General features: G+C 57.1%; 110 protein-coding genes, 2 tRNA genes and 1 other RNA gene (1 of these 113 running past the window's edge). 62 read left to right on the top strand and 51 right to left on the bottom strand.

Annotation, left to right across the window (positions count from 1 at the left end):
* A protein-coding gene (locus BLU89_RS07400) for a J domain-containing protein (RefSeq protein WP_074735672.1) crosses the window boundary here: on the bottom strand, window positions 1–113 show its 5' end (the start). It extends 550 nt beyond the left edge of the window; the window shows 113 of its 663 coding nt (coding positions 1–113); its start codon is at window positions 111–113; its stop codon lies beyond the left edge, outside the window.
* Window positions 114–314: 201 nt separating this feature from the next.
* Window positions 315–1,181, bottom strand: coding sequence for a methylenetetrahydrofolate reductase [NAD(P)H] (metF, locus tag BLU89_RS07395; RefSeq protein WP_074735670.1), 867 nt, complete (start codon window positions 1,179–1,181; stop codon window positions 315–317).
* 94 nt (window positions 1,182–1,275) lie between these two features.
* Here metF and BLU89_RS07390 point away from each other — a divergent pair, with 94 nt between their 5' ends.
* Window positions 1,276–2,181 carry a LysR family transcriptional regulator gene (locus BLU89_RS07390; RefSeq protein ID WP_074735668.1) on the top strand — a complete coding sequence of 302 codons (906 nt, stop codon included), beginning with the start codon at window positions 1,276–1,278 and terminating at the stop codon, window positions 2,179–2,181.
* 95 nt (window positions 2,182–2,276) lie between these two features.
* On the top strand, window positions 2,277–3,062 hold the full coding sequence (locus BLU89_RS07385; protein ID WP_074735666.1) for an inositol monophosphatase family protein: 786 nt from the start codon (window positions 2,277–2,279) through the stop codon (window positions 3,060–3,062).
* A gap of 56 nt (window positions 3,063–3,118) precedes the next feature.
* Here the strand turns inward: BLU89_RS07385 and bhcD are convergent, their stop codons facing one another.
* From bhcD to bhcA, 4 genes are all read right to left on the bottom strand, one after another.
* Entirely contained in the window at window positions 3,119–4,084 is a 966-nt protein-coding gene (gene bhcD, locus BLU89_RS07380) for an iminosuccinate reductase BhcD (protein ID WP_074735664.1), read from the bottom strand.
* A gap of 75 nt (window positions 4,085–4,159) precedes the next feature.
* Window positions 4,160–5,323, bottom strand: a complete 1,164-nt coding sequence (gene bhcC / locus BLU89_RS07375) for a 3-hydroxy-D-aspartate aldolase BhcC (protein ID WP_074735662.1) — start codon at window positions 5,321–5,323, stop codon at window positions 4,160–4,162.
* Window positions 5,324–5,334: 11 nt separating this feature from the next.
* Window positions 5,335–6,306, bottom strand: coding sequence for a beta-hydroxyaspartate dehydratase BhcB (gene bhcB / locus BLU89_RS07370; protein WP_074735660.1), 972 nt, complete (start codon window positions 6,304–6,306; stop codon window positions 5,335–5,337).
* A gap of 11 nt (window positions 6,307–6,317) precedes the next feature.
* Window positions 6,318–7,508, bottom strand: a complete 1,191-nt coding sequence (gene bhcA, locus BLU89_RS07365; RefSeq protein ID WP_074735658.1) for an L-aspartate--glyoxylate aminotransferase BhcA — start codon at window positions 7,506–7,508, stop codon at window positions 6,318–6,320.
* Between the two features lie 203 nt (window positions 7,509–7,711).
* Here bhcA and BLU89_RS07360 point away from each other — a divergent pair, with 203 nt between their 5' ends.
* Entirely contained in the window at window positions 7,712–8,533 is an 822-nt protein-coding gene (locus BLU89_RS07360; protein ID WP_074735656.1) for an IclR family transcriptional regulator, read from the top strand.
* A 7-nt stretch (window positions 8,534–8,540) separates the two neighbouring features.
* Here BLU89_RS07360 and BLU89_RS07355 read toward each other — a convergent pair whose 3' ends face one another.
* Together BLU89_RS07355 and putA are read right to left on the bottom strand one after the other, a co-directional pair.
* On the bottom strand, window positions 8,541–9,284 hold the full coding sequence (locus BLU89_RS07355; protein ID WP_074735654.1) for a rhomboid family intramembrane serine protease: 744 nt from the start codon (window positions 9,282–9,284) through the stop codon (window positions 8,541–8,543).
* A gap of 42 nt (window positions 9,285–9,326) precedes the next feature.
* A complete protein-coding gene (gene putA, locus BLU89_RS07350) occupies window positions 9,327–12,725 on the bottom strand; it encodes a bifunctional proline dehydrogenase/L-glutamate gamma-semialdehyde dehydrogenase PutA (RefSeq protein ID WP_074735652.1) in 3,399 nt (1,132 codons plus the stop codon).
* 102 nt (window positions 12,726–12,827) lie between these two features.
* Here putA and BLU89_RS07345 point away from each other — a divergent pair, with 102 nt between their 5' ends.
* The gene (locus BLU89_RS07345) at window positions 12,828–13,313 is read left to right on the top strand and encodes an Lrp/AsnC family transcriptional regulator (protein ID WP_074736474.1); all 486 of its coding nucleotides are present in this window, start codon (window positions 12,828–12,830) and stop codon (window positions 13,311–13,313) included.
* A 31-nt stretch (window positions 13,314–13,344) separates the two neighbouring features.
* Entirely contained in the window at window positions 13,345–13,905 is a 561-nt protein-coding gene (locus BLU89_RS07340) for a tetratricopeptide repeat protein (RefSeq protein ID WP_074735650.1), read from the top strand.
* A gap of 59 nt (window positions 13,906–13,964) precedes the next feature.
* Here BLU89_RS07340 and BLU89_RS07335 read toward each other — a convergent pair whose 3' ends face one another.
* Both BLU89_RS07335 and BLU89_RS07330 read right to left on the bottom strand, forming a co-directional pair.
* Window positions 13,965–15,854, bottom strand: a complete 1,890-nt coding sequence (locus BLU89_RS07335) for a PhoX family protein (protein WP_074735648.1) — start codon at window positions 15,852–15,854, stop codon at window positions 13,965–13,967.
* Window positions 15,855–16,045: 191 nt separating this feature from the next.
* Window positions 16,046–17,689, bottom strand: a complete 1,644-nt coding sequence (locus BLU89_RS07330) for a tetratricopeptide repeat protein (protein ID WP_074736472.1) — start codon at window positions 17,687–17,689, stop codon at window positions 16,046–16,048.
* A 437-nt stretch (window positions 17,690–18,126) separates the two neighbouring features.
* On the opposite strand from BLU89_RS07330, the gene BLU89_RS07325 reads away from it, so the two are divergent.
* The 4 genes from BLU89_RS07325 to BLU89_RS07310 all read left to right on the top strand — a co-directional run bounded on the left by BLU89_RS07325 (window position 18,127) and on the right by BLU89_RS07310 (window position 23,285).
* Window positions 18,127–18,200 (top strand) — tRNA-Gly (locus BLU89_RS07325).
* A gap of 280 nt (window positions 18,201–18,480) precedes the next feature.
* Window positions 18,481–20,301, top strand: coding sequence for an ABC transporter transmembrane domain-containing protein (locus BLU89_RS07320; RefSeq protein WP_074735646.1), 1,821 nt, complete (start codon window positions 18,481–18,483; stop codon window positions 20,299–20,301).
* Window positions 20,302–20,459: 158 nt separating this feature from the next.
* Complete coding sequence (locus BLU89_RS07315) at window positions 20,460–22,349, top strand: acyl-CoA synthetase (protein WP_074735644.1); 1,890 nt, start codon at window positions 20,460–20,462, stop codon at window positions 22,347–22,349.
* Window positions 22,350–22,361: 12 nt separating this feature from the next.
* The gene (locus BLU89_RS07310; RefSeq protein ID WP_074735640.1) at window positions 22,362–23,285 is read left to right on the top strand and encodes an alpha/beta hydrolase; all 924 of its coding nucleotides are present in this window, start codon (window positions 22,362–22,364) and stop codon (window positions 23,283–23,285) included.
* A gap of 6 nt (window positions 23,286–23,291) precedes the next feature.
* Here the strand turns inward: BLU89_RS07310 and BLU89_RS07305 are convergent, their stop codons facing one another.
* The 14 genes from BLU89_RS07305 to BLU89_RS07240 all read right to left on the bottom strand — a co-directional run bounded on the left by BLU89_RS07305 (window position 23,292) and on the right by BLU89_RS07240 (window position 38,399).
* Window positions 23,292–24,128: an alkaline phosphatase family protein gene (locus BLU89_RS07305; RefSeq protein ID WP_074735638.1), complete on the bottom strand. Its 837-nt coding sequence runs from the start codon at window positions 24,126–24,128 to the stop codon at window positions 23,292–23,294.
* Window positions 24,129–24,287: 159 nt separating this feature from the next.
* Entirely contained in the window at window positions 24,288–25,925 is a 1,638-nt protein-coding gene (locus BLU89_RS07300) for an ABC transporter ATP-binding protein (protein WP_074735636.1), read from the bottom strand.
* Window positions 25,922–26,740: an ABC transporter permease gene (locus BLU89_RS07295; RefSeq protein WP_074735634.1), complete on the bottom strand. Its 819-nt coding sequence runs from the start codon at window positions 26,738–26,740 to the stop codon at window positions 25,922–25,924. Before BLU89_RS07295 ends, BLU89_RS07300 begins: the two co-directional genes overlap by 4 nt.
* Entirely contained in the window at window positions 26,737–27,693 is a 957-nt protein-coding gene (locus tag BLU89_RS07290; protein WP_074735632.1) for an ABC transporter permease, read from the bottom strand. Before BLU89_RS07290 ends, BLU89_RS07295 begins: the two co-directional genes overlap by 4 nt.
* A 15-nt stretch (window positions 27,694–27,708) precedes the next feature.
* Entirely contained in the window at window positions 27,709–29,295 is a 1,587-nt protein-coding gene (locus BLU89_RS07285; protein WP_074735630.1) for an ABC transporter substrate-binding protein, read from the bottom strand.
* 325 nt (window positions 29,296–29,620) lie between these two features.
* The gene (locus tag BLU89_RS07280) at window positions 29,621–30,724 is read right to left on the bottom strand and encodes a glycerate kinase type-2 family protein (RefSeq protein WP_074735628.1); all 1,104 of its coding nucleotides are present in this window, start codon (window positions 30,722–30,724) and stop codon (window positions 29,621–29,623) included.
* The gene (gene dtd, locus BLU89_RS07275; protein ID WP_074735626.1) at window positions 30,724–31,161 is read right to left on the bottom strand and encodes a D-aminoacyl-tRNA deacylase; all 438 of its coding nucleotides are present in this window, start codon (window positions 31,159–31,161) and stop codon (window positions 30,724–30,726) included. Before dtd ends, BLU89_RS07280 begins: the two co-directional genes overlap by 1 nt.
* Window positions 31,162–31,200: 39 nt before the next feature.
* On the bottom strand, window positions 31,201–31,869 hold the full coding sequence (locus BLU89_RS07270; protein WP_074735624.1) for a nitroreductase: 669 nt from the start codon (window positions 31,867–31,869) through the stop codon (window positions 31,201–31,203).
* Between the two features lie 72 nt (window positions 31,870–31,941).
* Window positions 31,942–33,033 carry a TFIIB-type zinc finger domain-containing protein gene (locus tag BLU89_RS07265; RefSeq protein ID WP_074735622.1) on the bottom strand — a complete coding sequence of 364 codons (1,092 nt, stop codon included), beginning with the start codon at window positions 33,031–33,033 and terminating at the stop codon, window positions 31,942–31,944.
* Window positions 33,034–33,068: 35 nt separating this feature from the next.
* On the bottom strand, window positions 33,069–34,217 hold the full coding sequence (locus BLU89_RS07260) for an SPFH domain-containing protein (protein ID WP_074735620.1): 1,149 nt from the start codon (window positions 34,215–34,217) through the stop codon (window positions 33,069–33,071).
* Between the two features lie 22 nt (window positions 34,218–34,239).
* On the bottom strand, window positions 34,240–35,187 hold the full coding sequence (locus BLU89_RS07255) for a DUF2927 domain-containing protein (protein ID WP_176797684.1): 948 nt from the start codon (window positions 35,185–35,187) through the stop codon (window positions 34,240–34,242).
* 23 nt (window positions 35,188–35,210) lie between these two features.
* Entirely contained in the window at window positions 35,211–36,401 is a 1,191-nt protein-coding gene (locus BLU89_RS07250) for a toxic anion resistance protein (RefSeq protein ID WP_074735618.1), read from the bottom strand.
* A 29-nt stretch (window positions 36,402–36,430) separates the two neighbouring features.
* Window positions 36,431–37,345: a 5-bromo-4-chloroindolyl phosphate hydrolysis family protein gene (locus BLU89_RS07245; RefSeq protein WP_074735616.1), complete on the bottom strand. Its 915-nt coding sequence runs from the start codon at window positions 37,343–37,345 to the stop codon at window positions 36,431–36,433.
* 175 nt (window positions 37,346–37,520) lie between these two features.
* Window positions 37,521–38,399 carry a pseudouridine synthase gene (locus BLU89_RS07240; RefSeq protein WP_074735614.1) on the bottom strand — a complete coding sequence of 293 codons (879 nt, stop codon included), beginning with the start codon at window positions 38,397–38,399 and terminating at the stop codon, window positions 37,521–37,523.
* On the opposite strand from BLU89_RS07240, the gene BLU89_RS07235 reads away from it, so the two are divergent.
* Window positions 38,398–38,850 carry a nucleoside deaminase gene (locus BLU89_RS07235; RefSeq protein WP_074735612.1) on the top strand — a complete coding sequence of 151 codons (453 nt, stop codon included), beginning with the start codon at window positions 38,398–38,400 and terminating at the stop codon, window positions 38,848–38,850. The two genes, BLU89_RS07240 and BLU89_RS07235, sit on opposite strands and share 2 nt — an antisense overlap.
* A 1-nt stretch (window position 38,851) precedes the next feature.
* Here BLU89_RS07235 and BLU89_RS07230 read toward each other — a convergent pair whose 3' ends face one another.
* Both BLU89_RS07230 and BLU89_RS07225 read right to left on the bottom strand, forming a co-directional pair.
* On the bottom strand, window positions 38,852–40,021 hold the full coding sequence (locus BLU89_RS07230) for a M24 family metallopeptidase (protein ID WP_074735611.1): 1,170 nt from the start codon (window positions 40,019–40,021) through the stop codon (window positions 38,852–38,854).
* Window positions 40,021–40,713 carry a metal-dependent hydrolase gene (locus BLU89_RS07225; protein WP_074735609.1) on the bottom strand — a complete coding sequence of 231 codons (693 nt, stop codon included), beginning with the start codon at window positions 40,711–40,713 and terminating at the stop codon, window positions 40,021–40,023. Before BLU89_RS07225 ends, BLU89_RS07230 begins: the two co-directional genes overlap by 1 nt.
* Before the next feature lie 57 nt (window positions 40,714–40,770).
* On the opposite strand from BLU89_RS07225, the gene BLU89_RS07220 reads away from it, so the two are divergent.
* Window positions 40,771–41,424, top strand: a complete 654-nt coding sequence (locus BLU89_RS07220; RefSeq protein WP_074735607.1) for a ceramidase domain-containing protein — start codon at window positions 40,771–40,773, stop codon at window positions 41,422–41,424.
* On the opposite strand, the gene BLU89_RS07215 is transcribed toward BLU89_RS07220, so the two are convergent.
* The 3 genes from BLU89_RS07215 to BLU89_RS21515 all read right to left on the bottom strand — a co-directional run bounded on the left by BLU89_RS07215 (window position 41,405) and on the right by BLU89_RS21515 (window position 43,047).
* Entirely contained in the window at window positions 41,405–42,088 is a 684-nt protein-coding gene (locus BLU89_RS07215; RefSeq protein ID WP_074735605.1) for an SGNH/GDSL hydrolase family protein, read from the bottom strand. The two genes, BLU89_RS07220 and BLU89_RS07215, sit on opposite strands and share 20 nt — an antisense overlap.
* Window positions 42,089–42,171: 83 nt before the next feature.
* On the bottom strand, window positions 42,172–42,735 hold the full coding sequence (locus tag BLU89_RS07210) for a DUF4202 domain-containing protein (RefSeq protein WP_074735603.1): 564 nt from the start codon (window positions 42,733–42,735) through the stop codon (window positions 42,172–42,174).
* 153 nt (window positions 42,736–42,888) lie between these two features.
* Window positions 42,889–43,047, bottom strand: coding sequence for a hypothetical protein (locus BLU89_RS21515; RefSeq protein WP_176797665.1), 159 nt, complete (start codon window positions 43,045–43,047; stop codon window positions 42,889–42,891).
* Window positions 43,048–43,272: 225 nt separating this feature from the next.
* Between BLU89_RS21515 and gatC the strand changes: the two genes are divergently transcribed.
* From gatC to rnpB, 5 genes are all read left to right on the top strand, one after another.
* Window positions 43,273–43,560, top strand: a complete 288-nt coding sequence (gatC, locus tag BLU89_RS07205; RefSeq protein ID WP_050602932.1) for an Asp-tRNA(Asn)/Glu-tRNA(Gln) amidotransferase subunit GatC — start codon at window positions 43,273–43,275, stop codon at window positions 43,558–43,560.
* A gap of 3 nt (window positions 43,561–43,563) precedes the next feature.
* Window positions 43,564–45,051 carry an Asp-tRNA(Asn)/Glu-tRNA(Gln) amidotransferase subunit GatA gene (gatA, locus tag BLU89_RS07200; protein ID WP_074735601.1) on the top strand — a complete coding sequence of 496 codons (1,488 nt, stop codon included), beginning with the start codon at window positions 43,564–43,566 and terminating at the stop codon, window positions 45,049–45,051.
* A gap of 40 nt (window positions 45,052–45,091) precedes the next feature.
* On the top strand, window positions 45,092–45,799 hold the full coding sequence (locus BLU89_RS07195; RefSeq protein WP_074735598.1) for an excalibur calcium-binding domain-containing protein: 708 nt from the start codon (window positions 45,092–45,094) through the stop codon (window positions 45,797–45,799).
* Window positions 45,750–46,469: an N-acetylmuramoyl-L-alanine amidase gene (locus BLU89_RS07190; protein ID WP_074735597.1), complete on the top strand. Its 720-nt coding sequence runs from the start codon at window positions 45,750–45,752 to the stop codon at window positions 46,467–46,469. Before BLU89_RS07195 ends, BLU89_RS07190 begins: the two co-directional genes overlap by 50 nt.
* A gap of 123 nt (window positions 46,470–46,592) precedes the next feature.
* Window positions 46,593–46,986: RNase P RNA component class A (rnpB, locus tag BLU89_RS07185), an RNA gene on the top strand.
* A 6-nt stretch (window positions 46,987–46,992) separates the two neighbouring features.
* Here the strand turns inward: rnpB and BLU89_RS07180 are convergent.
* A complete protein-coding gene (locus BLU89_RS07180; protein WP_074735595.1) occupies window positions 46,993–47,325 on the bottom strand; it encodes a GYD domain-containing protein in 333 nt (110 codons plus the stop codon).
* A gap of 370 nt (window positions 47,326–47,695) precedes the next feature.
* On the opposite strand from BLU89_RS07180, the gene rpmG reads away from it, so the two are divergent.
* The 5 genes from rpmG to BLU89_RS07155 all read left to right on the top strand — a co-directional run bounded on the left by rpmG (window position 47,696) and on the right by BLU89_RS07155 (window position 50,635).
* Window positions 47,696–47,863, top strand: a complete 168-nt coding sequence (gene rpmG, locus BLU89_RS07175; protein ID WP_037309480.1) for a 50S ribosomal protein L33 — start codon at window positions 47,696–47,698, stop codon at window positions 47,861–47,863.
* Between the two features lie 226 nt (window positions 47,864–48,089).
* Entirely contained in the window at window positions 48,090–48,596 is a 507-nt protein-coding gene (locus BLU89_RS07170) for a membrane lipoprotein lipid attachment site-containing protein (RefSeq protein WP_176797664.1), read from the top strand.
* 388 nt (window positions 48,597–48,984) lie between these two features.
* On the top strand, window positions 48,985–49,350 hold the full coding sequence (locus tag BLU89_RS07165; protein ID WP_074735591.1) for a hypothetical protein: 366 nt from the start codon (window positions 48,985–48,987) through the stop codon (window positions 49,348–49,350).
* A gap of 360 nt (window positions 49,351–49,710) precedes the next feature.
* Window positions 49,711–49,989, top strand: coding sequence for a hypothetical protein (locus tag BLU89_RS07160; RefSeq protein ID WP_074735589.1), 279 nt, complete (start codon window positions 49,711–49,713; stop codon window positions 49,987–49,989).
* Window positions 49,990–50,098: 109 nt separating this feature from the next.
* Window positions 50,099–50,635: a calcium-binding protein gene (locus tag BLU89_RS07155; protein WP_143030520.1), complete on the top strand. Its 537-nt coding sequence runs from the start codon at window positions 50,099–50,101 to the stop codon at window positions 50,633–50,635.
* A gap of 261 nt (window positions 50,636–50,896) precedes the next feature.
* Here BLU89_RS07155 and BLU89_RS07150 read toward each other — a convergent pair whose 3' ends face one another.
* Window positions 50,897–51,634, bottom strand: a complete 738-nt coding sequence (locus BLU89_RS07150) for a Bax inhibitor-1/YccA family protein (RefSeq protein WP_074735585.1) — start codon at window positions 51,632–51,634, stop codon at window positions 50,897–50,899.
* Window positions 51,635–51,829: 195 nt separating this feature from the next.
* On the bottom strand, window positions 51,830–52,048 hold the full coding sequence (locus BLU89_RS07145; protein WP_074735583.1) for a DUF1127 domain-containing protein: 219 nt from the start codon (window positions 52,046–52,048) through the stop codon (window positions 51,830–51,832).
* Between the two features lie 127 nt (window positions 52,049–52,175).
* On the opposite strand from BLU89_RS07145, the gene BLU89_RS07140 reads away from it, so the two are divergent.
* The gene (locus BLU89_RS07140; RefSeq protein ID WP_074735581.1) at window positions 52,176–53,054 is read left to right on the top strand and encodes a LysR family transcriptional regulator; all 879 of its coding nucleotides are present in this window, start codon (window positions 52,176–52,178) and stop codon (window positions 53,052–53,054) included.
* Here the strand turns inward: BLU89_RS07140 and BLU89_RS07135 are convergent.
* Window positions 53,038–54,006: an NADPH:quinone oxidoreductase family protein gene (locus tag BLU89_RS07135; protein ID WP_074735579.1), complete on the bottom strand. Its 969-nt coding sequence runs from the start codon at window positions 54,004–54,006 to the stop codon at window positions 53,038–53,040. The genes BLU89_RS07140 and BLU89_RS07135 overlap by 17 nt on opposite strands.
* A 337-nt stretch (window positions 54,007–54,343) precedes the next feature.
* On the opposite strand from BLU89_RS07135, the gene BLU89_RS07130 reads away from it, so the two are divergent.
* From BLU89_RS07130 to BLU89_RS07120, 3 genes are all read left to right on the top strand, one after another.
* Window positions 54,344–54,715, top strand: coding sequence for a helix-turn-helix domain-containing protein (locus BLU89_RS07130; RefSeq protein ID WP_074735577.1), 372 nt, complete (start codon window positions 54,344–54,346; stop codon window positions 54,713–54,715).
* Window positions 54,716–54,759: 44 nt separating this feature from the next.
* Window positions 54,760–55,551 (top strand): histidinol-phosphatase, encoded by a 792-nt coding sequence (gene hisN / locus BLU89_RS07125; RefSeq protein ID WP_074735575.1) that lies wholly within the window; start codon window positions 54,760–54,762, stop codon window positions 55,549–55,551.
* Window positions 55,552–55,665: 114 nt separating this feature from the next.
* Window positions 55,666–57,000 (top strand): 8-oxoguanine deaminase, encoded by a 1,335-nt coding sequence (locus BLU89_RS07120; protein WP_074735574.1) that lies wholly within the window; start codon window positions 55,666–55,668, stop codon window positions 56,998–57,000.
* A gap of 62 nt (window positions 57,001–57,062) precedes the next feature.
* Here BLU89_RS07120 and guaD read toward each other — a convergent pair whose 3' ends face one another.
* Window positions 57,063–58,355 carry a guanine deaminase gene (gene guaD, locus BLU89_RS07115; RefSeq protein ID WP_074735572.1) on the bottom strand — a complete coding sequence of 431 codons (1,293 nt, stop codon included), beginning with the start codon at window positions 58,353–58,355 and terminating at the stop codon, window positions 57,063–57,065.
* 138 nt (window positions 58,356–58,493) lie between these two features.
* On the opposite strand from guaD, the gene mgtE reads away from it, so the two are divergent.
* From mgtE to BLU89_RS07090, 5 genes are all read left to right on the top strand, one after another.
* Window positions 58,494–59,888 carry a magnesium transporter gene (gene mgtE, locus BLU89_RS07110; RefSeq protein WP_074735570.1) on the top strand — a complete coding sequence of 465 codons (1,395 nt, stop codon included), beginning with the start codon at window positions 58,494–58,496 and terminating at the stop codon, window positions 59,886–59,888.
* Complete coding sequence (locus tag BLU89_RS07105) at window positions 59,885–60,451, top strand: 5-formyltetrahydrofolate cyclo-ligase (RefSeq protein WP_074735568.1); 567 nt, start codon at window positions 59,885–59,887, stop codon at window positions 60,449–60,451. The genes mgtE and BLU89_RS07105 overlap by 4 nt, the downstream gene beginning before the upstream one ends.
* Before the next feature lie 70 nt (window positions 60,452–60,521).
* Entirely contained in the window at window positions 60,522–61,334 is an 813-nt protein-coding gene (locus BLU89_RS07100) for a TIGR00282 family metallophosphoesterase (protein WP_074735566.1), read from the top strand.
* Between the two features lie 91 nt (window positions 61,335–61,425).
* Complete coding sequence (locus BLU89_RS07095; RefSeq protein ID WP_074735564.1) at window positions 61,426–63,204, top strand: SLC13 family permease; 1,779 nt, start codon at window positions 61,426–61,428, stop codon at window positions 63,202–63,204.
* 95 nt (window positions 63,205–63,299) lie between these two features.
* Window positions 63,300–64,046 (top strand): YbaY family lipoprotein, encoded by a 747-nt coding sequence (locus BLU89_RS07090; RefSeq protein ID WP_074736469.1) that lies wholly within the window; start codon window positions 63,300–63,302, stop codon window positions 64,044–64,046.
* Here the strand turns inward: BLU89_RS07090 and BLU89_RS07085 are convergent, their stop codons facing one another.
* From BLU89_RS07085 to BLU89_RS07070, 4 genes are all read right to left on the bottom strand, one after another.
* Entirely contained in the window at window positions 64,047–65,708 is a 1,662-nt protein-coding gene (locus BLU89_RS07085; RefSeq protein WP_074735562.1) for an FAD-binding dehydrogenase, read from the bottom strand.
* An 11-nt stretch (window positions 65,709–65,719) separates the two neighbouring features.
* Entirely contained in the window at window positions 65,720–66,577 is an 858-nt protein-coding gene (locus BLU89_RS07080) for a bile acid:sodium symporter family protein (RefSeq protein WP_074735561.1), read from the bottom strand.
* A 72-nt stretch (window positions 66,578–66,649) separates the two neighbouring features.
* Entirely contained in the window at window positions 66,650–67,384 is a 735-nt protein-coding gene (locus BLU89_RS07075) for a glutamine amidotransferase (RefSeq protein ID WP_074735559.1), read from the bottom strand.
* Window positions 67,385–67,400: 16 nt separating this feature from the next.
* A complete protein-coding gene (locus BLU89_RS07070) occupies window positions 67,401–69,173 on the bottom strand; it encodes an SLC13 family permease (RefSeq protein WP_074735558.1) in 1,773 nt (590 codons plus the stop codon).
* Between the two features lie 111 nt (window positions 69,174–69,284).
* On the opposite strand from BLU89_RS07070, the gene BLU89_RS07065 reads away from it, so the two are divergent.
* Complete coding sequence (locus BLU89_RS07065; protein WP_074735556.1) at window positions 69,285–70,025, top strand: YebC/PmpR family DNA-binding transcriptional regulator; 741 nt, start codon at window positions 69,285–69,287, stop codon at window positions 70,023–70,025.
* A 171-nt stretch (window positions 70,026–70,196) separates the two neighbouring features.
* Entirely contained in the window at window positions 70,197–71,471 is a 1,275-nt protein-coding gene (locus tag BLU89_RS07060; protein ID WP_074735554.1) for a permease, read from the top strand.
* Here BLU89_RS07060 and BLU89_RS07055 read toward each other — a convergent pair.
* On the bottom strand, window positions 71,468–72,364 hold the full coding sequence (locus BLU89_RS07055) for a LysR family transcriptional regulator ArgP (RefSeq protein ID WP_074735552.1): 897 nt from the start codon (window positions 72,362–72,364) through the stop codon (window positions 71,468–71,470). The two genes, BLU89_RS07060 and BLU89_RS07055, sit on opposite strands and share 4 nt — an antisense overlap.
* A gap of 84 nt (window positions 72,365–72,448) precedes the next feature.
* On the opposite strand from BLU89_RS07055, the gene BLU89_RS07050 reads away from it, so the two are divergent.
* From BLU89_RS07050 to BLU89_RS07025, 6 genes are all read left to right on the top strand, one after another.
* Window positions 72,449–73,048, top strand: coding sequence for a LysE/ArgO family amino acid transporter (locus tag BLU89_RS07050; protein WP_074735550.1), 600 nt, complete (start codon window positions 72,449–72,451; stop codon window positions 73,046–73,048).
* Between the two features lie 40 nt (window positions 73,049–73,088).
* Entirely contained in the window at window positions 73,089–74,018 is a 930-nt protein-coding gene (locus BLU89_RS07045; RefSeq protein ID WP_074735549.1) for a DMT family transporter, read from the top strand.
* A 73-nt stretch (window positions 74,019–74,091) separates the two neighbouring features.
* A complete protein-coding gene (gene betI / locus BLU89_RS07040) occupies window positions 74,092–74,664 on the top strand; it encodes a choline-binding transcriptional repressor BetI (protein WP_074735548.1) in 573 nt (190 codons plus the stop codon).
* Window positions 74,661–76,169 carry a choline-sulfatase gene (gene betC, locus BLU89_RS07035; RefSeq protein ID WP_074735547.1) on the top strand — a complete coding sequence of 503 codons (1,509 nt, stop codon included), beginning with the start codon at window positions 74,661–74,663 and terminating at the stop codon, window positions 76,167–76,169. The genes betI and betC overlap by 4 nt, the downstream gene beginning before the upstream one ends.
* An 87-nt stretch (window positions 76,170–76,256) precedes the next feature.
* On the top strand, window positions 76,257–77,915 hold the full coding sequence (betA, locus tag BLU89_RS07030; RefSeq protein ID WP_074735546.1) for a choline dehydrogenase: 1,659 nt from the start codon (window positions 76,257–76,259) through the stop codon (window positions 77,913–77,915).
* 121 nt (window positions 77,916–78,036) lie between these two features.
* Window positions 78,037–78,276 carry an HP1242/YdcH family protein gene (locus BLU89_RS07025; protein WP_074735545.1) on the top strand — a complete coding sequence of 80 codons (240 nt, stop codon included), beginning with the start codon at window positions 78,037–78,039 and terminating at the stop codon, window positions 78,274–78,276.
* A 72-nt stretch (window positions 78,277–78,348) separates the two neighbouring features.
* On the opposite strand, the gene BLU89_RS07020 is transcribed toward BLU89_RS07025, so the two are convergent.
* Both BLU89_RS07020 and BLU89_RS07015 read right to left on the bottom strand, forming a co-directional pair.
* On the bottom strand, window positions 78,349–79,749 hold the full coding sequence (locus tag BLU89_RS07020) for a helix-turn-helix domain-containing protein (RefSeq protein ID WP_074735544.1): 1,401 nt from the start codon (window positions 79,747–79,749) through the stop codon (window positions 78,349–78,351).
* Window positions 79,750–79,813: 64 nt separating this feature from the next.
* Window positions 79,814–81,019 (bottom strand): multidrug effflux MFS transporter, encoded by a 1,206-nt coding sequence (locus tag BLU89_RS07015; RefSeq protein ID WP_074735542.1) that lies wholly within the window; start codon window positions 81,017–81,019, stop codon window positions 79,814–79,816.
* A gap of 181 nt (window positions 81,020–81,200) precedes the next feature.
* Between BLU89_RS07015 and BLU89_RS07010 the strand changes: the two genes are divergently transcribed.
* From BLU89_RS07010 to BLU89_RS06990, 5 genes are all read left to right on the top strand, one after another.
* Window positions 81,201–82,733, top strand: a complete 1,533-nt coding sequence (locus tag BLU89_RS07010) for an acyl-CoA carboxylase subunit beta (protein ID WP_074735541.1) — start codon at window positions 81,201–81,203, stop codon at window positions 82,731–82,733.
* A 73-nt stretch (window positions 82,734–82,806) separates the two neighbouring features.
* The gene (locus BLU89_RS07005) at window positions 82,807–83,241 is read left to right on the top strand and encodes a DUF6497 family protein (protein ID WP_245709672.1); all 435 of its coding nucleotides are present in this window, start codon (window positions 82,807–82,809) and stop codon (window positions 83,239–83,241) included.
* A gap of 136 nt (window positions 83,242–83,377) precedes the next feature.
* Complete coding sequence (locus BLU89_RS07000) at window positions 83,378–83,731, top strand: hypothetical protein (RefSeq protein WP_074735537.1); 354 nt, start codon at window positions 83,378–83,380, stop codon at window positions 83,729–83,731.
* A 460-nt stretch (window positions 83,732–84,191) separates the two neighbouring features.
* Window positions 84,192–84,395: a hypothetical protein gene (locus BLU89_RS06995; protein WP_074735536.1), complete on the top strand. Its 204-nt coding sequence runs from the start codon at window positions 84,192–84,194 to the stop codon at window positions 84,393–84,395.
* Between the two features lie 117 nt (window positions 84,396–84,512).
* Window positions 84,513–86,558, top strand: a complete 2,046-nt coding sequence (locus BLU89_RS06990; RefSeq protein WP_074735534.1) for an acetyl-CoA carboxylase biotin carboxylase subunit — start codon at window positions 84,513–84,515, stop codon at window positions 86,556–86,558.
* A gap of 76 nt (window positions 86,559–86,634) precedes the next feature.
* On the opposite strand, the gene BLU89_RS06985 is transcribed toward BLU89_RS06990, so the two are convergent.
* Window positions 86,635–87,081 (bottom strand): DUF4174 domain-containing protein, encoded by a 447-nt coding sequence (locus tag BLU89_RS06985; RefSeq protein ID WP_074735533.1) that lies wholly within the window; start codon window positions 87,079–87,081, stop codon window positions 86,635–86,637.
* A 170-nt stretch (window positions 87,082–87,251) separates the two neighbouring features.
* Here BLU89_RS06985 and BLU89_RS06980 point away from each other — a divergent pair, with 170 nt between their 5' ends.
* From BLU89_RS06980 to BLU89_RS06950, 7 genes are all read left to right on the top strand, one after another.
* Window positions 87,252–88,067 carry a hypothetical protein gene (locus BLU89_RS06980; protein ID WP_074735531.1) on the top strand — a complete coding sequence of 272 codons (816 nt, stop codon included), beginning with the start codon at window positions 87,252–87,254 and terminating at the stop codon, window positions 88,065–88,067.
* Window positions 88,064–90,190, top strand: coding sequence for a methylmalonyl-CoA mutase (gene scpA / locus BLU89_RS06975; protein ID WP_074735530.1), 2,127 nt, complete (start codon window positions 88,064–88,066; stop codon window positions 90,188–90,190). Before BLU89_RS06980 ends, scpA begins: the two co-directional genes overlap by 4 nt.
* Before the next feature lie 130 nt (window positions 90,191–90,320).
* Window positions 90,321–90,923, top strand: coding sequence for a VOC family protein (locus tag BLU89_RS06970; protein ID WP_074735528.1), 603 nt, complete (start codon window positions 90,321–90,323; stop codon window positions 90,921–90,923).
* A complete protein-coding gene (locus BLU89_RS06965) occupies window positions 90,920–91,408 on the top strand; it encodes a GNAT family N-acetyltransferase (protein ID WP_074735527.1) in 489 nt (162 codons plus the stop codon). Before BLU89_RS06970 ends, BLU89_RS06965 begins: the two co-directional genes overlap by 4 nt.
* 45 nt (window positions 91,409–91,453) lie before the next feature.
* Window positions 91,454–92,134, top strand: coding sequence for a molecular chaperone DjiA (locus BLU89_RS06960; protein ID WP_074735525.1), 681 nt, complete (start codon window positions 91,454–91,456; stop codon window positions 92,132–92,134).
* A 3-nt stretch (window positions 92,135–92,137) separates the two neighbouring features.
* Window positions 92,138–93,139 (top strand): endonuclease/exonuclease/phosphatase family protein, encoded by a 1,002-nt coding sequence (locus BLU89_RS06955; RefSeq protein ID WP_074735524.1) that lies wholly within the window; start codon window positions 92,138–92,140, stop codon window positions 93,137–93,139.
* Window positions 93,140–93,176: 37 nt separating this feature from the next.
* Window positions 93,177–93,554 (top strand): hypothetical protein, encoded by a 378-nt coding sequence (locus tag BLU89_RS06950; RefSeq protein WP_083347710.1) that lies wholly within the window; start codon window positions 93,177–93,179, stop codon window positions 93,552–93,554.
* On the opposite strand, the gene BLU89_RS06945 is transcribed toward BLU89_RS06950, so the two are convergent.
* From BLU89_RS06945 to BLU89_RS06930, 4 genes are all read right to left on the bottom strand, one after another.
* A complete protein-coding gene (locus tag BLU89_RS06945; RefSeq protein ID WP_074735521.1) occupies window positions 93,555–95,099 on the bottom strand; it encodes a Ppx/GppA family phosphatase in 1,545 nt (514 codons plus the stop codon).
* A gap of 50 nt (window positions 95,100–95,149) precedes the next feature.
* Window positions 95,150–95,839 (bottom strand): P-loop NTPase family protein, encoded by a 690-nt coding sequence (locus BLU89_RS06940; RefSeq protein WP_074735519.1) that lies wholly within the window; start codon window positions 95,837–95,839, stop codon window positions 95,150–95,152.
* Window positions 95,840–96,913: an AI-2E family transporter gene (locus BLU89_RS06935; RefSeq protein ID WP_074735518.1), complete on the bottom strand. Its 1,074-nt coding sequence runs from the start codon at window positions 96,911–96,913 to the stop codon at window positions 95,840–95,842.
* 99 nt (window positions 96,914–97,012) lie between these two features.
* Window positions 97,013–98,377: an FAD-dependent oxidoreductase gene (locus tag BLU89_RS06930; RefSeq protein ID WP_074735516.1), complete on the bottom strand. Its 1,365-nt coding sequence runs from the start codon at window positions 98,375–98,377 to the stop codon at window positions 97,013–97,015.
* A 166-nt stretch (window positions 98,378–98,543) separates the two neighbouring features.
* Here BLU89_RS06930 and proS point away from each other — a divergent pair, with 166 nt between their 5' ends.
* Window positions 98,544–99,884 carry a proline--tRNA ligase gene (gene proS, locus BLU89_RS06925; protein ID WP_074736467.1) on the top strand — a complete coding sequence of 447 codons (1,341 nt, stop codon included), beginning with the start codon at window positions 98,544–98,546 and terminating at the stop codon, window positions 99,882–99,884.
* Window positions 99,885–99,913: 29 nt separating this feature from the next.
* Here proS and BLU89_RS06920 read toward each other — a convergent pair whose 3' ends face one another.
* Window positions 99,914–100,270: a hypothetical protein gene (locus BLU89_RS06920; protein ID WP_074735514.1), complete on the bottom strand. Its 357-nt coding sequence runs from the start codon at window positions 100,268–100,270 to the stop codon at window positions 99,914–99,916.
* 390 nt (window positions 100,271–100,660) lie between these two features.
* Here BLU89_RS06920 and BLU89_RS06915 point away from each other — a divergent pair, with 390 nt between their 5' ends.
* On the top strand, window positions 100,661–101,947 hold the full coding sequence (locus tag BLU89_RS06915; RefSeq protein WP_074735512.1) for a lipoprotein-releasing ABC transporter permease subunit: 1,287 nt from the start codon (window positions 100,661–100,663) through the stop codon (window positions 101,945–101,947).
* Window positions 101,940–102,626: an ABC transporter ATP-binding protein gene (locus BLU89_RS06910; RefSeq protein ID WP_074735511.1), complete on the top strand. Its 687-nt coding sequence runs from the start codon at window positions 101,940–101,942 to the stop codon at window positions 102,624–102,626. The genes BLU89_RS06915 and BLU89_RS06910 overlap by 8 nt, the downstream gene beginning before the upstream one ends.
* Here BLU89_RS06910 and BLU89_RS06905 read toward each other — a convergent pair.
* Window positions 102,610–103,047 carry a DMT family transporter gene (locus tag BLU89_RS06905; protein ID WP_074735509.1) on the bottom strand — a complete coding sequence of 146 codons (438 nt, stop codon included), beginning with the start codon at window positions 103,045–103,047 and terminating at the stop codon, window positions 102,610–102,612. The genes BLU89_RS06910 and BLU89_RS06905 overlap by 17 nt on opposite strands.
* Before the next feature lie 98 nt (window positions 103,048–103,145).
* On the opposite strand from BLU89_RS06905, the gene BLU89_RS06900 reads away from it, so the two are divergent.
* Window positions 103,146–103,553: a c-type cytochrome gene (locus BLU89_RS06900; RefSeq protein WP_074735507.1), complete on the top strand. Its 408-nt coding sequence runs from the start codon at window positions 103,146–103,148 to the stop codon at window positions 103,551–103,553.
* Window positions 103,554–103,558: 5 nt separating this feature from the next.
* Here BLU89_RS06900 and BLU89_RS06895 read toward each other — a convergent pair whose 3' ends face one another.
* Together BLU89_RS06895 and BLU89_RS06890 are read right to left on the bottom strand one after the other, a co-directional pair.
* Complete coding sequence (locus BLU89_RS06895) at window positions 103,559–104,245, bottom strand: hypothetical protein (RefSeq protein ID WP_074735506.1); 687 nt, start codon at window positions 104,243–104,245, stop codon at window positions 103,559–103,561.
* A 42-nt stretch (window positions 104,246–104,287) separates the two neighbouring features.
* Entirely contained in the window at window positions 104,288–104,950 is a 663-nt protein-coding gene (locus BLU89_RS06890) for a DNA-3-methyladenine glycosylase I (protein WP_074735504.1), read from the bottom strand.
* Between the two features lie 333 nt (window positions 104,951–105,283).
* On the opposite strand from BLU89_RS06890, the gene BLU89_RS06885 reads away from it, so the two are divergent.
* From BLU89_RS06885 to BLU89_RS06860, 6 genes are all read left to right on the top strand, one after another.
* Window positions 105,284–106,234: an ABC transporter substrate-binding protein gene (locus BLU89_RS06885; protein ID WP_074735503.1), complete on the top strand. Its 951-nt coding sequence runs from the start codon at window positions 105,284–105,286 to the stop codon at window positions 106,232–106,234.
* Between the two features lie 10 nt (window positions 106,235–106,244).
* Window positions 106,245–107,294: a quaternary amine ABC transporter ATP-binding protein gene (locus tag BLU89_RS06880; protein ID WP_074736465.1), complete on the top strand. Its 1,050-nt coding sequence runs from the start codon at window positions 106,245–106,247 to the stop codon at window positions 107,292–107,294.
* Window positions 107,291–109,357, top strand: coding sequence for an ABC transporter permease (locus BLU89_RS06875; RefSeq protein ID WP_074735501.1), 2,067 nt, complete (start codon window positions 107,291–107,293; stop codon window positions 109,355–109,357). The genes BLU89_RS06880 and BLU89_RS06875 overlap by 4 nt, the downstream gene beginning before the upstream one ends.
* Before the next feature lie 105 nt (window positions 109,358–109,462).
* A complete protein-coding gene (locus tag BLU89_RS06870; RefSeq protein ID WP_074735499.1) occupies window positions 109,463–110,128 on the top strand; it encodes an NnrU family protein in 666 nt (221 codons plus the stop codon).
* A 73-nt stretch (window positions 110,129–110,201) separates the two neighbouring features.
* Entirely contained in the window at window positions 110,202–110,738 is a 537-nt protein-coding gene (locus tag BLU89_RS06865; RefSeq protein ID WP_074735498.1) for a DUF2478 domain-containing protein, read from the top strand.
* Window positions 110,739–110,902: 164 nt separating this feature from the next.
* A complete protein-coding gene (locus tag BLU89_RS06860; protein WP_074735496.1) occupies window positions 110,903–112,363 on the top strand; it encodes an ArnT family glycosyltransferase in 1,461 nt (486 codons plus the stop codon).
* Window positions 112,364–112,450: 87 nt separating this feature from the next.
* On the opposite strand, the gene BLU89_RS21510 is transcribed toward BLU89_RS06860, so the two are convergent.
* Window positions 112,451–112,534, bottom strand: a tRNA-Tyr gene (locus BLU89_RS21510).
* 116 nt (window positions 112,535–112,650) lie between these two features.
* On the opposite strand from BLU89_RS21510, the gene rlmB reads away from it, so the two are divergent.
* Window positions 112,651–113,424 (top strand): 23S rRNA (guanosine(2251)-2'-O)-methyltransferase RlmB, encoded by a 774-nt coding sequence (rlmB, locus tag BLU89_RS06855; RefSeq protein ID WP_074735495.1) that lies wholly within the window; start codon window positions 112,651–112,653, stop codon window positions 113,422–113,424.
* 12 nt (window positions 113,425–113,436) lie between these two features.
* Window positions 113,437–113,712: a hypothetical protein gene (locus BLU89_RS06850; RefSeq protein ID WP_074735493.1), complete on the top strand. Its 276-nt coding sequence runs from the start codon at window positions 113,437–113,439 to the stop codon at window positions 113,710–113,712.
* Window positions 113,713–113,779 lie beyond the last annotated feature (67 nt).

Below are 113,779 nucleotides of genomic sequence, written 5' to 3'. Positions count from 1 at the left end.
TGAAAGGCGACCTTGCGCCAAGCCTCACGTATCTCGTTTGCCTTCGCGCCCGGGAGCAGGCCAAGAACCTGCAACGCTTCGGCCCGAGCCTTTATTTTGCTCACTGGCTCCATACTCAAAACACTCGTCAAAACTACACTGGAGTCAGATTGCCAGCAGTCACGTTTTTGTCAAATTTTTTAGGGTATTGGGCTAAGTACCAGCAACAGTTTCTAAGTTCACGTCGAGATTGTCGCTTGTGCGGTGGTTAGGGACGGCAGGCGTGGTCACTCACCGTTTCCCCGGCGATTACGACACCGCCGGGAAATCTGGATTCAGGCAACGTTCTGCAGCTCTGTCTGAGGTGTAATACCCAATGCAAAGCAGACATCCCGGGTTAGTTCGGGGCGGTTGAGGGTGTAGAAATGCAGCTTGTCCACACCGCCTTCGATCAAGTCCGAGCAGAGTTCGGTGCAGAGCGCCGTGGCCAGAAGGTCTTCGCGGTCGTCACGGACCGCCTTTTCAAACGCGTTTTCGACCCAATCGGGAATATGCGTACCACAGCGTTTTGCGAAATTGCGCGCGCCTTTCCAGTTTTCGATTGGCAGAATTCCGGGAACGATGGGTTTATCGATCCCTGCTTTTTCGCAGGCGTCGCGGAATCGAAAGAAGGTTTCGGCCTCAAAAAAGAACTGGGTCAACGCTTCGTCCGCGCCTGCATCCAATTTGGCTTTCAGCCAGTCAACATCAGAGCGGGCGCTTTGTGCCTCGGGGTGGATGTCGGGGTAGGCACCGACACGAATGCTGAACATCTCGGTTTCTGCCAGCGCAGATATCAGTTCGACCGAATTGGCGAAACCTTCAGGATGGGGTTCGAAGCGGTCTTTACCTTTTGGCGGATCCCCTCGCAGGGCCACGATATCCTGAACACCTGCACGCGCGAAGGTATCAGCGATCTCAAGGGTTTCTTGCCGAGAGGCATCGACACAGGTCAGATGCGCGGCGACAGGTAGGCCCGAGGATTTATGCAAGGTTGCAACTGCATCGCGCGTCAGCTCTCGGGTGGTGCCGCCCGCGCCATAGGTGACGGATACAAAGCGCGGGTTCAACGGAGCCAGCGTCTGTACCGTATCCCACAGACGGAATGAGGCCTCCAGCGTTTGGGGCGGAAAGAACTCGAATGAAATCTCTGGCTTGGTCATCGTGGCCTCGTAACTGTCGTTTCCGCTCTTGTGCCATCTGGGGCTCTGTGAGACAAACTCATATTGTTCAACAACAACATGAATTGGATGGGTAATGCATATCGAGTTTCGCCACTTGCGGACGATCAAAGCCATTCATGAATGTGGTGGTCTGGCGCGTGCGGCGGATCAATTGAATATTACGCAATCCGCACTTAGCCATCAGATCAAAGGATTGGAAGATCAGGCCGGGGTCGAATTGTTCCTGCGTCGATCCAAGCCGATGAAGCTGTCTGCAGCCGGTCTGCGCCTGTTGCGGCTGGCCGAGCAGATATTGCCGCAGGTCGAGGCGATGCAGGAAGAGTTTTCTTCGCTCCGCGCCGGGCGCACTGGCCGGATGCATATCGCAATCGAGTGCCACGCCTGTTTTGAATGGCTGTTTCCGGTGCTCGAAGCGTTTCGTAAGTCGTGGTCCGACGTCGATGTGGACATACGTCCCGGCCTTGCCTTCGATGCCCTGCCTGCGCTGCAAAAAGAAGAGGTTGATCTGGTGGTTTCGTCCGACCCCGAAAACCTGCCGGGCGTCGAGTTCATCGAATTGTTCGACTATCAGGCCGTTTTTGTTGCGGCATCGTCGCATCCGTTGGCCGAAAAACCATTCATCGATGCCGAGGACTTTCGGGGCCAGACACTGATCACCTACCCGGTTGAACGGACACGTCTGGATTTATTCAGCCAGTTGCTGATCCCGGCGCGCGTTGAACCTGCCACGATCCGTCAGGTCGAACTGACGGCGGTGATCCTTCTGTTGGTGGCGTCCAACCGGGGTATATCGGTTTTGCCGGATTGGGTTGTGCGCGAGGTAAAGTACAACTCGGATTATGTGACTCGACCGCTCACCAAAGATGGGATCACCCGCAGTCTGTATGCTGCCGTGCGGTCTGACGACCTTGAAAAACCCTTTGTGCAAGAGTTGGTGAAACTGGCGAGAACCGAGGCGCGCAAGCTTCAGTTACAATAGCAGCAAATGCAGGGCAGCCATGCGCATCATTCCTCTTGGCAAGGGCGCATTGCCCCAGTATACGCGCGGTTTGACCGAACAGGAGCCTTTGGACAATGGTTGGCAGTGCAAATCTCAACATCATGATCAAGGCCGCGCGTAAAGCGGGGCGTTCTTTGGTCAAGGATTTTCGTGAAGTCGAGAACCTGCAGGTGTCGATGAAGGGCGCTGGTGATTTCGTGTCCAAGGCCGACATCGCCGCAGAAGCCATCTTGAAAGAGGAATTGCTGGGTGCGCGCCCGACCTATGGCTGGCTGGCCGAAGAAGGCGGCGCGATTGACGGCGAAGACCCAACCCGCCGCTGGATCGTCGACCCGCTGGATGGCACCACCAATTTCCTGCACGGCCTGCCGCACTGGGCAGTTTCGATTGCGCTGGAACACAAGGGTAAAATCGTTGCCGGTGTGATCTATGACGCCGCCAAGGACGAGATGTTCTTTGCCGAAAAAGGCGAAGGCGCATGGATGAACGACATGCGCATCCGTGTTTCTGGTCGTCATCGCATGATCGAGTCGATCTTTTCGACCGGCCTGCCGTTTGGAGGCCGCTCGGACCTGCCTGCGACCCTGCAGGACCTGGCCCGGCTGATGCCGGCTTGTGCAGGCGTACGTCGCTGGGGCGCTGCAGCGCTGGATATGGCCTATGTGGCCGCTGGACGGTACGAAGGATTTTGGGAGCGTCGCCTGAATGCGTGGGACGTGGCCGCTGGCATCATCATCGTGAAAGAAGCAGGTGGCTTTGTTCAGCCCCTGAACCCAAAAGGCAGCGTGCTTGAGGATGGTGAAGTGATCTGTGCCAACGAGCCCATCTTTGACACCTTCGCCAAAGTGATCCGAGGCTGAACGACCCATAACACCCCAAAGGTTGACGCGCGCCCGAATGGAGCGCGCGTTTATGTTTAGAAATCGACCTTAATCGCGATACCTTGTTCGACCGCAAGATCGACCACGGCGCTTGCGACAGCCAAATCCTGCAATCCGACGCCGGTTCCATCGAACAGGGTGACCTCATCATCAGATGTCCGCCCTTGATGTGTGCTGTTGATCACCTCTCCGACCTGTCGGATATCGGCTTCGGCTTTCGATCCGTTGGCGATTGCGTGCTGACATTCACCCAGCGTGATGGACTGAGCGATTTCGTCTGCAAAGACACTGGCTCGGGCAATCAGGTCTACACCAACCTCTTGCTTGCCGATTGTGTCAGTCCCCATGCAGGCGATATGCGTGCCGTCTGATACATGATCCGACATCAGGGTCGGCGCAAACGAAGATGTAATCGTGATGATAACATCGGCTTCAGTCATTCCGGACAGTTCAACAGCTTCAAAGGGCAGCCCAGCCTCAGCCGCAACTTCTTCGAGGTTGGGCAGCATCTCGGGATGCAGGTTCCAGCCGATGACCTTTTCAAAGTTGCGTTGCTCCAGCGCGGCGCGCAGTTGGAACTTGGCTTGATGACCTGCGCCAACCATGCCGATTACCTTGGCATCTTTGCGTGCCAGATAGTTGATGGAAACTGATGAGGCGGCCGCTGTGCGCAGTGCTGTCAGCAGGTTACCTCCGACCACAGCTTTCACCCGACCTGTATCCGGATCAAACAGGAAAACGGTCGATTGATGATTGATCAACCCATGTGTTTCCAGGTTATTGGGCCAGTACCCACCTGCTTTGAGGCCAAGCGTCATGCCCGCCTGATCAAACCCACCCTTGAAACCATAAAGCGCATCGGCATGGCCAATGGCTTCGCGCACGACCGGAAAGTTATAGGCATTGCCAGAGGCCATCGCGGCAAACACCTGTTCGATCGCCTCATAGCTTTCCTTGCGGCCCAGCAGGGCGCCGATTTCCTTTTCAGGAACGATGATCATCGATTATGCCTTTCGTAAGTTCAGATGATCGACCGTCAAAGAGACGGCCCGCACCGGGCCGCCGTTCTGTGACGTTCAATAGGCTTTGCCGCGTGCAGAGACCGGCCACAGTGCTTCGACTTTTCCGTTGCGGACGCCGACATACCAATCATGAACATTACAGGTCGGGTCACAGTGACCTGGCACCAGACGCAATTTGTCATTCACTTTCAATACACCTTCCGGATCACCGATGACCCCGTGCTCATCCGAACACTTGAGGTATTCCACATCGTCGCGCCCGAAGATGAAGGGCAGGCCGCTGTCCATCGATTGTGCCTTGAGACCGGCGTCGCAGATGGCTTTATCTGCCTTGGCGTGGCTCATAACGCTGGTCAGTATGAACAGTGCATTTTCCCATTCACCCTGATCGATCCGGTTGCCATCTTTATCCAGAATGCGGCCATAGTCTGCATCCATGAAAGCATATGATCCGCATTGCAGTTCGTTATACACCCCTGATTTGGCCTCAAAATAATATGAGCCCGTCCCGCCACCCGAGACCAGCGCGCAGTCGATGCCTGCGGTCTTAAGACCGTCATACGCGTCTTCGACCATCGCGATGGCAGCATCCAGCTTCTCTTTGCGGGCCTCATAGGTATCAAGATGCTGCATTGCGCCCTGATAGGCCTGTATGCCGGTGAACTTCAGGTTCGGCGCAGCGTCGACCGCCTTCGCAATCGCGACGACATCTTCTGTTGTCGTCACTCCGCAACGACCGGCGCCGCAGTCGATTTCAACGAATACTTCCAGCTCGGTGCCGTGGCGTTGGGCAGCGGCTGACAGATCGGCGATATTTGCGACATCATCAACACAGACGATCGTGCGGGCGCCCAACTGAGGCAGGCGCGCGAGTCGGTCGATCTTGGCCGGGTCGCGTACCTGATTGGACACCAGAATGTCTTTGATGCCACCGCGGGCGAACACTTCGGCCTCGGACACTTTTTGGCAGCAAACACCTACGGCGCCGCCCAGCTTTTCCTGCAACTTGGCCACGTCTACCGATTTGTGCATCTTGCCATGCACCCGGTGACGCATTCCGTGCGCCTTGGCATAGTCACCCATCTTTTTGATGTTCCGCTCCAGCGCGTCCAGATCGAGGATCAGGCAGGGCGTTTGAATTTCGCTTTCATCCATACCGATAGCGGCAGGGATGTCATAGCCAACTTCGAATTGATCAATGTTCATCGGTTTGTTCATCCTATTTCTCCTTACCCTTTCAACCAGGGCAGCTTGTCCAGATCCACGTTGCCACCCGTCACGATGACACCGACCCGTTTGCCCCGAAACGTGTCGGGGTTCTTGAGAATGGTTGCCAGCGGGACAGCCGAAGAAGGCTCCATCACCACCCGCAGATATTTCCAGGTAAGCTTCATCGCGTCGATTATCTCTTGTTCGGACGCGGTGAAGATGTCGGTCACGTGATTTGACACAAAGTGCCAAGTGTTTTCCTTGAGCGGTACCAACAGCCCATCCGCCACTGTTTTCGGAGCATCATCGGCGATGATGTGACCTGCTTTGAACGAACGATACGCATCGTCCGCCTGTTCAGGTTCAGCAGCATAGATCGCGGTTTCTGGCGATAGGTTTGAGACAGTCAGGCATGTACCTGAGACCATCCCACCACCGCCGATCGGTGCGATCACCGCATCCAGATCATCCGTCTGCTCCAGCAGCTCAGCGGAACAGGTCGCCTGTCCTGTGATGACGCGCGGATCGTTGTAAGGGTGCACAAATTCGCCCCCTGTTCGGGCTTGAACCTCGGCAAAAGTCGCTTCGCGGGAAGAGGTCGAAGGCTCGCATTCGGTGATCGTGCCACCATAGCGGCGCACCGCGTCCTTCTTGGCCTGTGGGGCGGTGCGTGGCATGACCACATTGCAGGGGATACCGCGTCGGCCCGCCGCATAGGACAGCGACAGCGCGTGGTTACCGCTGGAATGGGTGCAGACACCCTTGGTCGCCATTTCGTCGCTCAGACCGAAAACAGCATTGCTGGCTCCGCGTACTTTGAACGCGCCGGCTTCTTGAAAGTTTTCGCATTTGAAGAACAGCTGCGCACCGGTCAGGTCGTTCAGGTAGTCCGACGTCATGATCGGTGTACGCCGGATATGCGGCCTAATCCTTTCATGCGCTGTGCGCACATCCTCGATGGTCAGGTCAGCGGCTGGGATATGATCCAACATTAGGGTCCTCCTCAGGCTGCGGCTTGGGCGTGGCTGGACGAGCCAGCGCGATAGAATTCCTGTGCCGCGGCAACTCCGCTGCCCAGTTCCACGGGATAGTTCAGGTCAGCCATTGCCATTTCGATCGTGGCCAAGCCCGACAGGGCCATTACATCCGTCAGACTGCCCAGATGACCGATGCGGAAGGCTTTGCCATTCAACTCTCCCAAACCGATGCCGAACGAAACGCCATAGGTGTTGAAAGCGTGGTCGGTAAGTTCGTTGCTGTCAAATCCTTCGGGCACAATGATCGCGCTGACGGTTTCAGAGTAGAGGTCAGGTGATTGCGCGACCAGTTTCAAGCCCCATGCATCTACCGCGCGGCGCACACCTTCAGCCAGTCGTGTATGCCGGGCATAGACATTTTCCAGACCTTCCTCGAACAACATCTTCAGACTTTCGCGCATACCATAGATCAGCTGCAGCGGTGGTGTGTAGGGAAAGCCACCGGATGCGTTGGCCGCCATCATGTCGCGGAAATCAAAGAAGGTGCGGGGCAGGTTCGCGGTTTTCATCGCCGCCAACGCCTTGGGGCTGACGCACAGGATCGCCATGCCGGTCGCCAACATAAACCCTTTTTGAGAACCCGATACAGCGATATCGACACCCCATTGATCAAACTCGAATGGCATCGACGCCAGCGAGCTGACACAATCCACAAACATCATTGCGGGATGCGTTGCTGCATTCATGGCGTGACGTACCGCACTGATGTCTGAACGCACTCCGGTTGCGGTTTCGTTATGCGTAACCAGAACGGCTTTGATCTCGTGTGCATTGTCTGCTGAAAGGATCGCCTCGAACCTGTCAGCAGGTGCTCCGGTGCCCCAAGGGCATTCAACGACCTGCACATCCAGCCCATGCCGTTCGCACAGATCAATCCAGCGGTGACTGAATACGCCATAACGCGCGACCAGAACCTTATCGCCGGGGCTGAGCGTGTTGGTAACCGCCGCCTCCCAGCCACCTGTTCCGCTGGCAGGAAAAGTGACGATCTGGCCTTCGGCTGCGCCAAAGATCTTCTTTGTATCCTCTAGCACCGGTGCGAAAGTTTCAACGAAATCCGGCGCACGGTGATCTTGCGTCTGAACCTGCATGGCTAGGCGCAAGCGATCAGGAATGTTGGTTGGGCCTGGGATAAAGACCGGGTTTTGGTTCGACATAACTCAATCCTCTGCTTTGGGATTAAGTGTCGCTGGAACGGGTGTGTGTTGCAATTTTCTTGAAAAATATTTTCATTTTATCCACTAAATAGATAAGATACTGAAATAGGCTGTATTTTTGTTTCTCAATTTTGTTTCGTCAGAATGGCTATTTGAAAAACTTGAATCAGGGCGGACACCTATATCGAAGGGCGAGCTAGAAAATGGAGTCTCAGAAAAGGCCACGTGGTCGGCCGAAATCGCTGTTTAAGGAAAGTTCAGCCGGAACCATGCAGGCGCTGGACCGGGCGCTGGGTGTGCTCACGACAGTCGCGCAACTTGAACGTGTCGTATTAAGTGACTTGGCGCGCGAGGTCGATATACCGACCGCAACCACGCATCGCATTCTGGTGACGTTGCAGAAGCACGGGTTCGTTAGTTTCGACGAAGAGCGGCAAGAGTGGATGGTTGGCATCGAAGCCTACCGGACCGGAGCGTCTTTCCTGCGTCGCAATAACATCCTTGAAATTGGCAGACCGATCCTTCGTCGCCTGATGCTGGACAGTGGTGAGACTGCAAATCTGGCCGTACCGGACGGGCCAGAAGTTGTCTTTGTCGGACAGGTTGAGACGCAAAATCCCATCCGGGCCTTCTTTCCACCCGGTGCGCGAACACCGATGTATGCTTCGGGTACGGGAAAGGCGATTCTGGCCGCTCTGAGCGAAGACAGTCTAAACAAGGTGTTGGGTCAGACCGATCTGATTGCCTTTACCGAGAACACCAATCTGCCCCACGCAGGTCTGCAGGAAGATCTGGCTGAAACCCGTGCGCGCGGCTGGTCCTACGATCATGAAGAACGTTATGAGGGCATGTCCTGCATTGGCGCGGCGATCTTCAATGATCGGGGTGAACCCTGCGCAGGCATCTCAGTATCTGGCCCGACTGTACGGTTCGATCGTGAACGTGCGCCTGAGTTGGGTGCGCTGGTACGAAACGCCGCACAGGAGATTACCCACCTGAGCGGCGGCAGGTCGCCGGGCGGATGACCCACGACTACTTGCGCGGCACTTTTGGAATGCGCGATTGTGACAGCTTATATTGGTGTTCAGGGTGCGGCGGATGGCCGTGGGTGCGGTTCCAGAACCCAGAGCCTCCGCGCTTGAGCCAAAGAGGGACACACAGGATCAGGCCAACAAAGAACCCTCCGGTATGGGCCCAGTATGCGACGCCACCCTGATCCGGATTGCTGGACAGGCTTCCGAAGAACTGAAGGCCCAGCCACACCCCAAGCATGACAAAGGCCGGGATGGTGAAAATTCGGATATAGACGATCAGGATCAAAAGGATATCGACGCGCGCTTTCGGGAAAAGCAAAAGATAGCCGCCCATGACCCCGGCAATAGCCCCGGATGCACCAACTGTTGGCACGACTGAGCCCGGTGCTGAGATGACGTGAACCAGCCCCGCGCCAATCCCCGCCAGCAGATAGAAAATGAGAAACAGGACATGTCCCATCTCATCTTCAAGATTGTCGCCGAAAATCCACAGAAACAGCATGTTCCCGGCCAGATGCATCCAGCCCCCATGCAGAAACATTGAAGTCACGAGCGTCTCGAACCCATATCCGTCGGTGATCCGGGCTGGGATGACGGCATAGTCAAAAAAGAGTCGATTGATCAGCCGTGTATCCTCCATCATCCCCACGTAGCTGAGGAAGATCAGGATATTCGCGGCCATCAGGGCATAGACAACATACGGAGTACGCCCCGAAGGGTTATGATCGCGGATCGGAAACATGGCGCGACGCTGGGCTTTTCACTGCCCAGCGTCAAGGTCCGGTTATGCCACACCTCCCAAAAGGGCGGCATTGCCTCCGGCGGCAGTGGTATCGACGCAGACGTGACGTTCGCCCAGAACGCGGGCACGGTCAGGGAGGCCGGGGATCAAAGGGATGATCTGTCCATCGCGCCGGGAAAGGTGCTGCTCGATCTGGCGGGCGGTTTCGTCGTCACCCCACCACAGTACGCCCGAGAATCCGGTCAGGTGTTCAAGCCGGTGCAGATCCAGCGCACCGGTCAACTGGATCGCTGTTCCGCCTTGCGTCTTGACCGCATCCGCCTGAGCCTTGGCTGCCTCGGGCCCTGGCCCCATGCACAAAAGTGGCGCACGCGCATATTCGGTCAATCGGTTTGATTCACCGGTGGGACCGGGCAGCGATTGAGTGCGGGGTGGAGCAGGCTGCCCCTCGGGCGCGCCCATCTCTGCCGCACAGTTCCAGCTTTCCGACGACGCCTGCCGATCCGGTGCGCAGAACCGCGTCATATAGTTGGGGCCACCCGCCTTGGGGCCCGTGCCTGACAGACCCTCGCCACCGAAGGGTTGGGAGCCGACGATCGCACCAATCTGGTTGCGGTTGACGTATATGTTCCCGGCATGGATCGCTTCGGTCACATGCTGCACCCGGTCGTCGATCCGTGTATGCAGACCGAAGGTCAGGCCGTAGCCCGTTGCGTTGATATCGGCGATCACCCTGTCGATCTCCTGTGCCTTGAAGCGGGCGACATGCAGCACGGGACCGAACACTTCACGCTCCAGCGTCGAGATGCCTGGGATTTCGATCAGGGTTGGCGCGATGAATGTGCCTTCGGGTGGGGTGGAAAGTTCCTTTAGAACCCGCCCTTCAGTGCGGGCTTTAGCCACGTGATCGGCGATACCCTGTCGGGCCTGTGCATCAATCACCGGGCCACAATCGGTTGAGATCAACCAAGGATCGCCGACAAGCAGGGCGTCCATTGCCCCTTGCAGCATGGTCAGAACATCTTCGGCAATGTCTTCTTGCAAGTAGAGGCAACGTAGGGCTGAACACCGCTGGCCCGCCGATTGAAACGCGCTTTCGATGATGGATTGCACGGCTTGTTCGGGCAAGGCGGTGCTGTCGACGATCATGGCGTTCAAACCACCGGTTTCTGCGATCAGTGGCGTGCCGGGGCGCATATTTTGGGCCATCGCCGCCCGGATTTTCAGCGCAGTTGCGGTTGAACCGGTAAAGGCCACGCCCGAGACGCGTTCATCTGAGGTCAGCGCTGCGCCCACTTTTGGCCCGCCAGGCAGCAATTGCAGAGCATCGCGTGGAACGCCCGCCTCGTGCATCAGTTGAACGGCGCGATGCGCGATCAGCGGTGTTTGCGGGGCAGGGGCTGCCAGCACGGCGTTGCCTGTGGCAAGGGCCGCAGATATCTGTCCCGTGAAAATTGCCAGTGGAAAGTTCCACGGGCTGATGCAGGTGAATATTCCGGCGGGCTTGGCGGCTGGTATGTTGGCCGCATAGTAGCGCAGGAAATCTACCGCTTCGCGCAGTTCCGCAACCGCATCGGGCAGGGATTTCCCAGCCTCACGTGCGAGCAGGGCGAAGAGTTCCCCGTGGTTCGCCTCATAGAGATCGGCGGCGTTGTTCAGGATTTTAGCGCGGGTCGCAGCATTGGCATCCCATGGGCACGCGCTGGCAAGTGCCAGTTCGATGTCGGTCGGGCTGGCAGCGGCGACTGATCCGAGGTGGTCCTGTGGCTGCGCCGGATTGAAAACTGGCTCATCCGCCTCGGGATGCGCGTCACCCGACAGCAAGGGGCGGGAGTTCCAGTGATGGGCGTGGAACGCATCGCGCGCAATGTCGATCCGGTCCAGCGTTGGTGTGTGATGCAGATCGAACCCTTTTGAATTCGGACGCTCTGGCGCGAACAATTCAGGTCCGGTCGGCAGCGGTTTGTTGGGTGCCTGAACGGCTAGGAACGGATCTGTCGCAACGGTTTCGGGAGCCACATCTTCATCAACGATCTGGTTGACGAAGGACGAGTTCGCTCCGTTTTCAAGCAGGCGGCGCACCAGATAAGCCAGCAGGTCCCGATGTGCGCCGACTGGGGCGTAGATTCGGCAGCGTGAGTTCCGCTTGTCGCGCACGATCTGATGTAGCGTCTCGCCCATACCATGTAGTCGCTGGAACTCGAACGGCTGGTCGTCGGCCATATGAAGTATCGCACTGACCGTGTGGGCGTTGTGGGTGGCAAACTGCGGATAGATGCGGTCGGTCATGCCAATTAGCTTGCGGGCATTGGCGATATAAGACACATCGGTCGCTGCCTTTTGGGTGAAGACCGGGAAACCGTCCACACCCTCGACCTGAGCGCGCTTGATCTCAGTATCCCAATAAGCGCCTTTGACCAGTCGCACCATAAGTTTGCGGTCATGCCGTTCAGCCATCTCATATAGCGTATCCAGCACCAACCCGGCGCGCGGGCCGTAAGCTTGCACCACGATGCCGAAGCCGTCCCAGCCTGCTAGCGCGGGCTCGGACATGACCTCTTCAATGATCTGCAGAGACAGCGACAGTCTGTCGGCCTCTTCGGCATCGATGTTCAAACCCATACCAGCAGCCTTGGCCAGCAGTGCCAGCGCACGCAGACGAGGCACCAACTCCTCCATGACCCGCTGTTCTTGTGCCAGTTCATAGCGTGGGTGCAGCGCTGACAGCTTGACCGAAATACCGGGGTTTTCACGGATATCTTTGTGAGTGCAGGCCTCGGCAATAGCCGCGATGGCGCGGGAATAGGACAAGTGATAGCGTGCAGCATCAGCTTCGGTCCGTGCGGCCTCACCCAGCATATCGTAGGAGTAGGTGTATCCGTTGTCCTCCATCCCCTTGGCGCGCTTCATCGCGGATTGAATGGTTTCGCCCAGAACGAACTGGCGCCCCATTTCTTTCATCGCGCGACCCACTGCAGTGCGGATCACCGGTTCGCCCAAGCGTTTGATCGCACCACGTAGCGCGCCGACGGGAGAAGGCTTGTCTTCGTCCAGAACGCGCCCGGTCAACATCAGTGCCCATGTCGACGCATTCACCAGAGACGAGGACGACTGGCCCAAATGTTTGCCCCAGTCGGATGGTGCGATCTTGTCCTCGATTAATGCGTCGATGGTGTCAGCATCGGGAACGCGTAGCAGAGCCTCGGCCAAGCACATTAGTGCGACGCCTTCGTCGGTGGAAAGGCCGTACTCGGCTAGAAACACCTCCATCATGCCGGGCGAAGTGCTGGAGCGGATGTCGCGTACCAGCTGTGCCGCTGCTTCACAAATCTCAGTCCGGTCGGCCTGTGGCAGATCGGCTTGAACGATCAGCGCCTCCAGGACGGAGGATTGGTCGACGTAGGTTTGGGTATCGATTTTAGTGCGCAGATTGTGTGACATGTGTACTCCGGGGCTTTTGACTAATATACTCCTCTCAATGCAGGAGAATGGACCGATTTTTTCTGTATGTTGGTCGAAATGACTGTTTTGAGGACCGATAACATGCAAAACGACTTATCCAGCCTTGATCGCTTTGATCAGGCCATTTTGACGGCACTTGCCGAAGACGGGCGGATTTCTGTGACAGATCTGGCGCGCCGGATCGGCTTGTCCAAATCACCCACGCAAGCACGCCTCAAGCGGCTTGAGGCGGACGGGATCATTACTGGCTATCGAGCGATGCTTGACCCGATCCGCCTGGGGTTGGACCATGTGGCCTTTGTCGAAGTTCGTCTGACCGATACGCGCGAGAAGGCGCTGGCCGAGTTCAATGCGTCAGTGCGCAGGGTCGCCGAGATCGAGCAGGCCCATATGATCGCGTCCAACTTTGATTATCTGCTCAAAATCCGCACTCGGTCGATGAAGGAATATCGCACTGTTCTGGCCGAGAAAATCTCATCTCTTCCGCATGTTGCAAATACCTCCACCTTTGTGGCGATGGAGGCAGTGAAAGAGACAGGGTTGCTGGCCCCGCTAGAAAGCGGTTGACGTATTGGCCTTGGAGCTCAGTTTAGAGAGGATGAAATACACATTTGCCATTACCCTTCTTGCGGTTTCTGTTGCGCAGGCCGCTGCCGATTGTCCGGCGGCGCTAGATCATGTCTCAGGGATCGACGCCCTGATTTCGCAGGTGCAAAGCGCCTCATCCGAGCGCGAGGCGCGAGGCATTTCAGGCCAGATGTGGCAGCTTTGGACTGATGCCCCTGATGCCCGGTCACAAACGCTCTTGGATCGCGGAATGTCTATGCGCGAGTCGTGGAATCTGGCGGGTGCGCTGGCTGAGTTAGACGCTCTGGTCGCCTACTGCCCAGAATATGCCGAAGGGTATAATCAACGTGCGTTTGTCAACTACCTACGACAGGATTACGGCGCCGCTTTGATTGATCTGGATCGCACTATTGCGCTTTCGCCAAACCATGTCGCAGCATTGAGCGGCCGAGCGTTGTCACTGTTGGGCCTCAAGCAGCTGGAGGAGGCGCGCACGGCATTGAACCACGCTCTTGAGCTAAACCCGTGGCTGGCCGAACGTTCCTTGCTTGCACCTGGTGGGCTGCTTGATCCGCCAGGCGAGGATATCTGAACCAAGGCAGAAAGCCCCCCCGAACCGGAGTTCAGGGGGGCTCGGATTGAACAGGATGCTTAGCCAACCAGCCCGTTATCGGTGCGTTTGATCGCGATAACCGATGACCGGGGCGTGCCGCCATCGGGCCAGTTGCTGCCCGGATGCTGGATGCCGACAAACATGGTGCGAAGGTCGCTCGACCAGGCCAATCCGGTGACTTCACAACCCTTGGGGCCGGTCATGAAGCGCGCAATCTCGCCGGTAACAGGGTCACCAACCAACATCTGGTTGTTGCCGTTGCCTGCAAAGTCTTCTTCGTTGTTGTCTTTGCCATCTGTTTGAATCCAGACCAGACCCGTCGAGTCGATCGCCATGCCGTCTGGCGAGTTGAACAGGTTGCCTTCGTTCACGTTCGCTGAACCAGCGCGGTTATCCGAATGTACAGTCGGGTTTCCGGCCATGACATAGAGATCCCAGTCAAAATCTGTGGCTGCGTGATCTTCATCTGCCGGGCGCCAGCGTACGATCTGACCGTATTTGTTAGCGTCACGCGGGTTGGGGCCGTTGGCCGAGGTATCATCTCCACCGGCGTTCGGCTTCACCCCCCGGTTCTTGTTGTTGGTCAAACAGCAATAGGCCTCGACTGTAACAGGGCTGGAGGCCACCCACTCCGGACGATCCATGGTGGTTCCGCCTACAGCCGATGCGGCCATACGGGTGAATATCAGGATCTCGGCCGCGTCCATGCCGGTGGTTTCCGGTGTCAGAGGCAGCCATTCACCAGTCATGTCGTCATTGAACTTGGCGACATAGAGTGTGCCATCATTCAGTAGGTTCCCGGTGTCGTCACCTTGCACATAAGCGGCGTTTGAGACGAACTTGTAGAGGTACTCTCCACGCTCATCGTCACCCATATAAACCACCACGCGACCATCTGCCGCCAAGGCGACCTCGGCATTCTCATGCTTGAACCGACCCAGACCGGTGTGCTTGACCGGCGTGCTGTCTGATTTGGTTGGATCAATTTCAACGATCCAACCCGCGCGATGTGGTTCATTTGGGTTTTTCGACGTGTCAAAGCGCGGATCGAACAGCTCGTAACCATTCCAGCTTTCGGCTTTCACGCCATAACGTTTGAAGCCGTCGGTGGTTTTCTGGTCATAGCTGGCGTTCTCATCGCTCGAGCCGAAATATCCGTTAAAATTCTCTTCGCAAGTCAGGTAGGTCCCCCACGGTGTTTTGCCCGCGCCGCAGTTGTTCAATGTGCCCAGAGATGTTGTGCCCGTTGGATCGGCTTGGGTGCGCAGCAAGGCATGACCGGCGGCGGGGCCGGCGATTTTCATCGGAGTGTTATGGTGGATGCGGCGGTTGAAGGGGCTGTCCTTTACGATCGACCAACCTTCCGGCCCTTCGGTGATTTCCATGACGGTCACGCCCTGAATGTTCTGCAGCTTCAGAACATCGTCAGCGCCTGCGGGAACACCATCCTGCGACGCGGGCAGGTTGATCTTGCGGTTTGGGTATTCGTGATTGATCGCGATCAACTCGTGACCTTGGTACGAAAATGTCTCCATCCCGTCAGTGTTTTCACCGAAGATCTTGTCGGACCTCTCGACCGGACCGCCATCGGTCAGGTCATAGCCGTCTGCTTCGGAAAACAGCGGATCGCCCCAGCGCATCAGCATCTTCCACTCATACCCCTCGGGTACGTGAACTTGACCATCGGTTTGCGCGGGAATCGGTGTGAAGGCAAAGCGCGATGCCTCAACAGCCTGTGCCGAGGTAGAACTCAGCAGGCCCGTGCCGATTGCAGCCGCACCTGAACCAAAGGCTACGACGCCTGCCAGAAAACCACGGCGGGAAATGGCACTTTCGACCACTTGGTCGAAATCGTTTTCTTCCGGGCGGGGGAAGTGCAGTTCGTCCCAGTCGTCGGCGGACATATTTGTGGGATCGAGGTCTTTCATGGATAGCTCCTGGCTGTCTGAACTCAGATTCGTTCACAGGGTTTAGAGCGCTCACATGACAGGAAAATAACAGTTCCGACAAAGCGTCTTCCAATTGGCGCCGCAGGCAGACTAGCGCTGATCTACCTGCGCCGCCAACCGGTATTTGGGCGCATCCTGAGGTGCATACCTACATCGAAGAAGCAAACAAACTATGCGGTCTTGGCCCTGCTCCGACAATAGCATGACGCATGGACGGGTACCGTTGCCCGAGCTGCGGCTTTGTCCAGTTGCAGTTTGATATGGCTGGCCTCGACGTCCTCACCGCGATGTTTGAGGCACTCATACAACCCTTGCAGGCTCCAGATGTTGCCGGGGTGCTGGCAGGCACGGGCGAGCGTGTTGTCCAGACCCAGATCAGCCCGGTATACGGCCTCGGCCTCGTCGAACCGGCCATCATCCATCAATAGGGCGCCCAACGCGTGCCGGGTCGGCTGCATCCATCCCCATGGCTCGTCATAGATCAGGTTGTCATCCAACTCGACCGAACGGCGCAAATGCGCCAGACCGCCGTCATGATCACCGGATTTGAAGGCGATTTCGCCATCCATCATCGCTTCGCCGATCATCAAGACATCCTCGGCGGTGTTGTTGAAAACCAGTCGGCTTTCGGGGACGGCTTTCCTCGCTTGAACTGCCAGTTCCCGCGCGCCGGAAGCATCATCCAAGCGTCCCAGATTGGCCAGAGCGATCGCGCGTGCCTGATGAATTGCGGCGGTGGTATAGCTGTAAAGCTCGGTATCATCTGGCAAAGGTTCATCCAGAATCTCCTGCCACATGCCAAAGCGGACCATGACGTGGATTTTCTTGCCATAGAAGGATTCAAACAGGTCCGGGAAGAATCGTATCACGTTTTCGGGCAGCAGTTGCATCAGCTCTTCCGACGCGGCGAGCGCCAGTTCGGGCTGACCCAGAAACATCGCTCCGTACGCTTCGAAATGCACGTTATGAACGCGATAGACGGTATAAAAATTCTCACCCCCGGCCATGGCTTCGTATTTTTTGTCAACCGCAGCAGCGCGATGATTGCGCCAGACCACATTCTGGTAATCGCCGCACAACACGTCAATATGTGTTGCCATATGGACCAGATGCCCGCTATCGGGCACCAAATCGACCAGCCGGTCCCCGTGCCGCAACGCCTTTTCAGGTGTGGGGGACATCTCCATCAGGTGGATATACATGTGCAGCAAGCCCGGGTGGTCCCACGCGCTGGGCAGGGTATCGAAGGCGCGTTCCAGAACTGTCCGCGCCTCGGTGGTCGAGGCCCCTTCGGCGGGCACACCTTTTTTGAGATCCCAAAGCAGCCAGGGCGTGCGATTCATCAAAGCCTCGGCAAACACGGTTGAGACTTCCAGATCGTCTGAGTGATTGGCATATGCCTTACGCATCGAATCGGCGAACGCGTCATTCCAGGGCGTGTAATCCTCGATCTCGGGGTCCGTCGGGAAGCGGTGCGAAATCGCTTCGATCAGAGCGGCCTCGACCGGGGCGGAGGTTTCGCGCAGGGCCATTGCTGCTTCGATAGCCCGGTGGGCTCTTTCGAGGGTAGCAATTCTCTCTTCCGGTTCGAAAAACTCCCATGGTTTATTGTAGTTCGGGCCAATTGCATAAGCGATGCCCCAATGAGCCATGCCGCAGTTCGGATCATGAGAGAGCGCCTCTTCGAAACAGGCCGCAGCAGCCTCGTGATTGTATCCGAACAGCCAGACGAGCCCCTGATCGAACAGTTTCTGGGCTGTGTTGGATGAGGTGGTAATGACACGGCAATACGTGCCGAGGTTAAATTCGGTCATCATTCTATCCCCCGCGTGATATCCACCCGAGCACTATTGTCGGTGCCAATCGGCGGATATCCGAACTATACCACATTTTCATGATCAGCGTTGTTGGCCTATCAATTGCCTTTGCTTACTGGATGCATGGAACTGAAACGCTGACCTTGGAGCGCACAGCGTGCATGAGGATCATGTTCATCTGCAGGCCGTCAATACCAACCCATACCTCACTAGCGCCTCCAGCAGAGCACATCTCCGTGTAAGAAGGGTCTCTTCGGGTGCACGCAATGAATCGGAGCAATTGTTCACTTCAAGGATACTCGTACCAGACTCGTCTGCTATGAAGGGGCAAGTCTTTGTCTAATACTAGGTGCGTGTTCGAGCTACAAAATGCGTTTTGTCGAAACATCCTCTTGACGTCAAAATTCGTATGAAATAGGTGGTGGCCTTGCTGAGCGGGCGTTGTGTAGTGGTAAGACCTTAGCCTTCCAAGCTAATGACGCGGGTTCGATTCCCGCCGCCCGCTCCAAAAAGACTTCCCCGACACATTGTCAGAAAAAACAGTTGATTTTTCTCATTAAGAATTTGTTTTTTAATGAAATTATGAAAATTTGGCGATTTCCATCCAAGCGCCTGATGGGGGTTCGATGCCCGACACGAGCTCCAGCTAGTCCCCCAGGTCAGTTGCGTCAAATGGCCCTTATTTGGTTGCAAATCTGTGCCTGCAGCTTGACCCCAACCGGCTCTGGCGCCAAGAAGCTGTGATTGACGCCTGATCAGGGCGACGGACCAAAGCACAAGGGCCAGACATGGCAAGAACAAGCTCCGCCAGTCCAGCGAACAAACCGGCTCCCGGCACTCAGCAAGAGAGGGCAGGTTCAAAGAAAATAGGCATTCTGGCGTCGCTCTGGCCGTTTATGAAGCCTTACCGGTTGCTGATGATCGGCGCAACTTTGGCACTGATCCTGACGGCCAGCATGACCCTGACACTGCCGTTGGCCGTGCGTCGGGTTGTCGACAATTTTCGTATTGAAGACGGCGATTTGCTGGATTGGTACTTCTTGGCCGCTCTTGTAATCGCGGGCATTCTTGCGATCGGAACCGGTATTCGATACGCGCTGGTCACCCGGCTGGGCGAACGCGTGGTCGCCGACATCAGAAAGGCCGTGTTCGGCCGCGTTATTGGCATGAGCCCGGAATTTTACGAACGGATCATGACGGGCGAGGTGCTCAGCCGCATAACCACAGACACGACATTGATACAGTCGGTCCTTGGGTCTTCGGTTTCTATCGCGCTGCGCAATCTGCTGATGTTCATCGGTGGACTTGTTCTGATGCTGCTGACATCGGCCAAACTGACCATGATGGTGCTGTTGCTGATCCCCGCAGTAATTGTACCCATTCTGGTCCTGGGGCGCAGGCTGCGAACCATCAGCCGAGAAAATCAGGATTGGATCGCAGCCTCATCTGGTAACGCGGGTGAGGCGCTGGGTGCGGTTCAGACCGTGCAGGCCTTTACCCACGAGCGGGCCAGCCGGACCCAATTTGGTGATATGACGGAAACTTCGTACGAAGTTTCTCTGCGCCGAATAAAGACCCGTGCGGTGCTGACAGTCATCGTGATCTTCCTTGTGTTTTCGGGCATTGTCGGTGTGTTGTGGATGGGCGCGAATGATGTGCGCAACGGGGTTATGACTGAAGGGGTGCTGATCCAGTTTGTGATCTACTCGATCATCATGGCAGGTTCGGTCGCAGCCCTGTCCGAAATCTGGAGCGAACTGCAGCGCGCTGCGGGAGCGACTGAGCGGCTGGTTGAATTGCTGAACGCAGAAGATACCGTGAACGACCCGAAACAGGCCAAATCACTGCCGGTTCCTTTGCGGGGCGAAATTCGTTTCGATGATGTGACGTTCCGCTATCCTGCACGACCTGATGTCGTGGCGTTGGATAACCTCTCGCTGCTGGTCAAACCGGGGGAAACAGTTGCGTTTGTTGGCCCCTCTGGCGCGGGCAAGACAACTGTGATCCAGATGATTCAGCGGTTCTATGATCCGGATCAGGGGCAGGTCAGTCTGGACAGTGTAGATTTGCGCGACCTGAGCCGTGGTGATTTCCGCCAACACATTGCTCTGGTCCCGCAGGACCCGGTGATTTTTGCTGCCTCGGCGCGCGAAAATATCCGCTTTGGCCGTTTGGATGCATCGGATGCCGAGGTTGAGTCCGCCGCCCGCGCAGCAGCAGCCCACGAGTTTATTTCAGCGCTGCCGGAAGGATATGACAGCTTTGTAGGTGAGCGCGGCGTGATGCTGTCCGGCGGACAGAAACAGCGCATTGCCATCGCGCGGGCCATCCTGCGCGATGCGCCGGTGCTGTTGCTGGACGAGGCGACCTCGGCACTGGATGCGGAAAGTGAACGTGCGGTGCAGGGTGCCGTCGACAAGATGCGGGCAGGGCGTACGACCTTGATCGTGGCGCATCGTCTGGCGACCGTGAAAAAGGCAGACCGGATTATCGTGCTCGAGGCGGGCAGCATTGTGGCGCAGGGAACACATGATGACTTGGTGGCGCAGGACGGTCTCTATGCCCGCCTGGCACGTCTGCAATTCACCGACGGGGTGGCGGCAGAATAAAGTGACGCTCCGGAAGATCCCGTTTCGCCGTAGCGTCATTCTACATTTTCTCGGACCTGACAGCTAAGCCGTTGCTTGCGCGTGGTGTGTTTTGCTTCCATCTTGGAGGCGGCGGACAAGCCCGTGCATGACACGGGAGAGAATAGGGGAGGAGCCACATGGCCTTTGTGGGAAGCGAAGACAAGGCACGTATCGAGCAGGAGATGCCGTGGAAAGAGCGGGATGTTCCCGCGACATTCCATCAGCTTTTGTCACGGACAGCGGGCAGGTTCCCGAACCACAAGGCGATCAGCTTTCAGTTGCTCTCGGGGCCCAGGGACAAGGCCGAGACGCTGACCTGGTCGGAACTTCTGGGCAAGGTCAATCAGGCAGCCAACCTGTTCCGATCGCTGGGGATCGGTGAAAAGGACGTGGTGGCCTATGTTTTGCCGAACTGTAACGAGACTCTGGTCACCATGATGGGCGGTGCAGTGGCGGGGATCGTGAACCCGATCAACCCGCTGCTGGAGCCCGAGCAGATTGCCGCAATCCTGCGCGAGACCAAGGCGAAGGTTGTGGTCACGCTGAAATCCTTTCCCAAAACGGATGTAGCGCAGAAGGTCGAAGAGGCTGTGCGCCATGCGCCAGGGGTCAACACGATCCTCGAGATCGACCTGAACCGCTATCTGACACCGCCCAAATCCTGGTTGGTGCCGTTCTTGCGCCCCAAGATGGGCGACAAGGAAAAACTGGCCCATGCGGACTACAAGAACTTCAACGCAGAGTTGAACAAGCACGCGAAAACGCTGAACTTCGAAGACAGCAGCGAGGATCGCGTTGCCTGTTATTTCCACACCGGCGGCACGACCGGTATGCCAAAAGTTGCGCAGCACAAGTATTCGGGCCTGATCTACAACGGTTGGTTGGGTCAGACGCTGCTGTTTGACGAAAACGATGTCATTATGTGCCCTCTTCCGATGTTCCACGTCTTTGCGGTGCATGTGATCGTGATGGCGGCCGTGTCGTCGGGAGCGCACGTAATCTTCCCAACACCTGCCGGGTATCGTGGAGACGGAGTGTTCGACAATTTCTGGAAGCTAATCGAACGCTGGAAAGTTTCGTTCATCATCACGGTTCCAACCGCGATTTCAGCTAAGATGCAGCGTCCGGTTGATGCAGACATATCAAGCGTGAAAACCGCCTTTTCTGGTTCGGCCCCGCTGCCAGTTGAGTTGTTCCGACGGTTCGAGGAAGCCACAGGAGTGACCATTGTTGAAGGTTATGGTTTGACCGAAGCGACCTGTTTGGTCTCGTGCAACCCCGTCGATGGAGAAAAGAAGATCGGCTCGATCGGAATTCCCTTCCCCTATACAGATGTCAAAATCCTGCAGGACGGACCGGATGGCCCCAGCGAATGCGCTGCTGAACAAGTGGGTGAAATCTGCATCTCGAACCCGGGTGTCTATGCGGGCAACACCTATACCGAGGCCGACAAGAACACGAACTTGTATCACTTTGACAAATATCTGCGTACAGGCGATTTGGGCCGGTTCGACGAAGATGGCTATCTGTGGATCACTGGTCGCGCCAAGGACCTGATCATTCGCGGCGGCCACAATATAGATCCCGCCGAAATCGAAGAGGCGCTGCTTGGCCACGAGGCTGTTGCATTTGCCGGTGCGATCGGACAGCCGGACGCCCATGCGGGTGAGTTGCCTTGTGCCTTTGTTGAACTGGTCGACGGGGCCTCGGTCACGGAAAAAGAGCTGATGGACTATTGCAAGGTTCACGTTCATGAACGCGCAGCGCAGCCCAAGCATATGACTATTCTGGGCGAACTGCCAAAAACCGCCGTCGGCAAGGTGTTCAAACCTGATCTGCGCAAACATGCGATCACGCGTATTTACAATGGCGCGCTGGAAGCTGCGGGTGTGGCCGCGCGGGTCGTTTCGGTGATTGACGACAAGAAACGCGGGCTTGTCGCGCAGCTTGACGCGAAGGGCTCCTCCGAGGACGATGTAGCCAAGGTGCTGGGCGCGTTTACCCGGCCATGGGAGTGGTCTGAATAATCCGGAGGAACAATGGACTATGAGCGTCTGATCGACGAAGAAACCTGGGATTTCATCCGGCGTACAGCCGAAAGCTATCCCGATGATACGGTCGAGATGTCCATTGCTGACCAGCGACGGGTATATGACACAATGTGTAAGGAGTTTCGCCAACCCCGCCCGCAAGGTATCGAGGTGCAAGACAGGCCTGCCGATGGCGTGCCTGTTCGCGTGTACACTGCCGGCGACCCCACCCGGAATGTGATTTACTTTCACGGCGGCGGTTTTGTGGTTGGTGGACTGGACAGTCATGATGATGTCTGTGCGGAACTCTGCGCGCAAACGGGCTATCGGATCATTTCCGTAGACTATCGGTTATGTCCTGAGCACGTGCACCCGGCGCAGTTTCAGGATAGCTGGGCCGTGACGCGCTGGGTGAACCGCGAATATGGCGATCCCATTGTGCTTGTCGGTGACAGCGCGGGTGGCAACCTGGCCGCAGCCATTGCGCATCACAGCCGAGGTCGCCTGGAGAACGTTCTGGGGCAGGTTCTCATCTATCCCGGTTTAGGGGGCGATACCTCAGCAGGATCGTATGTCGAGCACGCCAATGCCCCGCTGCTGACATTGGACGATATCCGGTTCTATGAGGCAGTTCGTTGTAAAGGCTCTGCGCCCCACAACGACCCGACATACGCCCCATTGCAGGACGACGATTTCTCAGGGCTTCCGCCGACCGTTGTCGTGACCGCTGATTGTGATCCGCTGCGCGATGATGGATCGGCCTATTGCGACCGGATCATCGCCGCAGGAGGTCAGGCGCATTGCATCAACGAGGCCGGTTTGGTCCATGGATATTTGCGCGCCCGAACATCCGTCAAGCGCGCTGCGGACAGTTTTGAACGCATTTCCGTGGCCGTCGAGGCGCTAGGGCAGGGGATTTGGTCATACGATTGAACCGCCTCAGATCAGGAACGGTTTGGCTTTCATAGTATCCGCAGCTGGCGCTCCCATGCGCTGAAGGATAGTCGGCGCAAGCTGAAGCTGGTCGATCACTGTATCGGGATCGGGTCCCTCGGCATCGCCAAAATAATAGAGGGCAGTTTCCTGCTGCAACTGGCCGCGCCCACCGTGGTGACCGCGTTCGTCCTGACCGTGATCGGCCGTCACGATGACGTCATAACCAAGCTGCCGCCAGCGAGGGATGAACGGGGCCAGCATTTCGTCCATGATAAAACAGGCATGGTCCATCTCTTCACAATCGTGGAAGAACCGATGCCCCATGCTGTCCAGCGTACAGGTGTGCAAAATGCCATAATCCAGCCCAAACCGCAGACACAGGTTGGTGAGCGAGGCAAACAGATCGACATCCGAGGGAGTCATCTGGTTGGCTTTGCCGTATCCCGTCATCGAGTGAAACCGGCCATGGCTAATAGTTTCGCTATCGGGCTCGTCATACTCCACGTCGCGAACGTAGTCGAATGGGTGACGATTGAAGAACTGCGACCAGAAGCTGTGGGTGACAGCTCCGGTCACACCACCTGCCTCACGCACCTGGCTGAAGACGTCCTTGTGGGCTAGTCGGAACACGTTGCCATTACCGGTGCAGCCATGCTCTTGCGGTGTGACACCGGTATGGATCGAAGCGTAGCAACTGGCTGATGTCGAAGGTAGGACAGAGCGCAGTTTCCAGACCCGCGCATCACCGCTGTCAACCCATCCTTCCAGATTGCCAAACAGACGGCGGAAATTGCGCCAAGGTACGCCGTCCAAAATAATCAAAAGCAGTTTGCGGTCCATGTTCTGGCCCCTGTTAGTGAGTTTTCTTTCGGGCGAACTTATGAGATTCGTTCATTCAGGGCTGCACGATTGCGCCTCAAATAGCAAAATCCCGACGTCTAATTTTGGGCAAACGCCGGGATTTTGAATTGTCTTCCAGTTTTCACAAAAAGGCCGGGATTAGTTCCCCGCACTTTCCATCTTGCGGTGGGCGACAACCTCTTCCAGCCAACCAAGATGCATCTCGGGAACTGAGCTAAGCAGCAGGTCGGTGTAGTCGTCGAAGGGTGGGCTCAATACCTGTGATTTGGGGCCATAGCGCACCACGCGACCCTGATACATAACGGCAATACTGTCACTGATTGCCCGTACTGTCGCCAGATCGTGGGTGATGAACAGATAAGCCACATCCTCGATCTTCTGTAGGTCGAGCAACAGCTTTAGAATGCCATCGGCGACCAGCGGGTCGAGGGCCGAAGTGACTTCATCACAGATGATCATCTTCGGCTTTGCCGCCAGAGATCTTGCGATGCAGACGCGCTGTTTCTGGCCGCCGGACAGTTCCGCCGGGTAGCGATCCATGTACTTTTCACCCAGCTCGATCTCATCCAGCAATTCGACGATCCGTTTGCGCTTTTCCGAACCACGTAAGTTGAAATAGAACTCCAACGGACGCCCGATGATCGTCCCGACGGTTTGACGCGGATTCATGGCAACGTCAGCCATCTGATAGATCATCTGCAATTCGCGTAAGTCTTCACGCGAACGGCCCTTCAGATCAGAACTGAGCTTGCGTCCTGCAAAGGTGATCTCGCCATCGCGAGGCGGCAGCAAACCGGTGATTACCCGCGCAAGCGTTGATTTTCCCGAACCGGATTCGCCCACTACAGCCAGTGTCTGCCCCGGATGAAGCTCGACATTGACGTTGTGTAGAACGTCGAAGTTCAAGCCTTTGTAGCGCGCGGTGATCCCATCAACGCTTAGCACAGGATCAGGCGATGGCTGTTTCTCTTCATGCTCAATCGAGCGCACCGAAACCAGCGCCTGCGTGTATTCTTCTTGCGGGTTGTTGATGATCTGATCGGTATTGCCGTACTCAACGGTATTGCCCATACGCAGAACCATGATGTCGTCGCTGACCTGAGCGACAACGGCAAGATCATGAGTAATGTAAAGCGCGGCAACGCCGGTCGCGGCAATAGCCTCTTTGATGGCCATCAGAACGTCAATTTGAGTCGTCACATCAAGCGCTGTCGTGGGTTCGTCAAACACGACCAGATCAGGTTCAGGACATAGCGCAAGCGCCGTCATACAGCGTTGCAACTGACCGCCCGACACCTGATGCGGATACCGATCGCCGATGTTGTCCGGATCTGGCAGGCCCAGCTTGGCAAACAATTCGCGCGCGCGGGCTTCGGCCTCTTTACGCGAAAATTTCTTATGCTCTACTGCGGCTTCAACCACCTGATCCATGATCTTCTTGGCCGGATTGAAGGACGCCGCGGCGGATTGCGAGACATACGTCACCTCACCGCCGCGCAGATTGCGGACATCGCCCACAGACGACTTCATGATATCGCGCCCGTTGACCCAAACTTCGCCGCCGGTGATTTCAACGCCACCCCGGCCATAGGCCATCGAGGCCAGGCCAATTGTGGATTTCCCGGCACCGGATTCGCCGATCAAGCCCAGCACCTTACCGGGCGCGAGGTCAAAGCTGACCCCGTGCACGATTTCGATGTCATGGGGTTTCTCACCCGGCGGGTAGACGGTCGCGCCGATTTTGAGGTCGCGGACCTTGAGAAGGGTATCACTCATCCCCGGCCTCCTTTCAGCGATGTGGTACGGTTCAGAACCCAGTCAGCGACAAGGTTGACCGAGATTGCCAGCGTCGCGATGGCCACAGCGGGGTAAAGTGCCGCGCCAATGCCATAAACGATGCCGTCTTTGTTCTCTTTCACGATGCCGCCCCAATCCGCCAGCGGCGGTTGAACGCCAAGCCCAAGGAAGGACAGGGTAGAAATGAACAGAACCATGAAGATGAACCGCAATCCGAATTCGGCCACCAGAGGTGACAGCGCATTTGGCAGGATTTCCCGGAAGATGATCCAGGCACGCCCCTCGCCACGCAGTTTGGCGGCTTCAACATAGTCCATTACGTTGATGTCCACCGCAACGGATCGTGACAGTCGATAGGGACGCGTGGCATCCAGCAAGCCCATCACAAGGATTAGGATCGGGACGGTCACCGGAACGATTGCCAGAATGACCAGCGCAAGGATCAGCGTTGGAATCGACATGATCAGGTCAACCGTCCGGCTGAGCGCCTGATCGGCCCATCCGCCCAGAACCGCCGCCAGCAAGCCCAGCGACGTACCGGTCAGAAAGCTGAGCAGAGTTGCGGCCGCTGCGATGAAGATCGTTGTACGCCCACCATAGATCATGCGGGTCAGCAGGTCCCGACCGATATTGTCGGTCCCGAGCAGATGCTTAGAGCTGGCGGGCTCCCAGACATCGCCAACCACTTCTGCCATTCCATAGGGCGCAATCAAAGGGGCAGCGATCGCCACAAAGAAATATGCGCCGGTGAACACAAGGCCAATCAGTGCCGAAAGAGGAATATTCTTTGTCATTTCGGATGCCTCAGTCTTGGATTGGCAAGGATCGACACGATATCCGCGACCATGTTCAGGCCGATATAAACGGCTGCAAACACAACGCCGCAGGCCAGAACGACAGGCACGTCACGCTTGGTCACAGCGTCCACAAGGTATTGCCCCATGCCGGGATAGACGAACACAACCTCGACCACGACAACACCCACTACCAGATAGGCGAGATTCAGCATCACGACGTTCACGATCGGAGAAATGGCATTGGGAAAGGCGTGCCGCGCAATGACCTGAAACGTGCTCAGGCCCTTCAGCTCGGCCGTTTCGATATAGGCCGATTGCATGAGGTTTAGAATTGCTGCGCGTGTCATCCGCATCATCTGCGCCAGTACCACCAACGTCAGCACAAAGGCCGGCAGAGCTATCGCATACAGCTTTTGCCCAAAGGACATGGAATCGTTGATCATCGCCAGCGAGGAAAACCATCCCAGTTTGACCGAGACGTAGTAGATCACCACATAACCGATCAGAAATTCCGGGATTGAAACCGTAGTCAGCGTGATGCCGGAAATCAGTTTATCCGGCCAGCGGTTGCGGTACCGGACGGCAAGAAGCCCCAGAAAGATCGCAAGTGGAACGGACACGATAGCAGCCACACAAGCCAGAAACAGCGTGTTTCCAAGGCGTTTCCCAATGCTCTCGGCAATATCAAGCTTGTTGGTCAGGGATTGGCCCAGATCACCTTGAACGATACCCCCTAACCATTCGAAGTAGCGGGTCATGGCGGGGCGGTTCAGACCCATTTCTTCGCGGAGGTTAGCCAAGGCCTCGGGGGTGGCGGACTGCCCCAGGACGGCTTGCGCGGCGTCTCCGGGAAGGGCTTCGGTCAGGCCAAAGATCAAGGCCGAAGCGCCGAACAGCAATAGGAATCCCAGCGCGAGGCGCTGGGAAACCAGTTTGATGATAGGATGCATTATCCGTAGCCCGTTTTAAACGAACCACATTTTGCGGGAAATGTTGCCGTTCATCATCTCTTGTGTCGGATCAGATTCCCAACCATCCAGCTGGTTGCTGATACCCTCGACAAAGTCGTTGAACATCGGGCAGATCAGGCCTCCTTCGTCGCGGACCATCCGGCCCATCTGACTGTAGATGCCCTTGCGTTTTTCGGTGTCCAGTTCCGCCTTTGCCGCGAACAACATGTCATCGAACGCCTGAACCTTGAACCGAGTATCGTTCCAGTCGGCGGTCGACAGATACGCGGTCGAGTACATCTGATCCTGTACAGGTCGGCCACCCCAGTACGACGCACAGAACGGCTGAACATTCCAGACTTCGGACCAGTACCCATCGTTCGGTTCACGCTTAATTTCCAGCGGGATACCAGCCTGCGCAGCGGTCTGCTGAAACAGTGCTGCGGCGTCTACGGCACCTGGGAAGGCGCCATCGGCTACACGCAAGATAATCGGCGAACCATCATGGCCGGACTTCTTGTAGTGCTCAGCGGCTTTTTCGATGCTGAATTCGCGTTGTTCGATGGTTTCGTCAAACAGTGGATAGGCCGAGTTGATCGGCATGTCATTCCCGATCGAGCCATAGCCCCGCAGCACCTTGTCTACCAGATCTGCGCGGTTGATTGCGTATTTCAACGCTGTGCGCAGTTCGTTGTTGTCAAACGGTGCCGTGTCGCAATGCATGATAAAGACGTAGTGACCACGGCCGGCGGTCGAGTTCACGGTCAGATTTGGTGCGCGCCCAAGCAGATCGGCAACTTTGGGTTCCACACGGTTGACTGCGTGCACCTGACCGGATTGCAGCGCCGCGGTACGCGCCGTTGCGTCATTGATAACAACGACTTCAACACTGTCAAAGTTGCCAAAATCACTATTCCAGTGGTTTTCGTTCTTTGTGAACAAGTGGCGGACGCCCGGTTCGTCAACTTCCAATTTGTACGGTCCGGTCCCGATACCGGCTGCAGGGTTGTCCATACCACCGTCTGGCTGAATGATCAGGTGATAATCGGCCATCAGATACGGCAGGTCGGCATTTGGCTCATTCAGAGTGACCTGGAAATTGTCGCCATCGGCCTTCATAGACTCGATGCCTTTCATGATGCCAAGGGCACCGGACTTTGAGTCTTCGTTCGAATGACGTTCCATGGTCTTCAGCACATCTTCGCTGGTCATGGTCTTGCCGTTGTGGAATTCGACCCCGTTGCGAAGCTTGAAGGTCCAGACCTTGGCATCTGCGCTGCCTTCAACGCTTTCTGCCAGACGTGGCTCGATCGTGCCGTCTGGCGCGACCTCGACGAGTTGGTCGCCGAACTGTTTGCCATTCTGAAACGGGACCGAGCTTGCATAGGTTGCCGGGTCCAGCGAGTTTGTGGATTCACCACCTTGCAGGCCGAATTTCAGATCGCCGCCTTTTTTCGGCCCCGCTGCGCGCGCTGCATTCGCAAACATGGTGCTGGCCATGGCCGCAGAGACACCCAAAGCAGCTGCTTTACCCATGAATTCACGGCGGGTCAGTTTTCCGGCTGTGACCTGCTTCGACATGTGAGTGAGTTGTTCGTTCATCCATAGATCTCCCAGTTGGTTGGATGTTCAGCCCGTTTGCGGACTTTTTATTGACGCATGAGTCAACTTAGGGGTATTTCAGGGCGGCGGGCAAGTGAAAATCTCTTGATAAAAGAAGGGAAACCCACCTTTGGCCGCATGGCAAGGCTTCTTTGTGGTCCTTGGAATACTCAAAACCTCATTTTAATAGCTACTTACTCTGGCGCGAGCGAAAATTCTGTCTGGTGTCAGATCACCTTTCGCCCGAACTTAGAGTACATATGCCAAACGCTCGATTTTGCGCTTTGTTGATTCTATCAGCACAGCGCGTATGCCGAAATGACAGTCAGCTGCGTATCGCAATCATGAGGTCCATCACATTAGTGCCTGTAGGCCCCGTGACCAGCAGAGCGCCTGCCTTGTCGAGGAAACTGCCGCTATCAGCGCGATCCAGATAATCCTGAGCATCTTCTCCCCATGTTTCGCCAGTAATGATTGCGCCCGCCGCATCCGTTGACCCGTCCGTGCCATCGGTACCGCCAACGATCACGGTCAAATCCGGCTGCCCGGCAATCTCGCGCGCCAGAGCAAGCGCCAGAGCCTGATTGCGCCCGCCGCGCCCCGGTCTCTGGGGAAGAACGACGGTCGGTTCTCCTCCAAAAACCATGACCCCTGTCGGCATGGAGCGTAGCCGATCTCCTATTCGGGCCGCGACCGAGAGGAAGTCATCGTGCATCGTTTCTTCGTTCGCAAGGATGGTGAGTCCAGCCTGACTGGCTGCCAATGCCGCAGCGTCACGGGCATGGGCGTTCGATGCGATGATCGAGGTCCGGGTCGTAAAACCCGGTGAGACGGGCAGCGATCCGATGCCAGAGCCGATCACGCCCAGATCATCCCCGGGTACATCCGAAATCGCCAGAACGGTCACGCTCTTTCCCGGGAAGAACGACAACAGACCACCTCCCTTGATCCGCGACAGCTTGCGCCGTTCCGCATTCATAGCGGCGATATCCAACCCTTCACCAAGCAAGCGCTGGTTGAGGGCTGCAAGATCACCCAAAGTGTTTCCGGGTTCCAGATCCTCGGCCAGCGACGACGCGCCGCCCGAAACCAGCAGCAACAATTTGCTTTCGCGTTTCATGCTCTCGATCGTTTCGCGCACAGCACGCCCTCCTGCGAGACTGCGGGCATCGGGAACAGGGTGCGAGGCCTCGAGAACAACAACATGTGCCGGCAGGTTATGGCCGTGGCCATCTTTGGTAACGACCAGAGAGGGCACGGTTTCGAAACGCTCGGCTGCCGCACGGGCCATGGCACCTGCGGCCTTGCCCACGGCCAGAACCTGGTCTGGCCGTTCAATCGTTTGGATAGCCTCATGTGTCGCGTGATAACCATCAACCGCGGCAACCCCCGCGCGCCAGATATCCTGAACCAGTTGAGACCTCTGCATCAGCTTTCCATCCAAATTGTGACGGGTCCGTCATTGACCAGTTCTACTGCCATGTCTGCCCCAAAGGCACCAGTTTCGACCGGAATGCCCTGAGCCGCAAGTTTGTGCGCGAATGCCTCGTAGAGCTTCCGGCCTTCTGCCGCCGGGGCTGCGCCGGAAAACCCGGGCCGGTTTCCGCGTGACGTGTCGGCTGCGAGGGTGAACTGACTCACCACCAGTGCCGAGCCTCCGATATCTAATATCGAGCGGTTCATTTTTCCGGCGTCATCCTTGAAGATACGAAGCTTTGCGATCTTTTCCGCCAGTTGCGAGACCTGGGCTTCTCCGTCACCATGCATCGCACAGATCAGAATCATCAACCCTGGGCCGGATTGTCCGATCACGATGCCATCGACTGTAACCGAGGCATTGGAAATTCTTTGAAGCAACGCTCGCATATGCAGGTCCCGTTCCGCTTTGTAGGTGTGTTTATCGGCTTATTCGCGCCAGTCCAGAACATCCTCCAGTGCGGCGCGCTCTGTCCGGAAAGCGTTGGCCGGATGATCCTCGTCTGTATATCCGAACGATATTGCACACAGGATCAAACGATCATCTGAAATCTCGAAATACCGATGAAGAAACGGGCCGTAAGCCGCGACCGCTGCCTGTGGGATACAGGCCACGCCCAGAGCTTGTGCCGCCAACGCAAATGCGGTCACGAACCCTCCGCAATCCATCGCCCCGTAAGGGCCCAGCTCAGCGGGGCATGACAGTATGGCGCAATGTGGTGCTCCGAACAGAGCATAATTCTCCATCATCTGCCGCGCCGAGGCAGCGCGGTCGCCTTTTTCGATGCCGACCGCATTATTTAGTGCCCAGCCGCAGGCGCGGCGGCGATCCTGATAAACCCCCGAATACCCGGATGGAAATGGCAGGTCGGGGGCAGGGGCGGCATGTGCGGCCTCGTGCTGCAACGCCTTTCGAAACCGGTCTGTTTCAGCTCCGCAGGTTACCACAACTTTCCAGGGCTGCGCATTGCACCAGCTTGGAACCCGCATTGCGTTGGCTATGATTTGTTCAATTTGCGGACGGGGAATACGGTCCGATCGGAACGCGCGGCACGAATGTCGTCCGGTCAACAGAGCGTTCAAAGCGTCAAGGTGCAAATCGCATCTCCCTCCATTCACGCTGCGCAGGATGGGTCCGGGGGCGGCTATATGCAAGAGGTCGTGCCGGTGTCATTTCTGCCCGGTTGCAACCAGATAACCGACACCAGCCGCAACCAGCAGCCCCAACATGACGGCGATGGTGATTTTGATCGCGGACCAGGGACGCTCACCCTGAACGCGACCGGTCCGGCCGTTGACCACGAAGCGATATGTCTGGCCTCGGTATTTGTAGGCAGCCATCCAGACTGGCAGGAGAATGTGTTTGAATGTGACATCGCGCACTTCGGTGTCGACGGCATGAATGCGTTGGCGATCTCCGCCGATGTCGAACCGAACATCACGCTCAATCACCCGTGCCATATGAGCGCGCGCTTCCTGACATCCATCTTGCAATTCAACAGTGTAAGCCTCGGCCCGAAAGCCCGCGAGATATTCAGGTTGATATGGTTCAAGCGCAGGCAGGTCCCAGGGTTCCAGCGCGTCCGTATAGGTTTTTGGAAGAGATTGAGATGCCAACACCAGAACATCGTCAAAAAACCGTGCCACGCGACCGGATTTTGGCGACCAACGCACCTTGGGAACTTGCTGCTGTACGCGTTTACCGTCCCGCATGACGGTGCGGGTTTCGTAATAGACCACTCCGCGCTCGCCCCGATAACTCGACTTGGTATCGGCATCGAAAGTCCAGTAGGGCACATAGATGCCCTGCATCCTGCGACCTTTGCGGGCATAGTCTTTCAGCCCGTTGGGCGCAAACCAAAGCTGCCCCAACCAATCGCTCATCGCTTTGTGAGCTGTACGTTCATCCAGGGCAAAGGGCAAAACACCGCGTGGTTTGATATGGCGGCTTACACCGGTATCGGTCACGACAGGGGTAGCGCAGAAGGGACACTCGGCCGAATGCGTATTTGGATCGAACTCGACCTGTGCCGCGCAGTTCGGGCAGGTGAGAACACGAGTCTCTTCGATCTCGCTATCGGGAAGGCGATCCGCGATGGCGGTGTCGAAATCCAGTTCACGTAAACTGGCCCCTCCCCAGGGGCCGGCGCCGATGGCTTCGGAGTGACCGCAGTGATTGCAGGTAAGCGTTCCGTCATCAGGATTGAACCGGTAATCCGCCCCGCATTGTTCGCAGGGAAAGCGGTGTCCGTCATTAGCCATTACAGAAACCCGATCTTTGATTGCTGCCTACCAGTTCACGCACCGGGTGGCGGAGGCGGCAAGATGGTGAATAGCTGCGCAAGTTCCTGTACCTCGCCCGCCTTCTTCCAGCCGTCCTGACCAGCCGTCCAGACATGGGTATCGCGTGTGATCTCACCATCGGTTGCCATACGACCCATCTTTGCCTTGGAGAATGGTCCGCTGGTCTGTCCGCTTACTGCAATGTGCCAGACATGCTCAACCGGTGGAGGGGGTGGTGGTGCCGCAGGCGCTGAGGCTTGCGGGGCAGCGGGGGTGGAACTGCCCCACGGGCCACTTGGCTGACGCGCTGCCATGTTCGACATCTGCTGCGCCATCGCCATGCCCATTCCCATGCCAAGGCCCGCACCCATACCCCCGCCCTGACCGGGATTGTTGGCCGCCGCCGTCATTGCCTCGGCGGCGGAATACTGGGTGAACTTGCCCAGATCACCCGCCAAACCCATTGATGTGCGCTTGTCCAAAGCTGCTTCGACTGCAGGAGGTAGCGAGATGTTTTCTATATAGAATTCAGGCATGGTCAGGCCATACCCATCCAGCACAGGTGAAACCTCAGCCGCGATCAGCTTGCCCAGATCGGCGGTGTTAGCCGCCATATCCAGGACCGGAATGCCCGACCCTGCGATGACGCGGCTGAATTCTTGCACGATGATGTTGCGGATCTGAAAGCTGATCTCGTCCATGGTGAATTCACCATCGGTGCCGACGATCTCGACTAGGAACTTGGCCGCATCTTTGACCCGAATAGTATAGGTGCCGAATGCTCGGATGCGCGTTGGCCCGAACTCGGGGTCGCGCAGCATGATCGGATTCTTGGTGCCCCATTTCAGGTTGTTGAACCGGGTCGTGTTGACGAAATAAATCTCGGACTTGAACGGCGACTGAAAGCCGTGGTCCCAATGCTGCAAGGTCGTCATGATCGGCATGTTGTTGGTCTCAAGCATATAGAGACCCGGTGTAAACACGTCCGCCAGTTGCCCCTCATGCACGAACACTGCAGCCTGACCTTCGCGGACGGTCAGCTTGCCGCCGTACTTGATCTCATGTCCTTCGCGCTCAAATCGCCAGACCATGGTGTCGCGGGTGTCATCGACCCAGTGGATGACGTCGATGAACTCGCCCGTCAGAAAATCAAAAATTCCCATTGAATTTCTCCTGTCTTGGGGGTCAGAGCGACTGCCCCATCAATTCGCGTGCAATGATACGGACCACGGGGCGTGCCTCGTCGGCGGTCATCCCCACTTTCAGGCGCGGGTCGTACAAAATGGTCAGCAGTTTCTCGTCATGGCTTGTAAGCAGGGCAAACTCGTCGTCGTCATTGAAGATTGAAGGCCGGGCCGAAGGGCTATCATTCGGCAGTCCCAGCCCTTGCGCAATCTCTTCATGAACGCAGCTGAGCCGCGCCAGGTCGGGATGCTCGGACCGGATCAGAGCGACTGCACTGGTATAGGTTTGCGGCGATCCGCCTGAGGCAGAGGCGAAGACGAAGCAATAGAATGATTTTGGCAGCTTATCAAAAAGATCAAGCTGGGCTTGCCCGATGCCGGGGATCAATTGTCTCAGCCGTGTCTGCACATATTCGGTATCGTCTTCGCCCGCGACAAAGACGTGGAAATTGGCGTTGCGGCCCACGGTCGATACAGGATGGCCGGTCAAACGGGTCAGGCGCCTGGCATAGGCATCGATCTGAGCGGCATCCAGTTTCTGCACGTCAGGTGCGACCGAGGGGCCAAACTCGGGTTTGATTCGAACCGCGCCAGACCAACGGCTAAGCTGCGCGTCGGCGCGGCGTGCACCTGTCGAGATACCTTGCCCGGGGTACTCAGAAAAGAATGCGATCGTTTCGAAATTACGCGCAAGATCATCCGCGTCATATGGCGTGTCGGGGCCACCCCCATCCGTGCGGAACAACCCACGGGTCAGCAAATCGTTTTGCACCCTCTCATAATATCGCGCCAAATCCAGGCTTGCGGCAGAGGGCGCGACATAGGCGTTGCTGGGCGCTTGCGGCTGCGCCGGGCTGGGTTCGGGCACGGCGGAGGTCGTCAAAACCTCATCACAGCTGGCCAGAACCAGAAGCGACAGGCCAAACACCACAGTATTGATTTTGAAGATCGGCCGCACGCGCGTTGTTCCCTTTACCCGGGAACGGCAGTTCCGGCATTGTCGCCGATCCCGTCCTGTCGCGCCTTGGCCGAGGCGAGTGTGTCGCGCAGTTCGGCCTCCATCTTCTTAAGATCTTCCTCGGCTGCCGCGCGTTTGGCCTTGCCTTCGTCGGCAATGGCGAGGCTTTCGTTGATTGTACCGATCAGGTCCGCGTTGGCCTGTTTCACGGCTTCGATGTCGAAGACACCACGTTCCATTTCCTCGCGGATCATCTTGTTGGACTCGCGCAGGTTGGCCGCGTTCGAGGTCAGCAATTCATTGGTCAGATCATTGGCATCGCGCACGGCAGCTGCGGCTTCGGCGCTGCGTTGGATGGTGACGGCCTGTGCCAGCTGCGTTTCCCAAAGCGGCACGGTGTTGACCAGCGTCGAGTTGATTTTGGTGACCAGCGATTTGTCGTTTTCCTGTACCAACCTGATCGACGGCAGAGACTGCATCGTCACCTGACGAGTCAGCTTCAGGTCATGCACACGACGCTCAAGATCATCACGTGCAGCCCGAAGGTCGCGCAATTCCTGCGCCTTCATTACCTGTTGATCTTCGGGAGCGGCCTGGACAGCCGCCTCTTTCTCTGGGATGTCGTGACTGTCAAGCTCGGTCAGTTTTTCCTCACCCGCTGCAATATACAGCGCCAATTCATCGTAAAACTCCAACGTCTTTTCATACAGCAGGTCGAGCGATTTGATATCTTTCAACAGGGTGTGTTCGTGCCCAAGAAGATCGTCGGTGATCCGATCGATCTGGCTTTGAACGTTCTCGAATTGCGCCGTGAATTTTGCAAAAGGCGCGGCACGGCCCAGAAGTTTCTCCCACCAGCTGCGTTCGCGGCGCACGTCCAGTTCACTGACCGAGAATCCTCGGATCGTCGTCACGATGTTGCGCAAGCTGTCCCCGGCGGGGCCAACGTCCTTATTGCGCACATCGGCCAGCATGGACTGGCTGATTTCCTGCAGTTCCGCCTGAGCGGAAGACCCGAAAGAGACAATCGAATTGGTGTCACCCATGTCGATTTCACCCATCCGCTTGCGGATTTCGGCACCAACGGGTTCGTCGGCCTCTTCCAGCAGGACAATATCGGCCTGTGGCTCGGGCAGGGCGACGGCCGTGATTTCCTGTACCAGCGTCTCGGCTTCGACCGCTTTGTTCTTGATGTCATCGGACATGGAGTAATCCTCGCTCACATATTGGCCGGTCAATCCAACCGGACGCCTTCGCGCTGCAGCCGGTCGCGCAGCACATCAATTTCAACCGTCAGATCACTGCGGTCATCCAATAGCATTTTTCGCGTTCGTGCCGCGAAGTTCTGTTCCAAATCGTCCAGCAGCGCGGAATAGTCCTTGAGCGCTTGTGCATCACGCGTGCGGGCGTAGACATCTGCGAACTTCACTGTCGCATCGCGTGCCCCTTGCAGATAAACCGTCAGGTACTTTCGCGCACCCGCCAGATCACGCGGGTCTTCCTCGACCGTGCGGAACAGATCACGGGCGGTGTCTTGAAAGCGCTCGACACGCGATTCGATCTTTCGGTCGCCAGCCCGTTTGATTGCATCTGTCATCTGGCTCAGGTGAGTTTCCGCATCTTCGACAACACGTGCCACGCGGTCCTGCTGGAACGTGTCGATTCCTTCCATGCCTTTGTCCTTCATCGGGTCGAGGCCAAAGGAGACGGAATGCAGCGCAGCGGCGACGGTGCCAAACAAAATCGGCGCCAGCAGGCTGGCTTGTATTGCGGTTTCGGCATCCAGAATTTCAGTGCGATACGAGGTCAAAGCTGTGCCAAGGCCGGTCAGGATGCTGGAAAGTATCTTGCGGGGAAAGGCTGGTCGGCGGGCTGTGCGCTTTGCGTTGTACGCGGCTTCGGCACGCAGACCTTCGCGCAACAGGAATGCCGCCGCTGTCAGCAGGCCTGCAGCGACCAGACCGATCGTCATACCGATCGCACCGTCGTTCAAAGACAAGAACACCAATGGAACTGCGGGGAGAAACAGCAGATTTGCGCGCGCGCCTGCTGGTTCGACCCGGGCTCTGTCAAACTGCCCGCGCGACGAGGGATCCTGATCTGCAGATGCGTCCTGAGGGCTGAACTTTCCACCGAACCGTTTGGCCATGCCCCTACAAGCCCCCCAGCAAGCCGGTACAGACGCCAAATAGCAGCACCAGCAGCGCTGCATAGGCCAATTTTTGCACTCCGGTCCCGGACATCTTGCCCCCCAACTGTCGCTGACACAGAAAATTTAGGCGATGCGAGGGCTTGGCGCTAGGGGGAAGGTTGCATAACCCGCATCACTTGCGAGGTTTCTTGCCGACCGAGGGCCTTTTACGTTGAGGCCGGGATGGGCGTTTTGCAGAAGGCTTGTCGCCATCCTCAGCCTCTAGCCCCAATTGGTCCCGCATGACGCGGCGACGGATTTCTTCGACCTCGCCGAGTTTCAGATCACCCAGCTGAAATGGGCCAAACGAGACTCGCAACAGGCGGTTGACCACATAACCGATATCTTCGATGGCGCGGCGGATTTCCCGGTTCTTGCCTTCACGCAAGCCGATGGTCAGCCAGGCGTTTGCACCCTGTTGACGGTCCAGGGTGACGGTCATCGGTTGGAACCGTTCGCCCTCGATTACCAACCCCTTGCGCAGCGGTTCGAAATCCTCGTCCTTCGGGCGCCCGTTCACACGCACGCGGTACTTGCGCAACCAGCCGGTCGAGGGCAGTTCGAGTTTGCGTTTGATGCCGCCGTCATTGGTCAGCAGCAGCAACCCTTCCGAATTCAGGTCCAGACGGCCCACGCTCATGACCCGCGGCATATCTTCAGGCAGTTTGTCGAAGATCGTCGCGCGCCCCTTTTCGTCACGGGCCGTTGTCACCAGACCCGACGGCTTATGATACAGCCACAGGCGCGATGGTTCGGGCTCGGACACCGGTTTGCCGTCGACGGTGATCTTGTCTTTGGCGGTCACGTTCAGCGCCGGGCTGCTGATCGCCTTACCATTCACACTGACACGACCGGCTTCGATCATACGTTCGGCCTCGCGGCGCGAGGCGACGCCGGCGCGAGCCAGCACTTTGGCGATCCGGTCGCCAGGAGGAGGAGTATTGCTCATCCCCCGGCCATAGCGCATCCCGGTGGCTTGCGAAAGGCAGGTTTCTGAGGCAGTCAAAGGCATGGAGTTCAGATCGCATATGAAACTGGCGCTCGAGCAGGCGCGAACAGCAGCGGATCGGGGAGAGGTGCCAGTGGGCGCCGTCATCATCGGGCCTGATGGGCGGGTTGTCGCGGCGGCTGGCAACCGGACCCGCGAATTGCGCGATCCCACAGCCCATGCCGAGATACTGGCCCTGCGCGCCGCCTGCCAATCTGCCGGATCGGAGCGATTGCCGGATCACGATCTCTATGTGACGCTGGAGCCTTGCGCCATGTGCGCCGCCGCACTGGCTGCCGCTCGCATCCGGCGGGTGTATTATGGCGCGTCCGATCCCAAATCGGGTGGCGTGGCGCATGGTGCGCGGGTTTTTTCGCATCCGCAAGCGCATCATCGCCCCGAGGTCTATGACGGGATCGCCGCAGATGAGGCTATCGCGCTGCTGAAACAGTTCTTTGCCGCGCAACGCGACTAGATCAGGCCGGTTTCACAACCAGCTCACGCGGGATGTCAGCCAAAGGCACACCACCTGCAGCCGTGACCACAAAGCTTTCTGTGATGGCCATGCCCCAATCCGGGGTCCACAGACCGGGCATCAAATGGAAGGTCATGTTTTCCTGCAGCTCAGTGGTGTCTCCGGGCCGCAGGCTCATGGTGCGTTCGCCCCAGTCGGGCGGATAACTCAGACCAATCGGATAGCCGGTTCGGTTGGCCTTGACATACCCAGCGCGGGCAAAGCTGTCATAGACGCAGGCAGCAACCTCTTCGCAGGTCGCACCAGGGCGCGCGGCAGACAAGGCGTCATCAATGGCCTGCAGCACTGCCGTCTCGGCGCGACGAATGTCATCGGAGGGATTGCCCAGAAACAGACTGCGACTTGCCGGGCAGTGATAGCGGCGATAACAGCCTGAAATCTCGAAATAGGTCGCCTCGCCAACTGTGAGCGGCCTGTCGTTCCACGTGATGTGCGAGGCCGATGCCTCGGCGCCCGAAGGCGCGATCGGAACGATGGCGGGATAGTCCCCTGCAAGCCCGGGTAGCCCGGCGATGCCAGCGGCCTGTACCTCGGCGACCAGCTGATTCTTGGGCAGTCCTTCGCGAAACGCCCCGCGCAGAACTTCGTGCATATGCGCGGTCAACCGCCCCGCCTTGCGCATCATATCGACCTCGGCGTTGCTTTTGACGGCGCGTTGCCAGTTCACAAGGCCGGTGGCATCCGTCAGCACTCCGAAAGCGCGTTCGAGAATGCGGTGACTGGCGGCCGAGTAGTAGTAATTGTCCATCTCGACGCCCAAACTCGAAGTCCATCCGCGGTCCTGCAGAACCGTAACCAGGGAATCGACCGGATGGTGATCCGGATGCTGCACGTGTTCTTCGGGCCAATCCAGCAGATCCGATGTATCCAGCCAGGTGGTCTGTGCCGCTCCGGCCTTGTCCTGCGTCCTCCCCCACCACAGCGGCGATCCTTTGACAGGCAGGATGACCATTTGCGGGACGTAAAAGCTCCACCCGTCATAGCCGGTGATCCATGCCATGTTCGACGGGTCTGTGATCAGCAATACATCAAGCCCCCGTTGTTCCATCGCGACACGGGTTCTGCCAATGCGATCGGCGTATTCCTGAGCGCTGAAATCCGAGGCCGGCATCAGAGCACAATCGCCTGCATGACCTCGGGTTCGATCACATCGACACCGGGCAACCCATCAGCCAGCGCTTGGGCTGATTGTTCGAGAATCGGAAAGGTCTTGTAATGGCAGGGGATCACCGTCTTGAAATCGAAGTACCGCTTGGCCGCATAAGCGGTGCCTTTCATATCCATGGTGAAATGACCCCCCGATGACAGGATGCCGATATCGGGTTTGTAGTAATCCCCCATCCATTCCATATCCGCCATGATGTCGGTATCGCCCGAGACATATACCATGTGCCCTTCGGTCGCGATCATATACCCGACCTCGGTTCCGCCTGTGCGCAGACCATCGGGGGTCGAAAAAGTCGAACTGTGAGAGGCAGGCACCATCGATACTTTGATCCCGTTCAATTCTACTGTTCCGCCTTTGTTGAACCCGACGGTTTCGATGCCCTCGGCCTCGGCCCAGTATCCCATCAGGTCATACTGCCCAACCACCGGCACATTCAGATGCTTGGCAAGCGGCAGGATATCAACAACATGGTCGAAATGGGTGTGAGTCAGCAGAATATGCGTCGCATCCGCAACAGCCGCATCATGTTGATCTTCGGGTAATGTTGGATTTCCCGTTAGCCAGGGATCGAACAGTAGAACTTGCCCTGCAGTTTCGATGCGAAAGCTGCCGTGACCCAGCCAAATGATATTCATAATAAATCCTCCCATTTTCCGCTTGGAGCCAGCCTAGCATCGGCTATGTAAAAATCTATGGACTGGACGCAGTATATTGACGGCTATTGCGAGCGGCTCTTGCCTGCTTATTGGGCCGAGCCGATCAACGCCGCCACCAACGCGGCGTTTCTAATCGCGGCATTTATCATGTGGCGAAGAGTGCGCGGGCGGGGAATGCCGCTGGCGATGGGACTGGTTGTCATTCTGGCAATGATCGGTCTTGGCAGCTATCTGTTTCACACCCATGCTCAGGTCTGGGCTGCGATTGCGGATACGGCGCCGATCCTGCTGTTCATCCTCGTCTATATATATGCAGTGAACCGCGATGTCTGGGAGATGCGCCCCGGATACGCGCTTGGTCTGACCGCGCTGTTCATCCCTTTTGCCGCGCTGACAATCCCGGTGTTCCAGATGGTGCCGGGGCTTGGCGGCTCTTCGGCTTATGCACCAGTGCCTCTGTTGATTCTGATATACGCATTCATGCTGCGCCAGAAAACGCCCGATACCGCGCGAGAGCTGGCGATTGGGGCGGGTATCCTGATCGCCTCTATCACCTTCCGGGCGCTGGATGATCCGATATGCGGGCATTTACCCATCGGCACGCACTTCATGTGGCATATTCTGAACGCCATCATGCTGGGCTGGATGATCGAGGTGTATCGGCGGGCGATCAGGACCGTGGCTGCTTGATGACCTGAGCGATCCGTTCCCCAATGATGCGACTGGATTTGCGCGAGGGGTGGATCAGATCAAATGAGAAATACGAGGGGTCGCCCGGTTGCGCGACGTCCTGCACCGAAACAAAGGTTATCCCAGCTTCTTTCTGTGCCAATCTCTTGATCCTGGCCTCGAACTCATCACCTTCTCCCTTGCAATGCTCAATGGGTGTTATCAGGTCAGGGCTGCGCAGATAGCCGACATAGATGACCTGTGTGCCCCCATCGCGAATCCGGCGCAGAAAATCGGGCACCTGACCATATTGTCCGTCTTTCGAGATCATGGTGTTTATGACGCCGCTACATCTCATACAGGCGCATCCCAACATCAGGTCGTTGCCGCCCCCGTTTACAATCGCCCAATCCCATTCTCCCGGCACGAACTGGGCTTGCACACCGGAATCGGGCGCGCCATCGGCATCAAATCCCGTCTGCAACCAGGCCGCCGATGCCGAGCGGTCGAGCACAGGTTCGCCGATTGACCGTTCGACAACATCCGGGATCGAGTTTCCGGACGTGCCGTTCCAAGCCATCAGGGAATCGCCGACCGCGATGACCTTGGCATCTGGCGTGCTAGCGGGCATCTCCTGACAACCAAGAAGAACCCCAAGGCACCCAAGAAGGAGCAGTTTGTTCATAGCTGATTTGTCCAGGCGCTGTTGCGACCCGCTTAGAAAGCCGCGAAATGGTAAACACGCGGTTAACGGAGTCTCAAAGAGCGTCAGTCCCGGAAAGCTGCGGCCAGGGCCTCGGGCAGATCAAACTCGTCCAGAACCCGAGCGCGGCCTCCGGGAGACATCTTGAATGCGGTCTTTTCGACGATGCGTTGTATTTTTTCGGCGGAGTGTTTGGCGGCAAAAGGTGCAAAGTACCATTTCAGGAAAACGAAACAGATCACGTCTTCAAGCGCCTGTACGTCAGTGTTGCGTTTGATCCCCTGTTTGCGCAACATCTGCTCGACGGCTTCAATCTCGTCCGCGCCGTATTCAGCCTGTTCCATGAAACCTTGAACAACATCCGCGTGATACACACCCTGTGCCTTGCGCCAGGCCAAATACCCGGCCCGGCCCTCGGGGTATTCGGTGCGCTTCAGCTTCCAGCGTTCTACATGCTGACCCCGAGCGGCAATTTGCAATGCATCCGATGCGTCGGGAAATAGCCGGTCAAGCTCTGCACTCATGCGTTGGCCATAAAGCAGCTCCGTTGGTTGACCATCCTCTTTGTTGGGATCTTGTGTATTTGCTGCGTCAATCGCGTCCAGAACTGCTTGCTTGCGTGTGCTCATTTTCCGCTCCGTTAGCTTGTCCGAACGACACCCGGCGGGCAGTTCGGAGTTTGATCTGAGATCATGCTAACGACTTGTCAGGAGGGGTGCAGCAGTCAAATTCAAAAAGCGCCGGATCGGGAGGGGGGGACCGATCCGGCGCAGGAGGCGGGCTTACTTGCCTGCCTGGGTTTGGTCTTTGGTCACGGGTTCCGAAACAGGCTCGGGGAAGCTCAGGTTTCGGGTCAGATTGTTCATGCCGATCCCCAGAGCCACTGCGGGAGAGGTCAGAACCAGGGTGGACAGGATGAAGGCAGACAAAAGAGTTTTCATGGGGTGTCTCCGGTTTCTTGCTGCGTTGCATACATGAAATGAACAGTTCGGTTCAGTTTTTCAATGATGAAAATGAACTAATTGGTTTACTTTTTCGCATATCGGGCATTCAAAATTGCATGGCAGGTCGTGATCGGCTGTCTGAAATACCTGTCTGCCACCTGCCGGTCTTGCGAGTGCTGCGGCAGACGGGTAAACGCCCCCTAACGCATATGAGGTTTTCCGATGTCGATTGACCAAAGCACTGCCGCCAAGGTGGCCAAACTGGCCCGAATCAAGGTCGAGGATGATGCGCTGCCTGCGCTGGCGTCCGAGTTCAACACCATCCTTGGATTCATCGAGCAATTGAACGAAGTGGATGTTGAAGGCGTCGAGCCGATGGTTTCGGTCGAGCCGATGCGCCTGAAGCGTCGTCAGGATGAGGTCACTGATGGGAACCAGCAGGACAAGGTTCTGGCCAACGCCCCCGATGCACGCGAGGGCTTTTTCGCAGTCCCTAAAGTGGTGGAGTAAGACATGAGCGATCTGAACAAACTGGGTCTTGCCGAAGCCCGCGATGCTCTGCGTGCCGGTGATGTGACCTCGGTCGAGTTGACTGAATCTTGCCTGAAAGCCATCGACGATGCCAGCGCGCTGAACGCCTTTGTCCATAAGACACCCGAGATCGCGCTGGAACGCGCCAAGGCGGCGGATGAGCGGATCAAAGGCGGCGATGCGCCATCAATGTGCGGCCTACCGATCGGCATCAAGGATCTGTTCTGCACCAAGGGAGTGCCCTCGCAGGCAGCGTCGAAGATTCTGGATGGCTTCAAGCCCGAATACGAATCCACCGTATCGCAGCAATTGGCCGATGCCGGGGCTGTAATGCTCGGAAAACTGAACATGGACGAATTCGCCATGGGCTCGTCCAACGAAACTTCGGTTTATGGCAACGCGGTCAGCCCGTGGCGGCGCGGCAATGACGATGCACAGCTGACACCGGGCGGGTCGTCCGGCGGGTCGGCCTCGGCCGTCGCGGCGGATCTGTGTCTTGCTGCTACCGGCACCGATACGGGCGGCTCAATCCGCCAGCCTGCCGCCTTTGTTGGAATCACCGGTATCAAACCGACTTATGGCCGGTGCTCGCGCTGGGGCATCGTGGCTTTTGCCTCGTCGCTGGATCAGGCCGGTCCGATGACCAAGAACGTTCGCGACGCAGCAATTATGCTGGAAACGATGTGCGGTCATGATTCCAAGGATTCGACCAGCGCCGAACTGGCCGTTCCGAATTTCGAGGCGATGCTGACCGGCGATATCAAAGGCAAAAAGATCGGTATCCCCAAGGAATACCGCATGGATGGGATGCCCGCCGAGATCGAGAAACTGTGGTCTGATGGTGCCGATATGCTGAAGGATGCAGGGGCTGAGATCGTCGATATCTCGCTTCCGCACACAAAATACGCGCTGCCAGCCTATTACGTGATCGCCCCGGCAGAGGCTTCGTCGAACCTCGCGCGTTATGACGGCGTTCGGTATGGCCGCCGCGCGCAGTTGGCGCAGGGTGATGGTATCACCGAGATGTATGAAAAGACCCGTGCCCAAGGTTTTGGCCACGAGGTTCAGCGCCGCGTGATGATCGGCACCTACGTGCTGTCAGCTGGTTTCTACGATGCTTACTACAACCGCGCCCGCCGGGTGCGTACGCTGATCAAGAAAGACTTCGAAGACGTCTTCGCTGCAGGTATCGATGCAATCCTGACACCTGCGACGCCCTCTGCGTCCTTCGGGCTGGGTGAGATGACCGAGGCCGACCCAGTTCAGATGTATCTGAACGATGTCTTCACGGTGACTGTGAATCTGGCCGGTCTTCCGGGTATTTCCGTACCAGCCGGTTTGGATGCGCAGGGGCTTCCCTTGGGTCTTCAATTGATCGGGCGCCCATGGGACGAAGGCGAATTGCTTAACACCGCCTATGCGCTCGAGAGTGCAGCCGGGTTTGTGGCCAAACCGAACAAATGGTGGTAATCCTCAAACTGGCAGAACGACAAGAAGACGGAGCAGCCGAATGCGTATAACGCTTCTGATCCCCGCGATGGGGCTTATTGCCGCTTGCGACACCGTCGCGCCAGTTGCTGGAACCGGGTTTAACACTCCGGAGTATCAGGCACAGCGTGAGGCTGATTTGGCCGGGCAGGGGCTGTCCGGCAATCCGCTGCTGCCGCCCGAGGCGATTTCACAGCAACCGCTTTCTGCTCAAGGGGAGGCGGGGGCAGTCCCGCCACTCAACGATGGCAGTGCTGCCGATATTGCAAACCAAACTGCCGCCGCGCTAGCCGGCACATCCGGCCAACCGACATCTGCGGCACCTGTGGTCAATAACTCCGGTATCTCGGACGAGCAGGATTTCGAGGCTGTCTCGAACCGCCGCAGCATCGACGCTGACGCTTCTCGGATTGAGCAAAACCGGCAGACCTATGAGGTAGTTGCACCCACTGCAGTGCCGCAGCGCGGGTCTGATGGGCAGCCAAACATTGTTCAATACGCGCTGAGCACCTCGAATCCGGTCGGCACGCAGCTTTACAGCCGCGCAGGGTTCAACCTTGAGGCCAAGGCGCAGCGCAACTGCGCACAGTTCGCCTCGTCGGATCAGGCACAGATCGAGTTTCTGGCCAATGGTGGTCCGCAACGTGACCGCAAGGGGCTGGACCCGGACGGCGATGGTTATGCTTGCGCCTGGGATCCCAGCCCGTTCCGTAGTGCCGTCAACAACTGATCAACCACAGCCGATCTGGCATCCGTCCCCCAATTTCGGCCCGCGCCGGGATGGGCTAAAGCCTTCGCTGATTGTTTTGCACTTCACAGCGATGAGTAAGGCGGCGACAGCGATAGAGCGTCTCTGTGATCCTGCAGCCGAAGTGTCCGCGCACTACCTCATTGGGGGAAATGGCAGGCTTTGGCAGTTGGTGCGAGAGGAGGATCGCGCATGGCATGCCGGGGCAGGGGAGTGGCATGGAAAGGATGATATAAACTCGCGGTCCATCGGTATCGAACTGGACAATCGCGGCGACCACCCGTTTTCAGAGTTGCAGATGTCGAAATTGGAGCAACTTCTGAAAGATATCATGGGCCGTTGGTCTATCGCCTCTGAAGGTTTGATCGGACACTCCGATATGGCTCCGGGACGTAAATTTGACCCCGGTTCTCGATTTGATTGGCAACGGTTGGAACGCCAGGGATTTGCCGCCTGCCGAGGATGTGATGACGGCCCGCAAAACGCACAACCAGACCTGTTCCGCGCACTCGCCCGAGATGCAGGTTTTACTGCAGACGTCGACGACGAAACACTTCTTGCCTCTGTCCGCTTAAGATATCGCCCATGGGCCAAAGGCCCGCTTGAGCCCGCAGATTTCACGCCATTGGGTCACACCGCCCTCTGGACCTGATCCGCCTTTTCATCTGGCCAAAAATACCTCGGGGTTGAATTGGCCGCAGGCCAAGAAGGGGCAGGCCCCTTCACGACCTCTCCTCTTGACGTCATCACCCCCAGCGCATACCCCAGCCTTCGCGCGGAGGGCCGGATGGCCGCTGGGGTCGCGAGACCCGAGAGGAAAGTCCGGACTCCACAAGGCAACGGTGCCGGGTAACGCCCGGGCGGGGAAACCCGACGGAAAGCGCCACAGAAATCAGACCGCCACACGCGTGTGGTAAGGGTGAAACGGTGGGGTAAGAGCCCACCGCGCCGCTGGCAACAGCGGCGGCACGGCAAGCCCCACCGGGAGCAATGCCGAATAGGGTCCCCGCGCGGGCCGGTCGGTGCGAACCGATACCGCCGCTAGGCTCGCCTTGGCCGAGAGGGACCGGGTTGGCAGCTCGAGCCGCGCAGCAATGCACGGCCTAGAGGAATGGTCATCGAAGGGGGCAACCCCGGAACAAGATCCGGCTTACAGGCCCTCCGCGCATATCCAGTTAGCCGCCCGGTGGCGTATAGGCTCCGCCTATCGCGGCGGCCTTCTCGGCAACGGTGACAAAGTCCTGTGCCGTCCACGCGCGCACGGTTTCTATTTTCGATACTGCGCCGGTGCCAGCAACGGCCATGCCGATCGCCACAGCATCGGTTCCGTCTGGCACCTCGCTGATAACGACCACATCGTTACCTCCGGTGGTGATGTAAAAGGAAATTAGCTTGCCACCAACTTTCTCCAGCAACGCGCTGACGGGTCCAGTTCGATCCTTTGGTTTTGCCAGCATTCCTTTGACGCCTTCATGAGAATAGGATGCATAGGTAATGAAAACAGGCATGAATATCCCCCACTATGTTTGTTTTACGGGAACCTTCAGGCTGGCCGGTTCCATGGCCAGATTGCTTGCCGAGACGCGCGCAATTCGGGAACCCCGGGGTGTCCGGGCATTTCTAACTATGTGAGTGGTGTAGGTGGCAGGATAATTGCACCGGCCAGATATCGCCCTTGCCTGCAAAGCGGGCTTGTCGGTCACGGCGACCCTATCACAGACTCGTGAGCTCATCAAATGGCTCGCTCTTGAAGCGGTGTCAGGAATTGTTCCCCGAACGCGGCGAATCCGGTTGACTTGGGCGCGCGAGCAGGTAAAAGCGCACGCTCATAAGGATTCAACCGAAAGGCCCCTGCCTTTTCGGACGCAGGAGATAACCATGGCGAAGCCGACGACAATCAAGATCCGTCTGAACTCGACCGCGGGCACGGGCCACTTCTACGTGACCAAGAAAAACGCGCGCACCATGACCGAGAAAATGACCATTCGTAAATACGACCCGGTTGTTCGGAAACATGTCGAGTACAAAGAAGGCAAGATTAAGTAATCTGCTTTTTTGATCTGAACATCTGAAAAGGACTCTGTACAGGCAGGGTCCTTTTTTGTTGTCTAAGGTAAATCGCAACCCTGATGTCATCGCTGATCCTGCGATTCGCGCATCGCGGGCGTTGCAAGGGCGCATCAGCCGGTTGACCGTTCTGAGCCCGGGCGGCTTGCTTTTTTGTGCACCCTGCCGCTACGCTTGAGGTAATCTTTCCAAAATGTTGACCGCCATGAAAAAAATCTTGTTGCCCGCTCTTGCTGTTCTGACGTTGTCAGCCTGCGAAGACCCTTTTAACCGCGAAGGCGTTGGTTTCACCGGGATCGATGGTGAACCACGCACGGTGTCCGATGTAAAAGGCGCGGTGGCCTTTCAACCGCCCTCAACCAACATTCCGGCGGAACTCGCCAAGCTACCGGCAATTCAAGTCTCTTCGGACAAATCCGAGTATGAAAAGATCGCTGGTGTTGCAATCGACAATGGCGGTCGCACGGACACGAATGCGGTTCAGCTTGAGGGCAGTGACACCAATCTATTCCTGAGTACGGTAAGCGTGAATGGCCAGTTGTTCGGGGTGCTCCGTACGCAGAACAACAGCACAAAAGTCGACAACTCAATAGGATCGACCTTTGGCGCTCAGACAGAACGTTTCACCGGCTGCCTGGCCGCTGGTGATGTGTTCCGCAAAGGTTCATCAGAGCGTAGTTCGGGTTTTGCAGTTCCGCTGAACTGTCGCTGAACACGGTCCGTATATGGCTTGATTATGCCCCCGTCATATTGGCGGGGGCTTTTTTAATCTGAAAAGTCTCAGCAACGCCATTCAGCACGAGCAAGAGTACCAGGAGCAGCACCCCGTCGATTACCCGCGTTTTCCCGACAGGTTGTTTAGTCGGGTCTAGCAGAGCGCAAGATGTAATCTTCGAGAGAAAACAGATTGGCGAGCATGACCAGTGCGACGGTTGCGCCAAAGATAATTGAAAGATTTCCGCCGCCGGAAAAACCCAATGGAATTGTGATGGACAACACCGCTGGCAGCAACGGCCAACATATCCGACTGAAAAGATGCAGAGCATGATCGCATCATCGCCGGGTTCTCACAAATATCACTCAACAAATTGTACGAAGATATGGCTGCAGAAGTGGCATGTGAAAGCAGCTTCAGTGAATTGATGCGCAACACCGTGGTTCCCCTGCGGATCGTGCGCAATCAGAAATCTATCTCTTCTGCTCAACTTGCCCTGAGCGGTCGCCTGATCAAGCCTGCTGAAAAGGGAAAAAGGGGTCAGATCGTCGTGTATTTTGATTTGGTACACCTTAGGCACTGCGATTTTCTGATTCCTAGTGGCAGCTGTATGGCTCTGTCCTGTGCCTTTAGCCTGAGCTGCGACATGGGGGATACCATAGTTGCCCATGCGATCCGGCTTGTGGGGATCATCAATATCGTTGGGCTACGGATCAGAGCTTGGATCGCCCAACCTTTGGGGTTTGGCTGACTGTAACACAGCCCCGCACTTTCACCCATTGTTCGACCTGAAACCAGAAAACGTGGCAAGAGAAAAACTGTGGCGTGGAATTGAGGAACCTGTGTCAGTGGTCAAGTAAATCAGCCATTCGATTATTCTGACTATTCACAGACCTTCGGGCAACACTGGACATAATCCCGCGATAGCACCAACACCCTTCTGAACCCAGCGAGGCTGCAAGTTAGATTTGCAACCTTTTTTTTGGGGGGGGTCAAACGAATGGCTCGATTGATATCTCACGCGCCAAATGGTGTGCTGGTCAGTGATTAGCGAATAGATCAGAATCTACTTCTTCAGGACATAAATAGAGACGGAACGGCTTCATCGGCAGTGAAACAACCGTCTTTTTTTGATGAAATAGACGCGTTCGGGCTGGCGTCGCCAACCGGGAATATCTTTACTGTCCATCAAGCCTCGGACAAATCCGTCTACGCCGGTGACGGCACGACTGACACGGTTTATCGCCTGGTAGGTCTGAACAATGACGATGACACGCACGACATGGGCGAGGCATCCGTCTGGTTTTCCTCCGACAACGCTGGCGGGTTACCCACCGTGACACCTAATGGCATCCATGAAGGTAAGCGCATCGACCGCAGGCGCGGGTAATCACTTCTCGGTCTTCCTGGATGCCGAAACGAACACTCTTTACACCTCAGGTGAAAATGTCGTCGGTTAGCTTGGTAATGGTGCGACGGGCTTTGACGCGAAAACGCCATTGCCAGTCAGAATGCCGGAAGGGTTTGATTCCAAGATTACTTCGGTCTCAGCAGGCCTGCTGCACACCACGTTCCTTACCGAGGATGGCGATGTTCTGAGCGGCAATCGTGGCGATGACATCGTGTCGGGTGCCGGTGGTGACGACAGACTGAAAGGCGGTACATGCAATGACACCCTATTGGGTCGTGATGGCGATGACCGGTTCAATGGAGGTTGGGCCAACGATAAGCTTGACGTTGATACAAGTGACGACCGCTTGAGCGGTGGCCGGGGTCATGATGATCTGGACGGTGGCGACGGAGACGACAGGCTGAACGGCGGTTGGGGCGCAGACAACTTTGTGTTCAACGGCGGTCGCGATGCAATCCGGAACTTTGATCCGGGCTGTGACTGGTGGTTCTGGTCACATCCAGGAGACCAGATCACCATCGATATCGAAGGGTTCGACAACTTCGATGACGTGATCGCCAATGCCTCTCAGGAGGGTCAAAACACGGTCATTGAGTTCAACGAAGATGACAGCTTGACCTTGTGAAATACTTGGGTCGGCGAACTTGAAGGCGACGTGTTTGCTTTCATTTGAACCGATGCCCCAGGTGGAAATGCCCTGCCTGGGGCAAACACATGAGCACAATGGCGATCGCTGCTCAGCACACTCGACTGGCTATTCGTTCTTACGCCAACTGTTTGGTGTCTGCCAGAGGACTGCGCCCGGCAATCAGGTGATCGCACCAAAAAAATGTCCCGCTTAACATGATGCTAAGCGGGACAAATATTTGCTTGGTAAGAAACAGGTTTATTCTCTGTTCCCCAAGAGCTGCAGAAGGAACATGAACATGTTGATGAAGTCCAGATACAGGTTCAGCGCGCCCATGATGGCCGCTTTGCCCAGCCATTCCTGATCGCCCGCATGGGCCATCTGCAGATAAGTCGTTTTGATCTTCTGCGTGTCATATGCGGTCAGACCGGCGAAGATCAGGACACCCAGAATCGACACTGCAAACATGATCGCAGGCGATTGCAGGAAGATGTTGATGACCATGGCAACGATCAGACCGATCACACCCATCATCAGGAAGGTGCCCATGCCGGACAGGTCTTTCTTTGTGACGTAGCCATAAAGCGACAGGCCAGCAAACGCGATCGATGTTACCAGGAATACCTGCGCAATCGAGACCCCGGTGAAGGCAACGAAAATCCAGCTCATCGACAGGCCCATGACGGCCGCGAAAGCATAGAAGAACAACTGAGCACCAGCTGCCGACAGGCGGTTGATCGCCGCGCCAAAGCCGAACACCATTGCCAGAGGCGCGAACATGATGATCCAACCCAGGATATTCGGGCTCAACGTGACCGGATCGCGGAAGATCGACAGCAGTTGCGGGCTGGAACCAACGGCCCATGCCACGGCAAAGGTGATCAGCATGCCCACGGACATCGTGCCGTAGACTTTGTTCATATGGGCGCGCAGGCCCTCGTCTATCTCGGCAGCGCGCGCGCCGGATGCCGTCCGGATCGTGTCGAATTGTGCCATATGGGGGTCTCCCTTCAATGTTCTGTTCGCAGCCTGCGATCACAGGCCGGTTTCCCATTAAATATCGGAGAGTGTGGCTCGCGTTTCAAGGGTTTTAAGCCCAAATCTTGGCAAAACTGTCAGCAAATTCCATGAAGTGTTCAAAAAACCCGGCGACTCGCTCGTTGAAATCGCCAGGTTTTTGGTATTTTTTAATTAATACAGATGTTTGTGCCAATTATCCGGCGCATCCCAGACCGGGCGAGCGGCCTCGGTACACGCCTCGGAACGGGTGATTCCGATATCCTCCAGCGCGCGATCATCAAGCTGAGCGAGTGCGCGCCGCTGTCGGCTAAGGCTCAGCAGGTCAAGCAGGCGGGTTCCAATTGCCTTGCCCTTGACGCGACGAGGTGTCGAGATGGTTAGGTAGGTCATGACTATTGCCCTTTCATGGTTATCTGATGAAACACTGCGCTTCGATCAATTTCCTTGATATATATGGAGCAACCTGACATATTTTGGAAATGAATGTTTATGACGAGACTCATAAGGAATCTTGAAGATGCGGAATCTGGATATTACTACGCTTCGTTCTTTCGTGGCCGTCGCCGATCATGGCGGCGTGACCCGGGCCGCCGGATTTCTTCACCTTACGCAATCGGCGGTCTCCATGCAGCTCAAGCGGCTGGAAGAGTTGCTGGGGCTGGAGTTGCTGGATCGGTCTGGCCGGACCATCGCGCTTACTGCTTCAGGCGAGCAACTGTTAGCTTTTGCGCGGCGGATGATCGCGTTGAATGACGAGGTGATCGGGCGGTTGACGGATCAGGCCTTCGAGGGCGAAGTGGTGCTGGGTGTCCCACATGATGTTGTTCACCCGTTCATTCCACGCGTGTTGAAACGTTTCAACGCGAGCTTCCCACGGGTAAGCGTGAACCTTGTCACGTCAAATACGCGCCACCTGAAAGAAGAATTCGTTCGCGGCGGGTTCGATCTGGTTCTGACCACCGAGTCTGGTGCGGGTGAGGGGGCTGAAACCTTGCATCAAATGCCTCTGCGCTGGGTCGGTGCGCTGAACGGATCAGCGTGGCGCCAAAAACCGTTGCGGCTGGGGTTCTGCCGCAATTGTATTTTCCGTCCGGTGGCAATAACGGCACTGGATGATGCGGGGATTGAGTGGGACATGAGCGTCGACAGCGATTCTGACCGGACAGTCGAGGCAACAGTCAGCGCCGATTTGGCGGTCGGTGTGTTGTTGGAAGGAACCCAGCCCAGTCATCAGGAACTGATTGACCACTCTGGTGTGTTGCCGGAACTGCCGGTGCAGTTCATCAACCTCTACGGCGCCGAGAGGGTGCGCGAGGAATATGTGGCCGAGCTTGCCAATCTGCTACGCCAGAATTTCACCCGGCCGAACGCACAGCCGCTCAAAGTGGCGAGTTGATCCTGATTACGACCTTACCGGTCGACTTGCGGTCGCGCAGCAGGTCCAATCCCGTAGCCACATCCTGTAGGGGCAGGACTTGGCTGATATGAGGCTTGATCCGACCCTCTGAGTGCCAGTGAAACAGGGTGCTGAAACTGTCGCGCACGATCTCGGGCCGGAATTTCAGATAACCGCCGAGATAAACGCCGATGACGCTCAGATTCTTGACCAACAGATGGTTGGCAGGGATCTGAGGAACATCGCCTCCGGCAAAGCCGATCGGCAAAAGACGGCCTTCGGGATTGGTCGCCCGGAAAGCGGCCTTGAAAACCTCGCCACCAACCGCGTCGTAAACCACGTCTGCCCCACCCAATGCGCGCACGCGCGCGCGCAGGTCTTCACCTGCGTCGATCAGATGGTCCGCTCCGGCATTCTGCGCCACGGTCAGTTTGTCCTGCCCCCGCGCCTGTGCAATCACTGTCGCACCCATCAGTTTGCCGATTTCAACAGCGGTTAGTCCGACGCCACCGGCCGCCCCGGTGACCAGCAGAGTCTCGCCCGGCTGCAGGCGCGCCCGATGTTCAAGGGCGATATGGCTGGTTCCATAGGCAATCTGAATCGCAGCGGCGTCTTCGAAGCTCATGGTGTCGGGCAGCAGAATTGCCCGATCCGCATCGAAGACACCCGATTCGGCAAGCCCTCCCTGACCGGAAAACACGGCAACGCGATCTCCCGGTTTCAGATTTGAGACATTGTTTCCAGTTCCGGCAACAATCCCGGCGATCTCCATACCCAAGGTAAACGGCGTTTCCGGCGTGTCCTGATATGTGCCCTTCTGCATCAAAAGGTCAGCGAAGTTCAGACCACATGCCTTGATCGTAATACGGACCTGATTATCCCCGAGGGGGGCTTGTGGTATTTCGCACAAACGTGCTGGCGCCCCTTTGGTTTCGATACAAAATGCCTGCATCCGTGTTCTCCGCTGTTTTGCCGACATAGGCCGCGCGGCGCATTCATTTGTCAATTCCAATCGCAAACTTTGCCGCGTCCGTCTGCGGAAGCAGAGCAGATAGTTTCCACACGGGGAACAATTGCGGAGTGCGTTTGCGACACAACCACAAACCACTATCTGCATTCTCTGATTCAACCTTCTTGAAAAAATAATCTATTGCGGCAATATTACGTTATAGTGCTGTTCGGGGGGCACGATCGGAATTAGGGAGTTCTTAAGCAGCGACCCGCTAAGTTGGCGGAGACGGCTGCTGTTGCGGTTTCCCGGACAGGTGTTTGTGTAGAGGAGAATACCAATGACTCATCACGTCGATGTCCATGTGGGCAAACGCGTTCGACATCGCCGCTGGCTGATTGGCATGACCCAGCAGCAGTTGGCGCAGCAGGTTGGTATCAAGTTTCAACAGATCCAGAAGTATGAAACAGGGGCCAATCGGATCAGCGCGTCACGCCTGTGGGATATCGCCGAGGCTTTGGATGTTCCGGTCAGCTTTTTCTTCGAAGGTCTCGAAGAAGCTCAGAAGGCAGACGCTGACAAGAAATCGGTTCCTGCAGACTTGATGGGTGACAAGGAAGCGCTCGATCTTGTTCGCTCGTATTATGCGATCCCGGAAAACCAGCGCCGCCGCCTGTTCGAGTTGGCGCGTGTGTTGAGCGACGTCGCCTGATTCACTTGCTTGACTTCGCTTGGTGCCAGGCGCACGGGTAAACCATGCCAAATACCCTACGAAGTGATCTTGAGATTGCCGAAGAAATGGCCGACACAGCGCGGGCGGCCATACTTCCTTATTTCCGTCAGTCTAACCTGAAAACAGATAACAAGCTGGACTCAGGGTTTGATCCGGTCACGATTGCTGATCGCGAAGCGGAAAAAGCGATGCGCGCTGTGCTGGCGCGACATCGGCCTGAAGATGGTATTCTGGGCGAAGAATTTGGACAGACTGCAGGTACAAGCGGGCGGGTTTGGGTTTTAGACCCGATTGATGGCACACGCGGATTTATCAGTGGCACACCCACCTGGGGCGTCCTGATCGCGCTGAGTACCGAGACCGGACCAATACTGGGCGTCATTGACCAGCCCTATATTGGCGAACGTTTTATTGGTGATACCGATCAAGCCTTTGTCCAGGGTCCGGCGGGCCGGGCAAAGCTTGGGACCCGCGACACACGGTCATTGGAACAGGCCGTCATTTTCACCACATTCCCCGAAGTTGGGAGCAAAGTCGAAGCAACCGCATTCAGGGCTGTCGCCCGGAACGCCAAGCTGACGCGCTATGGAATGGATTGCTATGCCTATGCTCTGCTGGCTGCGGGGCAGATTGATCTGGTGGTTGAGGCCGGATTGAATGCCTACGATATTCAGGCCCCGATTGCCGTGATCGAGGCCGCTGGCGGGATCGTAACGGATTGGCAGGGAAAGCCGGCACATAACGGCGGACGGGTGCTGGCAGCAGCCAATGCAGACATTCATGCAGCCGCGTTGGACATCCTTAAGCAATACTAAAACCCGTTGCCGCAATCCTTCTGCGGGTCTAAACTGATCATGGCTGGTTCTTGAGTCCGTTTTCCACCAGCCCAACACTCCACGCATGAGACGGGCAGATGCGGGAGTGCAAAAATGACCGAAATTCTGATCCGAAACGCCAACACCATCGTGACGATGGATGACACCCGGCAAGAGCTTGCCAATGCCGATCTGCTGGTTCGTGATGGCAAGATTGTGCAGATTGGTCATGGCCTTAGCAGTGATGGGGAAATCCATGATGCCACCGGTTGTCTCATAACACCCGGTTTGGTGAACACGCATCATCATCTTTATCAGACTCTTACCCGAGCGGTTCCGGGCGGGCAGGACGCGTTGTTGTTCGGGTGGCTACGGACGCTGTACCCCATCTGGGCGCGATTTGGGCCTGAACAGATGTTTGTCTCGGCCCAGATCGGTCTGGCTGAACTGGCACTTGCGGGCTGTACGCTGAGTTCCGATCACCTCTATCTCTATCCCAATGGTTCACGGCTTGAGGATACGATTCACGCTGCCGCCGAACTGGGATTGCGGTTTCACCCCACGAGGGGGGCGATGAGTATTGGGGAAAGTGACGGCGGCCTACCTCCAGATGCATTGGTCGAATCCGAACAGACCATTCTGGAGGACATGATCCGCGTGGTCGATGCCTTTCATGACCCATCAGAGGGTTCGATGTGCCGCATCGGTCTGGCGCCGTGTTCCCCGTTTTCCGTCAGCCGGGACCTGATGCGCGATGCCGCCCTTCTGGCGCGCGACAAAGGAGTAATGCTGCATACCCATCTGGCGGAAAATGACGAGGATATAGCCTATTCGCAAGCGCAGTTCGGTTGTCGCCCAGGCCAATATGCCGAAGAGCTTGGTTGGACTGGATCAGATGTCTGGCACGCGCATTGCGTCAAATTGGATAGCGCCGAGATCGACCTGTTCGCACGCAGCCGAACAGGCGTTGCGCATTGTCCGTGCTCCAATTGCCGCCTCGGGTCGGGCATCGCCCCGGTTCGCAGCATGAGAGACCACGGTGTGCATGTTGGATTGGGTGTCGATGGATCTGCCAGCAATGACAGCGGCAATCTGGTTGCAGAGGCACGTCAGGCTATGCTGTTGCAACGGGTCGCAAACGGCGCTGACGCCATGTCTGCCCGCGAGGCGCTTGAGATTGCCACCCGAGGAGGGGCGGATGTGTTGAACCGGCCCGATTGCGGTCGGCTCATGCCCGGCAAGCGCGCTGACATTGCCATTTGGGACACAAGTGGTATCGAAAGTGCAGGCAGTTGGGATCCCGCTGCGCTACTTCTGGCCGGGCCAACCCGTGTCAAGCATCTGTTCGTTGAGGGACGCCAGATTGTCTGTGACGGCCAGATCGCCACGATCGACCTGCCGAAAGCCATAGAAACCCAGAATCGCCTTGCGCACGCGCTCGCCGAATAGCGGCATCGTTTTTCATCTGACCTAAAGAAACCCCAGCGGAGGCATGGGCCATTGGCCCATTGCTACCTGCCGGATACAACGCGCCCACCGATCCAGACATCGGCCACGGCGCGGTCATCGCCCATCATGATAGTCGGGAAAACTGCTTCCCAAAGATCGTCGGCACTTGCTTCGCGTTGGGCGATGGCCGGGGTCGAGGCAAGGTTCAATACGACCAGATCCGCTTCCTTACCCACTGCGATATTGCCGATACAATCATCCATCCGCAGAGATTGAGCCGATCCCACCGTTCCAAGCCAGAGCAATTGCGAAGGATGCAGCGGATGCCCCCGCAGCTGACCGACCTCATAGGCCGCAGCCATGGTGCGCAGCATCGAAAAGCTGGAACCGCCACCTGTATCGGTGGCGAGACCAACCCGGTGCCCTTCGTGGATCAGGCCATTCATGTCAAACAGCCCCGAGCCGATAAAGGTGTTTGACGTCGGGCAGTGAATCAGCGCGGCATCAACTTCGCGTAGGCGGTCACGCTCGCGGTTTTCCAGATGGATCACGTGACCATAGAGGCCATTTCCCCCCAGCAGGCCGAACTGCTCATAGGTGTCCAGATAGTCGCGGGCGGCAGGGAACAGGGATCGGACCCATTCGATCTCATCGGTCTGCTCGCTCAAATGAGTCTGCATCAGGCAATCGGGATGTTCAGCCCACAGCGCGCCCATCGCCTCCAGCTGGTCCGGCGTCGATGTTGGTGAAAAGCGTGGCGTGATAGCGTAGGATATCCGCTCAACCCCGTGCCACTTCTCAAGCAATGCCTTTGACTGGTCGTACCCGGTTTGCGCGGTATCCCGCAGCCCTTGGGGCGCGTTGCGATCCATACAGGTTTTTCCCGCAACAACCCGCTGTCCGCGTGCTTGTGCGGAAGCAAAGAAGGCATCCACGCTTTCGGGATGAATGGTGCAGAAACTGCACATGGTTGTTGTGCCGTGGGCGGCGGTCAGGTTCAGATATCTGTCGGCGATCTCAGCGGCATATTCGAAGTCACCGAACTTCATCTCTTCGGGAAACGTGTAACTGTTCAGCCAATCGATCAACCTCTTGCCCCAACTCGCGATCATCGCAGTCTGAGGATAATGTACGTGCGGATCGACAAACCCTGCCATGATCAGGTGGTTGCCATAATCTTTGACCACCGCGTCGGGATGCGCGTCGGACAGGACGGATCCCAATCCCAGTGCAGCGACATGCCCTTCCTCGATCAGAACGGCTTCGTGAATGTTGGTCGCGTCAGTGGGTTCACCTTCGAACGGTGATCCGTTGAAGCTCAGTACGCGTCCTTTCAAAAGCGTCTTTTGCGCCATTTGCTGTGTTCTCCGCCTGTTTGGGACCGACCCAAAGCATAGGGGCGCGAAAGATGTGGGTAAATTGGACCATTGTCATTGTTTTCCGGTAGCTGCTTCTTCTATCTAGAAGCAATCGCCGATACAGAGGGGCAGCGCATGACGACAGGCACCGACGAAGCCAGACCCGATCAGCCCCGAGAGGAAGACGCCTATGCGCTGGACCGGCGGGCTGTTGCGGCCATCCTTTATGCGGTGGAGGTCGAAGATCGCATCAAGCTGATCGAGTTGATGGAGCCGCTGCACGCAGCGGACATCGCCGACCTTTTGGAACAGATCAATCCTTATGACCGCGCGCGTCTTATTCGTTTGTACGATAAGGAGTTTGATGGCGACATCCTGTCTGAGCTGGACGAATCCGTCCGCGAAGAGGTCATCGGTGTTCTGAAACCTGATGTTCTGGCCGAGGCGGTTCGGGACATGGAAAGCGACGACGTCGTTGACCTTCTGGAAGACCTTGAAGAGCCGCAGCAGGAAACCATTCTGGATGCGCTTGAGGATTCCGAACGGGTCGCGGCCGAGCAGGCTCTGTCTTATCCTGAAAACTCTGCCGGTCGCCTTATGCAACGCGAAGTCGTCATGGCGCCCGAGCACTGGGCTGTGGGGCAGGCCATTGATTTCATGCGGGCCAATGACGATCTGCCAGAGCAATTCTACCATGTCATTCTGGTTGATCCGCGGTTGAAACCCGTTGCGCAGGTCACGTTGGGCAAGCTGATGGCGACCCGGCGCGAGGTGACGCTGCACGAGATCGCCGAAGAGGAATTCCACACCATCCCGGTCGATCAGGACGAAGAGGATGTGGCCTATGCGTTCAACCAATACCACCTGATTTCGGCCCCGGTCGTGGATGCGGACGGCCGCTTGGTCGGTGTCATCACCATTGATGATGCGATGGTGGTGCTGGACGAAGAATACCAAGAGGACATGCTGCGCCTCGCGGGTGTCTCGGACGAAAGTTCTTTGTCCGACAGTGTTGCGGCGACCAGCAGACGGCGTTTGCCGTGGCTTGGCGTCAATCTGATCACGGCAATCTGTGGATCGTTAGTGATTTCGCAGTTCGAGGCTGCGATTAATCAGTTGGTTGCACTGGCGATCCTGATGCCAATCGTGGCCTCCATGGGGGGTAATGCTGGAACGCAATCACTGACTGTTGCCGTGCGGGCGCTGGCAACGCGCGACCTGACGGGCTCGAACGTAGCGCGTGTGATCCGGCGGGAATTGCTGGTGGGGATGATCAATGGGCTGTGTTTTGCTGTCGTGTTGGGGACTGTTGGTATGATGTGGTTTGATTCTCCGCTGCTGGGTGTCGTGATCGGATCGGCGCTGGTCGTGAACATGATCATCGCGGGCTTTGCAGGTACGGTAGTACCCGTGGTGCTGGACCGTTTGGGCGTTGACCCGGCGCTGGCATCGGGAACCTTTGTGACCACGACAACAGACGTCATGGGGTTCTTCGTTTTTCTGGGGCTTGCCAGCGTGGTGCTACTGTGACCGAAACAACCGATCTGACTGAAATCAAAGCCGCTGCGCGCAAGGCCGCTTTTGCGCGCCGAAAAGAGGCATTCGACACCCGTCTGCCGGGTGCTGCTGGTCGATTGTCCGAGGTTCTGGCGGGGCATCGGGGTGTTCCCTTGTCCGGCTACATGCCGATCCGGACCGAGATAGACCCGCTGCCTGCAATGGCCGAAGCTGCTGCTTATGGCTCTGTCGGTGTGCCGGTCATTCAGGGCGCCGGGCTGCCGCTGCGCTTTTCGCACTGGACCCCGGAGGGCGCGTTGAAAGATGGACCTTTCGGTGCGAAAGTGCCCCAGGTCGATGACTACTTTGACCCGGAAATCCTGATTGTGCCGTTGGTGGCCTTCGATGGGCAGGGCGGTCGCCTGGGATATGGCGGCGGTTTTTATGATCGTACGCTTGAAGGCTTGCGGGCCAAGCGACCGACACTGGCGATTGGATTTGCCTTCGATGCACAAGAGGCGCGGGCTTTGCCACTGGAGCCGACGGATCAGCCACTGGACATGGTGATCACCGAAAGCCGGGTGCTGTGTTTCTGAGCATGTGCTTCCTGCGCATTTGTCTGGTTCTGCCTTGTTATTGCCACCTGCAGCCCCTAGGACCGCAACCATGAGAATTCTGTTCCTTGGTGACGTCATGGGGCGCTCGGGTCGCGCTGCCATTCAACAACATCTGCCGCGCCTGCGCGACGAGTGGAGGTTGGATTTCGTCGTGGTCAATGGCGAGAATGCCTCGAATGGCATGGGGCTCAGCGGAGATCACGCCAAGCTGCTTTTAGAGGCCGGAGCCGATTGTATTACCCTGGGTGACCATGCCTTCGATCAAAAGGATATGTTGCAGTTCATCGAGAAAGAACCCCGTGTTGTGCGTCCGGTGAACTTTGCCAAAGGCGCGCCGGGGCGGGGCCATCGGCTGTTCACGGCGCCGGGCGGGCGTAAGGTGCTGGTGGTGCAGGTATTGGGGCAAGTGTTCATGAAGCGGCCCTTTGATGACCCGTTCTCGGCCATTGAACCGATCCTGAAATCGCACCCACGCGGCGGGCAGGCGCAGGCGATCATCGTTGATATGCATTGCGAGGCGACCTCGGAAAAGATGGCGATGGGCCATTACTGCGACAAGCGCGCCAGCCTTGTGGTCGGTACGCATACCCATGTCCCGACGGCAGATGCGCAGATTTTCCCCGGCGGGACGGGGTATCTGACCGATGCCGGGATGTGTGGTGACTATGACTCGGTCATTGGTATGGACAAACAGGAACCTCTGCGCCGATTCATAACCGGGATGCCCAAAGCGCGGTTTACTCCGGCGACTGGTGAGGCAACGCTAAGTGGCGTCTTTGTCGAAACCGATGACCGCGATGGAAGCGCAAAGTCTGTGCAGATGGTCCGTGTTGGTGGGCGCTTGCAGCAGGCGACCCCCTGAAACGCACGTCAGGCTTGCCCTGTCGCACGCAATACGTGAAACTGACTGTCAGGCGCGTGTGCCAGATCAGGGTTCGGACAGAATACCAAGAATGCAACTCCTTCAACTGACAGAGATGGGCAGCGCGATTCTGGCGCTGATGATCGTCGCAGGCATGTTCATCATGTTCCTGCGCGAGATTTATCCGACTGAAGTCGTTGCCATCGGTGGTACAGCCTTGATGCTTGCAACGGGCATTTTGCCTTATCAAAGTGCGCTTGCGGTGTTGTCCAACCCCGCGCCGTGGACCATCGGGGCCATGTTCATCATCATGGGTGCTCTGGTACGGACCGGGGCGCTGGATGCTTTTACGTCGGTCGCGCAGAAGCAAGCACAGGTAAATCCCCGGTTTGCCATCGGGTTGTTGATGACTTTTGTCGTGTTTGCATCGGCCGTGGTGTCGAACACACCTGTTGTCGTTGTGATGATCCCGGTGTTTATTCAGATCGCCCGCACATTGAACGTACCAGCGTCCAAGCTGTTGATCCCGCTCAGCTATGCAGCGATTCTGGGGGGCACCCTGACGCTGATCGGTACCTCGACCAACCTTCTGGTTGATGGTGTGGCACGCTCTCAGGGCATGATGGCCTTCACGATTTTTGAGGTTACCCCGCTGGGCATCGCGTTGGTGATCTATGGTATGGTCTATCTCCGCTTCATCGCGCCGCGTCTGCTGCCTGATCGTGACAGCATGGCAGACATGCTGAGCGACCGGTCAAAGATGAAGTTCTTCACAGAAGCGGTCATCCCGCCCGACAGCAACCTGATCGACCGCGAAGTGACCGGGGTACAACTGTTCAAACGACCCGGTGTCCGGCTGATCGACGTGGTTCGGGGCGATGACTCGTTGCGCCGGAACCTCAAGGGGGTAACGCTGAAAGTCGGCGACAGGGTGGTCCTGCGCACGGAAATGACCGAGTTGCTGAGCTTGCAAAGCAACAAGGAATTGAAGCGCGTGGATCAGGTCTCGGCTGTTGAGACCAAGACTGTCGAGGTCCTGATAACGCCGGGTTGCCGGATGGTTGGTCGAACGCTGGGCGCGATGCGGTTGCGCCGCCGATATGGCGTATATGTGCTGGCTGTACATCGCCGAAATCAGAATATTGGGCGTCAGTTGGATGACCTGACCGTCCGTGTCGGCGATACGCTGCTGCTGGAAGGATCCCCGGCAGATATCCGAAAGCTGGCCGCAGATATGGACATGGTTGATGTCACGCATCCATCGGCGCGCGCATTCCGTCGCAGCCATGCACCTATTGCCATCGGTTCTCTGGCCGGGATCGTGGTGCTGGCGGCGCTGGGTGTGGCGCCAATCCTGCTCTTGTCAGTGCTGGCTGTTGCGGTGGTACTGCTGACCCGCTGCATCGACGCGGATGAGGCGTTCTCATTTGTCGAGGGTCGCCTGCTGGCCATGATCTTCTCGATGCTGGCAATTGGTGCCGCACTCGACAAATCAGGTGCGGTCACGCTGATTGTCGAAGCTGTTGCTCCTGCGCTGGGCATGTTGCCACCTTTCCTGATCATATGGGCGGTGTATCTGTTGACTTCAGTTTTGACTGAACTGGTTTCAAACAATGCGGTTGCCGTTGTGGTCACACCGATCGCTATTTCGCTGGCACAGGCTGTCGGCATCGATCCGCGCCCCTTGGTGGTGGCCGTGATGGTGGCGGCATCTGCCTCTTTTGCGACCCCTATCGGCTATCAGACGAACATGATGGTGTACGGCCCGGGCGGGTACAGGTTCACCGATTTCCTAAAGGTTGGTGTGCCTCTAAACCTGACAGTCGGTTTGTTGGCATCGCTCTTAATTCCGTTCATTTGGCCACTCTGAGACCGGCGCGGTTTCGCCGATTTGAATGTGTTGCTCTTGTAAATGACGATCCAGCCACAATCTTTTTTCAAACACGAATGAGAAAGGATGCAATCATGCCTTTTCCAAAACTCGGGCAGGCCATTGTGGCCGGAGCAGTAGTATTGGCCTTATTGGGTAGCCAAAGCCACGCCGGATCGGTGACAGGCACCGCGACTTATCGCGAACGGATTGCCCTGCCACCGGATGCGACGCTGTATGTCGAATTGCAGGACATCTCACGCGCGGATGCCGCCGCTGTGACACTGGCGGCGCAGCGTTATGCGCTAGGCGGGGTACCCTCGGAATTTGAACTATCGTTTGATGACGCTCTGATCCGCGAAGGAATGACTTATACGGTCCAGGGGTCAATCTATCGCGGTGACGAGCTGCTGTTTACGACAGATACGATTCACCCGGTATTGACCAACGGGGAAGGCAATTCCGCAGACCTGGTGTTGGTGCAGGCGCGCAGTCAGAGCGCTGAGGCACTGGATGGGACCGAATGGACAGCCATCGGAATAGATGGAGAGGTATTGGACACCAAACGCCCACCGCAGCTTTCTTTCGCCCAAGGCGGCGCGTTCGGCGGCACGGGCGGTTGCAACAGATTTTCTGGCCAGGTCGACATCAATGGCAACAGCCTACAGTTCCCGGACAACATGGCCGCCACCCTAATGGCGTGCCCGCCGGAATTGGAAGAGGTTGAAGACCGGTTTCTTGCCGCTTTGCAAAGTGTGACAACCTATGCGATCGCTGGTGATAGCATGGTTTTGCTCGACGCCGCAGGCGAACCGGTTCTGAAGTTTGTGCGCACCCAGTAATCAGGCCACCGCGCGGGATCGTCCCGCAATGCGGCCCGAGAAGATGCAGCCCCCCAAAAAAGTGCCCTCCAGCGCATTGTAGCCATGGTAGCCGCCGCCGCCAAAGCCCGCGACCTCTCCGGCTGCGAACAGGCCGGGGACGACCTGACCGTCTGCTCCGACCATCTGACCGTCGAGATTGGTCTGCAACCCGCCGAGCGACTTGCGGGTCAGCACATGCAGTTTGACTGCAATCAAAGGGCCGTTTGACGGATCGAGGAACTTGTGAGGTTTGGCGGTACGGATCAGCCTGTCACCCCGATAATTACGCGCGGCTAGGATCGCCATCATCTGGGCGTCTTTCGAGAACGGATTATCGATCTGTGAGTCGCGCGCCTCGATCTGTGCGCGCAAGTGCGCCTCGTCGATCAATCCACCGCCTAATTGGTTCATGCCGCTGACCAATTCGGTCAGCGTGTTGGCGACAACAAAATCCTCGCCCTTTTCTTTGAAAGCCTCTACCGGCGCTGTGGCCTTTGAACCTGACAGAATGCGTTGTCGAATGACCTCTTTCCAACTACCCGAGGTGAAATCAGGGTTTTGTTCGGACCCCGACAGGGCAAATTCCTTCTTGATCACCTTCTGGGTCAGAACGAACCAGCTGTATTCATAACCCGTCTTAAGAATTTCACGCAGCGTGCCCAATGTATCGAAACCCGGCAGACAAGGCGGTTGCAGACGATTGCCGCGCGCATCAAACCACATAGAGCTTGGGCCGGGGAGGATACGAATACCGTGCGCGGGCCAGATCGGATCCCAATTGCGCACGCCTTCTGTATAGTGCCACATTCGATCACCATTGATGACATGACCGCCTGCTTTCTCGCTGATCGGGATCATACGGCCATCAACATGAAAGGGCACACCGGCGACCATGTCTTTGGGTGGTTCGCCCAATCGATCATGGGGCCAGTTTTTCCGCACCATTTCGAAATTCCCACCGATCCCGCCCGAGGTGACAATGACCGAAGGGGCATAGACCTCGAACTCTCCAACTTCGTCCCGGTTGGTCTTGCCACCCCTTTGAATGCTGTCATCGGCCAGAACCTCTCCTGACACACCCTTGGCAGTACCGTTTTGCATAATGATGTGGCTGACTTGGTGGCGAAACTTCAACTGTATCAACCCGGCGTCGACATGCGCACGAATACGGCGAACAAAGTGTTCCAACACGCCCGGGCCCGTTCCCCATGTGATATGAAAGCGCGGGACCGAATTGCCGTGACCATCCGCATAAGATCCGCCCCGTTCAGCCCACCCCACGACCGGGAACCAACGCAGCCCCATTTCGTGCAACCAAGGGCGCATTTCACCCGCCGCGAACTCGACATAGGCGTCGGCCCATTTGCGGGGCCAGTTATCCTCGTCTCGGTCGAACTGAGCGCTGCCCATCCAGTCGCGCAGCGCCAGTTCGTGGCTGTCGCGGATGCCCATGCGGCGTTGTTCGGGCGTGTCGACCATGAACAGACCGCCAAGGCTCCAGAACGCTTGCCCACCCAGAAAATGCTCGGGTTCCTGATCCAACACGATCACGCGCTTACCCCTATCTCCTAGCTCGGCCGCCGCTGTCAGGCCTGCAAGACCCGCGCCGATCACAATGGCATCTGCAGTATTGTTGGTCATCTGGTGTCCTTTCAGCGGCTGCGGAACCAAAAGATGAAGGGGGTCACGACCACATACATTGTGATACCATATACAGCAGCCGGAACCGCAAGTGGGCTGAAGCCAGTTGTGGTGCCGGTGATCAGCGCCGCCAGCGTAATCCCCATGGCCGAATTCTGAATGCCTGTTTCGACCGAAATGGTTTTTGCCTCATCCCATGTCAGCCTGGCGATCCGTGCCAGTCCAAGTCCGATCAGCAGCAGTGCGATATTCAGCGTGATCAACGCGACCCCAATCGAGCCGAGGTTCTCAATGAAGAACTGCCAGTTTCCGGCCAGCGCCGCCAAAACGATCAGCACGAACAAGATCGAGGCAAGCGCAGAAAGAGCGTTGTCGATCCGAACTGCGAACCCTCTGGCAAAGTGGCGAATACTGACCCCAATCGCGACAGGCAAAGTTGTGATCAGGAACAATGCGGTGGCAAGGTCGCCAATAGAAATTTCCGGGGCGGCCTCACCCATAAAGTAATCGATGGACCACGCCGCCAGAATGGGAACTGTCACGATCGACAACAGGCTGATTACTGCCGTCAAGCTGACCGATAGCGCAACATCGCCTTTGGCAAATTTTGCAAGGATATTGCTGGTAACGCCTCCGGGGCAGAAGCTTAATAGCATGACGCCAACCGCAATCTCTGCGGGCAGTCCGAACAGTTTGACGGTTAAAAAAGCAGCCAGCGGTACCAGCACGACCTGACTGATCGCACCGATGGCGAACGGGTATCCGCGCGTCAGGACGCGGCGAAAATCGGCAGCCTCAAGCCCGATTCCGAGCGACAGCATGATAATGGCCAGCGAAAGCGGCAGACCGATATTTATTAGCAGATCCAAGAACAACTCCTCCCAAAGTCATTCGGGCCAGCCTATGCGAGGGGTCGTTGATCAGGCAATAACGCCGTTGGGTCACCCGTAGCGTTGAGCGAAACGGCGCAGGATTTCGCCCGGTTGCGATACGTCCGCGGCATGGCAAATGTTGATAAGGCGCTGCGCATCTTCCGGTGGAAAATAGCCGTGGTCTTTGTAGATTTGGATACGCTGTTCAAAGTCCCGTGCGTCCGCTTCGGGGTGGAATTGAGTGGCATAGACATTCTGTCCCCAGCGGATCATCTGAATCGGACAGGGTTCCGAGGCGACCAGATGCACACAGCCTTCCGGCAGGGATTGTACAGCCTCCTTATGGCCGACAAACGCCTCGAATTTCGGAATAAGTCCAGCGGTCAGGGGGTCCTCTGCGCCATCCTCAGTCAAATGGCAGTTAGATGGACCCACCGGTTCGCCGTATTGCCGTTTGCTAACATCACCGCCCAGATGTGCGGCGAGAATACCCAGGCCATAGCAGCAACCCATAAATGGATGATCCTGTGCGGTGATTTGAGGCATTAACCCCATGATCGCACCCTCAATCTTCGCATCCAGCGCGGATTTTCGGGCCGGGTCGTCACTGACGCAGCCCGGACCTCCGCCCACGATGATACCGGCATAGTCGGTCACATCCAGCGCTTCAGGCAGGTCTTCGCAATCCAGTCGGATGCGATGGGTTTGCGCAGGTGCAAGACCGGTTTTGTCCAGAATCGAGGCGTACTCGGCATCAGAAGCATCAGATTCCGGTCGCAGTTGTAGGATCAAAAAGCGTTTCATGCGCTGCCTTTACCCGTCAAAGCGGCCAGAACACAAGGATCGAGGGAATTGATACCACAATGATCAATATCTCCAGCGGCAAGCCCATACGCCAGTAGTCTCCGAAACGGTATCCACCCGGGCCAAGCACCAACGTATTGTTCTTATGCCCAATAGGCGTGAGGAACGCCGCAGACGCTGCAACCGCAACGGTCATGAGAAACGGATCGGGTGAAACTTCGAGTGTGCGCGCCATCTGAATGCCAACCGGAGCAGCGACAATGGCAGTAGCGGTATTGTTCAGCACGTCCGAAAGGGTCATCGTCACGACCATCAGCACTGTCAGGATTGCCCAAGCAGGTAATCCGTTGGTCAGTTGGATCAGGGCGTTGGCGATCAGTTCCGTTCCGCCCGAGGTTTCAAGCGCACTTCCCAGCGGGATCATAGATCCCAGCAAGACCACAACGGGCCATTCTATGTGATTGTAGATATCTGCTATCGGCATAATCTTGGTCAGCACATATGCCACGACGACCAGACCCAAGGCGATGGGCAAGTAGATAAGTCCGACACTGGCCGCCAGCACGGCTGAAGCAAACAGGCCAATTGCCAGCCACGCCTTTTCGTTGGCGGTAACGTTCAAGCCGCGCTCAGCCAAGGGCAAACAGCCCAACCATTCAGTCACATCCGCACCCCGGTCGCGCGGGCAGAGCAGCAGCAGGATGTCACCTGCCTCGACTTCGGTCTTGCGGACCTGTTCTGTGATGCGGCGGCCCTGACGCGAGATGCCCATGAGCACTGTGCTCTGCCGCCACGCCAAGCCCAGCGCCTGCGCGGTACGCCCGGTGATGCGGGCGCTTTCTGGAGCCACAACCTCGATCACTTCCAGCCCGTCACCCTCGGCGGTCAAAACCTCCTGCCGCCGTGTGTCCGAGAAATCGAGATTGAGCGCGGCGCGGAATTCGTCCAACGCCTCGGGCCGGGCCTCAAGCACCAGTGCGTCGCCTTCCCGCAAGGTGGCGTGGGTGGATCTGCCATAGCGCCGCTTGCCGTCCCGGATCAGGCCGATGACGGCAACGTCCGACTTCTCTGCTGCCTCATAGAGCTCGCTGACGCGTTTTCCGATATGCGGTGAATCGGTCGGGACCGTCAGCTCGGCGATGTATTCCGCCAAGACGTCCGAGGTCTCCTCCTGTTCGCCGCGATTGGGTATGAGCCGCCAACCAATCAGTGCGACAAAAGCCAGACCGGCAATGGCGGCGATCCCGCCAACGGGGGCAAAGTCGAACATCCCAAACGGTTCGCCCAGCGTTTCGGCGCGGATGGAGGCGATGATGATATTCGGTGGCGTACCAATCAGCGTGGCCATCCCGCCCAGAATGGTCGCAAAGCTGAGAGGCATCAGGGTCAGCCCGACCGAACGCCCGGCTTTGCGGGCGGTTTGGATGTCGACCGGCATCAGCAGCGCAAGTGCTGCCACATTGTTCATGAAGGCCGACAGAACCGCGCCGATCCCGCCCATCAGCGCGATATGCGCGCCCAGACCGCGCGACGCATCGACCAGTGTTCGCGTGATCAAGAACACCGCGCCCGACCGCACTAGACCGGCAGAGACTACCAGCACCAAAGCCACAATAATCGTAGCAGGATGTCCGAACCCGGCAAAGGCGCGGTCGACGGGAACAACACCTAACGTGACCGCGATCATCAGCGCGGTGAAAGCCACAAGGTCATAACGGAACCGCCCCCATAGCAGCATTCCGAATACGGCGATGAAAAGGGAAAAAAGTATGATTTGATCTGTCGTCATGCCGCCACCATAACCACAGGCGATGGCGGGGCAAGCCGATCCCTTGATCCTGCCCCCCGCAAACGTCTATATGATCGCCAAACACGCAATCACGAATGACGAGGACGCACCATGGCAGGCCACTCCAAATGGGCCAACATCCAACACCGCAAGGGACGTCAGGACGCCGCGCGGTCCAAACTGTTTTCCAAGCTGTCGAAAGAGATCACCGTTGCCGCCAAGATGGGCGACCCCGATCCCGACAAGAATCCGCGCCTGCGTCTTGCGGTGAAAGAAGCCAAGTCGAACTCGGTCCCTAAGGATGTGATCGATCGCGCCATCAAGAAATCGCAGGCGGGCGATGGCGATGATTACGAAGAAATCCGGTATGAAGGCTATGGCCCCAATGGTGTTGCCGTGATCGTTGAGACGATGACAGACAACCGGAACCGTACCGCATCTACTGTGCGCTCGACCTTTTCCAAGAATGGCGGGAACTTGGGCGAAACCGGCTCGGTGGGCTTTATGTTCGACCGCAAGGGTGAGGTGGTCTATCAGGCGGATGCTGGCGATGCGGATACGATCTTTGAAGCCGCGATTGAGGCTGGGGCTGAGGATGTTGAAAGCTCGGAAGACGGCCATATCATCTGGTGTGCAGATGCTGACCTGAACGATGTGTCGAATGTGCTTGAGGCGGCGCTGGGCGAATCCGAATCCACCAAACTGGTCTGGAAGCCCACAACAACGACCGAACTGGGTCTGGAAGATATGCAGAAGCTGATGAAACTGGTGGACGCGCTGGAAGACGACGATGATGTGCAGCGCGTGACGACCAACTTCGAGGCGACAGACGAGATCATGGCGCAGCTCTGATACGTCGGCAATCGCATGATGGATTGAACCCGGCCTATGGCCGGGTTTTTCTGTTGCAGGCCCACGTCTAACAGAAACATTGGTCTATGAGGTGCTTGCATTTATGATCAGATCAATGAGTCTAAAAGCCCTGAGAAGGTAACCTTGAGCGCATCACGCGAAGCATAAAAAATGGCGACGAATACGACTGACCCGTCTCGACGAAATGTTCCGGTTATAGCTAGCCAGAGTATCCTGTCACAGGTTGCATGGACGTTGGGCAGCCCGTCTATTGTTTTGCCGTTCCTTGCGATTTCGTTGGAGCTGCCGATGTTCCTTGCGGGGGCCTTGGTGTCGATTCGCATGGTGGGCAGCATGATTTCTGATGTGTTTCTGGCACAGCCCATTGCAGTGCAGGCACGCAAGAAACGCGGCATTGCGCTGACCGAATTGGGTTTGGGCGGTTGCCTGTTGATGGCGCTGGCAATCGCGGCGACCGGAAGCGTTACGCTGACTGCGATCGCGTTCGTTACCGCATTTTTCCTGATCGGCCTGATCGAGGAAAGCCAGTCTCTGATGCTGTCCGATTTGCTCGGAGATCAATTGAAATCGAAATCGCGTATGGTGATCCGCTATCTCCAACTGGGCGCGGGTGGCCTTGGTGCGATCGGTTTGGTCTTGCTGATTCACGAGATCACCAAAGAGTATCCACCATTCTCTCGCCACTCTGCCGTCATTGCGGCATCGGTCTCCTTTTTTCTGTTTTCGGCGCTTTGCATTCTCGGAATGGCCGAGGTCGCACCCGATGAGTTCCGCGACAGGAAAGCCCAAGGCGAAAGCCGTCAATCGCTGCAAAGCATCGTGTCCGGTATCGTGGGCATGTTCGAACAGCCTTGGTTCCGGCGCTATATGGTCATGCGCTTGCCGTTGGTTGTGGTCTCACTGTCCGTTCCATTTTTCGCGCTGATCGCGGCCGAGGCGCATCATGCATCTGCCAAGGGGCTGACCGCCATGATCATCTCATCCGCGTCGGGCTATCTGGTGTCGGCTCCGCTGTGGCAACTGGTGAATATGAAGTCCCATCGCGCGGTGATGGTTACGGGCAATTTAATGGTCGCGATGACAGGGATCGCGCTGTTGGCATTTCACTATGCCCATATTGATCACGAGGTGCACCTGCACGCGATTGCCCTGTTTGTCGTCTCGGTCGCAACAACCGGGATATCGAGCGCGCGCAAACTGTATTTTCTGGACGTGGCGCCAAAGAATCAGCGGATTAAAGGCGCCGCGGCGATCAAAGCCATTTGCCGGCTTGCTGCCGTTGCAATTTCGGCCGTTCTGGCCGCCGTCGCCCATATGCATGAGGTGGCCTCTGCAATCGCATTCATCGTTTTGGTCAGCATTTGGTCAGCCTTTGCCTGTTACCGCATCGCGCAGCCACAAAAGATCGGTCATTCGCAAGCCTAGGATGGTCGGGCGGGCACGATCAGCGATTGTGCTGCGGCACGACGAACGGCTCGGGTCAGTGGTTCAAGGGCGGGGGCAAGCACCCGTCCGATCTGCCAGGTCAGCTCAACATCCAGTGGCGCGTCGGGGACCAATTCGCAAAGCCGCCCATCAGCAATTGATTTGCGCACGAGGCTTTCCGGGTTCATCCCCCATCCCAATCCGGCAATTGCCGCTTCGACAAAGCCGTGCGTGGAAGGCATAAATTGTGTTGGTGGTGCAAGATGGCTGCCCGTCTGGGCTGTGACCCATGTCTTCTGCAGATTGTCCTTGCGATTGAATGTCAAACAAGGGGCCTGCGCTAGCGATTTGGCGGATACCCCGCTTGGGAACCACCGCCGCATGAAGGCAGGGCTGGCGGTCGCCAGATAACGCAGCGTGCCCAAAGCGATTGCATCACACCCTGTTACCGCCTGACCGCCGACAGTGATTGCCGCGCTGACCTCTCCGCGCCGTAACCAGTCGGCCGAGTGGTCCTGATCGTCGATCACCAGATCGAAAAGGATATCGCCGGTCTGTGCCATCGCGTCGATGAACCATGTCGCCAGAATGTCAGCAGGAAGCGCGATGCGCACACGGATGGGGCCTTCGCGCTGATCCAAGGTCAGCTCTCGGGCCAGATTCGCCTCAAGCAGACCAATATCTTCGGCATGTCGGGCAATCCGCAGGCCAGCCGGAGTTCCTGTACAGGGCGTGCCGCGATGGATCAATGCCGCACCGACGCGATCCTCCAACGCCTTGATCCGCTGCGAAATGGCCGAAGGGGTCACGGACAGCTCGGCTGCTGCGGCTTCAAAGCTGCCATGGCGCAGAATCGACGCCAGTGCCGAAAGATGATGGGGATCAAGGAGCATTAGAAGATCTTAACTGAAGTGAAGAACATTAATTTGATAGAGCCGCGGTGGCGATGTAGTCAACATCCAACAACAGGAGGCCGCATGTTCCCATCAATGATTGCCGGATTCGCTCTGAGCTTTAGCTTGATACTGGCGATTGGCGCTCAGAACGCCTTTGTTCTGCGGCAGGGCCTGCGACGCGAGCATGTCTTCGCCTTATGCCTGACCTGTGCGATCTCTGACGCTATTCTGATCGGGGCGGGGGTTGCTGGGTTCGGTACGCTAGCTCAGGCCGCACCGTGGTTTGAAACGGTCATGCGCTATGGAGGCGCCGTGTTTTTGACGTGGTACGCCCTGCGCAGTTTCTGGACGGCCTGGCAGGGCGGCTCGGTGATGGAGGCTGACGCGGGGCAGCGCTCCAGTTTAAAGGCGGCCATGCTGACGGTGCTGGCCTTCACATGGCTCAACCCCCATGTCTATCTGGATACGGTTGTACTGATCGGATCGATATCGGCCCAATACTCTGACCGTCTGGGTTTCGCTATCGGGGCGATGACCTCAAGTTTCGTCTTCTTCTTTTCACTGGGTTACGGAGCCCGAATCCTGTCGCCAATATTTGCGCGCCCTCGGGCCTGGCAAATTCTGGATGTGGTGGTCGGGATCGTGATGATGGCGATTGCTTTGAAACTTGTTATCATGTGAAGGGTTGTTCTGGGTTGGAAATCAGTGTTCAACCGTCCCTATGACCTCACCCCATGATCAGCAACGCCCGGTTATCGGCATGTTCTGGATGTTTGCTGCCGGCCTGTCCTTTGTTGGGATGAACGCGCTGGTAAAGATGTTGGGGACCAATATGAACCCCATTCAGGCAGCATTCCTGCGCTATGCGTTTGGTCTGGTGTTTCTTTTACCTGCCATAGGCGCGATCGTAGAAACTCCGCTGACCCGACGCAATCTGACGCTGTTTGGATTGCGGGGTGTTATCCATGCCATTGCCGTCATGCTGTGGTTCTTTGCGATGACGCGCATACCGCTGGCCGAGGTGACTGCGATGAACTATATGACGCCGATCTACGTCACGGCGGGCGCGGCTTTGTTTTTGGGTGAGAAACTGGCGTTTCGCCGAATTGCAGCGATTGGTATCGCAGTCATTGGTGTGCTGATCGTTCTGAGGCCCGGCTTTCGCGAAATCATGCCCGGCCATCTGGCGATGCTGGGGACAGCGCTGGCGCTCGGAGGTTCGTATCTGCTGGCCAAGGTGATGGTCCGCGATATCCGCCCCTTGGCCGTCGTCACTCATCTGTCGATCTGGGTCACAATCGTGCTGATCCCCTTTGCTATCGCCGTTTGGGAACCACCCAGCCTGCGTGATCTGGGTGTTCTCTTCGTGATCGCCAGCTTTGCCACAGCAGGGCACTATTTTATGACCCTTGCCTTGCACGCTGCTCCGGTTGCCGTCACTCAACCGGTGACGTTCCTGCAGTTAATCTGGGCCACATTGGTCGGCACTCTGGTCTTTCACGAAAGTGTCGATATCTGGGTGATTGCCGGAGGTACCCTGATCCTGGCAGCGGTCAGTTTCATCACCTGGCGCGAGGCGGTGCTGAACCGAAGCGGGGCAATTTCGCCGACGCCACCGCAGGGGGCTGAAGTGCCGTCTGCCGCTCGCTGAAACGTTATTGATTGACGAGTCAATTTAAAGCGCTTAGCCTCTTACCATACCTAAGTATGGCAGAGGGGCGAAGATGCCAAAACTCGGAATGGAACCAATCCGGCGGGATGCGATCGTCAAAGCGACAATCGCTGAACTTGGTTTGCAAAAGTCCCTCGACGTGACCGTCAGCCAGATCGCCAAGCGTGCCGGCATGTCCAGCGCATTGGCGCATCACTATTTTGGGGGCAAAGAGCAGATATTTCTGGCAGCCATGCGCCGTATCCTTTCGGATTTCGGGGCAGAGGCCCGAACTAAACTTAATTCTGCCAAACCGGAGGGGCGGGCGCAGGCCATCATCCGCGCCTGTTTCGCGCCATCCTGTTTCACACCGGACGTGATCGCCGCGTGGATGACCTTTTATGTGCTGGCGCAAACCAATGATGATGCGCTGAGGCTTTGGCAGATCTATCAGTCGCGCATCCGCTCGAATCTGATCCATGCGCTACGACCCCTTATGCGTGATCCGGTCAAGGCGGCTGAAGATATGATCGCCCTGATCGATGGGCTTTACATTCACGCTGCTTTGAATGCCCCGCAGGAACCTCAACTGGCAGTCAATCATGCCCTGCGGGTCATGAATGTTTTTCTAGAGGCCGAAAAATGACAAAACCGAATATTCTGATCCTGATGGTGGATCAGCTCAACGGAACCCTCTTTCCCGACGGTCCCGCAGAGTGGTTGCACGCGCCGAACCTGAAAAAACTGGCGGCGAAATCCACGCGATTTGCCAATGCCTACACTGCCTCGCCGCTGTGCGCGCCGGGGCGGGCGAGCTTTATGTCGGGCCAGTTGCCATCGCGTACTGGCGTCTATGATAACGCGGCCGAGTTCCGCAGCGATATCCCCACCTATGCCCACCACCTGCGTCGTGCGGGGTACTACACCTGCCTATCTGGCAAGATGCACTTTGTCGGCCCTGATCAATTGCATGGATTCGAAGACCGTCTGACCACCGATATCTACCCGGCTGATTTCGGCTGGACCCCGGACTATCGCAAGCCGGGTGAGCGCATCGACTGGTGGTATCACAATATGGGTTCAGTTACCGGAGCGGGTGTGGCCGAGATTTCCAACCAGATGGAGTATGACGACGAGGTTGCCTACAACGCCAAAGCCAAACTTTATGATCTGGCGCGCGGCAAGGATGACCGACCCTGGTGCGTAACTGTCAGTTTCACCCATCCGCACGACCCTTACGTGACACGCCGTAAATACTGGGATTTGTATGAAGATTGTGCGCATCTGGAGCCGCAGATTGCGGATCTGGGCTATGACAATCAGGATCCTCATTCCAAACGCATTTTCGATGCGAATGACTGGCGCAGCTTCGACATAACAACCGAGGATGTCCGCAAATCCCGCCGCGCTTATTTTGCCAATATCTCATATCTGGATGACAAGGTGGGCGAGATTCTGGAAGTACTGGAGGCCACGCGGCAAGAGGCGATCATTCTCTTTGTGTCCGACCACGGCGACATGTTGGGAGAGCGTGGATTGTGGTTCAAGATGACATTCTTCGAAGGGTCTTCCCGTGTCCCGCTCATGATTTCTGCGCCAGATTTGCCCGCAGGTCGGATCGATACGCCTGTTTCGACAATTGATGTGACGCCAACCCTTGGGGCTCTGGCGGGGGTCGATATGGCTGAAATTGCACCTTGGACGGATGGCGAAGACCTTGTGCCTCTGGCGAAAGGCATAAACCGGACTGCGCCCGTCGCGATAGAGTATGCGGCCGAGGCTTCATATGCACCATTGGTTTCGCTGCGCTACGGAAAGTGGAAATACAATTGCTGCGCGCTCGATCCGGATCAATTGTTCGATCTTGAGAACGATCCTCACGAAATGGATAACCTTGCCGATCACCCGGAACACGCAGGAACTCTGCAAAGCCTGCGCGCCAAATCCGAGGCGCGTTGGGATCTGGATCGTTTTGATGCGGATGTCAGGGCCAGCCAGGCTCGTCGCTGGGTGATTTACGAAGCATTGCGGCAGGGTGGCTATTACCCATGGGATTATCAGCCGCTGCAAAAAGCGTCCGAACGCTACATGCGTAATCACATGGATCTGAATGATGTCGAGGAAAGCCAACGCTTCCCGCGTGGCGAGTAACTCCTCACTTTATCAAAAATTCTCCCGCTCGGGTGATGAGATTTTTCGACGAAAAATCTTGGTCCGCGCGGGACTGGAGATGCAAATATGGAAGCAGATTTTGTCATTGTCGGCGCAGGCTCCGCCGGATGTGCAATGGCCTACCGCCTGAGTGAGGCCGGGGCCTCGGTTTTAGTAATCGAACACGGTGGCACAGACGTTGGGCCGTTCATCCAGATGCCTGCCGCGCTCAGCTATCCGATGAATATGTCGCGCTATGACTGGGGCTACAAATCTGAACCTGAGCCACATCTGAACAACCGCCGTCTGGCTTGCCCGCGGGGTAAGGTGATTGGCGGGTCGTCCTCGATCAATGGTATGGTTTATGTTCGGGGTCATGCACGGGATTTTGATACCTGGTCCGATATGGGCGCAGATGGCTGGTCTTATACGGATGTATTGCCTTACTACAAACGTATGGAAACCTGGCATGATGGTGGCCATGGCGGCGATCATTCGTGGCGGGGTACAGACGGGCCCTTGCATGTGTCACGCGGGCCTCGCGAGAACCCGTTGTTCAAAGCTTTCGTCGATGCTGGCCAACAGGCTGGCTATGAGGTTACCGGTGATTATAACGGCGAGAAGCAGGAAGGCTTTGGCCCCATGGAGCAGACCGTCTGGAAGGGACGGCGCTGGTCGGCGGCAAACGCGTATCTGAAGCCTGCTCTCAGACGCGAAAACTGCGAGATCGTCCGCGGGCTTGCTGCGCGCATTGTTATTGAGGATGGGCGTGCAACCGGTGTTGAATTGATCCGGGGCGGCAAACGGGAGATGATCCGGGCACGGCGTGAGGTCGTATTGGCGGCCTCGTCCATCAACTCACCCAAGCTGTTGATGCTGTCGGGTATCGGGCCTGCCGCCCATCTGGCCGAACATGGGATCAAGTTGGTCGCGGACCGGCCTGGCGTGGGTGCCAATCTTCAGGACCACCTAGAGCTTTATATACAGCAGGCCTCGTTGCAGCCGATCACGCTCTATAAGCATTGGAATTTGATCAGCAAGGGCATGATCGGGGCGCAGTGGCTGTTCACCAAAACTGGCCTTGGCGCGTCGAACCAGTTTGAAAGCGCAGCCTTTGTTCGCTCGGGGCCGGGTGTAGAGTACCCAGATATCCAGTACCATTTCCTGCCAATTGCAGTTCGGTATGATGGGCAGGCCGCGGCCGAGGGGCATGGGTTTCAGGCGCATGTAGGACCAATGCGGTCGCCGTCACGCGGGGCCGTGACACTGCGATCTTCCAAAGTTGAAGATGCGCCGGTGATCCGGTTCAACTACATGAGTCAAGACAAGGATTGGAAGGACTTTCGAACCTGCATCCGCCTGACCCGGGAAATCTTCGGACAGGAGGCGTTCAAGCCTTTTGCGGGCAAGGAAATTCAACCGGGGGCAGAGGTTCAGTCCGACGAAGAGCTTGATGCCTTCATCGCCGAACACGCCGAAAGCGCTTATCATCCGTGCGGAACTTGTCGCATGGGTCGGGCGGGTGACAGCCATGCGGTTGTCGACCCACAGGGGCGTGTAATCGGAGTGGACGGGTTGCGTATCGCCGACAGTTCGATTTTCCCGCAGATCACAAATGGTAATCTGAATGCGCCGTCGATCATGGTAGGTGAAAAGATATCGGATCATTTGTTGGGGAAAGAGCCGCTGCCCAAGGCGAATGACCAGCCGTGGATCAGCCCAAGATGGGCAACCGCACAGCGTTGACCCGTTTAGGTGACATGTCCCAAAACATGGGAAGGTTTCACCAAATTTGATCGGCGTCAAAGCGGAGTGGGGCAGTCATGTTTAGCACTTGGATGTAACACTGACACAAGGAGCCAACAGGATGTCTCACACCCCGCATGAACTGGCTGAGGAATTCCCTGACAAGATCAACATTATGAGCCAACTCAAGCAAACGGATACCCATTTTGCCCGGCTTGCGGATGAATACCATGAGGTCAATCGCGTGGTTCATCGCGCCGAAACCAACATCGAACCGATAGAGGAGTTGGCCGAGGTGGAGTTGCGCAAGAAACGAGCCGCGCTCAAGGATGAGATCTGGTCGATTCTAGCCAAGGTCTAATAAAAGGGCGGGGGCTTTGCCCCCGTCGCAGCAGGCAGCGAACCCTCCAGAGTGTACTTGACCAGATGAAGTTCAGGTGACTTCGTAGGGCAGGGTGCCACGGCTATGGGCGTTTATGGTCAGGCGGCGCTCCAGCGGTGGGACTGATCGCTGGTGGCAGGTCTGGCGCTCGCAAATGCGGCATGAAATGCCGATGGGTTCGTAGGCGCTGGCATTGTTTATGTCGAGATTGTCGGCGTATACCAACGCTTCGGCGTGACGTACCTCGCATCCCAGTGCGATGGCATAGCGGCGCACAGGCGCGCCAAAAGAGCCACCCGATTTCGATACGTCTCGTGCCAATGAGATATAGCGAACGCCGTCCGGTGTTTCGGCGAGCTGTTGCAGGAAATGCCCAGGCGTCTCGAACGCCCGGTGGACATTCCACAGCGGGCAGGCACCGCCAAAGCGGGCGAACTGCAGTCGCGTGGCGGAATGGCGTTTGGTAATCGTTCCGGCCTGATCAACGCGGACGAAAAAGAAGGGGATTCCTTTTGCCCCGGGACGCTGCAGCGTGGACAGACGATGCGCTACCTGTTCAATGGATGCACCGAACCGGTTGCTGAGCAGTTCGAGATCGTGGCGATACTCCTGCGCTGCGGACAGGAATGCGCCATATGGCATCAGAGAGGCCCCGGCGAAATAGTTGGCGAGGCCGATCTTTGCGATCGCGCGGGCCTCGTCGCTTTGGAAACGCGCGAAATCAAGCGTCGCCTCGAGCAGTTTGTCCTGACTGATCAGCGCCACCTGCAACAGCAATTGGAAGACCTGCGTCTGCGGTGCGACACGCGAGGAAAGACGCAGGGTTTTGTCCTTGGCATTATAGCTGCGCAGAGTTTCAGTATCTGTGAAGGTGACGTGGATGCCGCGTTCGGACAGGCTGTTCAGGGCCACCTGACGGATGCTGATGGATTCATCGGCGCGGCTGGCGAACCGTTCGGCAGCACGGTCTACCGCGTCGATATAGTTGTCGCAGTAGTGAAAGAAATCCCGCACCTCTTCCCAGGGGCTGGCCTGTATGCGGGCGTCTTCGCGACCCAGAGCTTCATCGAGTGAGGCAAGCCGTTCATGGGTTTGGCGATAGGCGCGATGCAGTTCGATAAAGGCACGTGCAAGCGCGGGGGCATTCGATGCCGTCAACCTGAGGTCGGCCAAAGGGGGCATCATGTCAGCAAACACCGGATCAGCAAGCACTTCGCGCATGTCCGAAACCAGCCGTTCGCTGTCACCGGTGCTGAGTTCGGTCACGTCCATGCCGAATTCCTGCGCCAGTGCCAGAACAACCGTTGTTGAAATCGGACGGTTATTGTTCTCCATCTGGTTCAGATAGGGCAGAGAAACGCCCAGCTTGGTGGCGAAATCCTTCTGCGTGAGGGTCAGGCGGGTGCGCATCTCGCGCAGCTTGGCGCCGGCATAGATTTTCTGGGTGGCCATGGTGGTTCTTTGCAGCTTTCCTGAATCAGCAAGCTAACTTTGCAAACTCTTGGGCGCAAGCCGTCTATAGACCTAATTGCCGTTCGCGCCAGATAACAACGCTGATGGCGCAGATCGCGAGAACGGCGGTTGTCAGCATCAACCAAAGCAAAGGCATCGCGCCGGTTTCTTGCGTCAACAGCGAACCCGCCAATGCGCTAAGTGCAGCACCGCCACCCAGCATGATCGCTCCGCTCAGGCCAGAAGCGGTGGCTGCCAGATGCGGGCGCACCGACAATGAGCCGGCAGTCGCGTTGGGGATCGACATGCCATTGCCCAGTCCGACAAAGGTCATCAGGCCAAAAAAGCTGAGCGCGGTTCCGGTGTCCGCCAGAAACAGCGAGGCAGACAAGGCTACGCCGATAGCATTCAGCCAACAGCCCCACAGCACCATTCGGTTGACACCGAAGCGCACCGAATAACGGCCGCTGATGAAATTGCCGAAGAAATAACCAAGTGCCGGAGCGCCGAAGTAAATGCCGACTTCGGCGGCGGTCATTCCAAATACCTCGGTCCCGATAAAAGGTGCCCCGCCAAGATAGGCAAAGAACGCACCCGATGAGAAGGCCGAGGACAACGAATAGCCCCAGAAACGAGGTGACATTAGCAGCTCGGGGTATTCGCGAAACTGCTGCATCAACGTTTTTCCGCTTGCGGCAGCGGTTTCTCCAAAGTCCCGGTACGCAAGCAGCAGTGTTAATGCTGCGAGCGCAAATGGCAGCCAAAAATTGGCTTTCCAGCCAAAGGCCTCTTCCAGAAGCCCGCCGATCGCGGGGCCGATCATGGGCACCACTGCCATTCCCATGGTGACGTAACCGAGCATCGAGGCTGCCTGGTCTTGTTCAAACATATCCCTGACGGCTGCGCGACTCAGTACGATTCCGACGACAATGACGGCCTGAAACATTCTGAAGGTCAGGAATATTTCGATGTTCGGGGCGTATATACAGCCCAGGGTTGCCAGCAGAAACAGGGCGAGCCCCCATAGCAGAACCGGCCTGCGTCCGGCCTTGTCGGCGATGGGGCCGATCAGAATCTGCAGTGCGGCGTTGACCAGAAGATACAGCGCGATCGAAAGCTGCATTACCTTGTAATCAGTCTGAAAGTAAGTCGCCATAAAAGGAAGGCTGGGCAGATACAGATTCATGCTTAATGCCGACAACCCCGACAACAACACGAGTGTTGCGAGCGTGGGTGGCGTACGGTTAACTGAGGATGAACTGAACTGCATGGTTCACTATTAGAGCCTGAATGCAGGAAATGCCATGAGCGTGTTGGGTTGTTGTGTTAATTAACAAATTTGCAATTATCTTTGATTCGATTGTCAAAAATATGCAAATTTGCCGAATACTTCTTTGGTCTCGGTAGCCGCGTCGTTATGGTCGCGCAAATTCTCATGGGAGACTACCGACATGAAAGACATCCTTTCCGAGCTCGAAGGCCGTCGTAACAATGCGCGATTGGGGGGCGGACAAAAGCGCATCGATGCCCAGCACGCACGTGGAAAACTGACGGCGCGTGAACGGATCGAGCTACTGGTGGATGAAGGCAGCTTTGAAGAATTCGACATGTTTGTCAGTCATCGCTGCACTGATTTCGGGATGGAAAAGCAAAGACCTGCTGGCGATGGTGTGGTCACCGGCTGGGGCACAATCAATGGTCGGATGGTCTATGTGTTCAGTCAGGATTTTACCGTTTTCGGCGGTTCGCTGTCCGAGACCCACGCCCAGAAGATCTGCAAGATCATGGATATGGCGGTGCAGAATGGTGCGCCAGTGATCGGGATCAACGACTCGGGTGGCGCCCGGATTCAGGAAGGTGTCGCCTCGTTGGCGGGATATGCCGAAGTATTCCAGCGCAATATCATGGCCTCAGGCGTGGTGCCGCAGATCAGCGTGATCATGGGGCCGTGCGCAGGTGGCGCGGTGTATAGCCCGGCGATGACGGACTTTATTTTCATGGTCAAAGACACTTCGTACATGTTTGTAACCGGTCCGGATGTGGTCAAAACGGTGACCAATGAGGTCGTGACTGCAGAAGAGCTTGGTGGGGCCTCGACTCATACCAAGAAATCCTCGGTTGCCGATGGTGCGTTTGAAAACGATGTAGAGGCACTGGCCGAAGTGCGCCGCCTCGTTGACTTCCTGCCACTCAATAACCGCGAAAAGCCGCCGGTACGTCCGTTTTTTGATGAGCCCGATCGGATCGAGACATCACTGGATACACTGATCCCGGACAATCCGAACACGCCTTACGATATGAAGGAACTCATCACCAAAGTGGCGGATGAGGGCGATTTCTACGAGATCCAGGAAGACTACGCCAAAAACATCATTACCGGCTTTATCCGGCTTGAGGGGCAGACCGTAGGTATCGTGGCTAACCAACCGATGATTCTGGCGGGCTGTCTGGATATCGATAGTTCACGCAAAGCGGCACGGTTTGTGCGGTTCTGCGATTGCTTTGAAATCCCGATCCTGACGCTTGTCGATGTACCGGGCTTTCTGCCGGGGACCTCGCAGGAATATGGCGGCGTGATCAAACACGGTGCAAAACTGCTGTTTGCCTATGGCGAAGCGACCGTACCAAAGGTCACAGTGATCACCCGCAAGGCATATGGTGGGGCGTATGACGTGATGGCATCCAAGCATCTGCGCGGCGATTTCAATTATGCCTGGCCCACGGCCGAGATTGCGGTGATGGGTGCCAAAGGCGCGACCGAGATCATCCACCGCGCTGATCTGGGTAACACCGACAAGATCGCGCAGCACGCGCAGGACTACGAAGAGCGGTTCGCCAACCCGTTTGTTGCCGCCGAGCGTGGCTTTATTGACGAGGTGATCATGCCACAATCGACCCGCCGTCGTGTGTCGCGTGCCTTTGCCAGCCTGCGCGGTAAGCAACTGAAGAACCCTTGGAAGAAACACGACAACATTCCGCTGTAGTAACCTGAGCCCGTGACCAAAGCCGCATATGACTTATTCGACCAGATATAAGAAAGCGCAGGCTGCATATGCCATGCAGTCAATCCCGGAGGGAGGAGGCTGCCGTCGACGGCTTCGGGGTTGTGCTTTGGTGTTGGCGATGGTCGCAGGGATGGGGCCGGTGCAGGCCTCAAACCTTCTGCCTGTGCCGTCTGGGCAACCGGTAGAACTCAGCGATGTGCTGCTTGATACCAATCCGGGTGAGTTGTGGCTTCGATTCCGTTTCATTGCCCCCAAGATTGGCTCGACGGTAGGGCGTATCACATACGATATTGCCGTGGTCGATATGGAGCATTTGTGTGAAACGCTGGCGGTGCCTTATGTGGCGCAACATAAGCTTCAGCCCGTTCGCGTGGTGATTTCCTTCTCGGATCGACCGCTTGAGTTCGGCACTTCAGATTCCGACGCAACCCAGTTCTTCGAAGCCTACCGGTTGGAGCAATCCCAGTGTATCTGGGAGGGACTCTGACCATGGATCCCCAATGTCACGGTCTCAGAGTGCCCAGATTCAACGATACAAATCCAGAGGTGCGCATGATCGCTTCAATCCCGCAGGTATGTCTGATGTCTAGTCTTTTCAGGAATCTGATCGACGAGGGTTCGTCATGTTGAAACATCGTGGTTTCCCCGGTCGACTGCCTGGAACCGACTTTCAGTTCATCATCCGGCGCGCCAACCCTAAAGGCGTGACACCGCTGACTCAGCGTGAACGATTTCGTGACCGCAAACCCGCCGACAAGCGCGCAGACGTCGCGTTTATTGAGGCTTTGTGGGCACATTTTGGCGATCAGCCCTTTGAGCGGGGAAATCTGGACGCTGGGCGTTTGAGCTGGCTGTTCGGGCGCGAAATTATTGCCGCCGAAGATCCGTTTGACCCGGCCAGCTATGATGCGTTGTTGGTGATTGATCTGGATGCCGCACGCCAGTCATTCCCGGATGTGTTCGGCGGGGTGCGCTGATCGTGTACAAGGCCGTCGTGCATAACGCTCAACCGTCTTATGGCCATGGGTTTCGACTTAAGAATGCGATGGATTCGCGGGCCGATGCAAATTGCTCTGACGGCTGTGCTGTAGGCGCAAAATTGCGCGGTGATTTGTCGGATGGGCAGAATTCAGCCGGAATCTCAAATGGAAACAATAACCGGTTTGCCCCCGGAATTGTGCTGTGCACAGTGATCGGGCCGTGCGGCTCTACTTTGCCTGCGTCGCACAAGCACCTACTATTCCGTACCCCTTCCTTCCGCGGGCAGGCTTGTGTTCCCCACAGAGTTCTGTCCGCGGTTTTCTTTTTGCCGAATGCAGGCAAAAAGCGGCAAAAAACTGCGCAAATCTCATGCCGGCGACCTCTGTTATTGCATAACAACGCCAGAAATCGGCATCTGCCCTCAAAGACTTGGAATAACCAAAAAGGGCAGAAATCATGCAAAAATCACGAATCTTCATTGCGTTGGCAACCTGTGCGGGCCTTGCGGCCTGTGGTGACACAACAGGCGAACAGGCAATCCTTGGCGGCGGCGCAGGGGCAGTGGGGGCTGCGGTCCTCAGTGCGGATCCGCTGTTCGGGGCTGCAGTCGGCGCCGCAGGCAACGTGCTTTACTGCAAAACGCAGAACACCTGTAACTAACGCTGAATTTTTCGGGGCGGCTGACGCCTCGTCCGTCATCGCGCATCACGCCGCCGCAGGGTCATTGCCCTGCGGCGGCGTTTTGCGTTCTCAGAACAACAAGCCAAAGGACGTTCCATGTTCAACAAGATCCTGATCGCAAACCGGGGCGAGATTGCCTGCCGGGTCATCAAGACTGCCCGCAAGATGGGCATTGGCACGGTCGCCATTTATTCAGATGCTGACAAGAACGCCTTGCATGTTTCGATGGCGGATGAGGCTGTGCATATCGGCCCGCCTCCGGCAAACCAGTCCTACATCGTGATCGACAAGGTGATGGACGCCATTCGCCAATGCGGAGCGCAGGCGGTTCACCCCGGTTATGGTTTCCTGTCGGAGAACTCCAAATTTGCGCAAGCGCTGTATGCTGAAGGTGTAGCCTTTGTCGGCCCTCCGGTCGGCGCGATTGAAAGTATGGGTGACAAGATCACCTCGAAGAAGATCGCGCAGGAGGCCGGGGTATCGACTGTTCCCGGCTACATGGGGTTGATCGAGGATGCTGATGAGGCTGTGAAGATCTCGAACGAAGTCGGCTATCCGGTGATGATCAAGGCCAGCGCTGGTGGTGGTGGCAAGGGGATGCGGATCGCGTGGAACGACGAAGAAGCGCGCGAAGGCTTCCAATCATCCAAAAACGAAGCGGCAAACTCTTTCGGCGATGATCGGATTTTTATCGAGAAGTTTGTAACCCAGCCGCGCCACATCGAGATTCAGGTGCTTTGCGACAGCCATGGTAATGGTGTCTATCTGGGTGAACGGGAATGCTCGATCCAGCGCCGGAACCAGAAGGTCGTGGAGGAGGCGCCGTCGCCGTTCCTTGATCCCGAGACCCGCAAGGCCATGGGGGAACAGGCGGTCGCGCTTGCCAAGGCCGTGGACTATGCCAGTGCAGGGACAGTCGAATTCATCGTGGATGGGGATAAGAACTTTTACTTCCTAGAGATGAATACCCGTCTACAGGTGGAACACCCGGTGACCGAGCTGATCACTGGCGTCGATCTGGTTGAACAGATGATCCGCGTGGCGGCGGGTGAAAAATTGACCATCTCGCAGGATGACGTGGCCTTGACCGGCTGGGCGATCGAGAACCGTCTTTATGCCGAAGACCCGTATCGTGGCTTCCTGCCCTCGATTGGCCGCCTGACCCGCTATCGCCCGCCGCAAGAAGTCGCTGCTGGCCCATTGCTGGTCAATGACAAGTGGCAGGGTGAGGCGCCCGAAGGTGAATGCGCCGTGCGCAATGATACCGGAGTCTATGAGGGTGGTGAGATCAGCATGTATTACGACCCCATGATCGCCAAGCTCTGCACTTGGGCGCCCACCCGTGCGCAGGCGATCGAGGCAATGCGCGTGGCGCTGGACAGTTTTGAGGTTGAAGGTATCGGCCATAACCTGCCCTTCTTATCGGCGGTGATGGATCATCCGAAATTCATCAGCGGCGACATGACCACCGCCTTCATTGCCGAGGAATACCCGGACGGATTCGAAGGCGTCACCCTGCCCGAAACCGATCTGCACCGCATCGCGGCATCCTGTGCCGCCATGCACCGGGTTGCCGAGATCCGGCGCACCCGCGTTTCGGGCCGGATGGACAATCATGAACGCAAGGTCGGAACCGAGTGGGTGGTGACACTGCAGAACCGTGAATTTGAGGTCACGATCGAGGCGGATCAGGCCGGCTCGACTGTTGCGTTCGCCGATGGTGGCGTGGTGCGGGTCGCCTCGGACTGGACGCCGGGTGACCAATTGGCGGTCCTGGACGTTGATGGCAGCCCGCTGGTGTTGAAGGCCGGGAAGGTCTCGGGCGGATTCCGCATTAGGAACCGTGGCGCGGACCTCAAAGTTCATGTGCGGACACCGCGTCAGGCCGAACTTGCCCGCATGATGCCCGAGAAACTGCCGCCCGATACATCGAAAATGCTGCTGTGCCCAATGCCGGGCTTGATCGTAAAGATCGACGTCGAGGTGGGCCAGGAAGTGCAGGAAGGTCAGGCGCTCTGCACCGTTGAGGCGATGAAGATGGAAAACATCCTGCGCGCCGAGAAAAAAGGTGTCGTGTCGAAGATCAACGCAGGTCCCGGCGACAGTCTCGCAGTCGATGATGTGATCATCGAGTTCGAGTGATCATGCGCTTGCCTGCATCATATCTCTCAACGCGCCCGGCGGTATCTGTCGGGGCGTTGGTATATGCCGCAGGTGTTCAGCCACCTTCGCGCCGTTCGCGGATTTCGCGTTCACGCAAAGGAGTTTTGTCGATCGAGCGACCAATCTCGCGTACGCTCCATGGGCTGGGTTTGCGCAGCTTGACCACGCCATCCTTGTCGACAAATACCATCTGGAATCCGCGCGGGCGCAGTTTTGATCGGATTGCAGATCGTGCCGCAGGATCGGTGTCGGTCAAAACGATCACGTCGCGATCCCGCATCGCCTCTTCGCCTTCCAGCAGCATGTCAATCTGCTGCTGGAACCTTGGGTCCGCTGGAGTGTCGGCAAAGACGACAATCGGGCGGTGGGTCCAGAGAAAATCGCTCAGATCGCTGGTGTCGACCGGACGTACAAAACTGTCATCCGCTGGGGCGGTCGCGTCAGCTGACAAGGCGGCCAACGGGAATAGTGTCGAAAAAACAAAGGCAAGCGTACGTGTCATAAGGCCTCCTGTTCTGATGAATATAGCCTCTGCTCGGGCGAATGCGACTGGCGAAATGTCCGGGATGCTCAAAAAAGTGCCCCACAGAGGCGGCGTTACCTCAAGCTTGCCCGTTGGAGCGCAAAAAAAACACGCCGGTCCCCCGGTTGTTCAGGCGCGGGGGTAGATGGATGGACGTGATCCTGCATTGCGGCGCGCATCGTTGTGCCACCACCAGTTTCCAGAACTACCTGCGCCGCAATGAACGGGTGCTTGAAGATCAGGGGCTGGCGTATTGGGGGCCTGAACGAACCCGGGCCAACGGCCTCAACAGTCTGAACAATCTGACGCAGGATGTGTACGACGATCTGCGCCGGGAATTGGACGCATGTGCGCGCAGGGGCGCAGGGCAATTGCTGGTCAGTCAGGAGAATTTTGTTGGCTCGATGGAACGCAATATTGCGTTTGCCTCGCTCTACCCCAGCGTGCAAGAGCGGGGACAGCTATTGGCGAAGGCCTTTGATGGCAGGGTTACCAAACTTGCCCTGAATATCCGGGCACTGGATATGTATTGGTCATCCGTTGCAGCCTACAAATTCAAACGCGGAAGCGCCCCCATTGAACCGGCAAAATGGAAGCGTATCGCGCAAGGCAAACGCAGTTGGTGCGATGTCATCACGGATTTTAGTCGGGCGTTCCCGGGCATTCCGTTGCTTGTCATGCCCTTCGAGGATTTTGCGGGCCAGCAGCAGGCGCAGCTGGAGGTGTTGAGCGGCCGGGTTGCACCCGCGTTCAGCGATGGCCTTGCGCTGAATGCAGCATCCTCGCCCGCACCCAATGGTCTGAGTGTTGAGCAGGCGATGAAGCTGTGGGCTGATTATGCCGATGATCTGGCTTGGCTGGCCTCCGGCGCTGACGGGTTGGCTGAACTGATCTGTCGGACAGAAACAAATACGTGCGGGGCTGCCCCCGCCGAAATCGGAATTGAACAGAGGAAATCGACATGACCGACACCAACGACTGGCGGGTGCTGGCTGAAAAAGAGCTGCGCGGACGTCCCTTGGACGATCTGACCAAAGAAACGCTGGAAGGCATCGGCGTCAAACCGCTCTATACGCAGGAAGATACCGCTGATCTGCCGCATATGGGATCGTTGCCGGGCTTCGGCCCATTTACGCGCGGCGTCAAGGCGACGATGTATGCAGGGCGCCCGTGGACGATCCGTCAATATGCGGGATTTTCAACGGCCGAGGAATCGAACGCCTTTTATCGCCGCAATCTGGCCGCCGGTCAGCAGGGCGTCTCGGTTGCGTTCGATCTGGCCACACATCGGGGATACGACAGTGACCACCCGCGCGTAGTTGGTGATGTGGGCAAGGCCGGTGTGGCTATCGATAGCGTCGAAGACATGAAAATCCTGTTCGACGGTATCCCGCTGGACAAGGTGTCGGTCTCGATGACGATGAACGGCGCGGTGATTCCGATTCTGGCGAATTTCATTGTGGCAGGTGAAGAGCAAGGGCATGATAAATCGGTCCTGTCCGGCACCATTCAGAACGACATCCTGAAAGAGTTCATGGTGCGCAACACCTATATCTATCCGCCTGAGCCCTCGATGAAAATCATCTCGGACATTATCGACTACACGTCGAACGAGATGCCCAAGTTCAATTCGATCTCGATCTCGGGCTATCACATGCAAGAGGCCGGTGCGAACCTGGTACAGGAACTGGCCTATACGCTGGCCGATGGCCGGGAATATGTGCGTGCTGCCACGCAGGCCGGGATGGACGTGGACAAATTCGCAGGTCGGTTGTCGTTCTTCTTTGCCATCGGCATGAACTTTTTCATGGAGATTGCCAAACTACGTGCAGCCCGCACGTTGTGGCACCGGGTGATGACCGAGTTTGGTGCAAAATCCGAACGATCGAAGATGTTGCGGACACACTGCCAGACCTCTGGCGTGTCGCTGCAGGAACAGGATCCTTATAACAACGTGATCCGCACCGCCTATGAGGCGATGAGCGCCGTTCTGGGCGGCACCCAATCGTTACACACAAACGCTCTGGACGAGGCGATTGCGCTGCCGACTGATTTCTCAGCCCGCATAGCTAGGAACACACAGCTAGTGCTGCAGGAAGAGACCGGCGTGACCGATGTGGTCGATCCGTTAGCGGGCTCTTATTATGTTGAGAGTCTGACAAATGAGTTGGTCGAAAAAGCCTGGGCCCTGATGGAAGAGGTCGAAGAGATGGGCGGTATGACCAAGGCCGTTGCCTCGGGTATGCCCAAATTGCGGATCGAGGAAAGCGCAGCCCGTCGACAGGCCATGATCGATCGGGGCCAAGAGGTCATCGTTGGTGTCAACAAGTACCGCAAGGAACAGGAAGACCCGATTGACATCCTGGACGTCGACAATGTGGCCGTGCGCGAAGCTCAGGTCGCGCGCCTGGGGCGTATCCGCGCGACCCGTGACGAGGCTGCCTGCCAGAATGCGCTGGAAGCCCTGACCAAAACCGCCAAAGAAGGCGGCAACCTGCTGGCCGCTGCCGTCGAGGCCGCCCGCGCCCGCGCATCCGTAGGAGAGATCAGCATGGCAATGGAAAAGGAATTCGGCCGCCACCGCGCCGAAGTGAAAACGCTGGCTGGCGTCTATGGCGCAGCCTACGAAGGCGACGAAGGCTTTGCGGCAATACAGAAATCCATTGAAGATTTCGCCGAGGCCGAGGGCCGCCGCCCACGTCTGCTTGTCGTCAAGATGGGTCAGGACGGGCATGATAGGGGCGCCAAGGTCATTGCGACGGCTTTTGCTGATATTGGCTTTGACGTGGATGTCGGTCCTCTGTTTCAAACCCCGGCTGAGGCGGCGCAGGATGCTGTGGACAATGACGTGCACGTGGTTGGAATCTCGTCGCAGGCGGCTGGCCATAAAACGCTTGCACCGCAATTGGTAGAAGAGCTGAAGAAAGCCGGGGCAGAGGATATCATCGTGATTTGTGGCGGCGTTATTCCGCAACAGGATTATCAATTCCTCTATGATCACGGGGTAAAGGCAATCTTTGGCCCGGGTACAAACATCCCTGAAGCCGCCCAGGATATCCTCGGACTGATCGGGCGCGCGCGCAGTTAAAAATTCAAACGCTACCGCCTAAGATTTTTCGTCGAAAAATCTTGTGTTTCGAAACCCCTGAGGGAAACATGTGCTCTGACCGTTGTACATGAGCAAGCCGGTCTGAGCGCAGATCAAAGGAGGATGCCTCATGCTATTGGATCATCTGGCAGTTGCCGGAGAAACACTTGATGAGGCATCGGCGCATATTGAACAGGCGCTGGGCGTACATTTGCAGGATGGTGGAAAGCACGAGAAATTTGGTACCTACAACCGGCTTCTGGGCCTGCACGATGGGCTGTATCTGGAAGCGATCGCCATTGATCCGCAGGCACAGGTTCCGGAAAGAACCCGTTGGTTTGATCTGGATCGATTTCAAGGCTCGGCCCGGCTGAGTAACTGGATATGCAGGGTTTCGGATATCGAAGCTTCGCTTTCGGTGTTTCCGGATGGTGTCGGGACGCCCATAGATCTGAGCAGAGGTGCGCTGCGTTGGCGCATGGCTGTCCCTCCAAGTGGACGCTTGCCATTTGATAACCTGTTTCCGGCACTTATTCAGTGGCAGGGTGATCTGCACCCGGCGCAGATGCTTCAAAACAACGGATGCCGGTTGCGCCGCTTGATCGTGTGCCACCCTGACGCGCTGGATCTGGCGAAAGGCCTGGGCGCGCTGGAACAAGTTGTGTTTGACACCGGCCCCGCCGCACTGCGAGCGGAATTCGATACGCCGCACGGGCCACGCGTGTTGGAATGATTATTCGGCAAGCCAGACTTGAGGATGCACCGGCGATTGCGGCGATCACAAATGCGATTATCCGCGACACGCTTGTGACCTTCACAACAGTTGAACGCGGCGCGGACGCGATTGCCGCAGATATCGAAGCCCGGGGTAATTCTTATCTGGTGGCAGAACAGGACGGTCAGGTCGTTGGGTTTGCAACTTATGGCCCGTTCCGCGCGGGACCCGGGTATGCTCGATGTGCCGAACATACGATACAGCTGGCTCCTGCTGGGCGGGGTCATGGGGCGGGACGGGCGTTGATGTCGGCACTGGAACGAGTGGCCCGTAGGGCTGGGATACACGTTCTGATCGCAGGGATATCATCAACCAATCCCGCAGCTATCGAATTTCATTCAGCCATCGGTTTCAGGCAGGTTGGCCGAATGCCCGAGGTCGGTCGAAAATGGGATCAATGGCTGGATCTTGTTCTGATGCAAAAAATTATCGACCCGCAGTGATCTGTCGCACCTGACAGGCGCGTCGGGTCGGGTTAGTGTGCGCCCATGTCGATCTGGACCCGAATAGCCGACGCGCTGAGCGCGCTTGCCCAGGGCGAAAGCCTGACCGCAGTCTTTGAGAAGCTGCGAACGCCGCCCCAGCGTTCGGTGGCCTTTGCAATCGCCGTGGTTGCGCTTGGCGCCAAGATGGCCAAAGCCGATGGTCAGGTCACGCGCGACGAGGTGACCGCGTTCCGTGAGGTTTTCCAGATCACCCGCGAAGATGAAGACGGCGCCGCGCGGGTCTTTGATATGGCCCGCACGGATGTTGCAGGATATCAGGATTATGCCCGTCGGATCGCCCGGATGTTTTCGGAAGACAGCACCACTCTGTGCGACCTGATGGAGGGGCTGTTTCATATTGCCATGGCCGATGGATTCTATCACCCCAACGAGAATGAATTTCTGGAAGAGGTGAGCCGCATTTTTGGTCAGACGGATGCACAATTCATGGCTCTGCGTGCGCGATTTGTGCCGGATGCACCCAAGGACCCCTATACGGTACTGGGCGTAGCTCGGGATCTGCCGTTGCCCGAGATTCGCCGAGTGTGGCGGCAATTGGTACGCGAGACCCACCCGGATGCGATGATGGCGCGTGGCGTACCCGAGGAAGCGGTGCGTCTGGCCGAGAAAAAGATGATCGATATCAACCGCGCCTGGGATGAGATCAATGGCGCCCGGGTCTAAGCGGTGCGTCTGGCGACCTATAATATCGAATGGTTCGCCAATCTGTTTGACCGCGATGATAATCTGATCGCCGATGACAGCTGGTCAGGGCGTCACGACATTACCAAAGCCCAGCAGATCGAGGCGGTGGCTAAAGTTTTGACCGCGATGGACGCTGACGCGCTGTTGGTCGTCGAGGCCCCGAACACTGGAAAGAGACAGAACACTGTTCGTGCCCTTCAGAGATTTTCCGAAACCTTCGGCTTGCGTACCTCTCACGCTGTGATGGGATTTGCCAACGACACCCATCAGGAACTGGCATTGTTGTTCGACCCGGATATTCTGAAAGCGCGTCATGATCCGGTGGGTCTGTCTGACGGTAAAGTTGCCCCCAGATTTGATAGCATATTCCACATCGATCTGGATGTGGATGCGACCGAAGACCGGGTTCAGTTCTCGAAACCGCCAATGGAACTGGCAATCGAGACGATGGCTGGTACGTCATTTCGCCTGATCGGCGCGCATCTGAAATCCAAAGCGCCCCATGGCGCCGGTTCGAGGGACGAGATGATCCGCCTCTCCATCGCCAATCGCCGCAAGCAACTGGCGCAAGCGATATGGCTGGCGAGGCGCGTCGAACACCACATTGACGCACACGAGACGGTTGTCCTGCTGGGTGACCTGAATGACGGTCCTGGCCTTGATGAATTCGAGCATCTGTTCGGGCGGTCTTCGGTCGAAATTCTGTTACAGGCGGGGCTTTACGACCCCCACGCCGCGCAAGTTCATGGCCCGCGTCCCGGCTCGGTCCCCGTAACCGCGCGGTTTGAGCGCCGGGAAGAAGGGCGGTATCTTGAGGCTCTGCTGGATTACATCATGATCAGCCAGGACCTGCGCGACCGGCGCCCGTCCTGGCGCATCTGGCATCCATTTCGGGATGCCGCCTGTTGGGGTAACTCCGAATTGCGCGGTGCCTTGCTGACAGCATCTGACCACTTTCCTGTAATGCTGGATATTGATCTGTAGGCTTTCAACCGCGATGGTCATATCCTATATTTCCTACATGCAACGCGTCTTGATCATCTGTGCGGCCCTGGCGGTCACGGCCATCCCCGCCGATGCCGAAGAAGACGACGGTAAGTCCCTGATGGAGCGGGGTGCCGAGCTGTTTCTGGAAGGCCTGCGACAAGAGATGGAGCCGACCATCGAGGATCTGCGTGGGCTCGCCGAACAATTTGGCCCGGCGTTGCAATCATTCATGCAGGAAATGGGTCCTGCACTGGCGGAATTGGCCGCTCAGGTTCAGGATTGGAGCGTATATGAGGCGCCCGAGATGCTGCCCAATGGTGACATCATCATTCGCAAGAAGGGGTCTCAGGACCTGCCTGATGAATCGGGGCCGCAAGATGATACGCCATCTGATGGCCTGACCGATATCTGATCAACCTCGCAGGATCACCCTGGGTTCGGAATTCAGCGCGGCGGCTAGTGAGTTGAACCGCGCCTTAGCTACTTCGTTGAACAAAGGGCTTGCTGATTTGGGCAGGCGAAGCTCAAGCTTTTGTTTCTTCGGGTAAAAGCGTAATTTGCCCATGGCCGCATCATGCTGCATCCAGAGCATCGCCCCGAAACGAAGCGCTTTGCCCAGAATTTCAGCCTGCTTCTGGCCACGTTCGTCCAGCAATTCGTATAGCTGTTTAAATCGGTTTCCCTCGCGTTTGTTGCGATACCGGTGTTGCAGCGCAAGGCCGATAAAAACCCTCTCGGAATGTTTGATCCCGCTCATGTTGGCGCGGGTGACGTATTCGAAACAGGCTTCGGCCCGGTAATCAGGATGCGCACGCCAACTGACGTCATGAAGCAGACAGGCCGCCTTGATCAGCCGCACCTGCTGCTCCGGGGCCGAGCGGAACAGCGGCATGACGAACTCGAACAGGTGTTTGCCGAAACCGGGCAAGCGCGCATCCTTGGCCTCGGCGAAACGACAGGCCTCAATCAACGGATCGCGGTCGCGCAGGCGTTGCGGCATCTGCTCGTACAGCAACCCTTCGCGGATACCATAGCTTGAAATCGCGATGTCCTTGGGTTTGAAGGTCCGGATCAGTCGGGACAATACATCGATTGCGTAGGGCATCAGTGCCATGCGTGAACCTGACACACCGGCCTTGCTGCGCAGCTTGTCCGGATCATTCTGTTCGATGAACTTGATGGTCTCACGTACCTGAGTTTGCGTCATCCGGTATTCGTGCAGCACGTTCAGCGGATAGCCTCGGCGCAGCATGTCCAGCCGGGCGAAGGCGCGCCAGCTGCCGCCGACAAGAAACAGCCTGTCCCGCTGTGGGCCCATCCGGTCGCGCATCTCTTCTAAGGTTGTCTTGATATGCGCCTTGCGCGCGCGGCGCCCACCTTTGATGTCACGCAGTTTGAGCGGACCCAATGGCGAAGTCATGCGGCGCCCGACCTTGCCGCCCCCGATCTCGGCCAGTTCTACCGAAGACCCACCGATGTCGCAGATCAGCCCATAAGCACCGGGCCACCCCAGCAGCACGCCTTGTGCCGAGAGGCGGGCCTCTTCCTCGCCGTCAACGACATTGATGATCAGCCCGGTCTCGGCTTTGACCTGCGCGCAGAACTCGGGCCCATCCCGGGCCTCGCGCACCGCCGCAGTGGCGACCGCGTGCAGGGCAGGCAATCCGAGGTCCTTGGCCAGATATCTGAACCGATGCAGCGCGGCCAAGGCCCGTTCGCGTCCAAGCGGGTTCAGACAACCGGTTTCTGACAGACCGGCTCCCAGTTCGCACATGACCTTTTCATTGTAGAAATAGGCGGGTGAGCGTGCCGCGCCGTCAAAGATCACCATCCGGACCGAGTTGGACCCGATATCGACAACACCGACCCGGGATAAGGCCCGGGCCCCGGGGTCTTCGAACAGCGGCTTTCCCAAAAGCTCGTGATCGGGAAATTCAGTCTCGGCTGTCTGTGTCATGGTGTCCCCAGATATTTTGGGTGGCAGGATGCGAGATCGTTGATATCCGGTCAATCGCAGGCATCGGATTGTTCCGGTTCTGCGTTCAAAAGGCGCACCGCCAGTGAACGGGTGATGTCTCGCTTTTCGCTGAGCGCAACATGATCCAGTTCAGTGACGATATTCGAGGCAGCTTCAAAACTGCGATCCATGTGTTTCACCAGATAGGCGATAACATCAGGGCCGGGGTTCAGCTGGCGATCGGTGAACAGCTTGGCCAATACCGCCCCCAAAAGGGCATCGTCCGGTGCATCCAACGCCACATGATGCGCCCCTTCCACACGGCTTTGCAGGTCGGCCAATGGCAGGTGCCATTGCTTGGGCGCTGCGCGACCTGTCATCAGCAGGGCACGGCCTTCGGCCAGAACCAGATTGTGCAAGTGAAACAGTGTTTTTTGCTGTTCCGGATCAGCAGAAATCAGCGGAACATCCTCGACCGCGACCGGAGACTGCGCAAGCTCTGGCACATCGTCAAAGCGTAAGGCTGCAGCCTGAACGATGCGCCCACCCGTTTCCGCGGCCCATACATGGGCCAGATGGGTTTTGCCTGCGCCCGCCGGGCCGCTCAGCACCAGTTTGTTGCCGGGCCAGGAGGTGGCTGAAATCATCGCAACGGCCAGCGCATTGGCTGGTGAGACAAAGAAATCCCCGCGGCCCAAGGCAGTTTTGGACGGCAGATCAAAGCTGAGCTGCGTGGCCATTTACTCGTCGTCCTGATTGAGCCCTTCAAGCCCGGTGTAGAGCCGGCTGTTCAGGTACTGATCGGTTGCAAACCGGGCCAGAACGCCTAACGCGGCTGCGACCGGAACCGCGATCAGCATTCCGACAAAACCGAACAATGCACCGAATACTGACAATGCCAGCAGCAACCAGACCGGGTGCAAACCGACGGAACTGCCGACAAGCTTGGGGGTCAGGAAATTACCCTCGGTCACCTGTCCGATGGCGAAGACACCGGCGACCAGACCGATATGGGCCCAGTCCCCCCAGAATTGAAACAGCGCCAGACCAATGGCAAGAGTGCCCCCGATCAGTGCGCCCAGATAGGGTATGAAGGTCACCAGCCCGGCGATGAAGCCGACGATCAGGCCGAATTGCAGGCCAACCAGCATCAACGCAACCGCATAATAGGTGCCGAGGATCAGGCAGACGGTGCCCATTCCGCGCACGAACGAGGCCAGAACTGCGTCGATCTCACCTGCCAGTCGTTTGATGGTGGGGGCGTGATCGCGGGGCAGCAGCTCTCCGATCCGTGCGATCATGCGATCCCAGTCCATTAGCAGATAGACTGCGACCACAGGCACGATCACCAGCAGGACCACTACGTTGATCGCCGAGCCAAGCGAAGACAGAACGGTTTGCAGCACATCTCCGGTTTTGGATTTCAGCGTCTCGCCGAACGATACCATCATCTGGTGCGTATTCGATTCTTGATCCAGCAGCGACGGGAACTGCTTTTCAATAAAGGCGCGCAATTCTTTGAAGAGGCTGGGCAGGACGTCGATCAGATCCAGCAACTGCGTGATCAATGCAGGCACAACCATGAGAATCATCAGCGCAAAGCCCAGTACACCAACAATGGTGATGATCCCGGTGGCCGTCATTCGTGACAGGCCAAGTCTTTCCAGACGATCCGCTACGGGATCAAGGAAGTAGGCGATTGCTCCACCAATGACGAACGGCAGCAGGACATCGCCCAACAGATACAAAAGTACCGCAAGAATCGCAGCGGTAATACCCCAGTACCTCAGCTGATCCTTCACCGGCAACGCCATCGTGCATTCCTTTACTGCAAGCCTCGTGTTGTTCTTGGCCCAAGGCCATTAACGATGCAAGTGCTTCGTCGGGAAAGGGGGCCGCGCGGCTTCAAAAGCTCAGAACACGCGAACCCCCTGACGATCCAGCTCTTTGTGCACGGGGGCGAGGTCCATCTTGCCGAGGTCCTGATTGCTCCTGAGCGACATGGCCGCCGCAATCCCCGCGCCCTGACCCATCACCGCACAGCAGGACATGTTGCGCGTCGCTGCGTGTGCGACCCGATCAGCCCCGTGTGAGCGGCCCGCAACCAGCAGGCCTTGTACGCCCTTAGGCAACATCGAGCGGTAAGGGATTTGCATGTACCGGCCTGTGGTCGGCAGAATCAGGATGCCGTAGCCATCGATGAATTCGGGATAGATGCCGATGGAATCCTCGAACCGTCCCTGATGCCGGGCGTCGGTCTCGGTCATGTTGTAGGCGGCATCGATCTTGCGGGTGTCGCGGATACCGATGGTCATGCCAAAATTGCGCAATCGCGCGTTTTCGCAGCCCGGCATGAAGCGGCGGAGGGCATCAATAGCCAGCATCGCCTGACGGCGGCCTTCGATCTCACCGATGGTCAGGCTGTCAGGGTCAGTCCCGTCGATCTGATCCAGGTGAATCAGATTCATGTAAGTCAGCTCTCCAGTATCGTGCATGGCCCCCCATGTGCCCGCGATTGTATTCAGGTGCGGAGGGATCAGACCCTTTTTGATGGCCTGCTGAAAGGGTTTCTTGACGAAAGGCGAGAACATATCGTCCTCTTTGCCCGATGTTTCGATGTTCCACTCGCCGCCTCCACCCCAATCCTTGTAGGTCTGGGGATCGGCTTTGACGCCCTCCATGAACGCACGCTTATCAACGCCTGCCAGGTGGAACATGACCGAAGCTGCCATCATGTCTTCATGCGGTGTCTTGTGGGTCGGAGCACCAGCGCGATGCGCCACGTCTGCATCGCCGGTCGCGTCGATGACAACTTTCGCCAATATCGCCTCACGCCCTGCTTTGGATTCGGTGATGACACCTGTAATACGATCACCCTCCATAATCGGAGCGACAAATTGGCGATGCAGCATCGGATGAACACCCGCCTCTTCGACCAGCTTGTCGGCCACCAGCTTGAAGCCTTCACTGTCCAATTCATAGCTGAGGGATTGGCTCTCTGGTACGGCTGCGCCCATTTCCTTGGCGCGTGTTTCGAATTCCAGGCCGATGCCCCCGGCCTCGACGGTTTGTTCATGGCGATACCAGGCAAAGCCTTCGACGCCTACGGCAGTGATATTGCCGCCCATGCAACCGAACCTGTCCATCAACGATACCTCGGCGCCGGCGCGCGCTGCGGCCAATGCCGCTGACAATCCTGCGGGCCCCGAGCCAATGACCAATACATCTGTCTGGTGAATAACTGGAATCTGTCTGGCGGGTTCTGTGATCGTCTGCATCGCGGCCTCGCAATTGTACGTTGGTGCCAACATTGAAAACCCCGACGTCACGGTCAATCAAAAAACCGACCGACCACAGGTCGTAAAAACGCCAATGTATGATTGCCCCCAGCGGGGCTTTGGCATAATCACCTTTTTGTTGAAATATCACCCAAAAGGTTACGTTATGCGCCTCAGCCGTTACTTTCTGCCCGTTCTCAAGGAAAACCCGTCTGAGGCTCAGATTGTCAGCCACCGGCTGATGCTGCGTGCCGGGATGATCAAACAGGCCGCCGCCGGGATTTATTCCTGGCTGCCAATGGGCTTCAAAGTTCTGCGCAAGTTGGAAAACATCGTGCATGAGGAACAGGCGCGGGCAGGGCACATTGCCATTCAAATGCCGATCCTGCAGTCAGCGGACCTGTGGCGCGAATCCGGTCGTTATGACGACTACGGTCAGGAAATGCTGCGTATGCAGGATCGCCATGGGCGCGACATGCTTTTTACGCCGACCGCTGAGGAACTGGTGACCGACATCTTCCGCGGCCACGTGAGCAGCTACAAAGATCTGCCTCTGACGCTCTACCAGATCCAATGGAAATTCCGCGACGAAATTCGCCCACGTTTCGGCGTGATGCGGGGGCGCGAATTCTATATGAAGGACGGATACAATTTTGACCTGACCAAAGAAGATGCGCTGCATTCCTATAACCGCCATCTGGTAAGCTATCTGCGGACTTATGAGCGGATGGGTCTGCAAGCCATCCCGATGCGCGCGGATTCCGGCCCCATTGGCGGCGACGATACGCATGAATTCCTCGTGCTGGCCGATACCGGTGAGTCCGAAGTTTTCTATGACAGCGCTGTCACAGACCTGACCTTTGGTGACCGCGATATCGACTATGACAACCGCGAACAATGTCAGGCGATCCTCGAGGAGTTTACCTCGAAATACGCTCGTACAGATGAAACGCACGATGAGGTATTGTTCAACAAGATTCCCGAGGAACGTCGCCGCGTTGCGCGCGGGATCGAAGTTGGGCAGATCTTCTATTTCGGCACCAAATACTCGGAACCCTTGGGGGCCACAGTCCAAGGCCCCGATGGCAAGCCGGTTCCTGTTCACATGGGCAGCCACGGCATTGGTGTCAGCCGTCTGATCGGGGCAATCATTGAAGCCAGCCATGACGACAAGGGCATTATTTGGCCCGAGGGTGTGACCCCGTTCCATTGCGGCATTGTGAACCTGAAGCAGGGGGATGAAGAGGCAGATGCGGCGTGTGCCAAAATCTACAAAGCGCTGACAGCGCTGGGGCTTGAGCCGCTATACGACGATCGGAACGAAAGGGCAGGGGGCAAGTTCGCTACCATGGACCTGATCGGTCTGCCGTGGCGCATCACCGTGGGTCCGCGTGGTCTGAAGAATGGTGTTGTTGAATTGACCAGCCGGCGCACTGGTGAAAGCGAAGAACTGAGCCCCGAGGCTGCAGTCATCAAGATCGCAGAAATCTATGAGGACATCGCCTGATCGGGCGGTGCAGGCTTCCAAAGTTTAATTCAGGATGCCGGGGTTGGACGTGCGGTCAGGATATCTCCGTCCGCTTCGCTGCCGCGTGCAACTACGATAGGGCGACCAAGGCGGCGCACAAGTTCCGCCAATTCGAAACCCAGAAACCGCAATCCACAGATGCGTTCGTCTGTGGCGCGATCAGTGATGCACAGAAGACCCTGACGAAACGCAAGGCGATAACCCTTGTCCCGCAATATGTCGGTCAAACCCGCCCAGCTTGCTGCACTTGTGAAGATTGGCCTGATTGATGCACGCAGTAATGCAGCGCTCTCGCAATCTAGTTCAGTTGATGCCTGACGGACCAAAATCGGGCCCGTGCCTGACATATGTTCTTGAATACCCATGAGCGAACCTCCGCTCTCAAACTCTTAAAATGTGTCCCCCACATAAACAGGGTGACAAAGTTTCTTACACTAATCAATTTGTGAAATAATATTTCGCGTCCAATGTTGCGATTGTGACTCAGTTGGGCGCTGATACTTCACATTGACTTCATACCTGAAACAATAAGCCTTTGTCTGTGAAGGGGTTCACAACCATCGGTGTACTCCGAGGGGCGTGTTTTCCCGCTTTGCCGGTGAAGTCACAGAGTTTTCTCAAATGATTCGCTTCAGACTAAGGTTAAAAGTACTTACTGCGCGGGCCGTCGTGTTGACTGAGTATCTGTGCGATACCGGCTTGACCATTCGGCGAAATGTCGAGAGGGTCGCGAAAAAACAGAACCCGAGGCAGGAATGGCCAAATCTCCCCCGCCCTTCGCCCCCTTCGAATGGAAAATCGCATGGCGATACCTCCGAGCCCGTCGGGCCGAAGGCGGAGTCAGTGTGATGACGTGGATATCGCTGATTGGCATTACGCTGGCTGTGTTTGCATTGATTGCCACGCTGGCTGTCCGGTCGGGATTCCGGTCGGAATTTGTGGGAACTATTCTGGGGGCCAATGCGCATGTCACCGTCTATGCCGCCGGAGAGCTTGATGCACAGGGGCGGCTGGATCGCACCATCACCGATTTCGACGGCATGGCCGAGCGGATCGCACAGGTTCCCGGGGTCGAGCGAGCAGCGCCGCTTGTAAAAGGGCAGGTTCTGATCACCAACGCGGATCGCAGTTCTGGTGTGCAGGTTTTTGGCATTCGTCCCGATGATCTGTCCGATTTGCCGGGCGTTGCCGACAGCGAACAGGCTTATGGCGACCTGTCTCGGTTTTCGGATGGCATCGCCATCGGCTCGGGCGTGGCGCGAGCGATTGGGGCAACGGTGGGGGATCGGGTAAAATTGACCTCACCCAATGGTGTGAAAACCGCCTTTGGCACTTCGCCGCGGGTGAATGCATATGAGGTGGTCTACGTGTTCTCGGCCGGGCGTTATGACATTGATCGCACCCGCGTCTACATGCCATTCACCGAGGCGCAGGAATTCTTCAACCGAGACGGCGTTGCGGATGAGGTCGAGGTGATGGTCGAACGCCCTGAAGAGTTGACCCCGATCCTGATCCCGATCCTGGAGGCTGCCGGAGAGCGCAGCCAACTCTGGACGTGGCAGGACGCCTCGGGTGGGTTTCTGAGAGCATTGGAAGTCGAGGACAACGTGATGTTCATCATCCTGTCGATTCTTGTTCTGATTGCAGCGATGAACATCGTTTCCGGCCTCATCATGCTTGTGAAAAACAAAAGCAGCGATATCGGCATCCTGCGCACCATAGGCCTCAGCGAAGGATCGGTTTTGCGCGTGTTCTTCATTTGCGGAGCCTTTACCGGCATCATCGGAACCGTGATGGGGGTCATTCTGGGCTGTCTGTTCGCCATCTATATCGACCCGATCTTTTCGTTTGTGAACTTCATCATGGGCGGCGGCGTCTGGGACCCATCCATTCGCGGCATCTATGCCCTGCCGGCTGAGCTGCACCTGTCGGATGTCCTCAAGGCTGTAGGCCTGTCGCTGGGCCTATCATTCTTAGTCACCTATTTCCCGGCCCGCCGCGCGGCGCGGCTGAACCCGGTCGAGGCGCTGCGCTATGAATGACGTAACACTGAGGCTCAGCAGCCTGAACAAGACTTATCTGCAAGGCACCCCCGGCGAGCTTCAAGTGCTGCGCGGGGCTGATCTGGAACTGCGCGCCGGTGAGGCCGTAGCGCTGGTTGCTCCGTCAGGGGCGGGCAAGTCGACCTTGCTGCATATTGCGGGCCTGTTGGATACGCCCGATGCCGGCGGGGTCGAAATCGCCGGGCGGAACGCCTCTGGTAAAGGGGACAGGACACGAACCGCGATCCGGCGGCAGGATGTTGGATTTGTCTACCAATTCCACCATCTGCTGCCCGAGTTTACCGCGCTGGAAAACATCGTGCTGCCGCAACTGGCAAATGGAACTTCCGAGAAAGCTGCACAGGAACGATCGATGCAGTTGCTTGACCGCGTTGGTGTCGCGGCGAGGGCGGATCACCGGCCCGCCGCTCTGTCGGGTGGAGAGCAGCAGCGCGTGGCATTTTGCCGGGCGCTGGCCAACGCGCCGCGCGTACTGCTGGCAGACGAGCCGACGGGCAATCTGGATCCCGAAACTTCGGATCAGGTCTTCGCGACGCTGATGGCGCTGGTGCGGGATGAGGGGCTCTCGGCATTGATTGCCACGCATAATCTCGAACTGGCGGCGCGGATGGACAGGGTGCTGCGGTTAGATGGGGGTGTGCTCAGGCCAGCTGAGTGATTGCGACGCCGACAGCCATCAACGCTATGCCGCCCGCTCGCATTAACGTCAGTGGTGTGACCTGTGCGCCAAACAGGCCGAAATGGTCGATCGCGGCGGTGCTGACCAACTGGCCCAACAAGACGAAAAACACCGCATTACCCACCCCGAAATGAGGGGCCACATGGGTGATCGACAGTACATAAAACGCAATCAGTACTCCGGCCAGAAACAGATGCTTGGGCGCTTGAGCTGCCTTGGCGAAGGCCTGCCCACCTGGAAACACCAGCAATGTCAGTGCCGATGCAAGAAGCGCGATTACAAACAGGATGACTGCTGCGGCGGTGGGTGATCCGATCAGCTTGCCCAACGCTGCATTTAGCGCCGCAAGCACGGGAATGCCAATCCCGGCGGCCAGCATGATGGCTGCATATTGTGTCATTGGCTGAACCCTTTGAACCGATATCGTTGATCTGGATCATTGCGCCTGCAGACCCATCGGGCAAGTCTTGAATGTGCTAGGCTGATAGGAGAAAAACGATGATCCGATCGATACTTGGCGCGGTCTCGCTTATGGCTCTGATTGTGGTGCCTCGGGTCGTATCCGCACAGAACGCCGAGACAGGGGCCAAGCTGTATCAGCATTATTGTGCAACCTGCCACGGTCTGGGCGCGACAGGTCATGGCCCGATGGCTGGAGTGCTGGTCATCCAGCCAACAAACCTGAAATCTCTGGCAGATGCCGACGGTGTATTCCCGACTGCGCGCGTCGTGGCGCGGATCGACGGGCGCGAACCGTTGGTCAGTCACGGTAGCCCGATGCCTGTATATGGGCCTTACTTCGAAGGAAATGACACCGCGATCAAGACACCCGATGGGCAACCGATCCTGACCAGCAAACCGATTGCGGATTTGGTGGCTTTTCTGAAAACCTTACAGGAGAACTAGAAGGGTCAGCGACAGATACCCTGCACCTTCGCGCCAGCCCAGGGAAGGACAACATCACTTTCACGTCGGTTTCCGGGAAGTTTCGAGACGTCGAAATGTGCGCTCAGCATATCGTGCAGACGCTTGGTTCGCGGCGCCTCGGGGTCCAACGCGCGGCAGCAGACATATTCTTCGACAATTGCGCCCTGCTGCTCATAGCCGTAGGCCAGCAAATCAGGCGAAGTTTCAATATCGAACAAGTAAGGATCGTCCGTCCTGCCATGTTCAGCAGCAGCACGCAGGGGGTGATAGCCGGTGGTCCTGCGGTTCTGCCATTGCCAGACATGAGTGAGCTCATGTGCAAGCAGCATGGCTGCGATCAGGTTCATCTGCTCGGGGTACTGACTCATGTAATCGTCCAGATACCAGTCTTTGGTAAAGTACACGCGGTTGAACAAGGCGACCCCGGCCGGTTTTCCGGTTACGGTTTCCTCTTTGACGGGCGGTAGTATCCGCTCACGGCAGGCAATTCGGGGGCGGGTTTTGCGCGTATAGGTGATCGCTGCGACGGGCGCGCCTTCGACCAGTCGTACGCGATCAAGGTTCAGTGTTTCACCGTGGATTCTGCTGGCAAATGTACGCTCATGATCAGTCAATGGACGACCGCAGGATACAAGCAGAAACAGGGTTGAGATCAACAGGGGGCGAAGCATGATGACAAGCCTACTGTGACGGATTGGCTCTGCAAGTCGTTTTCAGAGACTCATCGCCAGCACGCGGCTGATTTCAGTCAACGACCGCCCTGATTGCTCCATCCAGATGTTGAAGGCGGCCTGTACAGCGACCATCGCTTTTTTGGAGGTCGCGGGTTTGTCGACGACGCCCTCGGCGACCAGGCGCGCGGTCACGTCCCGAGACAGGATGAAACTGTCGCGCCCGGCAAATCGCATGGCGTATTGTGCCGACGCGCCACCCAGGCGCGATCCGCGTTTGGCCAGCATCTCGAGCAATCCGACATAATCCTGCGATGGCCACCCGCCCAGTATTTGCCCAACGCCGCCTTCGGCGCGGAGTTCCAGCAAAAATGCGGCATTGTCACGGACTGCCGCAATTTTGGTTCCGTTCCGAACGATGCGCGTATCCTGTAGCAAGGCGTCAAATTTCTCATCATCCATGAACGCGCAGCGCCCGATGTCAAAACCATCAAATGCGGTCTCGAAGCCCTCCCATTTTGCTTCGATCACTTTCCAGTTGAACCCTGCCTGGAACACGGTTTTCGTAATGGTCGATAGCCAGCGGTCATCCGGCATCGCCGCCAGCTCATCGATTGGTGTCGGTTTGCTCAGCTTGCCTTCAAGCTCAATTGGTCCGCCGTGGCGATCTGCCGCCAGCCTGTAGATCTCGTCAAACTGATGCATTTCTCGGGCCCTCCGCATGTTGGATGCTGCCAATTTGGGCTGGTTTGGCAAGGGCAAAACTGATCCTGCGATGGATGGGTCGTTTTATATTGACTAGTCAATCAATATCTCTCACTCTACCTGACTAACGGTGCAGTGCATGCGCAATGCCGGACAGGTGCAGTAGGGAGAGGAAGCTGGCCCCGGTGCGTTGAATAAAGTCGGGGCCGGAACAACAGTTCCCTTTCCTTTTCCGACCAAATTTGTGCATGTTGCGGCATGTAATGTTGCCTAAGAAAGTTCCGGCCGGGCTTGATCCCGAACTGGAAAGAAAAGAACCAGGGAGTAACTATCATGAATAAGCTAAGCGTAAGCCTGTTGGCCATCGCCGTTGCCGGGTCGGCCCACGCGGCGGATATGGGCGCAGTGGACGAACCGATCAAACTGGCGATCAACGAATGGACCGGTCAGCACGTCACCACTCATGTCGCGGGTGAGATGTTGAAGGCCGCGGGTTACAATGTTGAGTACATTACCGCAGGCATGATGAACCAGTTTCAGGCAGTAGCTGATGGTGACATCGACGCGACGCTGGAAATCTGGTCATCGAACGTGTCCGACGAGTATGCCAAGAAGATCGGCGAAGGCACGGTGGTTGAAATCGGCGATCTGGGGTTGGCCGCCAAGGAAGGCATCGCCTACCCTGCCCACGTTGCCGAATTGTGCCCGGGATTGCCAGCGTGGGAAGCGCTGAAAGACTGTGCGCAGGTATTCGCAACGGCTGAGACGTTGCCCGGAGGCCGTCTTGTTGACTATCCGGCCGACTGGGGTACACCCGGAGCCGACCGGATGACGGGGCTTGAGCTGCCGTTCAAAGCCGTGCCCGCCGGATCCGAGGGAGCTCTGATTGCGGAGCTTCGCGCCTCGACCGAGCGTAAATCACCGCTGCTGATCACCTTCTGGCAGCCACATTGGGCGATGTCGGCTTATGATGTGCAATTCGTCGAACTGCCTGCAGGTGAAGAGGCGTGCTTTACCGATCCGGCGTGGGGTCCGAACCCTAACGCCGTCAACGATTGCGACTTTTCACCCTCGCGCATCTTTAAGGCGGGCTGGAGTGGCATGGAAGATAAATGGCCTGCCGCCTACGAAATCCTCAGCAACTACCAACTCGCTGTAGAAGACCAGCAGCCGATGATGGGTGCGATTGATGTCGACGGCGGAAAAGTTGAAGAAGTCGTTGCTGCCTGGATGGCCGAAAACGAAGGCAAGTGGCGCCCCGTTGTCGACGCCGCAACGCAGTGAGCTGACATCAGTGACTGATGCTAATACGCCAGCCATCGCCTGCCGGAATCTCTGGCAGGTGTTTGGCCCCGGCGCTGACAAAGCCCTGACCGACGCGTTGTCTCGGTCAGGGAATGACGCCGACCAAGCCGCCAAGGAATTGCGGGAAAACGGGTTCATCCCTGCCGTTCAGGACGCAAACTTCGAAGTCAGAGAAGGCGAGCTGTTCGTCATCATGGGGCTTTCGGGTTCGGGGAAATCCACGCTGATCCGCTGTATTTCACAGTTGCTGCCCGGATCGGGCGGTGAGATCCATGTGGATGGCGAGAATGTGATCGGTGCTTCGAAGAGGGCACTGACCGAACTGCGTCGCAAAAAGCTGGGTATGGTGTTTCAGCATTTTGGTTTGTTTCCGCATATGACGGTTGCCGAAAACGTAGCCTACCCCCTGCGTGTTCAGGGCGTTGGTAAAAAAGAGCGGCTCGCCCGTGCACAAGAGGTTATTTCTCTGGTCGGTCTGGAAGGCCGCGAAGACAGTTTCCCGCGCCAGCTTTCGGGTGGTCAACGGCAGCGCGTTGGAATTGCGCGCAGCTTGGCCGTGAACCCGGATATCTGGTTTCTGGACGAGCCATTCTCGGCTCTGGATCCACTCATTCGCCGTCAATTGCAGGATGAATTCCTTCGTATTCAGGCGACGCTGAAGAAATCTATCGTGTTTATCACACATGACATTCAGGAAGCGCTGAAACTGGCCGATCGAATCGCCATCATGCGCGATGGCAAGATTGTCCAAATCGGTACGCCTACGGATATCGTTCTGCGCCCGGTCGATGATTACGTGCGCGAGTTCTCGAAGGATGTTGCCAAAGGCCAGCACGCCAAGGTCGCTTCTGTCATGCGGGACGAGTCGGAATGCGGGCCGGATGATCCCGGTCTGACCACTGCGATGACACTGGATGCCGCTCTGGCGCATTGCATGGAGCTTTATGAGCCCGTGCCAGTGCGCGACGCAGACGGCAAAGTTGTTGGTACGGTCCATCCGTCCGATCTGGCCGCTGCCTTGCAGGTAGACGACGCATGACCGCAGTGACCAACATTCAAAAGCAGCACGTGTCCCGTCTGACTACGGGCGCGCAGGCAGCGCTGATAACCGTGATAGTCGGTGCCGTTTGCCTTGTGCTTGAAGGTATCGCCCCTTGGCTGGTCAAGTGGCCCGCCGCATGGGAATTGCCCGCAACGCAGTGGGTGGGCACATTCCTTGATTGGTTTTTGAACGGGATCAAACCGGCGGCGCGGCTGTTCTCGGATCTGATGGCCTATCCGATGAATTGGGCAAACTTAGTGCTGGGCAATACGCCCTGGCCGATTCTGATTGGCATTGTGACCGCATTGGGCTGGTATCTGGGTGGATTGCCAATGGCAGCCCTGGGCTTTATCGGCCTCAGTTTTGTGCTGGCATCAGGGTATTGGGCCGAAAGCATGAATACACTGGCCCTCGTCGCGGTATCAGTCCCTGTCGCTTTGGTCATGGGCGGAGCGATTGGCATCCTTGCCAATGAAGTACCCAAGGTGAAAACGTTTGTTCAGGCGGTGCTGGATATTATGCAAACGGTTCCGACCTTTGCCTATCTCACACCGCTGCTGTTGCTGTTCGGCTTTGGTCCAGTGGTTGGCCTGATTGCTTCGGCCATCTACGCGGCCCCTCCGATGGCGCGCAATGTGATGCTGGGACTGGAGCGTGTGGAGCCGGAGATCAAAGAGGCGGCGATTATGTCCGGTGGGACACGCTTTCAGCAGCTTTTTCAGGTCGAGATTCCCGCTGCCGCTACGCAAATCATGGTTGGCGTGAACCAGTGTCTTATGGCGGCCTTGTCGATGGTGATTATCGCCGCCGTCATCGGCGGTTTCAACGATATCGGCTGGGAGGTTTTGCTGACCATGCGAAAGGCGCAGTTCGGCGAAGCCCTGATGGCTGGTCTGGTCATTGTCGTCTTTGCAGTCGTGATTGACCGGATGAGCGGCACCTTGGCGACCGAACGTAAACGCTATGACCGCAGAGTCGTCTGGGCGATGCTGGGTTTTTCCGTGCTGTTCACCGCTGCGTTCTGGGCATGGCTTCCGAACCCTTCCGAGTTGACAGTACTGGACCCGATGGCCGACGCGATTGACGGCGGCCTGACAGCGTTCACGCAGGCCAACGGGCCGTGGCTGGATGCGCTCAAGAACAACTCATTGTTCTATGTGCTGCTGCCTCTGCGGATCGGTTTGGATCAGGCTGTGCTGCCTTTCACATGGGGTTTTACGTGGACCCCGGCGATGAGCTACGGCCTTTTCGCAGCGAGTGCCGCGATCGCCCTGCTGATGACCTGGCGAGGGCACCTGACCGGAGGGTTGATTGTGCTCATTCTGATCGGAATGCTGGAAACCGGCATTGCGAACCTGCCCTGGCCATTTGTCCTGACCGGAGCTGCAGCGCTGGGTTGGGTTGCGGGTGGTTGGCGTCTGGCGGCGCTGTCGGTGGGGCTGCTTTGCACCATTCTTGTTTCTGGCTTGTGGGAAAGGGCGCTGCTGTCGCTTTATCTCAGCGGGGCTGCGGTGTTTTCCTGCGCCGTTATGGGGGGGCTAATCGGTTTGGCCAGCGCGGTCTGGTCGCCGATCTGGAAGGTGGTACGACCGATCTGCGACATGCTGCAGACGATCCCTCTGTTCGTGTTCCTGATCCCGGTTCTAATGGTGTTCCAGATTGGCGAGTTTTCGGCGTTTCTTGCGATTTGCGCCTACGCCATCGTCCCGATGATCCGTTATACCCGGCACGGGTTGGTCAACACACCCGAGGAAATGATGGAAGCCGCCATTTCAAGCGGCGCGACCGAATGGCAAATCATGCGCGATGTGCGTGCGCCCTATGCCGCACCGACCATCCTGCTGGGGCTGAATCAGACCATCCTTTATGCCTTTGCGATGCTGGTGATCGCGGCACTGATCGGCACCACAGGTTTGGGCCAGTCGATCTATCTGGCGCTGGGGCAGGCCGATGTGGGGCTTGGCATCTCAGCGGGTGCAGCGATGGCGATTCTGGCGTTGATTGCCGATAGAATGGTGCAGGGCTTTGCTGAGGAACGTCGCAAAGCACTTGGCTTATAAAATGGGGCGGGGGCGGTGTATCCGCCCCTTGCCCCACTTGATTTCGGACAAAGACCAACCGATCACCGGAGCGTAATCCCGGCATAACACGATCGGAGAATACAAATGACGGGTTGGGGCCTTTTCCTCGCAGCACTTGCCACTTTTCTTCTCAGTCACATGATCCCGGCGCGCCCCGCATTGCGCGGCTGGCTGATCGGCGTTCTTGGGCAACGAGGGTATTTCGCCACTTATTCACTGATTTCTCTGGCCGTTCTGGGATGGCTGGTTGTCGCGGCCGCAAACGCTCCATACGTCGAGGTCATTCCGCCGCTTCCAATATTTCGATGGGTGCCATTGCTGATTATGCCCGTAGTCTGCTGGTTGGCTATTGCCGGGCTTTCCATTCAGAACCCGTTCTCGTTCGGTGGGTTGGGGCGCACCTCATTTGATCCTGAGCAACCAGGTGTCCTGCGCACCACCCGCCACCCGGTCCTTGCGGCGCTGATGCTCTGGTCGCTGGCGCATCTTCTGGCCAACGGCAGCCTCTCGCATGTTATCCTGTTTGGACTGTTCGCGGGTTTTGCCGGAATGGGTATGGTACTGATCGACCGCCGTACAGCTCGCAACATGGGGTCAGAATGGCATCGCCTGTCCCGAAACACTGCTCGGTTGTCGCTGCAGGCACCAAGCCCTTGGCCGCGCCTGTGGGTCTGGCTGACTGCCATTGCCGGTTATGCGGTTCTTGTTCACCTGCACACACCTTTGATCGGACTCTCTCCGCTGCCCTAGCAGCTGATAGTGGCCGGACTGGTCTACCCGTGCTATCTGAATTGTCACAGTTTGAATTCTTGAGGTCCAAAACATGCATCTGGCCTATGTAACAACCAGCGATCGCGGCGCGACCGATCTCTTGCTCAGTGCTTTTGCAGATGGGCTTCTGAAGGCCGGAACACCGCTGACCGGTGTGGTGCAAACCAACACCGAGTGCGCCGACGGCTACAAATGCGATATGGACCTGCAGGTAATACCAACCGGCGAAACCATCCGCATCTCACAATCTCTGGGTAAAAACGCGCGCGGGTGCCGTCTGGACCCGGCCGAGCTGGAACGCGCCGTTGGTCTGGTCACACGGTCGCTGGACAATGCTCCGCAATTGCTGATCATCAACAAATTCGGAAAACACGAGGCTGACGGGCGCGGTTTTCGCCCAATTATTGCCGAAGCGTTAGAGCGGGACATACCTGTACTGGTCGGTGTCAACCGGCTCAACATCGAGCGGTTTCAGGACTTCGCAGGTGGCATGGCGCTGGCGCTGGATCCCGATATTCAAGGCCTGACTGACTGGCTGGACAAAGTGTCACAAACCGGTGCGCAACACATCGCCTCTTCTGGCGGATAAGGGTTCAGTCCCGGACTTGCTGCAAACTGCGTGCGATCTTTGCCATTGCGTTCGCAAGTTGCAAAAGTGGTGGACTTGAGGCCCGTTCTCGGGTCTAGCTTCGGCCGAAGTTGCAACCCGGCATCCAGCCATACTGTGCGAACGCCGATGAAATAGGCTTATCCATGATCCAGGGTCAGAGCGGTTCGCGCGAGTCATCTTTGGAAGGCAGCCGTGGCGCAGGCCGTTCTTCAATGGCCGAAGGTATGATGTCTGCTGACCGGTTCTGGATTTGCCTGTTTACCGGTTATTATTTGCTTCATGTCGTTTTACGTATCGCAACGGGCGGAGCACTTGGGCTGGATGAGGCCGAGATCCTTCTCGATGCGCGCCAGCTTGAATGGGGCTACGGCCCGCAACTGCCGCTATACGCGTGGCTGCAATGGGCTGTGTTTCAGATAACCGGACCGGGTTTGTTGGGCCTGTCGCTGCTAAAAAACTACTTGTTGTTGGCGACCGCAGTCACGCTTTATCTTATTATCCGTACCCGGCGCTCTCCGTTGATGGCGGGGCTGTCGGTGCTGTCTCTGCTTATGCTCTACCAAATCAGTTGGGAGGCGCAGCGCGCGTTAACCCACTCGGTTCTGGTCAATTTCTGCTCGGTGCTGAGTTTTGCCGTGATCTGGAGCTTGATTCGAAAGCCGACCACCCGGGGATTTGTTATGTTGGGCATTGTTGTGGCAATGGGCAGTTTGTCGAAATACAATTATGCAGTCGCGCTGTTGGCCATGCTGCTTGCTACCTTCAGCGACCCGGCATCGCGTAGGTCGCTTTGCTCACCTCGATTGCTGTTTTCAATTGGCATCGTAACCGTGATGGTGACCCCGCCGTTTCTTTGGCTTCTGAACAACCCCGAGCACGCCTTTTCAAGTGCGCGCAAACTGGACATGAGCGGGGAAGGTTCGACCGTGCTGGTCGCTGCGCAGGGTATGGTCGAGTTGGCATTGGCGGCGCTGGGCTTTGTATCTCTCTTGTTGATCGTCGTGGGCGTCCTTTGGCTGGCCTTTCGACGACAGGGGTCGTTCGTTGCTGCCGATGATCTAATGCGATTTATGTCGCGCACTCTGTTCTGGGCACTGGTTCTTATGGCGATAATCGTGCTGCTGAGTGGTAGCACGAATGTAAAGGACCGCTGGCTGCAACCTTTCCTGATCTACGCCGGCCCTGTTCTGGTTTTATGGCTGCTGCCCCATACAGGTGCCAAAGGGACCAGGCGGTTTGCTCAGGTCAGCGCGGTACTGGCAGGGATTATCGCATTGGCAATGTTGCACCATAACCTTGCCGGAGACGCCAAGCGTGCCGCGCCTTTCGAGGATTTGACAGCCCGGATAATGACGCAGACCTCGCCCGACAGCGTGATTGCTGCTGATAACTGGATTGCGGGTAATATGGCGTATTTCGCACCTGGGCATTCAATTTACAGCGACCGTGACCCGCACGCGCCCGATGCAAACCTGCGGGTTTGGATAGCGGGACAAAAGATCCCGAAAGAGATTGACCCATCCCGCATTATAACCCTGACGGCCCCCTACCGTTTCGATGAAAATGAGGAGATGTCGCTGTCATTTGGTCCCGTGTCAGATTAGCTCGAGACTCGAGCGGCCTGAGTTTATGAGGCATCGTTCTCACGAAGTTGTAGGAATAAGTGGACCAAATATGAGAAAAGCGGAAAGTGGTGGGCGACCCTGGAATCGAACCAGGCGTGCGTCTCCGCGAGGGAGTTACAGTCCCCTGCCACACCTTGCGGCCTGTCGCCCACTGTCAGGCGTTGCACCTGACGTGGAGGCGTGATTACTAGCGCGTCTAAAGGGCGTCAACAGGAAAATACTGCTTTGACGCAGGAAACCGAATTCCCGGCCCGGAGGCCCGTAACATGAAGAAACCTAAGTGGGTCGTTGAGAAGGAACAGGCGCGTAAAGCTACCGCGGCGGAAACAGTCTGGCTGTTCGGTTTGCACGCCGTAAGGGACGCGCTGATGAACCCCAAGCGGCAAAAACTGCGCCTGATCGTAACACGTAACGCTGGTGATAAATTGGCCGAAGCCATTGAAATTGCAGGGATCGCACCTGAAATGGCTGATCCGCGGAAATTTACGGCTCCGATAGATCCCGGCTCGGTTCATCAAGGTGCAGCGCTTGAGGTTAAGCCGCTGAACTGGGGGGGGCTTGCCGAGAATTGTATTGGTCAGGAAATCCCGCGCGTGCTGCTGCTGGATCGGGTGACAGACCCACATAATGTCGGGGCGATTCTGCGCTCGGCCGAAGTATTTGGGGCCAGTGCCGTGATCGGCACACGACATCATTCGGCCCCCGAAACCGGTGCATTGGCCAAAACCGCCAGCGGCGCGTTAGAGAGGCAACCGTATCTGCGCGTCCGCAACTTGGCCGACACGATCATCGAATTGCAAAATATGGGTTATCTGGTGCTTGGCCTGGATGGAGAGGCCGACGAGACCATCGAAGCCACACTCAGCGATAAGCGGGATCGCCCTGTAGCGCTGGTACTGGGGGCTGAGGGCCCGGGGCTGAGGCAAAAGACCAAGGAAACCGTGGATCAATTGGTTAAAATTGACGCGGCAGGGGGATTTGGATCGCTCAACGTCTCAAATGCTGCGGCGATTGCACTATATGCTTCACAGCCCAGATGACAGGAGGCTCACATTTCAACACCGCATAAAATTGCCACCTGCTGTTATTGCGGGACACGAGCCGCTCTGGTTCTGAAGGGAAAGCAGCAGCACGAGTTGAGTTGCGCGAATTGCGGCGCCCCTCTGCACAATCTCAAGATGGTGCCAAAGGTCAAGCTGGCCGAACGGCCGACCCAAGGCTACAAACCGGCACGGAAATACAAGAAATACAAAAAGAAGAAAAAGCGAGGCTTGTTCTCGCGGGTGCTGGACGAAGCATGGGATGTGATCGAGGACGTTTTCGACTAGCGATTGCACACCTGTTCACAACGGCGTCATAGGGGTTTCAGTAGCGGATTGAAACATGCATCTTGGA

Origin of the sequence: Ruegeria halocynthiae, from assembly GCF_900106805.1 — a bacterium.
GTDB classification, from domain to species: domain Bacteria; phylum Pseudomonadota; class Alphaproteobacteria; order Rhodobacterales; family Rhodobacteraceae; genus Ruegeria; species Ruegeria halocynthiae.
Note: the sequence above shows the minus strand (reverse complement) of the source record. Positions and strands in the feature narration are given on the sequence as shown.

Bases quoted from the DNA above. Each gene is read 5' to 3' on its own strand.
- metF (WP_074735670.1), bottom strand. From the start codon at position 1,181: ATGACCAAGCCAGAGATTTCATTCGAGTTCTTTCCGCCCCAAACGCTG.
- BLU89_RS07390 (WP_074735668.1), top strand. From the start codon at position 1,276: ATGCATATCGAGTTTCGCCACTTGCGGACGATCAAAGCCATTCATGAA.
- BLU89_RS07385 (WP_074735666.1), top strand. From the start codon at position 2,277: ATGGTTGGCAGTGCAAATCTCAACATCATGATCAAGGCCGCGCGTAAA.
- bhcD (WP_074735664.1), bottom strand. From the start codon at position 4,084: ATGATCATCGTTCCTGAAAAGGAAATCGGCGCCCTGCTGGGCCGCAAG.
- bhcC (WP_074735662.1), bottom strand. From the start codon at position 5,323: ATGAACAAACCGATGAACATTGATCAATTCGAAGTTGGCTATGACATC.
- bhcB (WP_074735660.1), bottom strand. From the start codon at position 6,306: ATGTTGGATCATATCCCAGCCGCTGACCTGACCATCGAGGATGTGCGC.
- bhcA (WP_074735658.1), bottom strand. From the start codon at position 7,508: ATGTCGAACCAAAACCCGGTCTTTATCCCAGGCCCAACCAACATTCCT.
- BLU89_RS07360 (WP_074735656.1), top strand. From the start codon at position 7,712: ATGGAGTCTCAGAAAAGGCCACGTGGTCGGCCGAAATCGCTGTTTAAG.
- BLU89_RS07355 (WP_074735654.1), bottom strand. From the start codon at position 9,284: ATGTTTCCGATCCGCGATCATAACCCTTCGGGGCGTACTCCGTATGTT.
- putA (WP_074735652.1), bottom strand. From the start codon at position 12,725: ATGTCACACAATCTGCGCACTAAAATCGATACCCAAACCTACGTCGAC.
- BLU89_RS07345 (WP_074736474.1), top strand. From the start codon at position 12,828: ATGCAAAACGACTTATCCAGCCTTGATCGCTTTGATCAGGCCATTTTG.
- BLU89_RS07340 (WP_074735650.1), top strand. From the start codon at position 13,345: ATGAAATACACATTTGCCATTACCCTTCTTGCGGTTTCTGTTGCGCAG.
- BLU89_RS07335 (WP_074735648.1), bottom strand. From the start codon at position 15,854: ATGAAAGACCTCGATCCCACAAATATGTCCGCCGACGACTGGGACGAA.
- BLU89_RS07330 (WP_074736472.1), bottom strand. From the start codon at position 17,689: ATGACCGAATTTAACCTCGGCACGTATTGCCGTGTCATTACCACCTCA.
- BLU89_RS07320 (WP_074735646.1), top strand. From the start codon at position 18,481: ATGGCAAGAACAAGCTCCGCCAGTCCAGCGAACAAACCGGCTCCCGGC.
- BLU89_RS07315 (WP_074735644.1), top strand. From the start codon at position 20,460: ATGGCCTTTGTGGGAAGCGAAGACAAGGCACGTATCGAGCAGGAGATG.
- BLU89_RS07310 (WP_074735640.1), top strand. From the start codon at position 22,362: ATGGACTATGAGCGTCTGATCGACGAAGAAACCTGGGATTTCATCCGG.
- BLU89_RS07305 (WP_074735638.1), bottom strand. From the start codon at position 24,128: ATGGACCGCAAACTGCTTTTGATTATTTTGGACGGCGTACCTTGGCGC.
- BLU89_RS07300 (WP_074735636.1), bottom strand. From the start codon at position 25,925: ATGAGTGATACCCTTCTCAAGGTCCGCGACCTCAAAATCGGCGCGACC.
- BLU89_RS07295 (WP_074735634.1), bottom strand. From the start codon at position 26,740: ATGACAAAGAATATTCCTCTTTCGGCACTGATTGGCCTTGTGTTCACC.
- BLU89_RS07290 (WP_074735632.1), bottom strand. From the start codon at position 27,693: ATGCATCCTATCATCAAACTGGTTTCCCAGCGCCTCGCGCTGGGATTC.
- BLU89_RS07285 (WP_074735630.1), bottom strand. From the start codon at position 29,295: ATGAACGAACAACTCACTCACATGTCGAAGCAGGTCACAGCCGGAAAA.
- BLU89_RS07280 (WP_074735628.1), bottom strand. From the start codon at position 30,724: ATGCAGAGGTCTCAACTGGTTCAGGATATCTGGCGCGCGGGGGTTGCC.
- dtd (WP_074735626.1), bottom strand. From the start codon at position 31,161: ATGCGAGCGTTGCTTCAAAGAATTTCCAATGCCTCGGTTACAGTCGAT.
- BLU89_RS07265 (WP_074735622.1), bottom strand. From the start codon at position 33,033: ATGGCTAATGACGGACACCGCTTTCCCTGCGAACAATGCGGGGCGGAT.
- BLU89_RS07260 (WP_074735620.1), bottom strand. From the start codon at position 34,217: ATGGGAATTTTTGATTTTCTGACGGGCGAGTTCATCGACGTCATCCAC.
- BLU89_RS07250 (WP_074735618.1), bottom strand. From the start codon at position 36,401: ATGTCCGATGACATCAAGAACAAAGCGGTCGAAGCCGAGACGCTGGTA.
- BLU89_RS07245 (WP_074735616.1), bottom strand. From the start codon at position 37,345: ATGGCCAAACGGTTCGGTGGAAAGTTCAGCCCTCAGGACGCATCTGCA.
- BLU89_RS07235 (WP_074735612.1), top strand. From the start codon at position 38,398: ATGGAGTTCAGATCGCATATGAAACTGGCGCTCGAGCAGGCGCGAACA.
- BLU89_RS07240 (WP_074735614.1), bottom strand. From the start codon at position 38,399: ATGCCTTTGACTGCCTCAGAAACCTGCCTTTCGCAAGCCACCGGGATG.
- BLU89_RS07230 (WP_074735611.1), bottom strand. From the start codon at position 40,021: ATGCCGGCCTCGGATTTCAGCGCTCAGGAATACGCCGATCGCATTGGC.
- BLU89_RS07225 (WP_074735609.1), bottom strand. From the start codon at position 40,713: ATGAATATCATTTGGCTGGGTCACGGCAGCTTTCGCATCGAAACTGCA.
- BLU89_RS07220 (WP_074735607.1), top strand. From the start codon at position 40,771: ATGGACTGGACGCAGTATATTGACGGCTATTGCGAGCGGCTCTTGCCT.
- BLU89_RS07215 (WP_074735605.1), bottom strand. From the start codon at position 42,088: ATGAACAAACTGCTCCTTCTTGGGTGCCTTGGGGTTCTTCTTGGTTGT.
- BLU89_RS07210 (WP_074735603.1), bottom strand. From the start codon at position 42,735: ATGAGCACACGCAAGCAAGCAGTTCTGGACGCGATTGACGCAGCAAAT.
- BLU89_RS21515 (WP_176797665.1), bottom strand. From the start codon at position 43,047: ATGAAAACTCTTTTGTCTGCCTTCATCCTGTCCACCCTGGTTCTGACC.
- gatC (WP_050602932.1), top strand. From the start codon at position 43,273: ATGTCGATTGACCAAAGCACTGCCGCCAAGGTGGCCAAACTGGCCCGA.
- gatA (WP_074735601.1), top strand. From the start codon at position 43,564: ATGAGCGATCTGAACAAACTGGGTCTTGCCGAAGCCCGCGATGCTCTG.
- BLU89_RS07195 (WP_074735598.1), top strand. From the start codon at position 45,092: ATGCGTATAACGCTTCTGATCCCCGCGATGGGGCTTATTGCCGCTTGC.
- BLU89_RS07190 (WP_074735597.1), top strand. From the start codon at position 45,750: ATGCTTGCGCCTGGGATCCCAGCCCGTTCCGTAGTGCCGTCAACAACT.
- BLU89_RS07180 (WP_074735595.1), bottom strand. From the start codon at position 47,325: ATGCCTGTTTTCATTACCTATGCATCCTATTCTCATGAAGGCGTCAAA.
- rpmG (WP_037309480.1), top strand. From the start codon at position 47,696: ATGGCGAAGCCGACGACAATCAAGATCCGTCTGAACTCGACCGCGGGC.
- BLU89_RS07170 (WP_176797664.1), top strand. From the start codon at position 48,090: ATGAAAAAAATCTTGTTGCCCGCTCTTGCTGTTCTGACGTTGTCAGCC.
- BLU89_RS07165 (WP_074735591.1), top strand. From the start codon at position 48,985: ATGGCTGCAGAAGTGGCATGTGAAAGCAGCTTCAGTGAATTGATGCGC.
- BLU89_RS07150 (WP_074735585.1), bottom strand. From the start codon at position 51,634: ATGGCACAATTCGACACGATCCGGACGGCATCCGGCGCGCGCGCTGCC.
- BLU89_RS07145 (WP_074735583.1), bottom strand. From the start codon at position 52,048: ATGACCTACCTAACCATCTCGACACCTCGTCGCGTCAAGGGCAAGGCA.
- BLU89_RS07140 (WP_074735581.1), top strand. From the start codon at position 52,176: ATGCGGAATCTGGATATTACTACGCTTCGTTCTTTCGTGGCCGTCGCC.
- BLU89_RS07135 (WP_074735579.1), bottom strand. From the start codon at position 54,006: ATGCAGGCATTTTGTATCGAAACCAAAGGGGCGCCAGCACGTTTGTGC.
- BLU89_RS07130 (WP_074735577.1), top strand. From the start codon at position 54,344: ATGACTCATCACGTCGATGTCCATGTGGGCAAACGCGTTCGACATCGC.
- hisN (WP_074735575.1), top strand. From the start codon at position 54,760: ATGCCAAATACCCTACGAAGTGATCTTGAGATTGCCGAAGAAATGGCC.
- BLU89_RS07120 (WP_074735574.1), top strand. From the start codon at position 55,666: ATGACCGAAATTCTGATCCGAAACGCCAACACCATCGTGACGATGGAT.
- guaD (WP_074735572.1), bottom strand. From the start codon at position 58,355: ATGGCGCAAAAGACGCTTTTGAAAGGACGCGTACTGAGCTTCAACGGA.
- mgtE (WP_074735570.1), top strand. From the start codon at position 58,494: ATGACGACAGGCACCGACGAAGCCAGACCCGATCAGCCCCGAGAGGAA.
- BLU89_RS07100 (WP_074735566.1), top strand. From the start codon at position 60,522: ATGAGAATTCTGTTCCTTGGTGACGTCATGGGGCGCTCGGGTCGCGCT.
- BLU89_RS07095 (WP_074735564.1), top strand. From the start codon at position 61,426: ATGCAACTCCTTCAACTGACAGAGATGGGCAGCGCGATTCTGGCGCTG.
- BLU89_RS07090 (WP_074736469.1), top strand. From the start codon at position 63,300: ATGCCTTTTCCAAAACTCGGGCAGGCCATTGTGGCCGGAGCAGTAGTA.
- BLU89_RS07085 (WP_074735562.1), bottom strand. From the start codon at position 65,708: ATGACCAACAATACTGCAGATGCCATTGTGATCGGCGCGGGTCTTGCA.
- BLU89_RS07075 (WP_074735559.1), bottom strand. From the start codon at position 67,384: ATGAAACGCTTTTTGATCCTACAACTGCGACCGGAATCTGATGCTTCT.
- BLU89_RS07070 (WP_074735558.1), bottom strand. From the start codon at position 69,173: ATGACGACAGATCAAATCATACTTTTTTCCCTTTTCATCGCCGTATTC.
- BLU89_RS07065 (WP_074735556.1), top strand. From the start codon at position 69,285: ATGGCAGGCCACTCCAAATGGGCCAACATCCAACACCGCAAGGGACGT.
- BLU89_RS07060 (WP_074735554.1), top strand. From the start codon at position 70,197: ATGGCGACGAATACGACTGACCCGTCTCGACGAAATGTTCCGGTTATA.
- BLU89_RS07055 (WP_074735552.1), bottom strand. From the start codon at position 72,364: ATGCTCCTTGATCCCCATCATCTTTCGGCACTGGCGTCGATTCTGCGC.
- BLU89_RS07050 (WP_074735550.1), top strand. From the start codon at position 72,449: ATGTTCCCATCAATGATTGCCGGATTCGCTCTGAGCTTTAGCTTGATA.
- BLU89_RS07045 (WP_074735549.1), top strand. From the start codon at position 73,089: ATGACCTCACCCCATGATCAGCAACGCCCGGTTATCGGCATGTTCTGG.
- betI (WP_074735548.1), top strand. From the start codon at position 74,092: ATGCCAAAACTCGGAATGGAACCAATCCGGCGGGATGCGATCGTCAAA.
- betC (WP_074735547.1), top strand. From the start codon at position 74,661: ATGACAAAACCGAATATTCTGATCCTGATGGTGGATCAGCTCAACGGA.
- betA (WP_074735546.1), top strand. From the start codon at position 76,257: ATGGAAGCAGATTTTGTCATTGTCGGCGCAGGCTCCGCCGGATGTGCA.
- BLU89_RS07025 (WP_074735545.1), top strand. From the start codon at position 78,037: ATGTCTCACACCCCGCATGAACTGGCTGAGGAATTCCCTGACAAGATC.
- BLU89_RS07020 (WP_074735544.1), bottom strand. From the start codon at position 79,749: ATGGCCACCCAGAAAATCTATGCCGGCGCCAAGCTGCGCGAGATGCGC.
- BLU89_RS07015 (WP_074735542.1), bottom strand. From the start codon at position 81,019: ATGCAGTTCAGTTCATCCTCAGTTAACCGTACGCCACCCACGCTCGCA.
- BLU89_RS07010 (WP_074735541.1), top strand. From the start codon at position 81,201: ATGAAAGACATCCTTTCCGAGCTCGAAGGCCGTCGTAACAATGCGCGA.
- BLU89_RS07005 (WP_245709672.1), top strand. From the start codon at position 82,807: ATGCAGTCAATCCCGGAGGGAGGAGGCTGCCGTCGACGGCTTCGGGGT.
- BLU89_RS07000 (WP_074735537.1), top strand. From the start codon at position 83,378: ATGTTGAAACATCGTGGTTTCCCCGGTCGACTGCCTGGAACCGACTTT.
- BLU89_RS06995 (WP_074735536.1), top strand. From the start codon at position 84,192: ATGCAAAAATCACGAATCTTCATTGCGTTGGCAACCTGTGCGGGCCTT.
- BLU89_RS06990 (WP_074735534.1), top strand. From the start codon at position 84,513: ATGTTCAACAAGATCCTGATCGCAAACCGGGGCGAGATTGCCTGCCGG.
- BLU89_RS06985 (WP_074735533.1), bottom strand. From the start codon at position 87,081: ATGACACGTACGCTTGCCTTTGTTTTTTCGACACTATTCCCGTTGGCC.
- BLU89_RS06980 (WP_074735531.1), top strand. From the start codon at position 87,252: ATGGACGTGATCCTGCATTGCGGCGCGCATCGTTGTGCCACCACCAGT.
- scpA (WP_074735530.1), top strand. From the start codon at position 88,064: ATGACCGACACCAACGACTGGCGGGTGCTGGCTGAAAAAGAGCTGCGC.
- BLU89_RS06970 (WP_074735528.1), top strand. From the start codon at position 90,321: ATGCTATTGGATCATCTGGCAGTTGCCGGAGAAACACTTGATGAGGCA.
- BLU89_RS06965 (WP_074735527.1), top strand. From the start codon at position 90,920: ATGATTATTCGGCAAGCCAGACTTGAGGATGCACCGGCGATTGCGGCG.
- BLU89_RS06960 (WP_074735525.1), top strand. From the start codon at position 91,454: ATGTCGATCTGGACCCGAATAGCCGACGCGCTGAGCGCGCTTGCCCAG.
- BLU89_RS06950 (WP_083347710.1), top strand. From the start codon at position 93,177: ATGCAACGCGTCTTGATCATCTGTGCGGCCCTGGCGGTCACGGCCATC.
- BLU89_RS06945 (WP_074735521.1), bottom strand. From the start codon at position 95,099: ATGACACAGACAGCCGAGACTGAATTTCCCGATCACGAGCTTTTGGGA.
- BLU89_RS06940 (WP_074735519.1), bottom strand. From the start codon at position 95,839: ATGGCCACGCAGCTCAGCTTTGATCTGCCGTCCAAAACTGCCTTGGGC.
- BLU89_RS06935 (WP_074735518.1), bottom strand. From the start codon at position 96,913: ATGGCGTTGCCGGTGAAGGATCAGCTGAGGTACTGGGGTATTACCGCT.
- BLU89_RS06930 (WP_074735516.1), bottom strand. From the start codon at position 98,377: ATGCAGACGATCACAGAACCCGCCAGACAGATTCCAGTTATTCACCAG.
- proS (WP_074736467.1), top strand. From the start codon at position 98,544: ATGCGCCTCAGCCGTTACTTTCTGCCCGTTCTCAAGGAAAACCCGTCT.
- BLU89_RS06920 (WP_074735514.1), bottom strand. From the start codon at position 100,270: ATGGGTATTCAAGAACATATGTCAGGCACGGGCCCGATTTTGGTCCGT.
- BLU89_RS06915 (WP_074735512.1), top strand. From the start codon at position 100,661: ATGGCCAAATCTCCCCCGCCCTTCGCCCCCTTCGAATGGAAAATCGCA.
- BLU89_RS06910 (WP_074735511.1), top strand. From the start codon at position 101,940: ATGAATGACGTAACACTGAGGCTCAGCAGCCTGAACAAGACTTATCTG.
- BLU89_RS06905 (WP_074735509.1), bottom strand. From the start codon at position 103,047: ATGACACAATATGCAGCCATCATGCTGGCCGCCGGGATTGGCATTCCC.
- BLU89_RS06900 (WP_074735507.1), top strand. From the start codon at position 103,146: ATGATCCGATCGATACTTGGCGCGGTCTCGCTTATGGCTCTGATTGTG.
- BLU89_RS06895 (WP_074735506.1), bottom strand. From the start codon at position 104,245: ATGCTTCGCCCCCTGTTGATCTCAACCCTGTTTCTGCTTGTATCCTGC.
- BLU89_RS06890 (WP_074735504.1), bottom strand. From the start codon at position 104,950: ATGCATCAGTTTGACGAGATCTACAGGCTGGCGGCAGATCGCCACGGC.
- BLU89_RS06885 (WP_074735503.1), top strand. From the start codon at position 105,284: ATGAATAAGCTAAGCGTAAGCCTGTTGGCCATCGCCGTTGCCGGGTCG.
- BLU89_RS06875 (WP_074735501.1), top strand. From the start codon at position 107,291: ATGACCGCAGTGACCAACATTCAAAAGCAGCACGTGTCCCGTCTGACT.
- BLU89_RS06870 (WP_074735499.1), top strand. From the start codon at position 109,463: ATGACGGGTTGGGGCCTTTTCCTCGCAGCACTTGCCACTTTTCTTCTC.
- BLU89_RS06865 (WP_074735498.1), top strand. From the start codon at position 110,202: ATGCATCTGGCCTATGTAACAACCAGCGATCGCGGCGCGACCGATCTC.
- BLU89_RS06860 (WP_074735496.1), top strand. From the start codon at position 110,903: ATGATCCAGGGTCAGAGCGGTTCGCGCGAGTCATCTTTGGAAGGCAGC.
- rlmB (WP_074735495.1), top strand. From the start codon at position 112,651: ATGAAGAAACCTAAGTGGGTCGTTGAGAAGGAACAGGCGCGTAAAGCT.